This window comes from Yoonia sp. F2084L (assembly GCF_023015625.1).
In the GTDB taxonomy this organism is placed as follows: domain Bacteria; phylum Pseudomonadota; class Alphaproteobacteria; order Rhodobacterales; family Rhodobacteraceae; genus Yoonia.
Genome location: NZ_JALKAH010000005.1, coordinates 399,744 through 515,086, shown reverse-complemented (window position 1 = coordinate 515,086; position 115,343 = coordinate 399,744). Strand labels below are relative to the sequence as shown.

Here is a 115,343-nt window from a genome sequence, read left to right as displayed (position 1 = left end):
ATAGGCTTTTTAGCTATCGCCGTCAACATCACGGCTGAGCAGGTTGAACTTGCGTAGTTTCACGTAAAGCGATTGACGCGACAGGCCCAGCATCTCTGCTGCGGCAACGCGATTATTCATTGTCAGCTCAACCGCGGTTTCGATACACATCTTTTCCACGACATTCGTGGTCTCGGCGACGATATCTTTCAATGTGGCGCTGCCGACCAGTTCTGCGACAGATCGCATGCTTTCGTCGCTACTGGGGTGCGGGCGGGTTTGTGTTGCTTCCGCGCGGCTTGCGTCGCGTAGAACGAAGGCGAACACGGTTTGCGTGCCTGCAGTCAGCTTAGTGACTGAGACTTCGACGGCGCGCGGGCTGCCATATTCGCCCGCCAGTTTCGTCGCATAGTTTCGCATACGGCCTGCGCGCGCCGCATTTTCGGCCATGACCTTGAAATCAACGCTGCCGCGTTGCAGGTAATCAGCAAAACTGCGTCCACGCACGTTGATGTCATGGGCGACATCAATCAGATCAAGAAACGCATCATTGGCCGACAGAACATCACCGGTGTCGCTGGTGAAAATCATCGCCTCTGGCCCGGCGGCATAGAGCGCCTGCAAATTCTGGCTTAGGGCGTCGGACCGTTCAGCGCTATCATCCTCTGGCACCAGACGGCACAACAAAATGCGCTCGCCTGCGGCGCGGAACAATGTGGGAAAGACCGTGACCGTCTGGCCGTTTCCACGCAGCTCTGCCACGGTTTTCTTGTTCAGATCTGAAATCGCTTGTGACGCCAGACTATCGACCATGTCGCCGCGCTTGCGCCCCTCAAAACAACCAGAGAGCTGATTGCCGATCAGGTTTTCCAAGGGTCGGTCAACAAGTGCGACAGCAGCAGAATTGGCTTCTGTAATTTCACCGGTCACGACAGAGACAAACAGCACGGCCTCTGATGTGTTTTCCATCAGAACACGGAAGCGGGTGTCATATTCGCGCTGGGTTTCGTAGTCACGCTCAAGCGAAAGCTGGGCTTCGACCAGTTGTTGCTGCATTTCCGCGATGGGGCGCAGATCCCGGCCCAAAAGCAAAATTGCGCCATCCGGCCCAATCCGGTGAAAGCTGTAGCGCACGGGCGATTCCGTGCGACTTTCGCTGTCGATGTGATTAAGCTCAACCGGGCGCACCTGCGGTTTACCGTCAAGGAATGCCGCCAGGCGGCTTTCGAACTTTGGCACGCTTTCGATTGTCAGCGTGGTGCGGATATCTTTGTTTTCCCAGCGCTCAAGTTGGCGAAATGCTTCGTTGGTCGGGTTCACGATGACGGACAGGATTGAACCGGTCTCAGAGATCACGACACCAACGTCGGCAACCTCTGCGATAATATCACCCAGTATCTCAGGGGCGATCAGCGGGATCGCACCACTATTCCAGTATTTTGTCCCACGAGAGGTCATTGCACGCGCCTTTGGCTGGGAACCTGCATCATCGTCTAGGTCCGGCCTGTGGCGTGTGACTGGCTGTGTTGTATGTCGTGAAGGCCGCAAAATTCTAGGGCCTCGTCTGGTATTCTTGTGGCATAGTCCGCCCCTGTGAGCGCCGTTACATCGTTTGCAGTTTCGACTTCCAGGATGGAACCGCCAACCACAACAGGCGGTGGCGTTTGGGCCGAAGTTTTTACAACATCAATGATCTGGCGCAGCGATTCAAGCCTTTCGCCACGCGATGATGATATAAACACGGCTTGGTATTTAGTGCGCTGTATACGTTGGGCAATATCCGCGCGTTTTCCACCCAGAATAAGCTTTACAGAGAACCCTTTGCGGCGCAGTTGACCGCTTAGCACAATTGCACCCAAGGTATGATAGACGTCTTTACCGACAATCAACAAAATCGAAGAGCTGGCAGGACCAGCAGCATTATCACTGGACCATTTCGGACCCATTTCCCGTAGCATGGCCTGCAGTCGCGAAACCCCGATTGTGACACCGGCAAAGCTAAGCTGATCAACGCACCAAAGATCGCCCATGTCCCGGGCAAGCGCGGGGATGTAATGGTCGGCAAGGTCTTCAGGGCTGGTCCCGGTTGCGATCGCTGCTCTTATCGCGTGTTTGCAAGCGTTTGGATCAGCGCTCAGTGCTGCGGCTTTCAGTGCTTGAAAAAGGCTCTCGTCCAGTTTGGGCGCAAGATCGGGGACAACAGACGCCACAACCGGACGTCTTGTTGAGCTAGGCTGCGTCTCAGACGCGGCAATTTCCTTCATTGCGTCAAACTGACGACGATCGGCCATCTACGTGTCCTCTGGCTGAATCAATGCGCGAAGGCGTTCTATTACAGCAGTTATTGTATTGTCGGGGGTGGCATAACGAATGTCAAAGCAAATTGACATAGATCAAATGGTGAATCTGTAATGAGTGCAAATTATACAATAATAATAGATATTTAAGCTACGATCACACTTTGTAATCATTGTACGGATCGTTGTCAAACTAAGTGTAACTTAAAGTTGACACATGCTGCATTCCGACCTTATTCTTGACACAAGAAGCTGTCAGGGAACCTTTACATGGCCATTGCCACTACGAACACAAGCAGTGTGCAAACGCTTGGCCGTCGTTTGTATTCCGACGCGGAAAGGGCCCGTCGTGATGCTACGAAATGGACGCTTGTTCAGGGCCTTTTAGCCCCGCTTCAATTCATCGTTTTCCTTGTCTCCCTGGGCCTTGTTCTGCGCTATCTTTTGACCGGCGCCGGATATGATGCCGCGACCCTTTCCATTGTCATCAAAACGGGTGTTTTGCTGCTGATTATGGTGACCGGTGCGATCTGGGAAAAAGTGGTCTTTGGGCAGTATCTTTTCGCCCCTGCATTCTTTTGGGAAGACGTGTTCAGCTTTGCGGTTATCGCATTGCATTTGTTATATGTTTTCGCCCTTCTGACTGACGCGCTTACCCCGATTGGGCTGATGTATCTGGCGCTGGCGGCCTATGCCGCTTACGTCGTCAACGCTGCCCAATTTGTCTGGAAACTACGCCTTGCCAGACTGGATGCGGAGGCGCGCGCATGAACGTCCCGCTCCCCCCCACAAACGGCGGTTGCCGGACCGCGCCGGTCCTCAAAGAACGCGGCCAGCGCGAGGTGTTTTGTGGCCTCACGGGGATCATCTGGTTGCACCGCAAAATGCAGGATGCATTCTTCCTTGTTGTCGGCTCTCGGACCTGTGCGCACCTGCTGCAATCAGCGGCTGGCGTGATGATTTTTGCAGAGCCTCGATTCGGCACAGCGATTCTTGAAGAACAGGATTTGGCCGGGATGGCCGACGCTCATGTTGAGCTGGATCGCGAAGTTGAAAAGCTTTTGGCGCGCCGTCCTGACATCCGGCAGCTGTTTTTGGTGGGGTCTTGCCCATCTGAAGTGATCAAAATCGACTTGGCCCGTGCGGCAGAACGTCTCAGCCAGGTGCATGCGCCCCACGTCCGCGTTCTGAATTACTCTGGTTCCGGCATCGAAACGACCTTCACCGAAGGTGAGGACGCCTGCCTTGCCTCGATGGTTCCGGTCCTGAAAGACACAACCGCCCGCGAACTTCTTGTTGTGGGTGCTTTGCCTGATGTTGTCGAAGATCAGATGGTTTCGCTTCTGACTGACATGGGTATTGGTCCAATCCGGCTGCTCCCAGCGCGCCGGATTGATGACACGACCGCGGTTGGTGAAAACACGGTTTTTGCACTGACGCAGCCGTTTCTTGGCGACACGCATGCCGCACTTGAACGTCGCGGCGCGCGCCATTTGGCGGCACCATTCCCGTTTGGTGACGAAGGCACGACCGCTTGGCTGCGTACAATCGCCGCCGAATTCGGCGTGAGCGAAGAAACTTTCGAAGCCGTAACCGCCGCCCCCCGCGCCCGTGCTCGCAAAGCGATTGCTCAAGCGGCCGAAGCTTTGCGCGGTAAGTCAGTGTTCTTCTTCCCCGACAGCCAGCTTGAAATCCCCCTTGCTCGGTTCCTGACCCGTGAATGTGGCATGACCGCTGTTGAAGTTGGCAGCCCTTACATTCACGACGCACTGCACGGACCTGATCTGGACCTGCTGCCTGCTGGTCCGCAGATTTCCGAAGGGCAAGATGTCGACAAGCAGTTGGAACGCGCCCGCGCGGCGCGCCCTGATTTGACGGTTTGCGGTCTTGGCCTTGCGAACCCGCTTGAGGCCGAAGGCCTGTCAACCAAATGGGCTATCGAACTGGTCTTCACGCCTGTGCATTTCTACGAACAGGCAGGTGACCTTGCCGGTCTCTTCTCGCGGCCTTTGCGCCGCAAAGCTGTCCTCCAAATGGAGGCTGCCGAATGAAGCTGACCGTTTGGACATATGAAGGCCCGCCGCATGTTGGCGCGATGCGCGTCGCGACAGCGATGAAGGGTCTGCATTATGTGCTGCATGCCCCGCAGGGCGATACTTATGCGGACCTGCTGTTCACAATGATCGAGCGGCGCAATCACCGTCCGCCTGTCAGCTATACGACATTCCAAGCACGGGATTTGGGTGCTGATACCGCGACACTATTCAAAGCGTCTTGTCAGGATGCGGTCGACCGTTTTGATCCTGAGGCGATCATTGTTGGTGCGTCTTGCACCGCCGAACTCATTCAGGATGACCCGGCTGGGCTGGCTGAAACGATGGGCCTGTCGATCCCCGTCATCCCGCTCGAACTGCCCAGCTACAGCCGCAAGGAAAACTTTGGCGCGGATGAAACGTTCTATCAAATCGTCAAAAGCCTTGCGAAGCCGCAGGATCGTACAAAGCGCGTTACCTGCAACATCCTTGGCCCCACAGCGCTGGGCTTTCGTGCCCGCGACGACGTCGAAGAACTGACCGGGCTTTTGTCCGACATGGGCATCGACGTGAATGTCGCGGCTCCGCTGAATGCAACACCAACCGACATTGCGCGCCTCCCAGCGGCGCATTTCAACGTGTTGTTGTCGCCAGAGACGGGCGAGGCTGCGGCGCGGTTCTTGGAAAAGAACCATGATCAACCCTACACCAAAGTTGTGCCTATCGGCGTCGGCGCGACACGCGATTTCATCGCCGAAGTCGCCAAGATCACCGGTGTCACAGGCCGCCCTGACGAAAGCCGCCTGCGCATGCCGTGGTGGTCGCGGTCTGTGGACAGTACCTATTTGACCGGCAAGCGCGTCTTTATCTTTGGCGATGGCACACATGTTGCCGCCCATGCGCGGATTGCCCGCGATGAGATGGGTTTCGAGGTTGTTGGTGTGGGTTGCTATAATCGCGAAATGGCGCGGCCCATTCGGGCGCTGGCCAAGGAATACGGCGTCGAGGCGTTGATCACAGATGATTATCTGGAGGTTGAGGCGGCGATTGAGAAACTTAGCCCGGAAATGATCCTTGGCACCCAAATGGAGCGTCACATCGGTAAGCGTTTGGGGATTCCCTGCGCTGTGATCTCTGCGCCGGTGCATGTGCAGGACTTTCCGGCGCGGTATTCGCCCCAAGTTGGGTTTGAGGGCGCGAATGTCATCTTTGATACGTTGATCCATCCGCTTGTCATGGGTCTGGAAGAACACCTGCTGACGATGTTCCGCGATGATTTCGAATTCCATGATGACGCTGGCCCAAGCCACCACGGTGGCAAGGCCAAAGCGAAGGTTGAAGATGCCCCCGTCGAACAGGTTCAGCCGCAGAATGACAACGTGATTTGGCTGTCTGACGCTGAAAAAGAACTCAAGAAAATCCCATTCTTTGTGCGCGGTAAGGCCCGCCGCAACACTGAGACGTTCGCGCAGGAAAAGGGGCTGCACGAGATCAGCCTCGACACGCTTTATGAAGCAAAGGCCCATTATGCGCGATGAGGTGATACATAAACCCTACCGCGTGGTGATCGTCACGCTGGATCAGCATGCCGCTGGCCCCGCGCTGCGGGTCTCGGCGCGTTTGGCACCCGACTTTCCGGGGCTTGAAGTGCAGGTTCTGGCCGCCGCTGAATGGTCTGAGTGCCCCGATGCTTTGGCCCGCGCGCAAGAGGCCGTAGCCCAAGGCGATATCATCATCGCCAACATCCTGTTCCTTGAAGAGCATGTACAGGCGATCCTGCCTGCGATGAAGGCACGCCGCGATAATTGTGATGCAATGATCGGGGTGATTGCTGACGCTGAAATCGTCAAGATGACGCGTATGGGTGACCTGGATATGTCCAAGCCTGCCAGCGGTGCGATGGCGTTGCTGAAGAAATTGCGCGGATCATCCAAGCCCTCTGCCGATAGTGGTGCCAAGCAGATGAAGACGCTGCGCCGCCTGCCCAAGATACTCAAGCTGATCCCCGGTAAGGCGCAGGATTTGCGGGCATGGTTCTTGTCCATGCAGTATTGGCTGGGCGGGTCTGATGACAATGTCGAACAGATGATCCGCTTTCTGATTGGCCGCTATGCAAACCGTGCCGATTGGCTGGGGGCGCAGGCCGATCTGCCGATCGAGTATCCCGATGTGGGGCTCTATCACCCTGATTTGCCAGATCATCATATCGTGACGGACTTGAATGATCTGCCTGCCCCCGCCGCACCGGTCGCGACGGTCGGACTGCTGATGTTGCGGTCCTATATCCTTGCCTCTGACTGCGCCCACTATGATGCGGTGATCCGGTCGTTTGAGGCGCAGGGCATACGCGTGATCCCGGCGTTTGCAGGTGGCCTCGATGGGCGTCCAGCGATCGAGAATTACTTCCAAGGTCGCGTTGATGCGATGGTATCGCTGACCGGCTTTTCGCTGATCGGTGGTCCGGCATATAATGACAGCGCGGCCGCAGTTGAGCTGCTGGAAAAGCTGGATGTGCCCTACATTGCCGCCCAACCGCTAGAGTTTCAGACATTGGGCCAATGGGCCAACAGTGGTCAGGGTCTGGGTCCGATTGAAACAACAATGCTTGTGGCTTTGCCCGAGATTGATGGCGCGACTAACCCAACCGTCTTTGCGGGTCGCCATAGTGCTGATGGCTGCAATGGCTGCGCGCACGCATGCAGTGCGCAATCTGAATGCAAAGCCATGGCCCCCTGCCATGAACGCATCACCAGTTTGACTGAAAAGACCCTTCGTTTGGCCAAGCTGCGCCGCAAGCAGAACGCTGAAAAGAAGGTCGGCGTCGTGCTATTTGGTTTCCCGCCGAATGCCGGTGCTGTTGGTACAGCCGCCTATCTGAGCGTTTTTGAAAGCCTGTTCAACACGCTGACGCGGATGAAGTCCGATGGTTACACCGTTGACGTTCCTGAAACGGTTGACGACCTGCGCGCGGTGATCCTGCAAGGCAATGCCGCGCAATATGGCCAGCAAGCCAACGTGGCGGCCCATGTCGACGCAGATACCATCGTGCGGACGTCACCGCATCTTGCAGAGGTCGAAGCTGTTTGGGGCCCTGCGCCGGGCAAAGTCCAATCAGATGGGCGCGGTGTTTATGTGCTGGGTCATCAGTTTGGCAATGTCTTTGTCGGCGTGCAGCCTGCATTTGGTTACGAAGGCGACCCGATGCGGTTGCTCTTTGAAAAGGGCTTTGCGCCGACCCATGCGTTTGCCACCTTCTACCTTTGGCTTCGCAATACGTTTTCGGCTGATGTTGTGCTGCATTTCGGGATGCATGGCGCGCTTGAATTCATGCCTGGTAAACAGGCTGGAATGGGTGCGCAGGACTGGCCGGATCGCCTGATTGGCGAAATGCCGAATGTCTATCTCTATGCCGCCAACAACCCCTCTGAGGCCACATTGGCCAAGCGCCGTTCAAACGCCATTACGATCACCCATTTGACCCCGCCTTTGACGACCGCTGGCTTGTATAAAGGGTTGGCTGAGCTGAAAGACAGCCTGACCCGTTGGCGCGAGATGCCTGCGCAAGACGATCAGCGCCCTGATCTGGAGCAGCTGATCCGCGATCAGGCGAATGCCGTGGATATGAACGCCCGCGATATCGACAAGCTGTGGTTGAAGCTGTTGGAAACCGAAGGGTCGCTGATCACCGAAGGTCTGCATGTTGTGGGCAAGCCGCTGTCCGATGCTGCCCGCGCTGATATGATCCGGCTGATGCCTGAGGGTGACGCGGCAGACCGCGCTGCCGAATTGCTGAAAGAAGACCACGAATTGCCAGCGCTGATGCGCGCCTTGTCAGGTCATTTCATTCCACCCGTCCCTGGTGGTGACCTTATCCGCGCCCCGCAGATCGTGCCGACGGGTAGAAATATCCACGCATTTGATCCGTTCCGCATGCCAACCGCTTTTGCGATGTCAGAAGGGGCAAAACAGGCTGATCTGCTGCTGGAAACCCACGATAGTATGCCGCGGACAGTGGCGCTTGTCTTGTGGGGCTCTGACAATATCAAATCCGATGGCGGCCCGATTGGGCAGGCGCTTGCCTTAATGGGTGCAAAGCCACGGTTTGATAACTTCGGGCGTCTATCCGGCGCTGATTTGGTTCCATTGGACAAGATGGGCCGCCCGCGTATCGACGTGGTGATGACCCTTTCGGGGATTTTCCGCGACTTGCTTCCGTTACAAACCCGCATGTTGGCCGAGGCCGCTTTGAAATGCGCGATGGCGGACGAACCGCTTGCGCAGAACTTTGTGCGTGCCCATGCGCTGGCCTACGCTGAAGAGATGGGTTGCGATTTGGAGACTGCTGCGTTGCGGGTCTTCTCGAATGCCGAAGGCGCTTATGGGTCGAATGTGAACCAGTTGGTCGATAGCTCGGCCTTTGGCGACGAAGACGAATTGGCCGATGCCTATGAGGCACGCAAATCCTTCGCTTACGGTGTTGATGGCAAGGCTGCCAAGAACGCGGGCCTTCTGCAAAAGGTTCTTAAAGACGTCGATCTTGCTTACCAAAACCTTGAATCGGTTGAGCTGGGTGTCACCACGGTTGACCACTACTTCGATACGCTTGGTGGCATTTCACGCGCTGTAAAACGCGCCAAGGGTGGCGAAAGCGCCCCGGTTTACATTGGTGATCAGACCCGTGGTTCTGCGAAGGTGCGGACGTTGCAGGATCAAGTCGCGCTAGAGACCCGCAGCCGCAGCCTCAACCCGAAATTCTACGAAGCCCTGTTAAACCACGGTCACGAAGGTGTCCGCCAGATCGAGGCGCATGTGACCAATACGATGGGTTGGTCCGCGACGACCGGCGAAGTGGAACCTTGGGTTTATCAGCGCCTGTCCGAAACATTCGTTTTGGATGAAGAGATGCGCAACCGTTTGGCTACGCTGAACCCGCAAGCGTCGATGCGCATGGCGAACCGCCTGCTTGAAGCGTCCGATCGTGACTATTGGGCACCTGACGAAGACACGCTTGCCGCGCTGCAAGATGCAGCGGATGCGCTGGAAGACAGAATGGAAGGGGTCGCAGCAGAATGACCTGTTTCACAATGAATGCAATGGAAAGGACTCTGATATGAGCCCGAGAGATGAAGTGCCAAACCTACGCGGCCAAGACGGCGAAGGCTCCGTTCAGGTACACCAACCCGAAGACGCCAAGATCGAAGGCGCAAAGGTTTTTGCGGTTTACGGCAAAGGTGGGATTGGCAAGTCGACGACCTCATCCAACCTGTCAGCGGCGTTTTCCATGCATGGTAAGCGGGTGTTGCAGATCGGCTGTGATCCCAAGCATGACAGCACCTTTACCCTGACAGGTACGCTTGTTCCGACCGTGATCGACATTCTGAAGGATGTTGATTTCCACTCGGAAGAGTTGCGCCCGGAAGATTTCATCTTCGAAGGTTTCAACGGCGTGAAATGTGTTGAGGCCGGCGGCCCCCCTGCCGGTACGGGTTGCGGTGGTTACGTTGTTGGTCAGACGGTGAAACTGCTTAAGCAGCATCACCTGTTGGAAGACACCGACGTTGTGATCTTTGACGTACTTGGCGACGTTGTTTGCGGTGGTTTTGCCGCCCCTTTGCAGCATGCAGACCGCGCTTTGATCGTAACCGCTAACGACTTTGACAGCATTTACGCAATGAACCGCATCATCGCTGCCGTGCAGGCGAAATCATCCAACTATAAGGTCCGTTTGGCTGGCTGTGTTGCGAACCGCAGCAAAGATACAGACGAGGTTGATCGCTACTGCGAAACGGTTGGTTTCAACCGCATCGCCCATATGCCTGATCTGGATGCGATCCGTCGCAGCCGTCTGAAGAAGAAGACGTTGTTCGAGATGCCCGATGATGAAGAAGTTGTGCAGGTTCGCAAAGAATACATGCGTCTGGCTGAGACACTTTGGAACGGGACAGAGCCTTTGGCACCCGCGTCGCTTCCAGACCGCGAAATCTTTGAATTGTTGGGTTTTGATTAATGACCAACTACGCCGCCACACGTGACCGGGTCGAACATTATTTCGACCGTTCCGCGACCAAGGTTTGGGAGCGTCTGACATCGGACGCACCCGTTTCCGGTGTCCGGGCGACGGTGCGTGCGGGGCGTGACAAGATGCGCGCACTGATGCTTGCACAACTGCCTGAAGATCTGCGCGGCGCGCGGATTCTGGATGCAGGCTGCGGCACCGGTACGATGGCGGTGGAACTGGCCCAGCGCGGTGCGGATGTGGTTGCTGTTGATATCTCGCCTGCTTTGGTGGGGATCGCGGAACAGCGGATGCCTGCAAATCTGGCGGGTCATATCACATGGGTTGCTGGCGATATGCTGGACGCGACCAATGGTGCTTTTGATCATGCGCTCGCAATGGATTCGATGATTTACTACAGCGCCCCGGACATCGCGGCTTTGCTTGGCAAAGCCAGCCCACGCATTAGCGGCAAATTTGTCTTCACTTTACCCCCGCGCACCCCGGCTTTGATGGCGATGTGGCGCGTAGGCAAGCTTTTCCCACGTGCAGACCGTAGCCCAACGATGATCCCGCAGACGACCACAGGCATTGCAGATGCCTTGCGTGATGAGGGCGTCAAAGGGCGGTTGGTGGAAATCGACCGTGTGAAGTCCGGCTTCTACATCTCGAACGCTTTGGTTTTTGAGGGGAAGACGGCATGATTTTCAAGGCATCCTCGCTCAAGAAGATCTCAATTGATCTGTTGCCGTTCAGCGATGCGGTGAGTGATGATTTGCCGCTCGGCCAATTGCTGCGCTTATCCCTGTTCCAAGTGTCGGTTGGTATGGCCGCCGTCATGCTGTTGGGCACGCTGAACCGGGTCATGATTGTTGAGCTGGACATCGGCGCGATGCTGGTTGCAGCGATGATTGCCTTGCCCGTCCTTGTTGCGCCTTTGCGTGCTTTGGTTGGGTATAAATCCGACAACTACAAGTCCGCGATCGGGTGGAAGCGCATTCCCTACCTTTGGCTGGGGACCATGTGGCAGTTTGGCGGTTTGGCGATCATGCCGATGGCGCTGTTGGTTTTGTCAGGTGATCGGACGCTGGACTGGCCGATTGCGGGTTATGTGGGTGCGGCCCTTGCGTTTTTGATGACTGGCTTTGGCATGCATATGACGCAGACTGCCGGTTTGGCATTGGCGGCGGATCGCGCGACCGAAGACACGCGGCCCAAGGTCGTGGCCTTGCTTTATGTGATGAACCTTGTCGGCATGGCCTTTGCGGCCATCATTATCGGTGCATTGCTGCGTGACTATTCCGCGTTGCGTTTGGTGCAGGTTGTGCAAGGCACGGCTGTTGTGACGCTGCTGTTGAACCTGATTGCCCTGTGGAAGCAGGAAAAGGTCAAGCCGATGACCAAAGCGCAACGCGCCGAGGCTTCGCCGACCTTCCGCGACGCGTGGAACGATCTGGCAGCGGGCGGTGATGCGGGGCGTCTGTTGGCGGTCGTGTTCATCGGGACCATGGCCTTCAACATGCAGGATGTGCTGCTAGAGCCCTATGGCGGGGAAATCCTCGGGCTATCCGTTTCAGCCACAACATTGCTGACGGCGATGTGGGCGGGCGGCGCGCTGATCGCATTTGGCTTCGCAGCACGCTGGTTGGCAAAAGGTATGGACCCCTACCGGATGTGCGCGCGCGGTATTCTTGCAGGTGTCCTTGCGTTCTGCGCTGTTATCTTTTCGGCCCCTGTCGGGTCGCCAGCCTTGTTCTATCTTGGCGCGGCCCTTATCGGTTTCGGAGGCGGCCTTTTCGGAGTCTCGACCCTGACGGCTGCTATGACAATGCCCACGCTTGGCAATGCCGGTCGTGGTTTGGCCCTTGGTGCCTGGGGGGCTGCGCAAGCCACCGGTGCCGGGCTGTCCATCTTTATTGGGGGCGCCTTGCGTGATCTCGTGAACCATGCCGCTGGGAACGGCACATTGGGAGAGGCGCTCGCCACGCCTGCCACTGGCTATTCGGTCGTTTATCACACCGAAATTGGCCTCTTATTCCTAACCCTCATTGTGCTGGGACCGCTTGTGCGGTTGCGGCCAATCAACGCGCGGGGGTCTGCCAAGCTGGGATTGGCAGATTTCCCGACCTAACCACCGAAAGGATACCACAATGGTTGGTGTAGAATTTTTTGGAGACTTCGATCTGGCGAGCGCTGCAATTTGGCTCTTCTGGCTCTTTTTTGCGGGGCTTGTCATTTACCTGCAAACTGAAAACATGCGTGAAGGCTATCCTTTGCGCGATGACAATGATGAGGTGCCGGCAAACGAAAGCCTGTTCCCGATCCCAAAGGAAAAGACGTTCATCCTGCGTGATGGGCGCGGTGAGTTGACAGTGCCGTCACGTGAATACGAAGACAGCAAGATGCGCACTGATCTGGCCTTGGCGCAATCGTCTGTATCAACCGGATCACCTTGGATCCCTACCGGTGATCCGATGGTTGATGGTGTCGGCCCTGCATCCTGGGCACCGCGCCGCGATGAACCAGAACTGGACGCACATGGTCACGTCAAAATCCGCCCTATGGCCCTGCTTGAGGATTTCCAGATTTCGGCCGGTCGCGATCCACGCGGCAAGCCTGTCGTGGGCCGTGATGGTGAAGTTGTTGGCCGTGTGACCGATATGTGGGTCGACGTGCCAGAGCAGTTGGTCCGCTTTCTGACGGTTGATCTGAACCCCGAAGGCACCGGCAACACGCGTCTTATTCCAATGAATATGGCCAGGATTGGCACCGACCGCGTGGTCGTTCGGTCCTTGATGGCTGGTAATTGGAACGATGTGCCAACAACCAAAAGCATGGAGCAGGTCACCCTGCTCGAAGAAGAAAAGATCATGGCGTATTATGCCGGCGGCACGATGTACGCCTCCTGATCTGATGTGAACGATAACGTGATCCCGGCTCGCCACCGGGGTCACAACGACAAACGCGAGGGAACACGCCATGAGCCATGACGACTTTAACTTTGAACCCATCCGGGGCCTGCCAGAGCAATTGCCCGAGGGGGAACACATCTTGTGGCAGGGCGCCCCCGATCCGCGGCGTCTTGCGCGCGAAGCATTGGGCGTCCGGTGGATCATGGGGTACTTCGTACTCTTGGCGTTCTGGCGCGTGGGTGTTTCATCCGCAGAATTGCCCTTCAGCGTGGCGATTTTGCATGGTTTGCCGTTCATTGTGTCCGGCTTGCTTGCCAGCGGGATCCTTTACGGGATCGCCTACATGCAGGCCCGCTCAACCGTCTACACTTTGACGAACAAGCGCGTGGCGATGCGAATTGGTGCCGCACTCACCATGACACTGAACCTGCCTTACACGTGGATCGGGACTGCAAAACTGGACCTGAAACCATCCGGTCATGGCACATTGGCGTTTGAGCTGATTGGCGAAACCCGGATTTCATACCTGATGTCCTGGCCGCATGTCCGGCCGTGGCGCATGGCGCGGACCCAGCCCGCGCTACGCTGCATCCCGGATGCCGAAAACGTCGCCCGTCTCTTTGCCGAAGCGGCAGAGACCCGGATTTCCGAACCACGTGTGACGCGTGTTGATCAACCAGACGGCACCGCCGTCGCAGCGGAGTAACGGACCATGTCTCAGCTAGAACAACAGATGCGCCACCGGGACCGCGAAATGGTCCCACGCTTTTTGGTGCAGGCCATGTTTGCCTTGATGGCAGCAAGCCTTGCCATTGTGGCCTATGCGCAATGGTTCGATGTTCCAAACCGGGGTGTTCTGCAAGAAGCGCCCGTCGTGCAATCGCTTGAGATTGTTATGGAAGGTGATCGGATGGGCACCTACACTGTCACCACTTTGGATGGGGCGCAGATCGCGTCCTCAGCTGATCATAAGGCTGGATTTCTGGGCGTCATCGGTCGCGTCATTGACCGCGAACGCTTTGTGCATGACCTGTCGGGCAATGCCCCCATTACCGTGGTGCGTCGTGAAAACGGCAATATCGCCATCCTTGATGACACCACCGATTTGCGTGTTGAGCTGATCGGATATGGCAAAGATAACGTCGCAGCCTTTGCCAAGCTGCTTGATTGAAACCGCGCAGGGGTTAGCCGCCCCAGCGCCAGTGTGAAAGGGAACTCACATGGGACTATTTACAAGAGAGAAAGAAACCGCGCCTTGCACGGTGACGATCTCGCATCGCTTTGAAGAACTGTCTGCGCATGTCCGGCTGGACAATGGTGCCGTTATCAATCCGGGTGACACAGTGCAGGTTCAGGGCCCCGAGATTATGGCCGCCTTTGGCGAAATGGTTGAAGAGCAGCGCACTGCTGTGATCACCCGTGCCAGCAAGATCGAGCAGATGTGGACCCGCGCCACCGGCGATCTGGAGTTCATGGAACTGTGCGAGTTCTCATTCAGCGAAGAGGTGCTGTCATGAACATGCATTCATCCAATGCCGCCACCGCAGAGGAAGCCATTGCCGCGCAAGAGGCCCTGCCGCCACTGACCAACGAAGAAGCAACGCAGGTTGCTATGTCCAACACATTGCTGACGCCGCGCTTCTACACCACCGATTTTGACGAGATGGACGCGATTGATGTCACACCTGTTCGTAAGGACTGGGATGTCTTGATCGCCGCGATGAAAGCGGACCCTAACAAGGGGCACTTTAAGAAGAACGAAGATTGGGACAATGTTGATTGGGACGGGATGGAGCCTGCGCTGAAGGCGGAATTCATCGACTTTCTGATCTCAAGCTGTACCGCCGAATTCTCTGGTTGCGTGCTTTACAAAGAAATGAAGCGTCGCGGTGCCAATAAAGACATCACTGAACTATTTGGACTGATGGCCCGTGATGAGGCCCGGCACGCTGGTTTCATCAATGACGCTCTGCGCGAAGCGGGCATTGCGGTCAATCTTGGCTTCCTGACGCAGGCCAAGAAATACACGTATTTCCGCCCCAAGTTCATCTATTACGCGACTTACCTGTCTGAAAAGATCGGCTATGCCCGCTACATCACAATTTTCCGCCATCTGGAAAAACATCCCGAGCATCGGTTCCACCCAATCTTCAAGTGGTTCCGCGAGTGGTGCAATGATGAGTTTTCGCATGGCGAAGCATTTGCCTTGCTGTTGAAAACCGATCCGCAACTGACCGAAAGCCGCATGAACAAGCTGTGGATCAAGTTTTTCCTGACAGCCGTCTTTTCGACCATGTGGGTCCGCGATCACCAGCGGCCAGAGTTCCACAAAGCGCTGGGCGTTGATCCCAAATGGTACGGCCAAGAGGTGTTCCGCGTCACGTCAGAGATCACCACGCAGGTGTTCCCTATGACGCTCGACATCAACCACCCGCGTTGGGAGCCTACTTTGAACCGGATGCAGGACGCTAATGTGCAGATCGCAGCAGGCCGCAAGCAAGGTGGCGTCAGCGGTTGGGTCAAGCGGATGGCAGGATCTGCCAAGGCCGGTTTTGCCTTTGTTTCGCTTCTGACAATCCCGGTTCACAAGAACGCTGTGCCTGAAAGCCCACGGTTGGAGCCTGCTTACTAATGACCTCGCCCTGGATCGCATCGCTGATTGCTATTTTCGTCTGGTGGTTTTCCACCGGGGCGATCTTGGTGGCGGTGCGTCGGGCGGATCGCTTGGGCACCCATGGGATGACGGTGTTCATGGGCCTGCCCTTGTTGGCACTGGGCGTCTGGGCCGTTGCCGCATCGTTGAATGATGCCAGCGTCGTCGGCGCTTACATTGGGTTTGCTGGCGCATTGGCGATTTGGGGCTGGATTGAACTGGCATTTTTGGCCGGTGTGATCACTGGCCCCATGCGCGATGAATGTCCGCCTGGCTTGTCCGGGCGCGATAGGTTTTTTCGCGCGTTTCAAACAGTGGCCTATCACGAGCTGGCGCTGACCATGGGCCTTTGGGGCTTGGTCATTGCATCAGATGGGGCGGAAAACAGAATTGCGATGGCGACTTATCTGGTCCTTTTCCTTGCCCGTATTTCGGCAAAGCTGAACCTGTTTTACGGGGTGCCACGGATCAACACTGAATTCGTGCCGGACAAGCTTTCTCATCTCAAATCATATTTCCGGCGCGGTCCGGTGACGCTGGCTTTCCCGGCGGCGATTACGATTTTGACCGCGCTTTTGGCGGTCTGCGCTGAACGGCTTTGGACCGCCGGATCGGACGTGACCGTTGTGGGCTTTGCCCTGCTGACGGCAATGGCGGGGCTTGCCTTGCTTGAACACTGGCTGATGGTGGTACCGCTGCCCGATGCGAAACTCTGGCGTTGGATGCTTCCGGCGCAAAAATCGATGACTAAAGAAGAAAGATAAGCGCGATGGATTTTGACGCCCTATTCAATGAACAATTGACGCAATTGAAAGACGACGGAAACTATCGTTATTTCGCAGAGTTAGAGCGGCAGTGCGGCAAATTCCCCCGCGCGGCCAACCATGACGAAGATGGTGTGCGCGATGTCACCGTTTGGTGTTCCAATGACTATCTTGGCATGGGCCAGCACCCCAAGGTGATCGAGGCGATGTGCGAAGCAGTTGAACGCACCGGCACCGGCGCAGGTGGGACCCGCAACATCTCTGGCACCAACCATGATCACCTTCTTTTGGAAGCAGAGTTGGCAGATCTGCACGGTAAGGAAGCGGCGCTGTTGTTCACCTCTGGCTACGTGTCCAACTGGGCCGCACTCAGCACGCTGGGCAGCCGTCTGCACGGTTGCGTTATCCTGTCGGACGCAGGCAACCACGCTTCTATGATCGAGGGTATCCGCCATAGCCGCGCGCAGAAGGTCATCTGGAAACACAATGACGTACACGATCTGGAAATGAAGCTGCGCTGTTTGCCCGCTGATGTGCCAAAGATCGTTGCTTTTGAAAGCGTCTACTCGATGGATGGCGATATCGCCCCCATTAAGGAAATCGTCGAAGTCGCTGAAAAATATGGTGCCATGACATACCTGGACGAGGTACACGCCGTTGGCATGTATGGCCCGCGCGGTGGTGGTGTTAGCGAACGCGAAGGGCTGGCAGATCGGATCACGCTTATCGAAGGCACTTTGGGCAAAGCTTTCGGCGTTGTCGGCGGCTATATCACCGGATCAGCGGCGCTTTGTGACTTTATCCGCAGTTTTGCGTCCGGGTTTATCTTTACAACGGCACTGCCACCGGCGGTTGCAGCAGCGGCGCGGACATCCATCGCATATCTCAAGCAATCCGAGTTCGAGCGCGCCCAACAGCGCCGCCAGGTGGCGCGCTTGCGCGCATCACTGGATCGCGAAGGCATTCCGCACATGGAGAACGAAAGCCATATCGTTCCGGTCATGATTGGTGACCCGGTTAAGACTCGTATGTTGGCCGATTATCTGATGCGCGAATGGGATATTTATGTGCAACCCATCAATTATCCAACGGTTCCGAAGGGAACTGAGCGGTTGCGGTTCACACCATCGCCCCTTCATACTGATGCTGATATTGATCATCTTATCAATGCTTTAAGGGTTTTGTGGAGACAGTGTGCTTTGGCGCATGCGGTGGCATAACGCCAATCACGCATTCTTTTGCATACAGGGGTGGACCGCCCCGTTTCCCGCGTTACATTACAGATCGACTGGGGCGAACGGTCACCGAAATTAGATCGAAGAGGATACGATCATGAAGAAGTTTACAATCGCAGCAGCTTTTGCTGTCCTTTCCGCACCCGCATTTGCTGATGGCCATGCGTCTTCCCAAGGCGACGTTGCCTCTGGCGAAGAACAGTTCAACCGCCAGTGTGTGGCGTGCCACGTTGTTGCTGACGCCTCGGGTGAGGTGCTCGCAGGCCGTAACGCCCGCACAGGTCCAAACCTTTACGCTATCGCAGGTCGCACAATGGGTTCTGTTGAAGACTTCCGTTACAGCGACGCGCTGATCGAACTTGGCGAGGCAGAAACCGTTTGGACCGAAGAAGCTTTCGTTGGCTACGTTCAGGATCCGACAGGGTGGTTGCGTGAAACACTCGACAACCGCCGTGCGCGCGGCAAGATGGCCTATCAGGTCCGTCAGGAAGAACAGGCCTATGACCTGTATGCTTACCTCGCGACATTTGTTGCGGAAGAATAGGCAACCGCATCACTGATTTATGGGCCGTCAGAGGAAACTCTGGCGGCCCTTTACGTTTTTATGATCAGGCGTGCCAAGGTTTCCGGGTCTTCCTCATGCGCCAGATGTCCTAACCCGGCCAATTCGGTCAGTTCTGCGTTCGGTAACAGGCCTGCCGCATCTCTGCTGACGTGAGGCGGGACCGCCTTGTCTGCCATTCCGGTTATCAGATGCACGGGTACATCAATCTTATCCAGCCGTGCCAACAATCCATCCAATGACCACTGCGCCATCATCGACAGCGTCGCATCCACATGGCCCCGGTCCGTCGCCAACCGATAATAAAAATCCAGCCCTTCCGGATCGAGCTTTGATCCCGTGCCCTGCACCAGACCCCGCACACTGCTGCGCGTGGTTGTACTGGCAAAAATCCCAGCACTAAAGGGTGTGACGGCCAAGGCCTTGGCCATCATGGGGAACAGCCATCCTGCAACGCCTTTGAAATTCCCAAGCGCTGCATTGATGCCCACAATGCCATTGTTCATTTGCATCCCAAGTTCCCACATGCGCAGGGCGACCGCCGCACCGGCGGAATGTCCAACCACAACGTCGGGCGTCCATCCCTGGTTCCGACACAGCGCCAGTAGATCCTCGGCCATATGATCCAGCCCGCAGCGTTGCTGGGCGCCGAGTTGCGTAAACCCTTGCCCCGGCAAATCAACGGCGACAACGTGATGGGTTTGGGCCAGCAGGGGAAACAGGCCCCGGAAACTCTGTGTGGCACCGCCCGCGCCATGGATCAGCAAGATCAGCGGCCCTTCCCCGTGTTCCTGAATATGCCAACGATGGGGACGGTGCAGAACGCGCCGCGAATAGGCCGTCAGAGGCCAGTCCTTGGTATCGTCCGGCCAGCGCATCAGTCGCCCAACGCGGTGGCGACTGATTTCGAAAGTCGTTCCGCATCGGCGCGTGGCAGCGGCAAATAAGCGGCGTCCAGTGTTTGCGCTAGGTTGCGCAATGCGGGCTCTGGCCTGTTACCAGTGTCGATGACGATCGCGTCGGTCTTATGGGCACGCAGCACGCGGGCGATTTGTTGGGCGTCTGTCGCGGCTTGTTTGCGATCAGCCCGTCCATCAAGCGCGATATTGGCGCGCCCATCGGTAAGGATTGCAATCGTTGGGGTCAAACCGCGTCTGGTGGCTTTGGTTGCCTGCTCAAACGCGGTCAACATGCCAGCAGCAAGTGGCGTGCCACCACCGCCCGGTAGCGCGGCAAGCCGACGCTTTGTCTGAACAAGCGAACGCGTTGGTGGTAGCAGCAGTTCTGCTTCCGTCCCACGAAACGCCACTAACGCGACATGATCTCGGCGGGCGTACGCCTGGGCCAGCAATAATTCCACCGCACCTTTTGCCTCGGCCAACCGTGTCAGGGCTGACGACCCGGATGCATCAACCGTAAAGATCAACAGCCTGTCAGACTTTTCCTCGAACCGCTTGATCCGAATGTCGGCAGGTCTGATCTGCAAGCCCTCACGCCCCGTCGCGTCGCGCCTGATCGTTTGCCACGGGGCCGCTGCCCGCAATGTGCCGATAATATCAATCCGCGCACCATCGCTGATCCGTCCCGCCCGTGACGGCAAGGGTCGGCCACGCCGGTTGCCTTTGCGCGCCGCACCCGTGCCATTGCCCCGACCCGCACGGGCTTTTTGGGCTGCCAGTTGATCAAGCAGATTGTCAGGCAAGAGTGCGCGGACTGCGTCCAAAAGCAGCTCATCCGGCAGATCAAGGGTTTCGTCGGAATTGCTGTCGTCGCTTTGATCGGGTGGCGGTGCTGGTGGGTCTTCCTGCGTTTGCGGTTCGGGAATACGGGTCGCACGGTGCGCCAGTGTCAGCGCGCAGGCGATTTCAACATCATCCAAGGTTACGCGATCATGGCCATGCAGTGCCGCAAGCGCCCGCGCGGTACGGATCGCAAATAGCGGTGCGCGCATGCTGTCGATGCCAAGCTCTTCTGAGATGCGGGTGATCTGCACAATGATTTTAGGCCGTACTTCTATTTCCCGCAAATGGACCGTCGATTTGAACGTCTGTGTGGGGACTTCAGTATCAGCCAAACTGCAATCAGACAGATCAACATGAAAAGCCAAACGTTCTGCCAATTTTGGGTTTAGACATTCGTCAGGTTCCACCCCTTCGTCCAGCGCGATAAGATAATGCTGATCACCTTTGTCCAAAGCAACAGCCAGACGGGCGGCAAGGCCGGTTGTTGTACGCTCTGCCATTGCCAAGACCAGCGGGCCGGGGGTAGCGAGAAGCCCTTTTTCCTGCACCAAATGCCCGCTTGCCAAAGTAGCAGACAGATCAAGCCCGCCAAAAAGGGCCTCATCTGAAATGGCCGGGTGCAAGCGCCGTGCGGTCGGTTCAATAAGCCGGGTCAGCCTGTCGCGCACCGGGCCGACGCGCGCCCGAATGCAAATGCCTCCAAGCCCCGGATCAAGCCGCAGTAGCTGCAATGCAAGCGTCGCGTGGGTCCAGCTTTGACTAGCCAAGGACTTCTTCCACCGTGCGGGCGACGCGTGTGCCGCTGCCAGCCTCGTCCAACGGATCGCGGCGCAGGCGATGGCGCAGGGCCATCGGGGCTACCTCGCGGACATGCGCACGGGTCAGTGCCGTGTCATCGCGCCAAGCGGCATAGGCGCGAGCGGCTTTCAACAGCGTCAATTCACCGCGCAACCCGTCAGAGCCCAGCGCAAGGCAGAGTTCCGCCACATCTGTCAGCGTTTTTTCCGGTGTTTTGAGCTTCGCAAGGGCCTTGCGTGCCTTCAAAACCCGGTCGCGAATGGCGGCGTCTTCGGCTTGCCACCGCAGCATGAAGGCGGCGTTATCATTTTCAAACGCATCGCGGCGTTTGATCACTTCGACGCGGGTTTCGACCTCTTTGGGCGAGGCGACTTCAACCGATAGACCGAAACGATCCAACAGTTGCGGGCGCAGTTCGCCCTCCTCAGGGTTGCCTGATCCAACCAGTACAAACCGTGCCGGGTGGCGGATCGAAAGCCCTTCGCGTTCAACCACGTTTTCGCCGGACTGCGCCACGTCGAGCAACAGATCAACGATATGATCTTCAAGCAGGTTCACTTCGTCGATGTATAGATAGCCGCGATTGGCACGCGCCAGCAAACCGGGTTGAAAGGCCTTTTCACCCTTGGTCAGCGCCTTTTCGATATCCAGCGCGCCGGTTACCCGATCCTCGGTCGCGCCGAGGGGCAGATCGACAACAGGCGTGGGCATGTCTTGTGCGCGTTTGGCGGACACGTTGGCCCATTCGGGGACATCTTTCGCCTTTGCGCTGTTGATTGGGCAGCCTTTGATCGCTTTGATCGGCGGCAACAATGCGGCCAACGCCCGTACCGCAGTCGATTTACCTGTTCCCCGGTCGCCAAACACCAAAACGCCACCGATGCTGGCGTCAATCGCGGTCAGGATCATCGCTTGTTTCATCTCGTCCTGGCCGACGATGGCAGAGAATGGAAAAGGGTGCATCTTATGTGGCCTCAAGTTTGGCTAAGGGTGAGGTGCCGTTCCATGTGCCCCGGTCGGAGTGCACGGCAAAACGGGCATAAAGTTCTTCGCGAAACCAGCCTTCGTCGCGGACAGCGCGAATAGCCTCTGCGTGTGGTCCAGTGCGGGCGAAACCGGCCATCGCTTTTTCAGATGGCCAGATGGAAAATGTGACTTGGTGCAGCATCGGCACTTCGCCAATGCCGATCTTGAAGGCGACGTTTGGGTCCTTTCCGATCATCTCAGAGATATTCGGCACGCGGCCCCAGAACCGCTTCAGGATGCGGGGTTTGATCGTTGCGCGGGTCAGTGCGGCTAATGGGCCAGCGGTTTCGGCTGTTGTGGGTTCAAAAGGCGTTTGCCCGGACCATTCCCCGCGCGCCGTCTGCGTTTGCAGGAAAACGGTCCAATTCTCAGCCGCGCGTTTCTGGTAGGTCGCAAAGATACCCGACTGCGTGCGTGCACGCGCGGTTTCCGCATCAGGCCAAGTCGCAAGGATCGCATAGACGGCGGTGTTGGGCACGGGGGTGAACCCTTCGCCTGTGCCTGATCCGCACAGCTTCCAAAATCCAATGTCAGGGGTTCGCGCCAGCGGTAATCTTGCTCCGCCCATCATCGTTAACGCCCACGCACGGGCCAGCGGCCCGGCGAAGCGGAAGAAAGACAAGCTGACAGTTTGCGTCACGGTTCTGACCTCATGGTCGTGTCAACTAATCCTGACATATTGGGCCAGACTTGGGAAGATGTTGACATAAGAATTGTCAACTTGTGTTTACACTACTACTGTTAGGCTATGATTACAGACCATCAGAATGATTCAAACGCCGCAATCGTCATTGGTGCGGGGCTTGGCGGCCTTGCAGCGGCTATGCGGTTAGGTGCAAAGGGCTATGCCGTAACGGTTTTGGACCGTTTGGATAAGCCAGGCGGTCGTGGGTCATCTGTGACCCAAGATGGCCACCGATTCGACCTTGGGCCGACGATTATCACGGTGCCGCAGGTGTATGAGGAATTATGGGCCGCCTGTGGGCGCGATTTTCACAAAGATATCGACCTGCGCCCGATGGACCCATTTTACGAAGTCCGCTGGCAGGATGGGTCCACGTTCACGGCCCGTCAGGATACAGACGCGATGTTGGCAGAGGTCGCGCGTCTCAGCCCGCGCGATGTGAAGGGCTATCAGCGATTCCTCAAGGATAGCGAGGCCCGCTATGTTGTGGGCTTCGAAGGTATGGTCGCCAAACCGATGCACCGTCTTTGGGAAACCATCAAGGTCCTGCCACTCTTTGCGATGCTGCGTGCGGATCGGTCGATCCTTGGGCTGGCAAAGGCGCGTGTGAAAGATCCCCGTTTGCGAATGGCCTTGTCGTTCCACCCGCTGTTTATCGGGGGCGACCCGATGCATGTGACGTCGATGTATGCGCTTGTCGCCTACCTCGAAAAGGAATTCGGCGTGCACTACGCGATGGGCGGTGTGCAGCAGATCGCCAAGGCGATGACCGATGTGATCCGCTCGCAGGGCGGGCAGGTCCGGCAGGGTGTTGAGGTCGATGAAATCCTTGTCGAACAGGGTGCTGCCAAGGGCGTCAAACTGACGAATTCAGAGACTATTCCAGCGGAACTTGTGGTCAGTAACGCGGATGCGGGGCATACCTATCAACGCCTTTTGCGCAATGCGCCGCGCAAGCGCTGGACGGATAAAAAGCTGAAATCGCGCCGGTGGTCGATGGGCCTGTTTGTCTGGTATTTTGGCACCAAGGGCACTGCAAAGATGTGGCCTGACGTGGGCCATCACACGATCACAAACGCGCCCCGCTATGAAGGCCTGCTGAAAGATATCTTTATCAAGGGCAAATTGTCTGATGATATGAGCCTTTATATCCATCGCCCCGCAAAGACCGACCCAAGCGTCGCCCCTGCTGGTGATGACACGTTTTATGTTTTGTCCCCTGTCCCGCATCTGGGCTTTGATGATCCAGTGGATTGGCAGAAAGAGGCCGAGATTTATAAGGCCAAAGTGCAGGCTGAGGTCGAAAATACCATGCCGGGCTTTGCAGACTACATCAGTACCGAGATGGTCCTCACTCCCGAGGATTTCCGCGACCGCTATCTGTCGCCCAATGGATCCGGCTTTTCGATCGAACCGCGTATCCTGCAATCTGCGTGGTTCCGGCCTCATAACGTGAGCGAAGAGGCCAAGGGTCTTTATCTGGTGGGCGCTGGTACGCACCCCGGCGCAGGCGTGCCCGGGGTGATTTCCAGTGCAGAGGTGCTGGCCAAGATGGTGCCCGATGCGCCCGTCATGCCTGAAATGAAGGTAGCTGCCGAATGATCCGCTCTGACGACCTTGACCATTGCCGCGAGGCGATCCGCCACGGGTCGTTATCGTTTCACGCGGCGTCCAAGCTGTTGCCCGCCAAGGTCCGCGATCCTGCCTTGGCCCTCTATGCCTTTTGCCGTCTGGCAGATGATGAGGTGGATGAGGGTGACTATCAGGCCGGTGCGGTGTTCCGCCTGCAAGAGCGTCTGGATGCGGCCTATGCTGGCAAGCCCAAGAATGCGCCAGAGGACCGGGCCTTTGCCGCGATCATCGAAGATTTTGACATGCCGCGCGCCTTGCCAGAGGCCTTGCTAGAGGGTCTTGCATGGGACGCAGCAGAGCATCGTTATGACAGTTTAAGCGGTGTGAGAGACTATTCCGCCCGTGTTGCCAGCGCGGTGGGCGCAATGATGTGCGTGCTGATGCGCGTGCGTGACCCGGACGCTTTGGCGCGCGCCTGTGATCTTGGCGTGGCGATGCAGTTGACCAATATCGCCCGCGATGTGGGTGAAGATGCCCGGATGGGGCGGATTTATCTGCCGCTGGATTGGCTGGCCGAGGCCGGGATTGATCCACTGAATTTTGTGCGTGAACCGCTGCCAACGGATGATGTCCGCCGCATGGTCAAACGGCTGTTGGCTGAGGCCGACAGGCTTTATCGCCGATCAGAGGCGGGTATCAACGTGCTGCCTTTGCAGGCGCGCACTGGGATTTGGGCGGCGCGTTTGATCTATGCGGGCATTGGTACACAGTTGAAACGGCAGGGATACGACAGCATCTCAATGCGTGCGCGCACATCTTCGCGGCAAAAGCTGGGGTGGCTGACGCAGGCGGGGGGGTACACGCTGACGTCTTTAGTCATGCCGAAATCACCAGTTGTTTATGCAAAGCCGTTGCCAGAAGTTGCGTTTTTGGTCGATGCAGCCAGTCGCGCGCGACCTGATCCAAGCCGTTCAAGCACTGTCCTTGATATTCTGGCCGAACTGAAGGCACGCGAAGCAGAGATTGGAACTGACCGTCCGATGGCTTAGGTGTTATGGGAACCTTGAAAGGGTCCCATAAATGGATATCTGGCTGTTTCTTATCTTCCTTGCCGCAACCTTCGGCGCCGCCGCTACAGGAGCGCTGTTTCCGACGGGTGAGTGGTACAAAAGCCTGAATAAGCCCTGGTGGACACCGCCAAACTGGCTTTTCCCGGTCGCTTGGACCTCGATTTATCTGCTCATTGCATTCGCTGGTGCGCGGGTTGCTGTCTTGGATGGCAATGCCTATGCCATGGCCTTTTGGGCGATGCAGATCGCATTCAACGCGCTTTGGACACCTGTGTTTTTTGGGCTACGCAACATCAAGGCATCGATTCCAATCATGGGCTGCCTTTGGGTTGCAGTCTTTGGCGCGACATTGACCCATTGGCAGTTGGACATGTGGGCCGGGCTGGCATTTGCCCCTTATCTTGTGTGGGTTACTGTCGCCGCCGCCCTGAACATTGCCATGGTGCGGCTGAATCCGGACCAAAAGGCGTTGCAACTCCAAGACCTCTGACACCCCCCTTGAACGTCCCCCAAATCGGTGAAACCATTGGGGATGGAAACGCATTTCAAATCATGGGCCGCCGTTGCCCCCCGTTTGGTGGCCGTTGCCGCCGGGCGCGAAAAGGCCGATTTGGTCATTCGCGGTGGCAAGCTGGTCAATGTGCAAACCCGCGAAATTCTCGATGGCTGGCAGGTGGCGGTCGCAGAGGGGCGGTTTGCCTACATTGGCCCTGATGCGTCGCATTGCGTTGGTGATGAGACGCGCGTGATTGAAGCGGAAAGCCGCTATCTAATACCCGGCCTATGCGATGGGCATATGCATATCGAAAGCGGAATGCTGACCCCTGCCGAGTTCGCCGCCGCCGTGATCCCGCATGGCACCACGACGATGTTCACCGACCCGCATGAGATTGCCAATGTGCTGGGCCTGCGCGGCGTGCGTATGATGCATGACGAGGCGCTGATGCAGCCCGTCAATATCTATACCCAAATGCCGTCCTGCGCGCCTTCCGCTCCCGGTTTGGAAACAACCGGGTTTGAGATTTCGGCTGAGGATGTGGCCGAAGCGATGGCGTGGCCCGGCATCATCGGATTGGGCGAGATGATGAACTTTCCCGGCGTTATCAATGGCGATCCACAAATGCTGGCAGAGATGGCAGCGACCATGAATGCAGGAAAAACCGTTGGCGGACATTATGCGTCGCCTGATAAAGGCGTCGCATTTTCGGCTTATGTCGCTGGTGGCGCCGCTGACGATCATGAAGGCACGGCAGAGGCTGACGCAATTGCCCGCGTGCGCAACGGGATGCGGTCGATGATGCGGCTTGGGTCGGCGTGGTACGATGTCGAAAGCCAGATTACAGCCGTGACTGAGAAGGGCCTTGATCCGCGCAATTTCATTCTGTGCACCGACGACTGCCACTCTGGTACGCTGGTGAACGAAGGGCATATGAACCGTGTTGTCCGTCATGCGATTGCGTGCGGCTGTGATCCTGTGGTTGCGTTGCAAATGGCGACGATCAATACGGCTACGCATTTTGGGCTGGAGCGCGAGATCGGGTCGATTGCGCCGGGACGGCGGGCGGATATGATCCTGACCTCAGATCTGGTGACGCTGCCGATTGAGGAGGTCATCGCGCGTGGGCAGACCGTGGCAAAGGACGGCAAGATCACGGTGGAATGTCCACATTACGATTGGCCCGCTGATGCCCGCGAAACCGTGCATATGGGCAAGGTGTTGGATGATGCTGACTTTGCGATCAATGCGCCCGAAGGCAAGAATAAGGTAAAAGCGAAGGTCATCGGCGTTGTTGAAAACCAAGCACCGACCGAGGCTTTGACAGCTGAGCTGCCTGTTGTTGATGGGTTGGTTGAAGGCGAAGGTGACACCTATCAGATTGCTCTGGTGGAACGACATCAAGGGACGGGCAAGGTCGTGAACGGCTTTGTCTCGGGCTTTGGCTACACTGGCAAAATGGCGATGGCCTCGACCGTCGCCCATGATAGCCACCATATGATCGTCGTTGGAACAGATCGGGCGATGATGGCTGCTGCGGCAAACCGTCTTGGCGAGGTTGGCGGCGGTGTAACCGTCTGGAAAGACGGCGAAGAGCTGGCGCTGGTAGAATTGCCAATCGCGGGCCTGATGTCTGACAGCCCCGCAGCGCAGGTCGCGGCTAAAGCCGATCAGATGGTCGCCGCAATGGCGGCCTGCGGCTGCACATTGAATAACGCCTATATGCAGCATTCGCTGTTGGCACTTGTCGTCATCCCATCGCTACGGATCTCTGACCTGGGGTTGGTCGATGTCGATAAGTTTGAAATCACCGATATATTTGAGGAAAACGCATGAATATAGCCCAAGAGGTGTCAATCCGGACACCTGATATCCCAAAACCTGAAAGCTTTACGGACGCAAAAAAAGCGGTGGAACGGTTGCAAGAGCTTTACGCCACCGCAGTAAAGTTCTTGTCCGAGAATTTTTCAGCTGCGCTGACAAACGGTCAGCCTGAAACACGGGTGCGTGCATTTTATCCCGAAATCCGCCTGACAACGACGACTTATGCTAAGACCGACACGCGTTTGTCTTTCGGTCATGTGGCTGAACCGGGTGTGTATGCGACGACGATCACCCGGCCTGACTTGTTTGCGTCCTATCTGGAACAGCAGATTGGTTTGCTGCTTGAAAGCCATGGTGTCCCGGTTGTCATTGGTGCTTCCAGCACTGAAATGCCGGTGCATTTTGCAGCCGCCAATGATCCGGGGCTGACGGTGCCGCATGATGGGTCGATGGAATTTAACCTGCGCGACAACTTTGATGTGCCGGACCTGAGCACCACGCACGACAATATCGTAAACGGCGAGGCGTTTACCTATCCCGACGGTGCGCGGCCTTTGGCCCCTTTCACGGCACAGCGTGTCGATTATTCGCTCGCGCGATTGGCGCATTATACGGCGACCGCGGCAGAGCATTTTCAGAACCATGTACTGTTCACCAACTATCAGTTCTACGTCGAAGAGTTCGAGGCTTACGCCCGTCATATGCTGGCCGATCCAGACAGCGGCTACACCAGTTTTGTCAGCACAGGGAATGTTGAAATTACGGATGCCGATGCGCCGATCCCGGTTCCGGGTAAGCTGCCGCAGATGCCGACCTATCACCTGAAGCGTGCCAACGGCAGTGGGATCACTTTGGTGAATATCGGGGTGGGGCCGTCGAACGCGAAGACCGCGACCGACCATATCGCCGTGCTGCGCCCGCATGCTTGGCTGATGGTGGGTCACTGCGCTGGGCTGCGTAATTCGCAACGGCTGGGTGATTTTGTGCTCGCACATGCCTACCTGCGTGAAGATCACGTGTTGGATGATGACCTGCCCGTCTGGGTGCCGATCCCCGCGCTAGCCGAAATTCAGATCGCGCTGGAAACGGCTGTCGCAGATGTGACCGAACTTGAGGGCTATGAACTCAAGCGGATCATGCGGACCGGTACGGTGGCCACTATCGACAACCGCAACTGGGAACTGCGTGAACAGGCGGGGCCGGTGCAGCGCCTTTCGCAATCGCGCGCCATTGCGCTGGATATGGAAAGTGCGACGATTGCGGCCAACGGTTTCCGGTTCCGGGTGCCTTATGGGACGCTGTTGTGCGTCAGTGACAAACCTCTGCATGGTGAGCTGAAACTGCCCGGCATGGCCTCGGATTTCTATAAAACGCAGGTCGCCGCGCATTTGATGATCGGTATTCGGGCCATGGAACGGCTGCGCGAAATGCCGCTGGAACGCATCCATAGCCGGAAATTACGCAGTTTTGAGGAGACAGCCTTCCTCTGAATGGCCAAAAAACGCAAAAAGTGGCGCTTTTTCCCTTGTAAACCTACACTAATCATTGTGGTCTGACACAACATACCGTTAAATGCGCGGGTAATAGGCCCCACTGCTGGGGTGAATGAGGGAGACCAGGATAATGGCTACAAAACCAATGACAAAAGCGCAGCTTGTTGCTGCATTGGCCGATGAAACAGGCATGGACAAGAAAGCTGCGGGTTCCGCACTGGACGCCGTGACTGGCATCATCACCAAAGAAGTATCCGGCGGCGGCGCTGTGACACTTCCCGGTGTTGGCAAAATCTACTGCCGCGAGCGCCCAGAGCGCATGGTGCGCAACCCGGCCACAGGTGAGCAGATCAAGAAAGACGCCGACAAGGTTGTCAAAATGACGATCGCCAAAGCGCTGAAAGACAGCGTGAACGGCTAAGCCATCGCGGCCTTCGGGCCGGATGCATAGTTATCGAAGGGTCGTCCGAAAGGGCGGCCCTTTTTCGTAAGAGACGCCTATGAATTATGCGCCAGCCTTTTCTGGTTGGGCGGATTGTCGCAGATCAGCATGCAACCAAAGGGACGCCCGATATTCGCGTTGCATGATGTGATGTCAGGAGGCACCATTAAGTTGTATTTTGGCCGTCTGGGCGGAGGCTTTTCTGAGTTGAGCAGTACATTCAAAGCGGCTGTTTTCGTGGCTGCTTTCGCGGCGGTCGCGGTTACCTATTCCACATGGCAAGAGCAGGCAAAGGCAAGCAGCGGCGTTATTGTCGCTGAAACGCAAGCCTCTGATGTGACCGCCTATCTGGTCTGGCCAAACCCGCCTGCCGCCCCCGGTCTTGCGCATTATGTTGAACATCTGGCTTGGGCAAATGCCATGGGCGGGCAAGAGCGGCGTCTTGATAACCACTCCAACGCATGGACCAGCGGGTACGCGATTGGCTATTGGCTGTCAGGGCGGCCTGATGATTTGCCCGATGTGCTGCAACAGTTGCTTAACACTGCACAGCCGCTCACCGTTGATCCGATCTTTGCGGGCGGCGAGCGTGATGTGCTGATGCGCGAGTATGATTTTCGGCTGGGCAACAACATAGACATGCAAGCGGCTGAACGCATGGATGCGTTTCTATATGAGGGCAACCAAATCGCGACATCCGTGATCGGCAGCCGGGACGATATCACCGCGCTGACCTACGATGACGCGCGCGCCTTTCATGCCAAGACCCACACGCTTGATGCGGCGACCCTTGTTGTTGTTGGGGACGTGTCACGCAGGCAGGTTAGCCGGGCGCTGCGCAATATCGGGCATCCCGAAGACGATTTTGGCACAGCTGGCGTAACCCCCGTGCCTTTTTCGCTGGCGGTGCCAGAAACCGCGTATTTTCGCTTTCCAAAAGAAAACGCTGCCCCGCGCGTGCAGTTTCGCAGGGTTGTTCCGTTAGACGCGCCGATGGATTTTGATCTGCTAGAGGTTCACGCGATCCTTTTGCGCAACATTCTGGATGCGAACGTGCCCGGCGGATTGGCTGGACCCTTACGGTTTGACGCTGCATTTGCCCGCAGCTTTCAGGTCAGCATTTGGCCGCTGGATGAGCAGCATGTCGAACTTTTCGTCACTGCCGAGCCTGATCGGGGTGTTACCCTTAAGGCGCTGAGTGATGAGATTGAGAACGTGCTGCAAACTATCGCCGCTGACGGCATTCCCATTGGCAGTTATCGCCGACTAAAGGACCGTTTTGAGGGGTTCTGGCCGAATTGGACGGATGAAGGTGACACACAAAGCTGGATGGCGGATTATACTCTAGAGCGGGTATCAAGCTTGCGGCGTCCGCTTCCACCAACATCTGTGCGCGGTATGCAGGGCCAGATATCTGCTGAAGTGGTGAACATGTTGATGGATGCGCTTGGCGCGCAGGGCCGCACGGCCATCACATTCATTGGACCGGAAAGGACATTCGAATGATCAGAATAGTGATTGCACTCGCTGTTAGTCTATTGGTTGCTGGATGTCAGGAAGACGGCCCATCCTTTAGCACGCAAACCACCGAAGGTGAGATGGATTATACGCTGATCCAGTCACCGGGCAGCGACTATATCTCGATCCAGGTCGCATGGCCGACCGATTGGGCCGGGCGAGCGGATGTTAATCAGGCAGCCCCGCGCACAGCGATTGACCTGATGCTTGCCGGTGGTGCGACGGGTTTTCCACCGGGTGAAGTGGTTGAGCTGTTCGCGGATTTGGATGCAGAGGCTTATCTTGATGTGACTGTTGATCATGTTTTGGGCCAACTGACCTTTCCGCCAGAGCATCTTTACCAAGTGCTGGAGGTCGCCAATGCGCATCTGGCCAGCCCCACCTTTGACGAAAGCTGGTTCGCCCGCGTTCGTGATGGCTTTGAACAAAACGTGGTAGAATCCCGTGCGCAGGATCAGTTTCTGGCCTTTGAAGCGGTGCGCTGGGCGGTTTTCGGCGAACAACCGATTCGCAATGCACTATCCATGGATGAGCCGGGCTTGTTCGAAAATCTGAAGCTTGAGGATGTACGGCAATGGCATGCAGAGTTCATCACCAACGCACCACAGACCGTCGTTGTCGTTGGCGATACTGACGCGGAAACAGCGGGGACAGCCGTTGATCTGCTATTCGCGTCGCTGCCAGATCCCGGGGACATCGCGCCTGCGCCTTTTGCCGCAGACTTTACCCCCCTTCGCATCTTGCTGCACAGGCCAGACGCGCAGGCGACCACCTTGGGCTTTGTCGGTCAGGTGCCACCCACGCGCATGGGTCAGGAATTTGAAGATTTGATGCTGCTTGACGCTTTGGGGCAGGGTGATCAAAGCGTCTTGTTCAATGCGGTCAGAACAGAATTGCGGGCGAGCTATGGTTTCTCAGTCGGTTTTGCCAATTATTCGCGTGAGGATCGCATCTTTTACATGACCGGTGAGGTCGAAGGCAGCAAATTGGCTGACGCAGAAAGGGTAATCCGCGAAGCTTATGACGCGTTTCGCGCAGATGGGCCAAGTGGGTCCGTCGCCGACCGCAAAGTGCCCTACAACGAGTATTTTTCAGATATCTGGGAATACGTCGTAGATCAGGGGCAAATGGAAATCCAAAGCGTGCTGGATGGCTATCCCGTGGGCCGCTCGCTCGATATCCTGGGGGAAGTCGAAAGCGTATCGGCCGACACCCTTGCCGAACGGTTGACCACCGCGTTTCCACCTGCGTCCGATCTGATCATGGTTGCCGTATCACCAGATGCCGATGCATTGCCCGGTGCATGCGTTATCACAGCCCCACAAGAGGCGATGGATTGCTGACCTAACCTGCTTATCTGCTGGCGATGCCTACACCTGAGGTAATCAGCGATGGCACCAGTTGCTGCACAACCCGGTTCCAGCGCGTGATCGGCTGTTCGGCGATAAAGATGATATCGTTTGGCAGCAGGTTCATCCGCGTTGCGAGCAACAGATTAGTTACGTTTCGCGCATCCAGATGCCAAGCCGTCACCGCGCCAAAATCTGCCTCCGCGCTGCGCAGAACATAGATCTGCGCCGGATTGCCAGTTTCGGACGAAAAACCGCCGTCTGAATAAAGCGCATCTGCCAGTGTCGTTTGCTGCCCGAACGGCATCGCAAAGCGGCCCGGTTGGGTAACCTCACCAGTCAGATAGACATAATCGCGGTCGACGGCATCAAGGGTGATACGGTCCTGAAAGTTGACGCGTGTTTCGGTCAATGCCGCACGCCGCAATTCAATCTCGGTGTTCAGTTGCGCCAGCGCCAGACTGCGCCCTTGCTGGCGAAACTGTGACAGCGTGATCTGTTCTTCGAAATAGGCACGCGCTTTCTCAAGCTCAAAAGCCGTATCGACGAAGACGCTGTCGCCCGCTGCAAGGCGGGTTTTTTGCAGTTCCGGTTCGCTAAGGTACTGCGTCAAAGGAATTTGATAAAGCGTCCCGTCCCGGTAAATACGGATAGATGCAAAATCGACGTCAGCCGTTGCAATGCCACCGGCACGTGTGAGCGCTTCGTCAAGGCGCAGCGGTGTCAAGGTGATCGGCACAACGATGGGTGTTGCGACGGCACCACCCAGCGATACCCGCTGCGAGTTAAACTCTGCAATCTCCAAGCTAAAGGTCGGATCAATACGGTTTTCAACGAGGCTTTGGAAAAGCTGTGCTTCGGCCTCTTCCAGCGTCAAACCCTCAAGGTTGATCCTGCCAACGTCGGGCACGGCAATCGCACCGTCATCCTGCACCGTATAGCCTTGGCGGCTGTTCTGGGCGGCAAGTAACCCGCTGAGCTCTTCGACCGTAGTGCCCGCTGACTTCGTTGCTAACAGCACAACATCACCGACCCCGATGCGGTATGGGCCGGGGTTAACGGGTGGTGGGATGCGTGCGGCCAAGGTTGCAGGGCGCTGTTGTTCAGAAAGGCTTGGTGGTGGGGCGGCCCCGGCGCTGCGTAACGCCCCCGCACTTCCGGCGTTTTGGAAGAATGCGTTGGGGATTTGTTTTGGCGTATAGGTATCGCGGTTAGCGACCAACACACTATCGGCGCTCAGCGGCACGACACGCACTTTTCCGTCTGTAGCGCTAACCTGTGGGGAAACATATGCCACACCACATGCCGTTAGCGATACGGCTGCAATAACCCCAAAAATCCACTTACGCATATATTCTTTCAAGCCCAGTATCGACGCAGGCCACGCTTGCAAGCATGGTTTGTTCAGACCCTAAAATGAAAGAAGGCAGGCCGAAAAGCCTGCCTTCGCAAAATAACCGACGAAGGTGTCAGCTTATTCCATTGCTGTAGTTGGTGTTGGGTCATCATCATCATCGCCTGCGCCAAGCGCGATGGCCGCAACGACAACAGTCGCAAGAACGATCGGAACAACTGCACCGCCCAAGGCGCCTGCAGCTGCTGCACCGCCAGTAGCTGGTGCCATTGTTTCAACTTCTTGTGCTGCCAGTGGTGCAGCTGCAAGGATTGCTGTGAGAGCGAGTGGAGCAATAAACTTCATAATGTTTCCTTTGGTTTCCGGTAAGAAAGTCAACTTCAAGATATCGACCTAGGGTAGAATTGTAAACAGCGCCTTAGCGATTGGGAGAATTGGAATAACCTTGTCGGGGCGTTAGTCCCGGCGTTCGATGCGCATATCGCCGATTTGGGGGGAAATCCACTGCCTTGAGGATGAAAATAACCCATTTTTATCAACAATATAGCTATTTTCAATGATGCCAAGGCGCGACGTGCATTGTTCTTGTGTTCCTTGACCAACAGGGTTCGTGTAGCGGCAAACGAAACTACGCGTGACAAGCTGATTTTCGCCGTCCAGATAGCGGTGGATTCGCACCGCTGAAGACTGCCCGCCGCGCAACGCACGGGATACTTCGGAAACATCTGCCGTCATCAGATCGAAACCAAGGCCCCTTGTGGCCACGACCAGCCCATCTTGCAGGCTGATACTGATCCCATCCGCCGTCAAAAAGGTCTCAACCCCGTTGTTGACGCTGGTCCGCGTCAGCGCGGCGGCTGTACCCAAAGTAGGAATAGAGACAAGCAGCACCGGACCGTCAATCTGCGCCATAACGGCAGGCGTGAAACCGGCCCGCAGAGCGTCAAAGCTGGGTGCCTCTGCTGGCGCGCCCCCGGACGACGTCAGCCGCTCCCAAAGCTGGCCTGTCAGATCATCCTCATTACTTGCGTTGCCGCAACCAGCCAAAGCCAGTGCTGCGCAAAGGAACCAGTGCGGTCTTGGGAAACTCATCGCCAGAACCTTCCCCAATTTCCGCGCAAATCATTGTCATGGTATTCGCGCACCGTTTCATACAAGCGGCCACTGATATTCAGACGCGCCCCGCCATCCCGCGTGAGGGGGCGCAGTGTGATGTTGTTGACGCGTCGCGTTGGCGTGCCAAGGAAATGTTCCAGCGGGATCGAGAACCGCAAACCCTTGTCGAAGGATCCTTCGCCGAAATCTTCGGCTGATACGTCTGTGAACGTGGCAAAGGCACCCACGCGCCAGCCGTTATCAAATTCGCGGTTAAGCGACAGGGTTGTCCCGTAATCCCCGGCCAAGTAGCGCCCCACGTCGATCTGACCGTGCAGGTTATTTTCAAAAGCGTAATAGGCCGACGCATGCCCGGTCACGACGTCATAATCCTGAAACCCGAAGAGCTGATCAAAGTCGCGTTGTTTTGCATAGTTCACCTCAACCCCAAGCCCCAGACGGCTGTCGACCGGCTTCCATAGCACTTCGGTCGAAAGCCCGCCGAACATCTGTTCCAGATAGCCGCCGGTGACCCGCCCATAGTAATCGGGGGCCAGATTGAACTGATACGCCGCCGTCAGGCGGTTGATTGAGGGGTCGCCTTCGGCGGCATAAATCGCGCTGTTGGTGCGCACACGTTCCAGAACAGAGTCTGTTTCCCGCCCGTCACCCCGGTTGCCTGCAATGCGTTTGCGTACTGCCCCACTCAGCGTGAGGCCCGGCGCGATGTCATAAAGCGCTGACAGTTCCAGCCCGATGTCAGCCCGGATCGGGCTATCAGGATCGAAATACGACGTGTTGAGGTAAGGGCCAAGCCGCCACTGAAAGCTTGGATAGAGGCCATCAGCATAAGTGGCATCTTCATCTGCGGTCGCGGCATCCTGCAATCGCGCACGGGCGTAGGATTTCCACGCATTGTCGGGCGCGAATTCCAGTTCTTCGATATCGCTGCGGCGCAACACAACTGCCGCCGTCTTGATCCCGTCCACGACGGGCACAATCGTGAATGTCTCAACCGAGGCAGGCATCACGCGTGTCAGGATACGGGCGATCCGCCCAATGGCCTCTGATCCGGCGATGTAGGTATCATTGCGAAACAGCACCGTGGTGGAGGTCGGGGCGATAGTCATCGCCTCCAACGTCAGCCCTTCAAATTCCAGTAGGTTCGCGACGTTATCGCGCAGGATTGCGGGCGCATCATCCTGCTGGGTCCAGTCCAGATTACTGGCGGCGCCGGGTGCACGTGGCACAACCGGCGTGGGGCGCAGGTTCTTGCCGCCGTAAATGGCGGGTTCTTTGGGGTTAAGCGAAAAGGTCAGCGCTGCGCCCAATTCGCTGCCGTAAAGATAATAGGCTTGCAGCGACGCATTGTCTGTCATTGCATAAGACAGGCCGAAATTCAGCGGTGACTCCCGTTCGAACAAATCAGGCCCATCGGCTGTTTCGCGGACATAGGCGTCTGACGAATACTCGGCCAGCAGGGTCAGCTGGTCGGTCGGTTGCCAGGTGACACCGCCAAAAAATGCTGCATCGCCCCGAAACCATTCGCCGCTTTCAAGCTGACCGCCAAGGCCAGAGGTGCCGACGGGGCGTTCGTTAAAGCGTTCGTCGACAGCGCCAAGCGGGTTGTCGAACCCTTCGTAGGACCCAAAGCGCCCCCACCCAATCCCGCCGGTCACGGTAACAGCGGGCGCGACCTGCTTGGTCCCGACAATGTATTCGCCTGAATATATTCCGGTCCCGATCATATCCTGCAACCCGATGGCGATGGCCGGGCGCCACGTGCTCTCATCAACCAGCCGGTAGCGCAGGTCAAATGACCGATCAAATGTGTCTTGGCCGGTCGCAATCGACCAATTCTCGATACGGGTATAGCGAAAGCTGCCTGACAATCGCGGACTGATTTGAAAGCTGAGCGTCGTGCGTGTGCTTCCGGCAAAATATCCGATTGTTGCCGCAAGTTCGGCGTCTTGCGCAGTTTGCGCCGTTGGCATGTCGATCAGGCCGGGCGTGCCGAAGAGGTTGTAAGTATATGATGGCGTCGTATCCGCGTCTTGCGCATGTCCGGCCTGCGCCACACCAAATGCCAGCATGAACCATGCCAAAGGTGCAGACCCGCATCTTTTGCGGTAAGGTCTTGTGTCTGTCGACATCGTTTCTCCTGCCGGATTATACCTTGCTGGGTACACTTGGGTGCAAGCAATTACAATCTGTCCGCGTGTCGCGAAAACAACTGGTGGAAGGTTGCCGATGGCCGCATATTCGCCACATGGCACGACGTTGGGCGTGCGCATTGGGTGACGAGGGAGAAACATCTGTTGCGACGCATCCTTAAGATGTTTGGCGGTCGGTCATCGGGCGCGGATCGCCAAGGGCCGACGGTCGAGAATGAATTGCGGCCAGACGCCCCGTTTTATGCCGTTGGTGATATTCATGGTCGCGTTGATCTGTTGCTGGCCCTGTTGCCACAGATCATGACGGATGAAGATCAGACAATCGTCTTCTTGGGCGACTACGTTGATCGTGGTCCGGCTTCTGCAGCTGTACTGACAGCGCTTTATGATCTGGCGCAAAGCCGTCCTGCGCAGATTGTTTGCCTGATGGGCAACCATGAAAAGATGATGCTCCAATTCATTGACGACCCGCTTGATCGCGGCGCGCGCTGGCTGCGCAATGGCGGGCGCGAAACGCTGGCCAGCTTTGGCATTGACCTCCCCAAAACACCCACACCGGACCAAGCGCTTGCTGCGTGCGAGGCATTGGAAGACGCTTTGCCCAGCCCCCTTGTGGCGTGGCTGCGCGACTTGCCGTTGTCATGGAACAGCGGCAACGTCTGGTGTGCCCATGCCGCGATGAATCCTGAGCGCGCACCAGACATGCAAAAGCCCGAGACATTGCTATGGGGCCACCGCCTGTTTTTGGGGCAAGCGCGGCAGGACGGGCATTGCGTCATTCATGGCCATACAATTGTGCATGAACCACTTAATCACGATAGCCGGATCGCTATTGACACAGGCGCTTACAAGACGGGCCGTTTGACAGCGGCGCATATTGCGCTGGGCGCGTGTCGATTTATCAGCACCTGACGCAGTGTCAGGCCGATGCGCTTTCATGGGTCGGCAGATGATAACCTTCTACCCGATCTCGGACGATTGCGCGCAATGCAGCGGCATCACCGTTTGCGATTGCGGCTTCGGTCGCGCGTAGCAGTGATGCGACCTGAATTTCGCTCAGCGGTATTTCCTCTGCCCGCAGGATTTTTGGATGCGGTGTTGTGGATAGATCATCGGTGATCAAAAGCTCTTCATAAAGCTTTTCGCCCGGACGCAAGCCGGTGATTTCAATCGCGATATCGCCTTTGCCAGTGTCAGGGTCTTTCAGTTCCCGCCCTGACAGTTCGATCATGCGCTTCGCGATATCAACGATCTTTTGCGGCTTGCCCATATCCAGCACGAAGACATCGCCGCCCGTGGCATAGGCACCGGCCAGCAACACAAGGCGGGCTGCTTCGGGGATGGTCATGAAGAACCGTGTCACGTCTGGGTGCGTGACGGTGACGGGTCCGCCCGCAGCGATTTGCTTTTGAAACAGCGGCAAGACAGAGCCGGATGAGCCCAAGACATTGCCAAAACGAACCATCGCATAGCGGGTTTGCGGCGCGCGCGTTTGGATATCCTGTACCACCAGTTCAGCCATCCGTTTAGTGGCACCCATGATGTTGGTGGGGCGCACGGCCTTATCTGTTGAAACCAGAATAAACCGCTCAATCCCCACTTCATCCGCGACATCAGCCACGATTTTCGTGCCGATCACGTTGTTGGACGCACCTTCAACTTCATTGTCTTCAACCAGCGGGACATGCTTGTAGGCTGCGGCATGCAGAATGATATCGACGTTGTCACCCGTCACAACCCGTACAACACGGGCCCGATTTGTGACTGATCCCAGCCTTGTAATCACAGGGATGCGTGCTTGCGCTGCCATTTCTGAAAGCTCACCATTGATGGCATAAAGCGCGTATTCGGATTGTTCGAACAGAACGATTGCAGCTGGATTGCAGTTGATCAGCTGGCGGCACAGTTCTGACCCTATGGAGCCGCCTGCACCCGTGACCATCACAACGCGACCTGCATAGGCCTTGGCAATTTCTGGCGTATCAAGTTCTACCATGTCACGGCCCAATAATTCGTCTGGTGAAACCGTGCGCAAAGACGTCTCAAGGCTGCGTCCAGACATCAGGTCGATGAACGATGGCAACACCTGCACTTCAACCGGAAGTTTTGTAAGCCGGGCAAAGAGATCATTCCGCTTTTTGTCTGAAAGCGACGGGATCGCGAGTAACACGCGGGCGACGCCATACTTATTAATCAGGTGTCGCAATTCGCCGGGCGCGCGGACTTCGAGGCCAGCAACGACCACCTTGTGTAGGTTTGGATTGTCATCAACGAATAGAACTGGCCGTGCCTCGACCGATTGGCGTAATGCCGCCGCCAATTGGATACCCGCCGCGCCCGCGCCATAGATGATGACCGGCAGGCAGGTGCTGTGACGTTCGCTGAGATACCGCAAGGCATAGAGGCCAAAGACACGCGCGGACATTGCTAACAGGAAGAAAACAGCGCCAAAAATTAGGGGCACAGATCGTGGACCGGCCAGATTTAGAAGGTAGCTCGCCGCAATTGCAGTCAGCGAAAGTAAGGCAGCGGCCATCGCGATGCGCATTGTTGCGTCGCTTTCGATAGCGTGCAGTTTGATCCGGTGAAGCCCCAGGAAAACAATGATCGGTGGGCTGACAATGGCTACAACAGGCAAAAGCAGAAACGACACATTCGGCAAATCAAATGGCCACCAGGTGCCGTAGCGTAAACAAACAGCACAATAAAAGCTGATCAGAGCGATAAGGCAGTCAGTGACCAAAAAAATTATCTTTTTCTTGATCCGCGACATCCCCAGAAGACGCGTTACCAAAATCTTACTCCACTTATTGGTTTAACCAAGAATCTTACGGTTGTTTAACAATTCCGGATCATGGTGAACAGGCCCTTAGTGTTCAGGGTCATGATTGAAAAGGCGTTAACAAAGGCCAGAATGGCCAGCAGATTGCCTTCCTGCGCTGCATGTGGGAAGGAAGACTAAGGTTATCCACAGGATATATGTATGACTCGCGCCTCTCTTATTACGCACGGCACACCCCATGCCGAAGCCCACAAACCGGAAGATGAAATTGATCTTGGCAAACTGTTTGGGGTCTTGTGGCGGGGCAAACTCTGGATTGCGCTGTGCGGGATTTTGGCGTTGGTTGCCGGTGGCTATTATGCATTCAAAGTCGCGACACCTATTTACACCACCAGCGCGTCGGTCGCCCTTGAAACCCGGCAAGACCAAGTTGTCGATATTGAAAGTGTCGTTTCTGGGATTTCGGGTGATCAGGTTGCGATCAATACCGAAGTCGAAGTCCTGCGATCCCGACGCTTGATCGGCAAGGTTGTGACAGACCTTGATCTGACACAAGACCCTGAATTTAATCGTACATTGCAAGAAACCTCATCGCTGTCGCTGGGTGGTGTTGCTGCTGCGGTGCGCGAGAATATTCTAGGTCAAACGGTGACCGAACCTGTGTATACGGATCAGCAGATTTTCGATGCGGTCATCACGACGCTACTGACAAAAATCTCGGTCACGAACATCCGTCAAAGCTATGTTTTTCGGATCACGGTTGTCACTGAGAATCCTGAAAAATCCGCATTGATCGCCAATCGGCTGGCAGAGCTTTATGTCGAAGATCAGATTGCGTTGAAGTTTGAAAAGACCGCTGAAGCGACCGAGTGGTTGACCGACCGTGTTGCCGAACTCCAGATCGAGCTTGAAACCAGCGAAACCCAGCTGAAGGATTTTAGCAGCAACACTGATCTGATCAGTCCCGAAGGGCTTGTCGCGTTGAACCGGCAGTTAAAGGACTTGCGCGAACGTCAATCCGATTTGACCACGACCTTTGCAACGATGGATATGCGCGTTTCTGCGCTGAAGGCAGCCTTGGAAACCGGCGATTTGTCGCAAATGGCCGCCGCGGCAGACAGCCCTGAATTCACCCGGCTCTTGGGGAATGCGACGACACCGCTGACGCAAGAGGTGTTCCGCAACCAATATGACGCACTGATCGCAAGGACCGAACTTGAACGGTCTCGGGCACAAACGCAGCTTGCTACAGTTGAGCTGTCGATTGTTGAGCTGTCAGAAAGCATTGAAACGCAATCGGTAGAGCTTGTAGCACTCCAGCAATTGCAGCGCGAAGCAGAAGCAAGCCGGCTGATCTATGAATTCTTTCTCAATCGGCTGAAGGAAACTTCGGTCCAGCAGGGTCTGCAGCAAGCAGAAAGTCGCATCCTTTCAGCGGCTGTCGTACCCAACGGGCCGTCAGCGCCGCGCATACCTATCATTCTGGTGCTGTCGCTGCTGCTGGGCTTGATGGCCGGGGCGGCTATCGTATTGTTGCGCGAGTTTTCGCAAAATACCTTCCGTGTTGCTGAGGATTTGGAAGCCAGAACAGGCTACGCCGTCATCGGCCAAGTGCCGTTGATCCCCGCAAGGCACCGCAAGAAAGTTCTGACCTATCTGCAAGACAAACCGAATTCCGCAGCGGCCGAGGCGATCCGCAATCTGCGCACATCGTTGTTATTGGCGAACTTGGACAAGCCGCCCAAGGTGATCATGTCCACTTCGTCCATCCCCGGCGAGGGTAAGACGACACAGTCGATCGCTTTGGCGCTAAACCTCGCTGGGTTGGGCAAAAAAGTGCTGTTGATTGAGGGCGACATTCGGCGGCGGGTCATGAACGAATACTTTGGCATCCCTGAAAAGCCCGGCTTTCTCAGCGTGATGCTGGGTGAGGTGGCGCTGCGCGATGCGCTGACCACATTGCCGGATATGAAGTGCGATGTCTTGCTGGGTGAAAAATCCCAAACGAACGCGGCTGATATTTTTTCATCCGAACGGTTTGGTGCATTCCTTGATACGCTGCGAGGGCAGTATGACTTTGTGATCATTGATACGCCGCCTGTTTTGGCTGTGACGGATGCGCGTATCATCGGCCGTTGGGTTGATACGACGATCTACACCGTGCGGTGGGACAGCACATCACACCGGCAGGTCTTGGACGGCCTGAAGGCATTTGAACAAGTTGGCGTCAAAGTGGCCGGACTTGTGCTTGGGCAGATTTCGGCACGCGGGATGAAGAAGTATGGGTATGGCGACAGTTATGGCGCTTATCAGTCTTACTACACGGAATGATTGCGCAATGTCGTGCTGCCGTCCTGCAAGGTCACCTTGACGGCGGTCGGATTGCAGGAAAAAAAGCGCCACTACCGCACTGATTGCGCTGTAGGACGACATCAACGCCACCGTATTTGGAGAGCAAGTGAAACGTATACTGATAACTGGGACAGCGGGCTTTATCGGCTACCACCTGGCCAAGCTTTTGCTGGACGAAGGGTTCACGGTCCACGGTATTGATGCCATCACCGATTACTATGATGTCAATCTGAAACGGCGACGGCATCAGATGCTGTTGCAGTCCCCCAATTTCACGGCAACTGAATGCTGGTTGGAAGACGCAGATCGCATTCTTGAGGTGACGAAAGAATTTCAGCCTGACGCAATTGTCCATCTCGCGGCTCAGGCAGGTGTGAGGTATTCCTTGGAAAACCCACGCGCCTATCTTGAAAGCAATATCGTCGGGACGTTCAACGTGATGGAGGCCGCGCGTGAATTAGGTGTCGACCATCTGTTGATGGCATCAACGTCGTCTGTTTACGGCGCCAACGAAGAGATGCCGTTCCAAGAGACAGAGAAAACCGAAACACCTTTGACCTTCTATGCGGCCACGAAAAAGGCGAACGAAGCCATGGCGCATTCCTATGCCCATATCAACGGGCTGCCGATTACCATGTTCCGGTTCTTTACGGTATATGGCCCGTGGGGTCGCCCTGATCTGGCGCTTTATAAGTTCGTGGATGCGATGCTCGATGATCGGCCTATCGACATCTATAATCATGGTGACATGTACCGTGACTTTACCTATGTCACAGACCTTGTGCGCGGCATTCGTCTGTTGATTGATGTGGTGCCACAGCGGCCTGCGGCACCACAAGACATCCCCGAGGGCGACAGTCTTTCGCCTGTTGCACCCTACCGGGTCGTGAACATCGGCAATTCTGAAAAAGTGCGGTTGATGGACTTCATCGAAGCCATCGAGGATGAGCTGGGGATGAAGGCCAAACGCAATTACATGGATATGCAAAAGGGCGACGTACCGGCGACCTGGGCTGATGCGAACCTGCTGGAGTCTCTCACAGGCTATCAACCGCAAACCAACGTACGTGACGGGATCAAAAGCTTTGTGTCGTGGTTCCGCGACTATCACGGGAAGTGACCTGATGCTGACACCAGATACTGCCAGAATTGCCGTCATCGGATTGGGTTATGTGGGTCTACCGCTTGCGGTTGAGTTTGGACGCGTGCTGCCTACGGTTGGATTTGATATCGACACCGGCCGTATTGCCGAATTGGAAGCAGGTCGCGATCGCACGCAAGAGACCACGCCAGGCGAACTTAGTGGGGCGACACATCTAACGTTTACGGCGACGGTTGACGATCTGCGTGCCTGCAACACTTACATTGTCACAGTTCCGACACCCATCAACGCGCATAAACAGCCCGATCTGACACCGCTACTGCGGGCGTCTGAAACAGTCGCGCAGGTGATTTCGGAAGGCGATGTGGTCATTTATGAGAGCACGGTGTACCCCGGGGCCACCGAAGAAGATTGCGTTCCGATCATTCAGGCGGCCTCTGGGCTTACCTTCAATCAAGACTTCTTTGCGGGTTATTCGCCAGAACGGATCAACCCCGGCGACAAGACCCATCGTTTACCGACCATCACCAAGGTCACGTCAGGGTCGACGCCAGAGACCGCAGATTTTGTTGATGCCCTATACGGGCGCATCATCACCGCAGGCACGCATAAAGCACCATCCATCAAGGTCGCTGAGGCAGCGAAGGTCATTGAAAACACCCAAAGAGATGTGAACATCGCGTTGGTGAATGAACTGGCGCTTATTTTCAACAGGATGGATATCGATACGCTTGATGTGCTTGAAGCAGCGGGCACAAAGTGGAACTTCTTGCCGTTTCGCCCTGGGCTTGTTGGCGGGCACTGCATCGGGGTTGATCCATATTATCTGACACATAAGGCCGAAGCGATTGGTTATCATCCTCAGGTCATCTTATCAGGCCGTCGGCTGAACGACGGGATGGGTGCCTATGTTGCGGGGCAAATCATCAAGGCGATGCTGCGCAGGCGTATTCAGGTTGATGGTGCTCGTGTGCTGGTGCTGGGTCTGGCCTTTAAGGAAAACTGCCCCGATCTGCGCAACACACGTGTCGTTGATATCATCAAAGAGCTGGGCGACTACGGCATCGTCGCCGATGTGCATGATCCGTGGGTTGATCGTGATGCAGCACGGCATGAATATGATCTGGATCTTGTCGAAACACCCGAAGCCGGCGCTTATGATGCGATTATCCTGGCAGTCGCTCACAACGAATTCGTTCAAGCTGGTGCGTCTGCCTTACGTGCCTATGGGACCGCCGATCACATCTTTTATGACCTTAAGTCACTGTTCCCTGCCAGTGACAGCGACATACGTTTATGACTTGATTTGCTCACAAGCCCCATGACGCAACATATCCTCCTCCTCGCCTCATATGCCCCATCGCTGATCAATTTTCGCGGGCCGCTGATCCGTGATCTTGTGGCCGCGGGTCATCAGGTCAGTGTTGCGGCACCTGATATGACGCAATCCTTGCAGGGGCAGCTCGCGGTGTTGGGTGCCAAGGTCCATGACACGCCGCTGAACCGCACGGGCACGGGCATTTTTGCGGATTTGCGGTATGCAGTGACATTGCGGCGCGTGATCCGGGACGTCCGCCCGGACGTTGTTCTGACCTACACGATCAAGCCGAATATCTGGGGCGCTTTTGCTGCCGCCTGGGTGGGTGTCCCATCCATCGCGATGGTTACCGGGCTGGGGTATGCCTTTACTGATGCGGGTGAGGCGACGATCAAGCAACGGATTGTCAGAACGATTTCCCGCCGCCTTTATCGCGCAGCCACCCGTCGCAATGCACGCGTGATTTTTCAAAACCCCGACGATCGGGATGACTTTTGTGCAGCAGGATGTCTGGACGACCAAAGCAAGATTGGCATGGTGGATGGGTCCGGCGTTGATATGGCCCATTATGCGCCTGCGCCTCTTCCTTCAGAGCCGTCTTTTTTGATGATCGCGCGCCTTTTGAAGAACAAGGGAGTGCGGGAATACGCGCAGGCTGCAGCGCTGGTCAGGCAAACCCATCCACATGCGCGTTTCGTTCTGGCTGGCCCATTTGATGATGGGCCTGATGGCATTGACGCGCAAGATTTGCAGCGGTGGCAGGATGCCGGGCTTGCGTATCTTGGTGGGCTGGACGATGTGCGCCCTGCAATGCGTGAGGCGCAGGTCTATGTTTTGCCATCTTATCGTGAAGGCACGCCGCGATCCGTGCTTGAGGCGATGGCGATGGGCCGCCCTGTCATCACATCTGACGCGCCGGGATGTCGTGAAACGGTGCAGGATGGGGTGAACGGGTTCCTTGTGCCGCTGCGCGACCCAGATGCGCTGGCGGCGCGGATGCGGGACATGATTGATGATCCGGGGCGGACGGCCCGAATGGGGCAAGAGGGGCTGCGGATTGCGCAGGAAAAATATGATGTTCGCAAAGTGAACCAAACCTTGATGGGCTATCTGGATGTGACAGATATGGCTGTGCATAGTATCCGGCACCCCGCAGCGAGTGCGTCAGGAGGGCTGAAGTGAACACAGCATGCGCATCATGCTAAAAAGGGGCCTTGATATCGTGGGGGCGTCCTTGGGCCTTATGCTGTTGTCCCCGATAATCCTTGTGCTTGTTGTGCTGATCCGTCGCCGCATGGGTGCACCTGTTCTTTTTCGCCAGACCAGGCCGGGCAAGGATGGTGTCCCGTTTCAGATGCTAAAGTTTCGCACCATGCTCGATGCGATGGGCTCTGATGGCAGCGTTTTGTCTGATGCTGATCGACTGACTCCGTTTGGGCGGAAGCTCCGGTCAAGCTCGCTGGACGAATTGCCCGAGCTTTGGAATGTGCTGAAAGGCGACATGAGCCTTGTTGGCCCGCGCCCCCTATTGATGGAATATCTGCCGCTCTACAGCCCAACGCAGGCCCGCCGCCATGATGTGCGCCCCGGTGTGACGGGCTGGGCGCAGATCAATGGGCGTAACGCGATTTCATGGGAAGAGAAATTCGCGCTTGATGTCTGGTATGTTGAAAACCGGACGATCTGGCTTGATCTTAGGGTTATCTGGTTGACCATCAGAAAGGTTCTGGCAAGGGATGGGATCAACGCACAAGGGGATGCCACGATGCCAAGGTTTACGGGGTCAGAATGACCGGGCTGATCATCATTGGTGCAAGTGGGCACGGGAAAGTCGTTGCTGATACGGCAGAGGCCTGCGGTTATTCCGATATCGCCTTTCAGGATCAAAACTGGCCTGAGCAGACGACCAATGCCCATTGGCCAGTTACTGGTGTACCCGGCAAAAGCCAAACGACGATGTTTTGTGCCGTTGGTAATAACGAAGCCCGCGCACGGCTATTTGAAGAACTTGCGCTGCAAGACACCCCCATTCTGATCCACCCCGGTGCGGTTGTTTCCCGATACGCGCAGCTCGGCGCTGGTACTCTTGTTGTGGCCGGTTGCGTTGTGAATGCCTATGCGGCAATCGGCGTTGGCGTCATATTGAATACCGCTTGCAGCGTGGATCATGACTGCACTGTCGGTGACTTTGCCCATATCTCACCTGGTGCCCGTTTGGCTGGAAATGTATCTGTTGGCGCGCGCAGTTGGATCGGCATTGGCGCAGTTGTGCGTGAAGGTGTCAGCATCGGCACTGACGTTGTGGTCGGCGCCGGTGCGGTCGTACTAAATGATATCGAGGATGGTGCCCGTGTGGGCGGAGTCCCTGCGCGAAGGATTTGATTATTTGCTGAACGGTCCCTTTTCCCCCTGGCCTGCGTTTACCACCGAAGAAGCCGACGCGGTGTCGCGTGTACTGCTGTCTAACCGCGTGAACTATTGGACCGGGCAGGAAGGACGTGCATTTGAAAAAGAGTTCGCCGCGTGGTGCGGAGCGGATCATGCTATTGCTTTGGCCAACGGGACCGTTGCAATTGATCTGGCATTGGCTGGGTTCGGGATTGGGTCGGCGAATGGTGGGGCAGAGACGGATGAGGTGATTGTCACGCCGCGCACCTTCTTGGCCTCGGTCTCGGCGGTCGCTAACGCGGGTGCGACCCCCGTTTTTGCAGAGGTGGATCGTGACAGCGGAAACATCAGCGCCAACACAATTGCAGCCGTTGTGTCACCCAACACCAAGGCCGTAATTGCCGTCCATCTTGCCGGGTGGCCCTGCGATATGGATCCGATTATGGAACTGGCCAGCGTGAAGGGTATCAAGGTGATTGAGGATTGCGCACAGGCGCACGGTGCCCGTTACAAGGGCCGCCCGGTTGGGTCTATTGGGCATGTCGGCGCGTGGTCGTTTTGTCAGGACAAGATCATGACCACCGGCGGCGAGGGCGGCATGGTCACGACAAATGATCCCGCGCTTTGGTCGCGGATGTGGTCGATTAAGGATCACGGCAAAAGCTGGGATGCTGTCTATGAACGCGAACACCCACCCGGGTTTCGATGGTTGCATGAAAGCTTTGGCACCAACTGGCGGATGACCGAAATGCAGGCCGCCATCGGGCGCATCCAGTTGGCGCGTATGCCTGAGTGGTATAGCGCCCGTGCAGCAAATGCGGATGTCATTTCAAGCGCGTTAAAGCCGTTCTGTGATGAAAATGGGCCGATCCGCCTGCCTGCGCTGGGCTGTGCGGGGTGTTCTGGCTGCGATGCGGCGGATGGCTGTGTGCACGCGTTCTACAAATACTATGCCTATGTGCGTCCCGAAAACCTGCCTGCGGGTTGGAACCGTGACCGCATCGTGGCCGAGATCAACGCGCATGGCGTGCCATGTTTCCAAGGAAGTTGTTCCGAGGTTTATCTGGAAAAGGCATTTGATGGGACAGGGTGGCGACCCGACCCCCGCCTGCCCATCGCGAAAGAACTCGGTGAGGCCAGTTTGATGTTCTTGGTGCATCCGACCTTAACTACGGATGAAATGTCAAAAACAGCCGATGCGATCAGCGCCGTTTTTGGTCAGTTGTGCTAGCCGTGTAGAATGTGAAAGCGCGCTTTGATCGCGCTTTCCTGTTCTTGCGTCAGATAGGTTGGTTGATGTGTGCTGAGGATCTCGCGCGCCCGTTCATGTGCCACTGTCCAAGCATCCTTGCCGCCGTTGGCAGCCCATGTGCGCGGCTCTTCGCGGTCGGCCAAAGATGGGTAGAAATAATCGCGCTCCATAGCGGCATAGGTGTGCTGACCACCCAAGAAATGCCCGTCGCCCAAAACCGCCTCTACAATTGCATCAAAGCCAAGATTTGCTTCATTCACCTCAATCCCCCGTAATGCGCGGTAGGTGTGCGAGTGCATTTCATCGTCCAAAACGAAGGCTTCAAAGCTGGCCCCCAGCAAGGATGCCGTCATACCCGAGCTTTCATAGATCAGATTGCCGCCAGCAAGTGCGGCCGCCAGCGACGTCAGGCCCTTCTCCATGCCGTATTGGGCATCAATCGCTTTGGCGTCCGTCATTGAACACGCAACACCGGACGGTAGGCCAAGCCAGTTTGAAAGCTGGGCAGAGGCCGCATTCAGCACAGCGGTTTCGCCGCTGCCACCGGAAAAAGACCCGGTGCGCAAGTCAATCACCAGCGGCCAGTTGGAAAACACCATGGGGAAACCGGGTTGAATAGCGTGCACCATGACAAGGCTGGCAAGGGTTTCTGCCAATGATTGCGCCAGAAATCCCGCAAGCGTCGCGGGTGCTGTCGCACCTGCCTGTGCCGCCGTGATGCATGACATCGGAATGTTGTGTTTGATGCATTCGTAGACGACATCAACGGCGTCTTCACCAAAGCGCATCGGTGAAATCACCGGGCTGATATGGGCCTTCATGAACGGGCGCTGGGCAAATGCGCCGGGCCCGCCTGCCGCGATATCCAGCATCTCGACGATTGGAGCGACATGGCTGGCCAAAGTGAATGAGGTGGCGGTTGGCTTGGTGGTGTTCTTAAGCAAGGCGTAGACGGTGTTGACGTCCAGATCGTAATTATCCGGCACATCCGTGGCGACGCAGCAGCGCGTGTACCAACTGACATTTGCGAGGATGTCTTGCAGGCGGGTGAAGTCATGCAGATCCGCCAGTGTCGAGGGCCGATATGTCCGGTCGTCCAAATCCAAGGTCTGAACCGCCGCACCGCCTGTTCCGAAGTGCACCGCTGTACCGCCGACGGTGATGGACCGCGCGGCGTCACGGCCATGCAAAACAAAGGTTTTGGCGGCTTGGGCGATGGCCTCTTTGACCAAGGCGGGCGGGAACACGAAGCGCCCCGCGCCATTGTCCGTTGCACCCGCAGCCGTCAGATCTGTCTTCAGCCGATCGGGGACTTCGCCTATCCCCAGATGCTCCAGCAGCTTAAGTGCCGTATCAAAAATGCTGTGCAACTCTGGTTCTGTCAGCGGTTTGTACGCGCCGCCGTTTTGGCCAGGCGAGCAGGGGTCAAAGGCTGGCTTTGCCGCGCGTTTGGCGATCCGCTCTTTGCGTCCACTGCGTTTGGGTTTTTCTGGCAAATGCTCACCTTTACGATCAACCGGTCGAGGCAAACAAAGGCCTGCATCTTATTGTCTACATGTTTTGCCTCAAGTCTTGCAGATTGTGCACAAAAAACTTGTCGCGCGACAAGAAATGCGCCCATGTGTTCTGAGACGAAGGGGAGACAGGACATGAAATCGCGCACAAAAGTCGCCGTCATTGGCGGTGGCATCGCAGGCTGTTCAACGCTGTATCACCTGACCCAAGAGGGCTGGAGCGATGTTGTCCTGATCGAACGCGATGAGCTGACATCCGGCACCACATGGCATTCTGCCGCACAGGTGACCAACTTTGGTATGAACCAGACGATGGTTGGCCTGAAGACACACTCGATCAACTTGTATAAGAAGCTGCGCGATGATCCTGAGTATCCGGTGGGCTATCACCACGGTGACGGGGGCATCCGGCTGGCGAACACCGAAGCGCAGATGCAGGGTTACCGCCACTTTGCGTCAATGGCGCGGGGGATGGGCGTTGAATTTGAGGTGATTGACGCTGCCGAATGCGCGCGACGCCATCCGCTGATTTCAACCGATAACCTGTTGGGTGGCCTGTGGGACGGCGAGGATGGCGATATTGATCCGGCCCAATTGTGCCAAGCGCTTGCCTTTCATGCCCGCAAGGCCGGAGCAGAAGTGTATCGCCATACCAATGTGACCGCGTTGAAACAGCACAGCGACGATACTTGGACTGTGGAAACCGACAAAGGTAGTATTGATGCGGACATCGTCGTGAATGCCTGCGGCTACCGCGTGAATGAGGTTGGGGCGATGATGGATGTCCACCACCCGGTCGCGTCGATGGAACACCAGTATTTCGTGACCGAGGACATTCCTGCCATTGTGGAGGCGGGTCATCGGATGCCGCTTTTGCGTTGCCCGATATCAGACTACTACGCGCGGCAGGAAAAGAACGGTCTGCTGGTTGGTTTCTATGAACAGGACTGCAAAACCTGGGGTTTGGATGGCATCAGCCCAAGCTTTGCCAACGACCTTTGCCCGGATGATCTTGACCGTGTGATGGACGTGCTTGAGGGTGCCTTTGAACGGATGCCTGCACTGACGGAGGTTGGCATCAAACGGGTCGTGAATGGCCCGATCACCTATACCATTGACGGCGCGCCTTTGGTCGGGCCGATCCCCGGCAAGCGCAATGCGTTCTGCATCATTGGTTTGCGTGCCGGTGTCGGCGAAGGCGGCGGGCATGGCTGGCTGCTTGCCCAGCAGATCGTACACGGTGAGGCCTGTTATGACACATGGTGCATTGATCCGCGTCGTTTCACGGGTCACACGAATGTTGAACTGACAGCGCTCAAGGCGATTGAGGACTACCAGAACGAATTCCGGTTCCACTTCCCGCATGAACATCGGCCCGCTGGACGGCCTGCCAAAACGACACCGCTGACCCCGATCATGGCCGCGGAGGGTGCGGCGTTTACCGTTGTGAATGGATGGGAGCGGGTGGAGTACATCAAGCCCACGCCAGATTTTCACCCAACACACGGATTTCATTTTGACGAAGCCTTTGACGTTGTTGCCGCCGAGGTGCGCCATGTGCAAGAGCATGTGGGACTGTGCGAAGTAAACGGTTTCAACCGGTTTGAGGTTACAGGCAGCGACCGCCACAGTTTTCTTGACCGTATGTTCTGCGGCAATGTGACCAAACGCGATGGCCGTGTTGGTTTGGGTTATCTTCTGAACGATCATGGCATGGTGAAAGGCGAGGCGACAATTGCCAATCTGTCTGCTTCGGACCGCGGACCGGCGCGTGTCTGGTACGGGTCAGCCGCTGCGGCAGAGTTTCATGATATGGATTGGCTGACGGCGCATTTGCGTGCCGATGAAGATGTCCAGATGCGCAGTCTGACAAATGATCAGACCATTCTGGTGCTGGCCGGACCCAAAGCGCGTGACGTGCTGTCGGCCTGCGCGCGCGGTGACTGGTCGAAAGAGGGCTTCCCCTGGCTGTCCGTCCGCGAATGCTTTGTCGGGTTTGCGCCAGCGACGGTCATGGGCGTCAGCTTTTCGGGCGAGTTGGCCTATGAAATCCATATTCCCAATGCATCTCTTTACGCTGCTTATCTGGCGTTGCGTGAGGCAGGCAAAGCCCACGACTTGCGGCTTTTCGGGGCGCGGGCGGTTGAATCCATGCGGATGGAAAAAAGGTTTCTGCATTGGAAGGCTGACATCATCACCGAATTTGACCCGTTTGAAACGGGCCTCGATCGCTTTGTGAAGCTGGACAAAGGCAGTTTTGTGGGCCGGGACGCCTTGCAAGCGCGGATCAAAGATGGGCCGCGCAAACGCCTTGTGACGCTTGAGATCAACGCAACCCATGCGCCAGCCCATCCAGGCGCGTCGCTGATGCATGACGGGCGCGTCGTTGGGACGATCACATCGGGCGACTGGGGCCACCGGGTGGGGATGAACCTGGCCTATGCTTTTGTTAATGCTGATCTAAGTGAGCTGGGTAGCACGCTGCAACTGGATCAGCTTGGCGACATGACCGAAGCCGAGGTTATTGCAGCCTCGCCCTATGATCCTGACCATACGCGCATGCGGGCGTAAATTCGGCGCGCTTTACATGATTGGCGGCCAGCCTTTAGGCTGATGTCATTTAATGAATGCATAGGAGACAGTCATGTTTTCTCGTCGATATTTTCTTCTTTCCTCCGTTGCCACATTTGGGCCCGCACTAGCCGGGTGCAGCCCCTTTGAGCCTGAGACGCCGCCACCAGAGAATCTGCCGCCGTTTAGTATCGACATTCATGCGCACATCTTTAATGCCACTGATATTCCGGTTCCGGGGTTCCTCAATCAGGTCTTCCTGCGGTCCCCTGAAAGCCCTGTCACTGGAAACTACGTCGTTGAGGCGTTGATACGGCTCCTGACAGATATTCTGCTGCTGGCGGTGAGTACGGCTGATGAAGAGCTTGGCCGCCTACCAAATGCTGGCGCGATCCCGCAGACAAACGAAAGAAATCTGCTGGATCAGGACAAGCGACTTGTCGCGGAAGGCATTCGCAATTTCGCGCAGGGCGAACAAAGCCTACGAGCCGTGCGCGATGACCGGGAGGCACGGGAGGATGCCCAGCTACTTGACGAGTTGGCCAATCTAGCAAATCGCGGGTTGCTTGCCCGGCGCAGCAGTCCGGACTTGGGTCAGGCCGTCGCCGAGGCGATTTTTGATGAGCCCACAAACCGCATCGCTGCGCTACGCGTCGCGGGTGGCGATTTTGATTTGGCTCAAAGCTTGCGTTGGGCCGCGCTTTTGACGCGTGACAGGCGTGACATCTTGGGTGAATTGATCCGGCTTTATGGTCCTCGCCAAGTCACCGAAGACGGAAAACCTATAGGTATTCAGGTCTTTTCGCCGTCATTGGTTGACTTCGATTATTGGTTCAAGAATCCACCGCAGGACAGATTTAGTAAGATAGCTGATCAGATCAATATCCTGTCCCGGCTTGCCCAGCTTGAACAACGTGCAGTCCTACTGAACTTTGCGCCGTTTTGTCCGTTGCGGGCTGCGGTTGACGGTATTGGTGTCCATCGGGTCATTCGTGACGCTGTTCTCAATAAGGGCTTCGTTGGCGTCAAAATGTATCCACCCATGGGCTTCAAACCCATCGGGAATGAGGAAACGACCGTGATGGGACATCGGTTTCAGGCAAGTGGTGCTGCGGTGGATCGCGAACTGCGGCGGATGTATGAGTGGTGTCAGGCTAATGGCGTGCCGATCAAATCGCATGGGAACAATTCACTGGCCGCCCAGGAATGTTCCGGCCAGAACGCTGCACCCGACCTTTGGGATCGCGTTCTGACCAACTACCCTGATCTGCGCGTGAATATCGCCCATTTCGGCGGATTTGAGGAGCAGACCGATCTAGATGACCAGAACGATCGTGCAGAATGTGCTGATGATCCTCCAACCTACGAAAAACGCGCTGCCGATCTGATAGCAGCGCATGAGAATGCGTATGTCGATCTGGGATATTGGACCGAAGTCGCCGGTCGCAACGCGCCGGGACAAGACGTGCTCGACAAGATCAATGCTCTCTTGGCTGATAATGAAAGGTTGGGACGGCGGATCATGTATGGCTCCGACTATACGATGATTGGACGAGAACGACAGCATGGTGCCTATTTGAACGACATCAAGACAGCGATTGGCAGTCTGAACGGGATAGATGAAAGTCAGATATTCTCAGCCAATGCCCAATCCTACTTGCAACTGAATGATCCTGAGAGCGGGACGCGCGAGCGGCTGCGGCGCTTCTTTCCGGAAGGTCACAAATATTTTGATCTTGTGGGCGAAATATAGGATCGCCCTATTGGTCCTTCAAATGCACACCAATCGGGCATTTGCATAAGAAATGCGCCATATTTTTCATCTCTGCAGTCTGTGGCCAAGCGTTGTGTGCGTTTGATCTGGCGCATTCTTGTGCAGTCGCGCCAAGTGACCCTGCCTAAAAAGGTATCAACGCCGCGCGGCGGGTCATCGTGCAAGATTCCCCCACCACGCGACTACAACATCACTGTTGCGGGTCCCGAATACATGATCGGCCCACCGTGAAAAGGAGCGCACGCGCCCCTTGAACGACCCGCACCGACAATGGGGACCTAACCTATGAACCTGAAGACCTCTGCTTTTGCATTGACTGCCTTGCTTGGCACAACTGCCATGGCTGCCGCTGAATGTGCCGACCCGATCAAAGTGGGTGTGCTGCACTCGCTGTCCGGCACGATGGCGATTTCCGAGACCACGCTGAAAGACACAATGGAGCTTTTGATCGAAAATCAAAATGCTGCCGGTGGTCTGTTAGGGTGCGAGATTGAAGCAGTCGTTGTTGACCCGGCCTCTGACTGGCCGCTCTTTGCCGAAAAGGCGCGCGAATTGCTGACCGTCAGCGAAGTTGATGTGATCTTCGGTAGCTGGACATCCGTCAGCCGGAAATCAGCCTTGCCAGTGCTGGAAGAGTTGAACGGCCTGATGTTCTATCCGGTGCAATATGAGGGCGAGGAAAGCTCGCGTAACGTGTTCTACACCGGTGCTGCCCCGAACCAGCAGGCCATTCCTGCGACAGATTACTTCCTTGAAGAACTCGGCGTTGAGAAATTCGCGTTGCTGGGCACCGACTATGTCTACCCGCGCACAACCAACAATATCCTTGAGGCCTATCTTCAGGACAACGGCATCCCTGCCGAAGACATCTTTGTGAACTATACGCCGTTTGGCCACTCTGACTGGGCGACCATCGTCGCTGATGTCGTAGCCCTTGGCGCTGATGGCAAGCAGGTTGGTGTGATTTCTACCATCAACGGTGATGCCAACATTGGTTTCTACAAGGAGCTGGCAGCTGCCGGTATTTCAGCTGATGACATTCCGGTTGTCGCCTTCTCTGTTGGTGAGGAAGAGCTGTCCGGTTTGGACACCTCTGACCTTGTCGGTCACCTCGCCGCTTGGAATTACTTCCAGTCGGCTGAGTCGGAGCTGAACGACGAGTGGGTTGCTGCATGGAAGGCCAAAATGGGCGAGGATCGTGTCACCAATGACCCGATGGAGGCGCATTTTATCGGCTTTAACATGTGGGTGAACGCGGTGACCGAAGCTGGCACGACTGACGTCGATGCGGTGCGCGAAGCGATGTACGGGCAGGAGTTTCCCAACCTGACGGGTGGTACAGCCGTGATGCTGCCAAACCACCACCTTGCCAAGCCGGTTTTGATTGGTGAAATCACCGCTGACGGTCAATTCGACATCATCAGCCAGACCGCGGAAGTTCCCGGTGACGCTTGGACAGACTATCTGCCAGAATCGGCCGTCCTAAAGTCTGATTGGCAGGAACTGGGCTGCGGTATGTACAACACCGAGACCGAGACCTGCGTGCAGCTGACCTCAAACTACTAAACCAGAAACGGCACGGGGCATTTGCGTCCCGTGCCATCCCTGCCAGAATGAACGGCTTCAATATCCATGTTTCGATTGCTTTCTCTGGCCCTTGTGCTGTGGCTGACTGTTCCTGCGGTTGCAGGCGCACAAACCCTCCAGGACATCCTGCAAACCCATCAAGATGAAGTCCTCAAGCCCGGCAGGCGAAGTGTCAGCGTGGTGCTGGATGATCTCGTCGCCAGTGGTCTGCCGCAAGCCCTGCCGTTTCTGGAAGCCTGGCGCGACCGCGAGATCGTGCAACGCGGCAGTGATGGGTTGTTTTTTCGCGCGGTCGAAGATGGCGATGTTATCACGCTGACCGACCTTGATACCGGCGATAGTTTTGCTGCTACTGATCCGGCTGATCTGACGGAGTCCCGCCCTAATGGCGGAGTGCGCCGCGCAATTGGCGACGCTTTGGTGCAGTTCCAACTGTCTGATCCTGATATCAGCAAACGTCAGGCTGCCGTCAATGCAATTGCGCGCAGCATGGACGCCAGCCAACTTGCGCCGCTGCAAGCCTCAATCGAAGCTGAACCGGATCCTGCGTTGAAAGAAACAAAGACCCGGCTGGCCGGTATGCTGGGTGCGCTGTTTGCAGATACACAAGACGCGCGCATCGACGCGATCACTGGTCTATCGGGTGATCTGTCGGTCGATGTACGGGCCGTGTTGAACCGAATTCTGTCGTCCTCATCACAAGTCGCAGCCGAGGTTCCGGCAGAGGCAAACGTGGCCCAAATCTTGATCGTCGGCACAGATATTACTACCGAAGAGGCCTATGCCCGGCTGGTGGCCAATGACCTCGCGCCGCCGCTAACAACGAACACGGATATCCGTGAAGCCTTGGTGGCTAATATCACTGGCGGCATGGTCGGTGATGTGCCGGTTGCCACGCTGGATACCGACGCCGCACGGCTATTGGCCTATGACGCGCTGGCGGCGGCGGGCACCTTGCCGCCGCGCGTGAAGGAACAAAACCGCGCCGATGCGATCAACGCCCACACGTTCTTTATCCAATATGATGAATCCGACGCCGCCATCACCGATGCCGCCGCAACAGCGCTGCGTGCGATTGAAACGAAAGTCGCGCTCAGTCAGGCGGCTGATCTGGGTCTGGACGCGCTATCACTGGCGTCAATCTACTTTCTTGCAGCCATCGGCCTTGCGATCACCTTTGGGGTGATGGGCGTCATCAACATGGCCCATGGTGAATTCATTATGATGGGGGCCTATACCGGGTTTGTCGTCCAGCAATTCGTGCCGGACTACACCCTGTCCATCATCATCGCGCTGCCGCTGGCCTTTGCGATCACCTTTGGCGCTGGTGTGTTGATGGAACGGACTGTCATTCGCCACCTCTACCACCGTCCGCTTGAAACGCTTTTGGCGACCTTCGGTATCTCTATCGCGCTTCAGCAACTGGCCAAGAATATCTTTGGCACGCAGGCCCGTCCGCTGACATCGCCCGAATGGCTGGATGGGGCGCTGGTCTTCAACGACGTCATCGCGATCAGCTATATTCGCATTGCGATCTTCGTGCTGGCGTTGCTGTTTTTGTGTCTGATCCTGTTCGTGCTCAAACGCACCCGCTTGGGTCTGGAAGTCCGCGCCGTGACGCAAAACCCCGGCATGGCGGCGTCGATGGGGATCAACCCCGACCGGATCAATATGCTGACCTTTGGGTTGGGGTCCGGCATCGCAGGCATCGCCGGGGTTGCGATTGGGCTCTACGCGAAGGTCACGTCAGAGATGGGTGCCGATTATATCGTGCAAAGCTTTATGACCGTTGTGGTTGGTGGTGTCGGCAACGTCTGGGGGACGCTGGCGGGCGCATCCCTGATCGGGTTCCTGCAAAAGGGGATCGAGTGGTTGAACCCCTCCAACACGCTGGCCGCACAGACCTATATGATCCTTTTCATCATCCTCTTCATTCAATTCCGGCCCAAGGGCATCGTCGCCCTCAAAGGCCGCGCGGCTGCCGACTAGGTTGGGAGAGTATAATGTTGACTAAATTAGTCAGAATTAATAGCCATTGCGATGCATCGGATACTAAACCGGTGCTTCACAGCAATGGAGAACGATATGAAAATCCTGATCACCGCTGCATTGGCCAGCCTCATGGCGCTACCGGCCTTTGCACAAGACGCTTGCCCGATGAGCTACGACGTGTTCGAGATCGGCGTACCACACACCGATATGGACGCATGCCCCGACAGCATGCAGGTCGAGAATGCCTTTTGCCGTCTGTCATTGGTGGCAGAGGTCGCAACGATCTTCGCATTTTCCGAAGAGACCGACTGCATCATCGCCAGCCAAGCTTACTTCGACGACCAATACGCGCTGACGATCAACTAACCCCCTCCTGTCAGGAGGACGCGACGTGACAGCCAGCTTTTTTGCCCGCCATCCGTCCGTGCTTTGGTTTCTCCTGTGCCTGAGCCTCTTCACGATCTTGGTCACCCTTCTATCCGAGGCCACCGGTGTTGGCCTGATCTCAACCTCCTTCGTCAAGACCTTGGGCAAGACGCTATGCCTGTGCCTTGTCGCCATCGCGATGGATGTGGTGTGGGGCTATTGCGGGATCCTGTCGTTGGGGCATTTCGCCTTCTTCGGGATCGGCGGCTACGCCATTGGCATGTGGCTGATGTATGCGCGCACTGAATTGATTGTGGTCGAAAGCCTGTCCAAACAAGTGATCCCGCCAACCCCGGCCGAGATATCAGACGCCATCGGTAACCAGATTTTCGGTGTCGTGGGCAGCGCAGAGTTTCCATGGATATGGGGTTTTGCGGATAGTCTGTTCCTGCAATTGCTGATGGTGGTTCTAGTTCCGGGTCTGCTGGCGATGGTCTTTGGCTGGCTTGCGTTCCGGTCGCGCGTGACAGGCGTGTATCTGTCGATCCTGACGCAGGCGATGACGCTGGCACTGGCGCTCTACCTGTTCCAAAATGATAGCGGTTTGCGCGGCAACAACGGTCTGTCAGGCCTGCAAAATATACCCGGATATCAAGACGTCAGCCAAGCGACTGTCTCTATCATCTTCTTCATCGCATCTGCTGTGGCACTGGGCGCAGGGTATGTCTTCTTTGCATGGATTGTATCAGGCAAGATGGGCAGCGTCGTTAAAGGCATTCGCGATAACGAAGCGCGGGTAAGGTTCTTGGGCTACCACGTTGAAAGCTACAAACTGTTCATTTTCACGGTAACAGCCGTTGTCGCAGGCATCGCAGGCGCGCTGTATTACCCCCAAGCGGGGATCATCAACCCCGGTGAAATCGCCCCCATCGCGTCCATCTATCTGGCGGTCTGGGTCGCCATCGGCGGGCGGGGTCGGCTTTATGGGGCTGTCATCGGGGCCGCGTTCGTTTCACTGCTCTCAAGCTGGTTCACCGGCGGTGGGGCACCGGACATCAATCTAGGTTTCTATGTGATCCAATGGACGGATTGGTGGCTGGTCCTGCTTGGCCTGTCCTTTGTTGCGGTCACGCTGTTTTTCCCCAAGGGTATCGGCGGCCTTTTTGACTATCTGGTGAGGAAGCCGTCATGAGCATGCTTCTCGAAGTCTCAGGCGTGACCGTCACCTTTGATGGGTTTCGGGCCATCAACAACCTGTCGATCAACTTTGCCCCGACCGAACTGCGGGCCATCATCGGGCCAAATGGGGCAGGCAAAACGACGTTTATGGATATTGTCACCGGCAAGACAAAGCCAGACGAAGGCACAGTCATTTGGGGAGACCGGAACATATCCTTGCTGGGCCTGTCCGAAAGCCAGATCGCCCGCGAAGGGATCGGGCGCAAGTTTCAAAAGCCAACGGTTTTTGAGGCGCAGACAGTGCGCCAGAACCTTGCGATGGCGCTGAAAACACCCCGTGGACCTTTTGCGGTCCTGATGCATAAGAAGACAAAATCCAACGGCGCCCGGATTGAGGCGGTGGCAGAGCAAATCGGTCTGTCCGATAGCCTGACCCGCATCGCGGGTGAACTGAGCCACGGACAAAAGCAATGGCTTGAGATCGGGATGTTGCTGGCGCAGGAACCGCGATTGATGCTGGTTGATGAACCTGCCGCGGGTATGACGCCGGAAGAACGCGAAAAGACCACGGATATCCTGAAAGAGGCCGCCAAAACCCGCGCGGTTGTTGTTGTTGAGCATGATATGGAGTTCGTGCGCAGGCTTGATTGCAAAGTCACCGTCTTGCACGAAGGGGCGGTGCTGGCCGAAGGCAGCCTTGATCACGTGACATCCAACCCCACGGTGATCGACGTTTATCTGGGGCGCGCCCATGCTTGATGTGCAGAACCTTGACCTGAAATATGGACAAAGCCAGATCCTGTTTGATATCTCACTGACCGCCGAAATTGGTCAGATCACCGCTGTTATGGGAAACAACGGTGTGGGCAAGACAAGCTTGCTCAAGGCCATCTCGGGGCGGCACATCATGGCGGGCGGTGTGGTGTCCATTGAGGGCGACCCGGTGCGATTGGCCTCGGCCTACCATGCGGCGCGCGTCGGGATCGCCTATGTGCCGCAAGGGCGCGAGGTGTTCCCGATGATGACGGTACTGGAAAACCTTGAAACCGGCTATGCCTGCCTGCCAAAGGCCGAACATGCGATCCCTGATCTGGTTTTTGATCTGTTTCCCGTGCTCAAAGAAATGCAATCGCGGCGCGGCGGCGATCTGTCTGGTGGTCAACAGCAGCAACTTGCCATCGCGCGGGCACTGATCACCCAGCCCAAGGTGTTGTTGCTGGACGAGCCGACAGAAGGGATCCAGCCCAACGTCATTCAGCAAATTGGCGATGCGCTGGGCACGCTGCGCGATCAAAACAAGATGGCCATCGTTCTGGTCGAGCAAAACGCCGATTTCGCCTATCGGACGGCGGACACGTTTACCGTGATTGAGCAGGGGCGAGTGAAGCGCAGTGCTGCCAAGGCGTCTTATAGCAAAGAGGACTTGATGGCCGATCTGGCGCTTTGACAGTTACCGTCAGATCAGAGCGGCCAGTTTAAGCCTTTGTATTTTCCCAGACGGGCCCTTGGGTAATTCGTCCAAAAAGTGGATCGCGTCCGGTGACTTGAACGCACCAAGGTGTTTTTGGCATAGGGCGATCAGCATCGCTTCTGACAGGTTCGATCCGGGTTTGACCGCGACTGCCGCCTCAACAGTTTCGCCATAGCTTTTGCAGGGCCGCGCAAAGGCGGCGGCTTCGATGATGTCGGGTTCTGAATAGAGGATTTCATCAATTTCACGCGGGGCGATGTTTTCGCCCCCCTTGATGATCAGTTCCTTCAATCGGCCGGTCACGAAAACATAGCCGTCTTCGTCAAGGTGCCCCAAATCCCCGGTGCGCAGCCAGTCCCCGGCGAAGGTCTTTGCCGTTGCGTCCGGGTTGTGCAGGTATTCGACCATCACATTGGGACCCCGGACTGCAATCTCGCCCTCTTGCATGCGCGGCGCTTGTGTCAGGTCAGATGTCAGGATGCAGACCTCGTTGCCGTAGCTGATGCCGGGCGACCCAATCTTGCGCACGCCGGGCGGGAGCGGGTTCGAGAGGATTTGTGCCGCGGTTTCCGTCAGCCCCATCGTTTCTACTATTGGCACGTTAAAGCGTTCTTCAAAGGCTGACTGCGTTTCAACGGCAAGAGCCGATGAGGCAGACCGTCCGAACCTAAGGCGCTGGCAGACATCGGGGCTTGGGTTGGTTTCATTGTGCAGCAAATGGCTGATGATTGTTGGCACGACCGAGAACCACGTCACCTTTGCGCTCTGTGCCTGATCCCAGAATTTGCTGGCCGAGAATTTGGCCGTCATGGCAAGCGACCCACCCGACACCAGCGCGCCCATCAATGTCACGCAAAGTCCGTTGATGTGATAGATTGGCAGAACGCAAAAGCCGCGGTCTTGCGGCGACAATTCATGCGCGATTGCCGTCGTCCACCCGCCCGCCAAAAGGCTGGCGTGGCTGTGCACGACGCCTTTGGGTTGGCCGGTGGTCCCGGAGGTGTACATCAAAAGCGCGTGCTGGTTTGCGTCGAAATCCGGAATTTCTGCGCGTTCTTTCAGCATTTCATCAGCGATAATCGTCAGGCGCTTGGGCGCGACTTCTGCGATGGCGTCCCGTTGGCTGTCATGGACAAAGGCTAAGCGGGCCCCGCTATGGTCCAGCGCATAAGAAATCGCACCAGGCCCAGCCGCCAGATTGATCATTGTCGCGCGAAAGCCGCCGTAGAGCGCGGCATAAAGCGCAATAACGCCCGACCGGCCATTTGGGTGAACAATAGCGATGCTTTCGCCCTGCGCGATGCCAAGGCCAACCAGACCCTGCGCCATGTCGCGCGCCCTGTCGCGCAATGCGCGCCAGCTTAGCGTTTCATTCGTTTCCGGAAACACGATGGCGATGTCATCGCTGCTCGCGCGGGCGTCCAGCCAGTCTCGCACGGTGCCCTTGGGCGGTGCCGCTTTTTGAAAGATCATTTCCCGGCCTCGCTCCAATAATCGCCAAAGATATCTTCGACGGCCGGTTCGTTTGGTGGGATTTCACGGACAATCTTGGTTGTCTGCATGAAATGCCGCCAGTGCAGGTTGGTATCAATGGAGTTCCCGCCCCACGACCCGCATCCCATCGACAGCGAAAACGGCATGCCATTGGTGAAGGATCCGCCGGTCGCGAAAGTATGCGCCTGATTCACGATGACACGACTGGTCGGGATCGCCTGGGCGAGGATCATGGGGCGATCTGTGGTTTGCGTGTGCAGGCCGACAGAGTGTCCGGCGCCCTGATACATCTCAATCTCATGGGTGATGCGGACGGCATCCTCAAAGTCTTTTGCGCGGTAGACGGTCAGCACACGACTAAGCTTTTCCCCTGACAGCGGGTGGTCTGGGCCGATGCCTGACGTTTCAACAGCGAGGTAGGAGGTGTTGGCAGGCACTTCGCCGGTGAGTCCCAAAGCCGAGATCATCCGGTCGGCATCTTGCGCAATCGCTTGCGGGTTCAGATGGCCCTTCACCCAAAGCTTAGACGTCACTTTTGTTTCGTCAGTGATCAATGCGCCGCCTGTGCGGGCCATCTGGTCGGTGAATGCGTCATAGACTGCGTCCACGATGACCACTGCGTTTTCGGATGAACAGGAGGTCGCGTTGTCAAATGTCTTGGAGGCTTTGATCTTTTCAGCCGCCGCAGCCAAATCAGCGGTTTCATCAACGATCACGGCGACATTGCCAGCCCCCACAGCCAGCGCGGGCGTACCAGAGGTATAGGCCCGTTTGACGTTATTCTGACTGCCTGTGACGACGATGAGGTCCGCAATTTCCAGCAAGCGCTGCGTCTTCTCTTTTGATCCGCGTCCGGGGATCATCTGCACCAGATCGTGGTCGATGCCCAGCTTGTCGAATTCCGCATGGATGTAGCCCAACAGGGCTTCACAGGTTGGGACGCCTTTCGGCGAAGGCGACACGACAATCGCATTGCCACACTTAAGTGCGTTGATGATGTTGTTGGCAGGGGTCGCACCGGGGTTTGTCGATGGGACCACCGCGCCGATGACGCCAATAGGACGGGCAATTTCGGTAATGCCGGTTGCCGGGTCATCGCTGATGACGCCATAGGTCTGTGCCTCTTTGATGTCGCGCATCAGACCAAGCGTCTTGCGATGGTTCTTTGTAATCTTGTCGGGCACATTGCCCAGCCCGGTTGTTTCGACCGCCAATTCGGCCAGATGGCGATTGCGGGCGGGTTCCATGATCGCCCAAGCTGCGGCCTGTGCCGCGCGGTCATAGGCCTGTTGTGATCCATCACGCTCAAAGGCGCTTTGTGCCGTGCGCGCACGGGCAACGATGGCTTCGACCTCGGCGATGGGATCAGCGGTGTTCATGGGATTGTTCCTGTTTGGGATGCGCAACACCCTATGCCGGGTGCTGCGCGTTTTGTTTAAAGACCGGCCAGAAGCTCTTCGAGCGTTTCCTGACGTGCGGCCCACATTTCAAGCACTTCGTCGCGTGTCATGATCTGCATGGGCGAGCCGCCCGCAGCCATACGGCTTTGCACACGGCTATTTTCGAACATGGCAGGCACGGTTGCTGCCAGCTTGTCGATGATCGGCTGTGGTGTGCCCTTCGGCACCATCACACCGCGGAAGTTCACAGACGCGTTGTCGATATCAAAACCCTGCTCCACCATCGTGGGAACATCCGGCAGGAACTCTGTGTTACGTTCCAGATCGAAAACACCGAGGATTTTCACGTTACCCGCAGCCTGTGCACGGAAAGCATCAGACAGGTTGTTCACGCCACCCAGAACCTCACCCGCGATCACAGCGCGCATAGCACCTGCGCCGCCTGCGTTGTTGGGGATGTAGGCCAGTTTCACGCCTGCTGCTTTTTCAAGCTGCAAGGCGGCGATGTGATGCCCCACAAACAGACCAGCGCCCGAGAACGTCAGACCACCGGGGTTTTCGTTGGCGTAGTTCACGACGTCTTCCATCGAGTTGAACGCACTGTCAGCGCCCACGACGAACACAGCCGGGTCTGCACCCCAGTTCGCGATGGGTTCAAAGCTGTCAGTAGAGTAGGAAACCCCACCTTCGATTGATTGGGCAACAAAGTGCGGAATGTTATAAGCACCCAGCGTATAGCCATCCGCCTCTGCCTCGGTTGCTAACCAGTTCCAGCCGACGCGACCACCCGCGCCGGGACGGTTCACGATAGCGATGGGCATTCCCAACGCGTCCTCATTTCCGGCGGTCATCGTCACAATGCGCGCCTGAAAGTCAGTCGCACCGCCTGCACCATAGCTGACCATCATCATGATGGGCCTTTCAGGATAGTCGCCATGACCGTCGGCATAAGCCTGTCCCGTCATTGCGGCCAAGGCCAGCGCGGCCCCTGCAATCCAATTTTTCATAAGTCATCCTCCCTAGGGTTAAGTCTGCCGCCTTTGCGGTTCAGAAAAAGATCTCTCGCGGTGTGAAGACATTCAGCAGTAGCGCGAAAAGACCGTACATGACCGCCATGAACCCGGCGGTAATCAATATCCGTTTGACCCAGCTTTTCATTTCTGAATGCGGGGCCGGATCGTAAAGTGAGAGCAACGCAAAAAACGCGATGGCCGTTGCGGTGTAGAACCCAAGCGCCTTGGCCGCCCAATAAACATAGATGATCGCAACGACCAAACCGGGCAGCATGTTGCGCATCGCCTCACCGCTGATCCCGTTGCCGACTTTGGTACGCCCCAGAATAGCTTTCACGAAGGTCCAGATTGCCAACACGGCAAAGACAGATGAGATCAGGCGTGGAAAAATGAACGCATCCGCAGGCTCTTGCGTAAAGCTGATGTAGGCGATGCTGACCCCGATTGCCGCGATCAGGCCGGAGGCGATGATGTGCTGGTTGCGTGGCAGATCGGTCATGACAACGCCTCTTCTTTGGCGACCGCATCGTCTTTGGTGGTGTAGCGGCGCGACATGATTTCCATCCAGATCGAGTAGCTGATCGAGGCCAGAACGATCAGGATCAGGAACCAGTTCAGCCAGCCTGTGAAGAAGTATGTGCCTGTGCCGACAGTGGCATTTGCAATCATGGACCCTTGGATAAAGTTCGCCTCTGCGATGGGTCCAAGGATCAGGCCCAAAACCAGCGGTGCTGCGGAAAAGCCGAACCGCTCAAGGAAGTACATGGCCAGACCAAGTGTCGCCATCACATAAACATCACCCATCGAGTTCTGGACCGAGTAGCTGCCAAAGACCGCCAGCCCCAGCACAATCGCGGCCATCACTGCATGTGGCACCCGCGCGACATTTGCAGCAAAGCCTGCGATGTAGAGGCCGAAGATGCACATCAGAATTTGACCGATCAACATTGAGTCGATGAAGGTCCACGCCACCTGCGGGTAATTCATGAACAGGTCAGGACCGGGGAAGATACCGTGGATCAAAAGCCCGCCCAAAAGAACCGCCGCCGTGGGTGAACCGGGGATCGAGAGCGTCAGAAGCGGCACCAGCGATGGACCCACCATCGCGTTGTTGGCGCTTTCCGCTGCAATCACGCCTTCGCTGTGGCCAGTGCCGAATTTTTCGCTTTCTTTGCTAAATTTCTTTGATTGGTCATAGGCCACAAGCCCGGCGATCTGCCCGCCGACACCGGGGATCAACCCGATGATGGACCCCGTCACAGTGCCGATTGTCAGGGCCATCTTCCGCTTGAATACTTCCACAAAGGCAAGGCGGATTGGATGCTTTTGGACGCTGATAATCTCAGCGTCATCACTGGACCGGCCTTTGGTGAACATCGTGATGACCTGCGGGATCGCAAACAGGCCGATGAGTGCGGGAATGACGTTGATCCCGCCGCTGACCGCCGGATGAAAGATAAAGCGCTGGGCGCCCATGATGTCATCAAAGCCAATCGTCGCAAGCCAAAGCCCGATGCAGCCCGACAGCAAACCCTTCACGACTGAACTGGAATCGAGTGTTCCAATCACTGTCACACCCAGAATAGCCAACCAAAACAGGTGTGACGGGCCAAAGGCAAGCGCCCATTGCGCCAGAACAGGTGTCAGGAAGATCAAAAGGAGCACACCAAACACCCCGCCCACGGCTGAGGAAATAAAGGACAGTTGCAATGCCTTTGCCCCTTCGCCCTTCGTTGCCATGGCATGTCCATCAAGGGTGGTCGCGATGTTGGCCGGGGCGCCGGGGATCTTAAGCAAGATCGCACTGACCGCCCCGCCAGCAACAGTCGATGTATAGGCCGCCCCAAGCAGGATCAGGCCCTGCTGTGGCTCCAGCTGGAAGGTGAACGGAATCAACAACGCCACCGCCATTGTGGGCGAAAGTCCCGGTGTCGCACCCAAGATCAGACCACCGATTGTCCCCAACAACAGCAATCCGAAATTGATCGGGGTGAACACGTCACCCATGTAGTACAGGAACTCCATCGTGCCCAACTCCTCCCAAACTTAGGCTTGACCATTTACGCTAAGCGATGAAAATAGTTTTGCAAATGTTTTCATAAATTAGCTGATTTGGTGCGTTAAGTGACTGCAAATAAGTCGAAAAAAGCGGATATCATCACTGTCGCAAAGGCTGCGCGGGTGTCGCCCTCCACGGTGTCACGGTACTTCAACCATCCAGAATTGCTGAAATCCGCAACCCGGAAAAGGATTGATTCCGCGGTTCGTCGCACCGGCTACATTCGCAACAGAGCCGCACAAACCATCCACGGCATCCGCTCTGGCACGATTGGCGTTTTGATCCCGACACTGGATCACGCGATCTTTGCGGAGGTCGTGCAGGCCTTCTCGGATGCGGTCGCAGCGCAGGGCTTTACGATCCTTTTGGCCTCGCACGGGTATGACCTGCAACGCGAGTATGCCATTTTGCGCAAGTTTCTGGAACACCGCGTTGATGGCGTTGTATTGACGGGGCTGGACCATGATGAGGCCGTGTTTCAGTTGCTCGACAGTCAGGAAATACCCTGTGTCTTGATGTGGAACTATGCCGCCGGGTCCCGTTATCCGTCGATTGGTGCGGACAATGAACAGGCTGGCAGATTGATTGCAGAGCATGTCTTGTCGCTGGGTCATCGGCAGATTGCGTGCATGTTTCCCCCGACCAACGGGAATGACCGCGCACTCGCCAGACGCGAGATTGTGCTGACGACGCTAAGATCAGCTGGGGTTACAGTTCGGGATGAATGGATGCTGACGACCCGCTACAGCATTTCGGATTCAAAGGAAGATGCGAAGCGTCTGTTTTGCCAAACGAACCGGCCCTCAGCATTGATTTGCGGGAATGATATTCTGGCAACCGGTGCCCTATACGGGGCGACGGCAAGTGGTCTGATCGTTCCGTCAGATGTGACTGTGGTAGGTATCGGTGATTTCAAAGGATCGTCCGAGATTGAACCCGCACTGACGACCGTCAGGCTGCCCGCAAGGCGGATTGGGCATGAAGCAGGGCAAGCGTTGGTGACAGCCATCATTGATCCGGTATCGGGGGCAGGTGGCAGCCTTCACTGTGCGCCAGAGTTCATCGGCAGGCAATCCAGCGCGCCACCTGCCTAGCCTCTACAGTGCTTGGTCGAATCCTTGGAAAACTTGCACAATTTGGCCAGCGGAATGACGCCGGGTTCCGGTTTTCCAAGCCAAATTCAGTAATATCTGATGTAATCTAACGCTTTGGTAACCCGCGAAAAATGTAGGTTTTGGCATCGCCATCAAGGTGTAAACTATCTCTGACAGTTGATTTTGTCAGTATTTGGTGACACATTCGGCCTGTGTCTGCGTCAAATTGACGCGATACTCAGAGGCTCAAGTTGACCGCGAAAGATCTCGGTCATCCCCGCTTCTTAATGAATAAATGAAGGAGGATTTCGGAGATGTCCGATGATGAAGACAAGGTTTGGCCAACCGGCTTGAACCTCAGAGAAGCTGAAGAAGTACACAGCTATCTCATCGACGGCACGCGCGTATTTGGGGCAATCGCTTTGATTGCTCACCTGCTCGTGGCGGTTTCAACACCGTGGCTGGGATAAGGAGGTAGGTTATGAACAATGCAAAAATGTGGCTTGTTGTCCCTCCTGCTGTTGGGGTTCCCGTATTCCTAGGCGCAGTTGCCCTTGGATCTTTTGCTGTCCACGTTGCAGTGGTGAGCAATACATCCTGGGTCGCTGATTTCTTGTCTGGTCAACCACTTGGAACAGGTGACGCACAGATGTCAGCCGCAATGGTTGTGCCTGAAATGGACACGGCCAAGGCTGCTTATGTCATAGATTCAAGCGAAACAGGGCGTGTCGTGACGGTCATCTTGCAAGATGGCACGGTCACCCAGGCCATTTTGCAAACGGATGAAGTGCTCGCCTCCGCATCAGCGGGACAGGCACCACCGTTGATTGTTGACAACTAGTTGCGCGCATCCTGGGTGCCGCTAGGGCCCCAACGCTCAGCTCAGTAAAAACCGGTGGATGCCCGTGCGTGTGGGCATCCACGGGGCGCTTGACTTGGGAATACCAATGCCAAAACTTCGTGACATCGCTTTGCGCCGTCTTGCGTCGTTGACGCCAAAATATCTGCCGTTCGCAGATGTGGCGACGGATGACGTGCCTTTGTCGCGGTTGCTGCGACTGTCGCTTTTTCAAGTCACGGTCGGCATGGCTTTGGTGCTGCTGATCGGCACATTGAACCGGGTCATGATCGTCGAGCTTTCTGTCCCCGCAACCCTTGTCGCCGGGATGTTGGCGCTCCCGCTCATATTTGCGCCATTTCGCACGCTGATCGGCTTTAAGTCTGACACCCATCGCTCGGCGTTGGGCTGGCGGCGTGCGCCCTATATTTGGAAGGGCACACTTTATCAGTTTGGCGGCTTCGCGATCATGCCATTCGCGCTGCTCGTTTTGTCCGGCTATGGTGAAGCGATCGACGCCCCGCGTTGGATCGGCCTTTCCGCCGCCGCACTAGCGTTTCTGTTGGTGGGTGCTGGTGTTCATATGGTGCAGACCGTCGGTCTGGCGCTGGCGACCGATCTGGTGAAGGATGAAGACCATCCAAAGGTCGTAGGTCTTATGTATGTCATGCTATTGGTGGGCATGGTGATCAGCGCGATTGTCTATGGTGCGCTGCTGACGAACTATACGCCCGGAAGATTGATTCAGGTCATCCAAGGTTCTGCGGTCGTGACCGTCGCGCTGAACCTCACGGCTTTGTGGAAACAGGAAGCGCGCGACCGGACCCGCGCCCGCGAGATGGAAACCGCAAAACACGAGCGGTTTTCTGTTGCGTGGCGCGCACTGACAAATCGGCCCGGCGCAAAGCCTCTTTTGGTATTGATTGGTTTGGGGACCTTCGGGTTTGGCATGGCTGACGTGCTTTTGGAACCTTACGGCGGACAGACGCTTGGGTTCTCGGTGGCGCAGACCACATTGCTGACAGCGATCTTCGCCGCAGGGACGTTGATCGGTTTTGCAATCGCATCAAAGGCACTTTCAGCCGGTAGCGCGCCGCTTCAACTGGCAGCAATGGGCGCGGCGGTGGGCATTCCGGGCTTTCTGGCGATTATCCTGTCCTCTGTGGCTTTGGGGCCGGCGCTCTTTGTTGCAGGAACCTTGTTCGTTGGACTTGGGGCCGGCCTTTTCGGGCACGCAACGCTGACAGCGACCATAACAGATGCGCCGGCGGGACGGGTCGGTCTGTCAATTGGGGCATGGGGTGCTGTGCAAGCAACCTGTGCCGGTACCGGTGTCCTGCTTGCGGGCATTGTCAGAGATGTGCTTGTCGGGCTTTCGCCTGCAACGGGACTGAGTGCCCAAACGCCTTATAATATCGTATTCGGTATTGAGATTGCCTTCTTGGTCGCGACCGTTGCGGTGGCCCTGCCAATGCTGATGAAGAGCGGCAGACGTCCGAAAGCGAAACGCGAACCGGTGCCGCAAAACAACCCAGTGGAGGTTTCATGACACAAGTCATTACGCGATATTTCGACAGCGCCGATCAAGCGCGCAAAGCGAAATACGAACTGGTTCAGATCAATCGGCTCTCAACGCGCATCGTTGATGTGTACGATGACGCCAGCGGCCTTGTTGAGAACCTTGTCGCCAAGAGTGTGTCCGAAGCAACCGCGCGCGCATATCAGGACCGGATGGCCAGTGGCGGCGTCGTCATGCTTGTGCGCGCTGGCTATAAGCCGCTGCGCGTCGCGCAGATCACGCGCGACGTCACGGCCAAGCATAGTGCGGCAAATCTCGGGTCACTGACCGAGGAAGTCTATGTCAAAGACGAACCACGGCTTGGCAAAAGCATCCTGGCGGATCACCCGCATATGCTGACAGTGCACCGAGAGCCGGGAACAACCAACTTCCATATGGCTGACTGGCCGATCCCGCTGATCAGTCGGCGCAAACCCGGCGCAAATTCTCTGTCGTCGCGAAGGTTTCATCTGACAGAATTTGCCGTACCGCTGATTGATCGTCGCGAACCGTTTTCGGCGTCAATCTTTCCGCGCCATGCCCGGATGGCTGATTTCCCTATCCCATTAATCAGTCGTCGGACGCCTTTTACCGGTTCGATTTTCCCGCGCCACGCCCGTATGGCGAACTTTCCGATCCCGTTAATCAGCCGTCGCAAGCCATTCAACAGATCCTTGATACCGCGTCATGGCCGTATGGCGACCGTCCCGTTCCCTTTGCTCATCAATGGGAAGACGGGAACAAATGCCCTTATGCCGGGTGGGCCCCGCATGGCGAATTTTCCGATTTCGCTGCTCAGCAAACGCAAACCATTCACAGGTTCAATCTTCCCGCGCCACGCCCGCATGGCGAGCTTTCCCATTGGACTGACCAGTCGGCGCAAGCCATTCAATGGTTCGATCATCCCACGACACGGCCGTATGGCAAATCTGTTCCTGCCACTGGTCATTCGCCGCTCAGGTGAAGCATCCAAAAAGGGTGGCAACGGTTTTTCTTTTTCAAAGATGATAGGTCTGCCAACTCTGACGCGAAGACAAAGTGCGGGACGCAAGGACTGAAAACAGCGCTAACTGCGTTTTCTGTGTGGCTGGAATGCAAGCATCAACTGCGGCTCTTGCCACCATACTGACTCCAAAGCCTTGCCATATTACTGCTGCCTGCTACCCATGACATAAGTCAACGAAGTCAATTCCAAGATTTATCAGCCTTATATCGGACAGCGCACAGCGGTGAGTTACAAAAAAACAAGTTTCGCAGAAACGAAGCGGCCTATTTTGGCGGTCGATCTTGATGGCACTTTGATCAGAACGGACATGTTGTTCGAAAGTTTTTGGTCTGCCCTCGGGTGTGATTGGCGCACCGGTGCAGGCGCTGCCGGGGCGGCGTTAGGTGGCCGCGCGCGGCTCAAGACATATCTGTCGGCAGCGGCTGATATTGATGTGGCGACACTGCCCTATAACCCGGATGTCATGGCATATATCGCAGACTGGCGCGCGTCAGGTGGGCAAGCTGTCCTTGTCACCGCAACGACGCAAGGATTGGCCGAGCGGATCGCGGCACATCTGGGCATTTTCGATGCCGTCTATGGATCTGACGACGTGACAAACCTCAAATCTGCGCAGAAGGCGGCGCATCTGACCCGTCTTTATGGCGATGCCGGATTCTACTACATGGGGGATGCGCGCGCGGATTTGCCCGTTTGGGAGGCGGCGTCTGGCGCTCTGACTGTCGATGTGCCCGTATCTTTGCGTGCTCAGGTTGACCGGTTGCAACCTGATGCCGAACACCTGTCCACGCGACAAAGAACGCTAGTGCCATATCTGCGCGCATTGCGACCGCATCAATATGTCAAAAACCTGCTGGTTTTTCTACCAGTTCTTGCCGCACAGCAGTTCGACACCATGACGTTTTTCGCGGCACTGACCGCGTTTGTTGCATTCTGCGCTGTGTCGTCCGGCGTCTATCTTCTGAACGATCTGATTGATTTGAAGTCAGACCGTAACCACCCACGCAAACGCGATCGTCCGTTGGCGTCTGGCAGTATGTCGATTGCCCATGCCAGCGGTTTGAGCGTGGTGCTGTTGTGTTTCGGCTTGATGGTTGCTGCGCTGAACAGCCTGGGGCTGCTTACAGTGATGATCGGTTACTTTTTGATGACGACTGCTTACTCGCTCACGTTCAAGAAACGGGCGATCCTTGATATCGCTGTGCTCGCGGGTCTTTATGCCGGCCGGATCATCGCGGGTGGTGTGGCAACAGGTATCGAGCTGTCCGTTTGGCTTTTGGCTTTTGCGGTGTTTTTCTTCTTTGCCCTCGCAGCCGTCAAAAGGCAGGCCGAACTTGTTGATATGGTCAACCGCGATGGGTCAGGTGCATCGCGCGGGTACAACGTCGATGATCTACCGATCCTGTCGATGATCGCTTTAACCGCTGGCTATGTGTCGGTGCTGGTTCTGGCGCTTTATCTGACATCGCCGGTGGTTGTTGACCTTTATCCAGCGCCGGGGATGTTGTGGGGTATTTGTAGCGTATTGCTGTATTGGTTTTCGCGTCTCGTGCTGGTCACGCACCGCGGCCATATGCATGATGATCCGGTCGTCTTTGCGCTGACCGACCGGGTCAGCCGCTACTGTCTTTTGGCTTGTGTCAGCTTTGCGGTCCTTGGTGTCTTTGGATGACGGCGCAGGCTTTGATCATACGCTACGTGGCCTTCGCGATTGTTGCCACGGTTGCAAACTTGGGTGTTCAGCGCCTGACGTTGATGGCAGGCAATGATGCCAAGTGGTTTATTCTGGCGATGTGTCTGGGGACGCTGACGGGGTTAGGCGTTAAATTCATCCTCGATAAACACTGGATCTTCTTTGATAGGGCAACCGGGATCCGCGCCAATAGCCGCCAGTTTACGCTCTATGCTGCCATGGGACTGCTGACGACGGCGATTTTCTGGATCACCGAGACGCTGTTCTGGGTCATCTGGAACACGCATATGATGCGCGAACTGGGTGCTGTGATCGGTCTGATGATCGGCTACACGATCAAGTACAACCTTGATCGCCGGTTCGTCTTTGGGTCGCAAACCACGGGCAGCTTGTCATGAAGCTGTCCGGTTGGGGGAATTTTCCGGTGCATGACGTCGCAATGCAGACGCCACGGGTCGTGGATGAAGTCGTGTCATCTGTGCATGCACAGGATATGATCGCCCGTGGCAATGGCCGTGCTTACGGCGATAGCGCGCTGAACACACATGCGACAGTGAACATGTGCGGCCTGAACCGGTTCATTGCGTTTGATGCGGACACCGGAGTGCTGACGGCAGAGGCGGGCGTGATCTTGGGTGACGTCATCGCGGCAATGTTGCCGCGGGGGTGGTTTCCATGGGTCACACCGGGGACCAAGTTCGTGACGTTGGGTGGCATGGTCGCTGCGGATGTGCACGGCAAGAACCACCACGGGTTTGGCAGTTTCCGTCACTGTGTTGAATGGTTCGATCTGTGTGATGCCAAGGGTGACGTCAGGCGTTGTTCGCGCACCCAGAACGCCGACCTGTTCGACTGGACTTTTGGCGCAATGGGGCTGACGGGGGTGATCTTGCGAGTGGCTCTGCGGTTGCGCCCTGTTGAGACCGGTTGGATCAGGCAAAGAACGATTGCGGCATCTGATCTTGGGGCGGTGATGGCGCTTTTCGAGACGCATGCCGCTGCCACCTATTCAGTAGCCTGGATTGATTGTCTGGCGACCGGAAAGGATCTGGGGAGATCGCTTTTGATGCTGGGCGAACATGCGTCGGCCTATGAAACCCCCGCCCGACTGCGCGCAAAAACAGCGACGATGCGTCAAAAACGGCGTTTGCGTGTTCCTGCTTTGCTGCCCGGTGGTTTGCTGAACCGACTGACGGTCAGAGCGTTCAACGCGGCCTACTACCGGTGGGGTGCGCACAACGCAGGTAGCAGGATCGTGGATTGGGACAGCTACTTCTATCCACTGGATGCCATTCTGGGCTGGAATCGCATTTATGGGCGCAAGGGGTTCACCCAGTTTCAATGTGTTTTGCCAGAGACCAGCGCCCATGATGGGCTGGAAAAGATACTGAAGCAGACAGCGCTGGCGGGGATGGGATCATTTCTGGCCGTTTTGAAGCGGTTGGGGCCACAGGACGGACCTTTCAGTTTTCCCATGGAAGGGTTCACACTGGCCCTTGATTTTCCGGTCAGCCCGGCGACAACCCGGCTGATCAAGAAACTGGAGGCGATCACATTGGAGCATCATGGCCGGTTTTATCTGGCTAAGGACAGCCATATGTCCGCCGAGACGTTACGGGCGTCTGATGACCGGATTGCAGATTTCACCGCAATGCGGGATCAACTGGCCAGCACAGCCGTTTTCCGCTCCGAACAATCGAAAAGGCTAAAAATATGACAAAGGGCCCTGTTTTGATCCTTGGCGCACGATCTGACATCGCCCGCGCGGTGGCGCATCGATTTGCAGCCATGGGGCATCCGATCCAGTTGGCGGCGCGCAATGCTACGACGCTTGCGCAAGATAAGGTCGATATCGAACTGCGGTATGATGTGCCCGTCACCTTGCATGAGTGCGACGCCCTGGACCCCGCCAGCTACAGCGCATGCGTCGATGGCTTGCCGGATTTGCCAGAGATCGTGTGCTGCGCCATCGGTTATATGGGTACACAGGCCGAGAATGAGCGCGATGTGCCGATGGCCCAGACTGTTTTGCGCAGTAACTTTGAAGGGCCCGCCAGCATCTTGTCGATCTTTGCCAACCTGTTTGAAGAGCGCGGGTTTGGCACCATCATCGGCATCAGTTCGGTCGCAGGTGAACGCGGGCGCGCGACCAACTATGTCTATGGGTCTGCCAAGGCGGGCTTTACCGCGTTCCTGTCGGGATTACGCAATCGGCTGGCTGGCAAAGGGGTACATGTGATCACTGTTCTGCCGGGGTTTGTTGCAACGCAAATGACCCAAGGCATGGATCTGCCCGCACGCCTGACCGCCCAACCCGAAGAGGTGGCAACAGCGATTGCAAATGCGGTCCGCCGCAAGCGCAACGTCGTTTATGTGCGCCCGATCTGGCAGCTGATTATGTTGATCATCCGGTCAATCCCGGAAGCCATCTTTAAGAAGCTAAAGATCTGATCCGCTTTGACTGTAGCAACCGAAACCAACCCAAGAACCAACGACGCAGCTGGGGCGACGCTGCGTTTTCTTTGGTTGCCACTGGTTCTGACACTGCTGTTTCAGACAGTATTGACGGCCTGGGTGCTGGAACCAAAGGTGGGCATTGATGACGCCAGCATAACCCAAGTCTATGCCCGGCACCTGACCGAGGGACATGGGTTTGTCTACAACATCGGGGGTGAACGGGTCGAAGGGTCGACGTCTCTTTTGTGGACGCTGCTGAACGCGGGGGCCTTTGCAACACCCCACCCAATTGCCGCAATCACTTTGGCCTGCTTTTTCCTCATGGCCTTAACAATGGTCTTGTCGGCAAAGATCGCAGTAGCGATGTCGGGGCGCTTATTGGCGGGGACCGTCACGATCGGTTTGTTCAACGTCTATCCGTATTTCTTTGGCTGGAACCTGTGGTCATTGATGGACACCGGGCTGTTCATTGCGATGATCATGGGCCTGTCTTACATCGTGGCCGTGCCGTCAGGGCGCGGGCGGTTGACGGCGATCATCGCCCTTGGTTTGCTCTTGCCGGTCACGCGACCAGAAGGGATTGTCGTCGCGCTGGCCGCAGCGCTGTTTATCCGTGTGGCCCGCAACCAAGATGGGGCGTTTGCCCGCTTAGCCGCACCGCTGGCCATGTCAGCACTGTTGTCCTTTGGTCTTGCCACGTTGTGGCGGCTTGCCTATTTCGGATATCCGTTTCCAAACACTTTCTATGCCAAGGTCTCGGTGAGTACCGCAGGGCAGATTACACAAGGGTTGGCGTATCTGCGCGGGTCTCTCTCGGACCCATTCAACGTGGCGCTGGTGGTCATGTTTGTGATGCTGGGCGCATACTTGGTCCGCCGTAACGTGATCGAGCGGGCGCTCTATGTTGTCTTCGTTGCCTACCTTTGGATCGGGGCTGTGGGTGTTTACACTGTGCTTGGCGGTGATCACTTTGCGGGTAATCGGTTTTATCAGTTTCTGATCCCTTTGATGCTGCCGGTTCTGGCCGTGGGTGTGCTGCATCTGTTTCATTCAAGCTCTGCTATCAGGGCGGTTGGCCTGATTGGCTTTTGCGCCTTGGTGTTGGGCAGTACCGTTCCCTTTGTTCGCTACGCCGGTGGGCTTCAGGATGAATTCCGGATTGCCGAGAGGAATATCAGGATAGGGCACCTGTTGAATGATGTTGGCAGCCAATACACAGTGGCGACGATCCCGGCGGGGGGCATCCGCCTGTCGTATGATGGCAAGATTTATGATGTGCTGGGGCTGAATTGGATCGAGATGGCGCATGCAGAGGCAGAGTTGCGCACAGATGTTCCCAAGAACCACGGCAGCTTTGTCCGCGCGGTCTTCTATCAAGCGATGCCCGACATCGCCTTCGCACGCGGTGGAAGCTGCAGCGATGACAGAGGGTCCGTCCTGAACGGGTTTCGCATGGCGATCCTTGATCGGCTGGAGGCCGATGCGCGCTTTCGCGAAAGCTATGCAAGCATGTGTTCACCTGCGCTGGTGTTCTTTGCCAGACACGAGATCGTGCCGGATTTGCTTGCCGATGGCTATCATGTCTACCCAACGGTGTTTGGGACACAAGAGGCAGGTGAAAACTGACCTCGGTGATCGTTCAGTCAGGCTTAATGAGGTGCTTCTTTCGCCCCGGTCATGAACGCTACGGCATCTGACATCGTGTAGTCCTTTGGGTCAATCACACACAGGCGTTTGCCAAGACGATGCACATGAATACGGTCTGCGACCTCGAACACATGCGGCATGTTGTGGCTGATCAGGATGATCGGGATACCACGTGAGCGCACATCAATGATCAATTCCAGCACACGGCGGGACTCCTTGACACCCAAAGCCGCCGTCGGTTCGTCCAGAATGATCACTTTTGACCCGAATGCCGCCGCACGGGCAACCGCCACACCCTGCCGCTGACCACCTGACAATGTTTCAACGGCTTGGTTGATGTTCTGGATCGTCATAAGGCCAAGCTCTGACAGCTTGTCACGGGCGATCTGTTCCATCTTGGAGCGGTCCAGCTGACGCAAGTATTTACCGCGAAAGCCAGGTTTGCGGATTTCACGGCCCATGAACATGTTGTCCGCAATGGACAGTGCAGGCGACATTGCAAGGGTCTGATAGACTGTCTCGATCCCTTCTTTGCGGGCATCAGTTGGCGAGGTGAAATTGACCTTTTGGCCTTCAAGAAACACCTCTCCTTCATCTGGTATGATTGCCCCTGACACGGCTTTGATCAAAGAGGATTTGCCCGCCCCATTGTCGCCAATGACAGCCAGAATTTCACCAGGGTAGAGGTCGAAGTCACAGTGATCGAGAGCCGTGACGCGACCGTAGCGTTTGACCAAGCCACGGCCCATGAGGATGGGTTCAATCGACCCATTCGCGATGTTCTCCACGACAGTCATGCTGAAACCTTTCTGATCCATTGGTCAACGGCGACAGCGCCGATAATCAGCGCCCCGATGAGAAGGAACGTCCATTGCGCATCCGCCCCGGCAAGGCGAAGTCCGAGGGTGAACACACCGACGATGAGGGCGCCAAAGAGCGGCCCCATGATTGACCCGCGCCCACCAAACAATGAGATGCCGCCGATCACCACCGCCGTGATGCTTTCAATGTTCAACAGTTGGCCAGAGGTCGGGCTTACGGACCCGATACGACCGATAAGCGCCCAACCCGCGATGGCACAGATAAACCCGGTCACTGCGTAAACGGAAATCAATGTGCGCTTCACGTTGACACCTGAAAGCTGTGCGGCTTCCGGGTCATCGCCCACTGCGTGAATGTGACGACCCCATGCGGTGTGTTTGAGCACATAGGCGAGGAATGCAAAGATCGCGACCATTGCGATGACGCCAAAGGTGAACGTCGCTCCTCCTCGTCCGTCTGCATCTGCGCCAATCTTGAAGGTGGAACCAAGGAACTGCAAAAGGGGGGCGTTTTGCTCAATGTCTTGGCTGCGGATTGTTTCGTTGGCGGAATAAAGGAAGTTTGCCGCCAATACGATTTGCCACATGCCAAGTGTGACAATGAACGGCGGAAGCTTCATCACGGCAACCAGCCAACCATTGATCGAACCGATCAATGTGCCAAAGGCAAGACCAGCGGCCACCGCAATTTCAACGGGAACACCATAGCGAAAGGTGAATTGCCCCATGATGACGCTGGACAGAACGGCGATGGCTCCGACGCTTAGGTCGATGCCAGCGGTCAGAATGACAAGGCTTTGGGCTGCCGCAACGATACCCACGATCTGCACCTGCTGGAGGATCAGCGTCAGAGCAAACGGAGAGAAGAACTTGGACCCCAAAAGGGCACCGAACAGCAGGATAGAAACCAGCAGAACAAACAGAGGCACAAGCGCCGGGTTCACGTGTAGCGCATGCTGCAATCTGGCAAGAAACCCTTTGCGCTCGGTAAATGTGGCGACCTGATCTGCGGCGGGTGGCTTTATGGCGGCTTCAAAATCATCGGCGTTGCCAGACATTGTCCGATCCCCTCAATGTGAATTGTGCTACTTGTGGAACTATATCCCACTTTGGAAAAAGGGGCGGGGAAAAACCCGCCCCTTAGGGTTTTGGCCCTAAGTTGCATCCTAGATGAGATGCAGGAGGTTTTGGGTTAGCCCCAGCAAAGCTCCATGCCTTCGGCGACCGAGATGCTTTCGACACCGTCTGCTGGCTGGTCGGTGACCAAGGCGACGCCTGTGTCAAAGAAGTCTTTGCCGGGTGTATTTTCGGGCAACGTGCCGTCAGCTGCATAAGCCGCAATCGCTCCGATCCCCAAAGCCGCCATTTGCAACGGATACTGTTGGGCTGTCGCACCGATCACGCCGTCCGCGATGTTCTGAACACCGGGGCACCCACCATCAACGGATACGATGAGAACATCGTTTTCACGGCCAATGGATTTCAGCGCCTCATAGGCACCGGCCGCTGCTGGTTCGTTAATCGTGTAGACAACGTTGATCTCTGGATCGACCGCAAGCAGGTTTTCCATCGCGCGACGACCGCCTTCTTCGTTACCGGCGGTCACGTCGTTGCCAACGATGCGCGGATCATCTTCGTCGCCATTGACGTTGGGATCGGCAAGATCAATGCCAAAGCCTTGCAAAAAGCCTTGATCGCGCAACACGCCAACACTGGGCTGGCTGACGGCGAGGTCCAGCAAAGCAATCTTGGCATTTGCGGCGTCATCGCCCAGTGTTGCAGCGGCCCACTGGCCGATCAGCTCGCCTGCAAGAAAGTTGTCTGTCGCAAATGTCGCGTCAGCCGCATCAATTGGTTCAAGTGGGGTATCCAACGCGATAACCAACAACCCAGCATCACGCGCTTGGGTTACCGCACCAACGATGGATGATGTGTCAGAAGCGGTCAGCAAGATCCCGGACGCGCCGTCCAGAATGCAGGTCTCGATTGCGGCTACTTGAGTTTCGTGGTCCCCGTCAACCTGACCCGCATAGGAACGAAGCGTGATGCCAGCTTCGGCAGCGGCGGCTTCAGCGCCTTCGCGCATCTTTACGAAGAACGGGTTGGTATCGGTTTTCGTGATCAGGCAAGCGGAAACAGCGTGGCCGTCCGCCATAGCAGAACCAGCAGATGTAATGGCGGCAAGAGCTGTGCCGATGAGCAACTTTTTCATGATGTCCTCCCAGACAATTAACGCGTCAAAGCCTCTACTCTGACACCAGTACGGCTAGCGAATGCTTGCCGCTTGACGTTAAGTGACCCGATTCCCGGACAGCTGTCAATTAATTAGTTAAGTTTTCTTATTAATCCATTTACCCACATTACTTGGATGGATAAGGTAAGATTTATGGAAGATGGATTGATCAGATCAATCAGCACTGGGCTCAGCCAAAAAGGCGTTCGTGATCATAACGAACGGCTCTTGCTGTCGTTACTCCAACGCAACGGCCCGATGCCGGGAAGCGATTTGTCACGGCTCGCAGAACTATCCCCCCCTACCGTTTCGAGCATTCTTCGACGTCTTGAGGGTGAGGGCATAATTGAGCGCGGAGAGCCCGTTCGCGGCAAAGTGGGTAAGCCGTCAATCCCAATGAGGTTGGCTTCTGACGGCGTATTTTCGTTCGGACTCAAGATAGGCCGCAGGTCTACCGATTTGGTGCTGATCGACCTGAACGGTGAATTACGTGAAGAACGGCAACTGACTTATCCAGTTCCAATTCCCAGTGACATCTTTGATTTTCTCGAAAACGGTGTGCGCAGCATTACCGATGCGATGGACCCGGTACTTGCAAAGCGCATATGCGGCATCGGCATAGCTGCCCCCTTTGAGGTGTGGAACTGGCCAGACCAGACCACAGACCTCTCAGCGGCTCTCGCACCGTGGGAAGGCGTTGACTTGAGAGCGGAGGTGCAGCTGAGAACAGGGTTGGTCGTGTCACTCTTGAACGATGCGACAGCCGCGTGTCAGGCCGAACAGACCTATGGTCGCGGCAAGGAATTTCGAGACTACGCATACTTCTTTATTGGGGCATTCATAGGCGGTGGAATTGTCCTGAACAATTCGGTCTTTGAAGGTCGCCAAGGAAATGCAGGCGCATTGGGATCCTTGCGTAGTATTGGCCCCAATGGCGAAAGCATGCAGTTGGTCGACATGGCGTCGATCCACCAATTGGAAGAGCGCCTTCGCGAGGTCGATCTGGATCCGCAACAGCTTTGGTCAGACCCCGAAAGCTGGCATTCCTTGTCGCGATACGTGGACCCTTGGCTGGGCCAGACAGCGCAGGAACTCGCGAAGGCGGCTCTCTCCACCTGCTCGGTGGTGGATTTTGAAGCGATCTTGATTGATGGTGCTTTTCCGGCCAGCGTCCGGGACGATCTTGTCAGCCGCGTGCGGCGCTATGTGGTCACGCAGGATACACGTGGACTGATCCAACCGCGTATCGAAAGTGGCAGCATCGGTGGCAAAGCCCGCGCAATCGGCGCAGCCACGCGACCCATCGGCGCACAATTCATGATGCAGGCCAGTCTTGGTGTCACAGTCTGATCGCTTGGCAGTGTGGCACGGTTCACCCGAGCGGTCGTTCAAGTCGATCCATCCTTCCAGCCTGCATCATAATGCGTGCCATCGCAGAACGGTTTCTTTGCGGATAGCCCGCAACAGCCTCAATCGTTTCACCCGCGCTATCACGCAAATTGGGAACGTCAGTCACCATCAACGGGCCGTCTTCGATAGGAGCGATTTTAGGTTGGGATGTAATGGTGATGCTCCTAAAGGCGGTTAATGCGCCGTTGGGGTAAACGAAAGGGTGCGACCGGAAACGCCAGAAGGCGCGCATTAGAATTCTTGTTGGATTGTTGGGCGTTTTGATCAGTAGCGCGTTAAAATATTTTGAGTTACGCTTGCCGCATATAGAGGAACGGCAATTTGTTTTTATGTCACTTCATTCAGCAGCTTTAAGGCGATGCTAAATCTTAATCGCCGCGAAACTCGATTGGACCTGCTACGTACGCACTGCGAGGATGCGTCATTTTTGTTCACGCTTCGCGAAAAGGCGATTGAGGCCCCAAATTATAGACTGATTGATGTTTATGATCTTGAAGAGCGGATGCGCGGACATTTGTTGGCGATCCTTTTGGCGAATGAGGCGGGTGCCAGAATGGCGGCGGACGTCCTTGCAGAAAATCCCAAAGCCGGTGAGATGTTCGTCGCGGCCTACGTTGTTGCGCATCGAACCGGACCGGCAGGGCTTGTCAGGCTGATTGATGACTGGGATGAGGGTTTGACGTATGTCCGTTCGCTCACGATGGCGCTTGCTTGGTGCCAACCCGATCTGCTGTCGTCTTTTATGTCTACCTGGATTGCCAGTACCGATCTGCGACTGACGACATTGGCCCTATCTGTTTGTGCAGAGCACCGCGTTGATCCCCAGCATCATTTGGATCTGGCGCTTAAGATCGACGATGCGCGGGTCCGATCGGCGGCGTTTCGATGCGCCGGGTTTTGTGGTCGTGCGGGTCTGCGTGACGACGCAACTGCATTCGCAGGCGAGAATTTTGAGGCGGCGGTGGCCGCGACCCTGTTAGGCGACAGCTCAGCCGGGCCGCAGGCCCTGTTTGCCGCCATTGTGAAAGAACCAGCAGGCCCCAATGCGCGCCGCGCTGCCGAGCTTGCTCCGCTTGGCATGGATCAGGAGGCCGCCCAAAGCCATATCCAAAGCCTTCTGAGCAGTGCTGAAGCGGCCCGTTGGGGCATCGTTGCGATCGGTGCCCTTGGCTTGCCAGAAACATTGGATTGGTTGGTGCGACAGATGGAGGTCGATGTTCTTGCTCGGGTGGCTGCGGCGGCGTTTGGCGCGATTAGCGGTGCAGATATCAAGGACCCGGAATTGGAGCAGGACCAGTTTCCAGAAGATCCAGAGAACCCCATCACTGAGGCAAACGTGGTCGAGGATTTCTACGAATCCAACTTACCTTGGCCGGACCTTGACGGCGTCAAAGCTTGGTTGGACGAAAACAGAAACCGGTTTTCTTTGGGCCAGCGGCATATAATGGGGTCGGCCGCCTGGTCCTATAGCTACCCTGACATGGCCGGTCTTAAGTATCAGTCGGCGTTTCGTGCGCTTTCCTACGAATATGCGATGCGCGATCCTGGTGTGGCCTTGCCGAATTGGCACGCTCAGGTTCGACTTGAAAACGGTCAGTTCGTTCGGACTTGGTAGAGATCAAATGCAGCTGGAGAATAAGACCCCTTTTGAAGCAGAGCTGACCGGCGGGTTTGAACCCTCGGGCCACGAATGTGTCGTAGTGGCTGTGAAAGGCACGTTTGTCTTGCCGGTCGAACAAGGTCAGCCTTGCCTAATGGCGTCTGAACAACGTCCCCTAGTTTACGCCGATGAATTTGGCGAAGACCCCGCGTTTGACTGTGTCCGTTTCGAGAACGACTTTGCACCGTTTAAACCCAAGTGCGACGTTATCGTTGATGGCCCTGCGATTGCACCGGGTGCGTCGCCTGTGACGCGGCTTCCAGTCGGGGTTCGCATTGGGAATTGGTCGAAGCATTTTGTCGCCCTTGGGTCACGTATCTGGTTGAGCGGGGCTGTCGGATTCTCCGTTTCCGAGATGCGGCCATTTCTGAAGCAACCTATCGACTACGATCATGCTTATGGGGGAGCGGACCCTGAGCCGAACCGGCCAGACCATGCGCGCACCTTTGAAACCAATCCAGCTGGTGTAGGCTACTATCCACTGCGCGAGGATCTAGAGGGCCTTCCAGTCGCCCAGACGATGGCAGCCGGCGGGGCTGATCCTGTGTCCCGAGATGGTAGCTATCCGCCCATGGCGTTCGGACCGATGGGCAGGGCTTGGTTGCCTCGTCGCAGTTGGGTCGGGACCTATGATAAGGTCTGGATGAAAGACCACATGCCATTTCCGCCGGATGATCTTGATTACCGCTACTTTCAGGCGACGGCACCTGACCAGTGGATAGGATATCCCCAAGGTGGCGAGCCGATCGAAATTGTCCACCTGACGCCTGCGCCACGGGTCGTTACCTATCTGCCGCAGGTTTCGGTTGTGATGACTTTCAATCGTCGATCAGGTCGTGTCACCCAGAAGATCGCCAATCTGGACACGGTTCTGGTCTTGGGCGAGGCATTGCAATTATGTCTGACGTGGCGTGCTCGGTTGGTGACAGATCGCGACCTGTTTGAGGTGGAAAGCATCACCATCACGTCGCGCGGCGACTTGCCAGCCGTGGCAGTGGCGGCATGAGCGGGGCCCCCAATCTTTCCGTCATTGGCTATGGCATGTGGACCGCGGCTGGTCACGATGGTCCCAGCTCAGTTGCGGCCATGCGGGCTGGCGTTTCAGGAGCGTCCCGCGCGAACCTTTGGGACTACACTTCGGGCGAGAACCTGATGGCGTTTCGTGTGAATGCGCATCAATGGTGGGAGGGACCAACGTTTTTGCCCGAGCTGATCCTGCCGGTCGTGCAAGAATGTCGCGACCAAGTGCCCGAAATACTGGGTGTGGCGCCCGAAGACATCCCGATCCTTTTGGGCGTGGCACCTGATGGTCGTCCCGGCAGGGACGCCAACTTGGAACACAGCCTTCGCGAGGGGCTTGCAGAAAAAATGGGTGGCGCTCTGCCGGCGCGCAGCGAGTTGATTGCGCAAGGACGTGTCTCGCTGCCGTATTTGCTGCAGCGCGCAGCCAGCTTGGGTGGCCCGGCGATTATCGTGGGCGTCGAAAGCTTCCTCAGACAGTCCATCGTCGAACACTATATCAAAAAATCGCGTCTTCTCTGCGGCGCGAACTCAAGCGGGTTCATCGCGGGGGAAGCCGCCGCCGGACTTCTTGTTGCGCCAAGCGGTCAAAGCGGTGGTCCGGAGCTGCGCATAACCGGGATGGGCAAGGGCCTTGAGCCAAGTGGGGACGGGGGATCAAAGGACCAACCGGTATCGGCCAAGGGGCTGACCGAAGCGCTGCGCGCTGCCGAGCAGATGTCAGGCCGACAATTCTATGATATACCATTGGTTATGGCTGATTTGAACGGTGAGCATTTCAAATTTAAAGAACTGGCCCTGGCCAGCATTCGTGTTGACAGACTGCCACCGGAAGGTGGGTCACGTCGTCCGCGTGACCACGTGGAGCATTGGAATGTGGTCGAGACAATCGGCGAGGTCGGCGCAGCACTTTTGCCCGCAGCCATGGGCTGGGCGTTCGAGGCGGGACGATCGGGCTTTCTTCCAGGTGCTGTTATGTTCGCCGCAGGAGAAGACGACGGCACCCGCGTCGCTTTGGTAGGAGAAATGGCATGAGCGTTTTTGCCAATGGTCGAGAGGTTTCTGGAAAGGCGACACCGAACAAAGTGATTGCGGCTTTTCCCAGCGTCTGCTTGTCCCCGCCATCCCCGCCGGCAGGGCCGATCCCAATCCCTTATCCGTTGTTTACGGATGCGGGCAAAACAGGCGATGGCACCGGATCGGTCAAGATTAAGAAAAAGGAAGTCGGCAAGAAGAACGGATCAACCTACACGAAAAGTCAGGGGAATGAACCTGCGACACGGTCTTTCGGAATGGACGTGGTGTCGCACACGATCAGCGGTAAGAACAAGCACCAAGCTTATTCGTTTGATGTGTTATTCGAGAAAGCAGGTGCAGAAAGATTTCTGGATTTAACCACGACAAACCACGGGAGTGATCCGGCGACGGCGGCAGGTCCGAATGCTTCCAAGCCAAACGTTGCACCTTCACATCCGGACCCAGAATGTGTGACACTTGATGGTATCAACATGGCGTCCAGAGGTCGGAAGCAACCAAAGCGACGCCAATCCGGGACCGTAGCATCGGCGCGATATAAACCGCCGGGTGGAGGCACTCACTACTTTCGTGGACAAGCGGTAAAGTCCCATACGCGACCATGGCTCTATCGTGCTAGCTTTAGCAAAGGACTTTGGCCAGATCGTAAAAAGAGAACCACACCTAAGGGAATCTCATCGCGTATGAACGACAACGCCGATTGTGGGCAGCACAGTTACTCGACGAATCCTCAGGGCGGAGTTAATCACGCCGAAGCAAAAATATTGGAGGATGTTCTTGGTAAGCATGCGCCGGGAGGAAACCTTCTTTTCAAGATTGATTGGGCCGGGAATCCACCAGTGCCATGTTGTAAATACTGCCAGGCGATGCTTGCAGCGGCCTGCGCCTGTTTCGAAATTGAACTTTGCGATGAGAACGATCAATCTTATGATTGGTGTGCCGATCAGAAATGTGGTTAGATGAATAGTTATTGCGAGGCATTTGTCCATTACGTCGGAAGCTTAGGAGAACAAGAAACCCCTCCGGACTTTGTCTGGGATGAGTGGGATGTCGAGAACTATGCAGAGCCGATTGACGATGAGGAAATCAATTCGCTTTTTGGTATATCGGTGAATGCGCTTTTGGCATTGGGGGTGGCGATCACCTTTTGGCCGTTTACGCGACTCCGCGCATCACAGCTCAATCCGGACGCCGAGCATATTTTGGAATGCATTGCATGTAGTTCAAGCCAGCAACCAGTATTCGAATACCTGATGCTTGATCCCGATGAGTGGCGCGGCCCAAGCAACGGCCCAGTCGCTGTTTGCATTGATGCATTGAACTTGTCTGTTCATGAAGCGGAAGAGGTCTTTGTTCTTGCGGAAAATACATTCATGATTCTACAAATTGCGCGGCGCGCTACATCGGCAAGCGAAGCATTCGAAGAATGGTATGTGCAAGCCAAGAAATACCTCATCGAGCACCATCCCTCTGGGGCATTCGACACCTTGAAGGATATACCCAGAATTGGAACTCCAGTCGCCCTGTCCGAGTTGATGTTTGACAAAAGTGAAGATTTCTCTTTCGAAGATCAACAGAATGCGCTGTCTCCAAATAACCCCTTCCGAGAAATCTAATTCAACTCAACACTCGCACCCTGAACCCTATTCGCCCCATCCGACCGTGACAAAACCCGCGTACCGCGTATCGTTACGCGGCCGTCGGGGGTCAGGCGGATGGATGCCGGGCCGCAGCGTAGCACCACTTCGGTTTCGCCGATCAATTCGATCTTGTCATCGACCTTGGCCACGCGTGGATTGACGAGGGCTCCGAGGATCAAAAGCTGTGAGGTCTCGCCCGCAAGGTCAGTTACGGCGAGTTCCGTTCCGACTGTGAGGTTGGCGACGTCCACCAGGCTCCGTGCCGCAAAGCGTTCATTATCAATACGAACCATGGGTTGGTTGTCGAAATTAAGACCGTCAAAAAACGCTACCCGGGCCAGACCGGACAACTGAGGAAAGACTAGGTCGTCACGCAAGGCGGCCTCCAAAGCTTTAACGAGTTATAGAAACTTCATCAAATCCATATGATTAACAATAGAGATTGCTGGTCAAATGTAAACGTTCACGCTTTATAGCGCGGCGTGTGAGGTGTGACCTGCTGCCGGTTTGCCCCGTTAGCCGGATGTGTGACGCGCTTGGTGCGTTACGGAGCGGGTTCTACGTCTGGCTGACGCGGCCACATGCGCGAGCATGTTTGAAGCCGTTTTTTCTTCACCGTTGTAATTCCGGCGCCAAGCGGCTACGTAAAAGAGACAAGGGTTGCAACTCTCGTCGGCTTAGGCAGACCGCCTGCTGCAGCGAATTGCAATCTTCCACCATCAAAATTCAGCCGTTGTGACCCTGTTGGGATCTGATGTTAGAGAAAGTGCCGATGGTATCGCGCGCCACAACATCATTTATGGCTTTTGTTCATCATTTGGTGGTGATCCGGTAAATCGGTAAGTCGCTGCCGGGCGGCTATATGAATTTTGCGGAAGTTGAGGTTCTGCAAAGTCAAAGTTTTGAGCCTTCTTTATGCACAGCGACATACCTGTTGATCAGGTTGCCCACTGACGGGTCCAACTACGGCCCGTCGATAGCCGCGCCGTATAAGCAGCCCAAAGCAAGACCAGACCAAAAAAATCGTCAAAACAGTGAGGCGGCGCTTTCTCCGCCAAAGGATCAAAAAATGACTTTTCCAGAATGGACGAAACCCGGTGCCTACGGTGCCGTGGGTGGTGCGATTGTTGCTAGTGTATTGGGGTTTACCTGGGGCGGCTGGACAACCGCGGGTAGTGCGCAGGATATGGCACAAACCTTTGCCACGCAGGAAGTGACATCGGCCATGGTTCCTGTCTGTTTGAATGCCTCTGCGGCAGATCCTGAGCGTGTTGCGAAGCTGGCGACAATTCAGGATGGGTCTTCTTTCGGGCGCAGTCGCGCAATGATGGCGACAGGCTGGGCGACATTTCCCGGTACTGAGACACCCAACCGCGATCTTGCTGTCGCCTGCCTAGAAGGGCTTGCACCAGATGGATCATAGGTCAGGGCTGCAAATAGCGCTGCCACAATCGTCTTGCGGGACGCGTGTGCGGTCAGACGCCCAAATGATGATCCGGCTGCTCGCTGGCGCCATGCTTATATTACTAGCAACAGCGCTACCCGTACATGCCCAGACTTCAGTGCAAGCCATCCCAGAAAACGCCAGCCCGCAAAGTTATGGTGATGGTTGGAAGTGCGATATCGGATACCGGCTGAACGCAGGAAGTTGCGTCGCAGTTATCGTACCGATGAATGCCTATGAAACCAACAGGGCCTACGGGCTTGGATGGGAATGCTTTCATGGCTTTCGCGCTGATGGTGAAGCCGATTGTGTCGCCGTTGCTGTCCCCAAAGGTGGATACCTGGCTCCGTCAGGTGCACGGTGGCATTGCCTGCGGGGATTTACCAAGCTCGATGATACATGTCAGAAGGTCAACCTGCCCGCAAACGCCTATCTGGCAGACACATCATATGGATCGCCGTGGGTTTGCGACCGCGGCTTTGAGGCGGTGGATGACGCGTGCTCTGCCATTGTGGTTCCCGCAAACGCATATCTGAACACGTCAGCCTATGGTCAGTCTTGGACATGCGAGCGCGGTTTCTTTCAACAAGCTAGTTCTTGCGTCGCAGTGATGGTCCCCGAGAACGCCTACTTCGATGACGCAACCTACGGGAATGGATGGAGGTGTGAGCGTGGATACGCCACCTCTGGACAAGCATGTGCAGCGATAGACGTGCCCGAAAACGCCCATCTGGACAGGTCGGGAAACCGCTGGGAGTGCAATAGAAACTTCCGAAAATCCAAGGGCTTGTGCCTTCTCATCAACTAAAGCGACAGCACGGCCAAATCGGCTTCAACATACGGGGGTGACGACATTTTCGCCATCCGTGCCGACCAAACAAAGGAATGATCATGGAAACCGAACTCAAAGCAGAAAGTACTATCCGACGTCCCGTCAGGGGTGCGCAGGCACCACCGTCGATCATCAGCGAACCCATAAGTGCGACAGCAAAAGCTCGTTTGTCCTCACCGCCATCGGCAATTGTCTATTGCGAAGACAACTTTGCCAAAGTTGATGGTAAGACCGCAAATGGCCTCGTGCGTCATTCAGAGGCGTATCGTATCCTGTCCATCATCGACAGCACCCGCAGCGGACAGGACAGTGGCCTTGTCCTCGATGGTGTGGCGAACGACATACCGATCTTCGAAAACCTTGATGCCGCGATTGCCCATACGGCAACGGTACCCGACACGCTCATCTATGGCATGGCTCCGTCAACAGGGCGGCTGTCGCTGACGGATCGCGGCGTTGTCCTGCATGCGATCTCGCAGGGTATGAATGTCGTCAGCGGTCTGCACGAGTATCTGAGCGACGACGCGGAAATTGCCAATGCAGCGTCTGAGTACAAGGTCACTATCCGCGATATTCGCAGACCCAAACCCAGCAAAGACATGAAGCTGTTCGACGGTAGTGTTGCCGGTGTGAACGCGCTACGCATCGCAGTTCTTGGCACTGACTGCGCGATCGGAAAGCGGACAACAGCAACCGTTCTGGCCGGTGCCCTGAACGCGAAGGGCATCAAGACGGTGCTGGTTGGCACGGGTCAGACGGGTCTGATGCAGGGCGCAAAGTATGGCGTTGCGATGGACGCCGTGCCGCCCCAGTTTTGTTGTGGCGAACTTGAGGGCGCGATTGTTGCAGCATCTGAGGCCGAACAGCCCGATGTGATCCTGATCGAGGGGCAAGGCGCGCTGAGCCACCCTGCCTTTTGCACATCCGCCTTCATTCTGCGCGGCAGCCAACCGGATGCCGTTATCCTTCAGCACGCGCCCAAACGCGCCCATCGCTGCGATTTTCCCGATATGCCGATGCCCACACCGGAGAGCGAGATTGCTCTCATCGAGGCATTCGCTGATACGAAGGTCATTGGTGTCACGCTAAACCACGAAGGGATGTCAGAGGCTGAGATAACGCAAACCATTGCGTCACAATCGCAAAAGCTGGGATTACCAGTGACTGATGCGCTCAGCCGACCAACCGCCCATTTGCTTGCCATGATCGTTGCGGCCTATCCCGGATTGCGACAAAGCGCACCTGCAGCCACGATATGACATCGCCGCGCATCGAAGTTGACCTTGGAAAGATACGCCACAACGCAGAAACGGTTGTCGGGCGGCTACGAAAGCGCGGAATTCGTGTGACCGGCGTAACCAAAGCTGTCTGCGGGCATCCAGCCGTCGCGCAGGCTATGCTGGATGGTGGATGTACAGGTCTGGCCGAGGCCCGTCTGAGCAATGTGCGACGACTGCGAGATGCGAACAAAAACTGCTCAATCACTCTGATCCGCACACCGATGCTTAGCCAGGTGGATGAAGTTGTCCAACTGTGTGACGCAAGTTACAATACTCAGATCGTCGTGATTGCGGGTTTAGCTGCGGCCGCGATACGAAAGAACATGGTTCACGATATCATCCTCGTGGTAGAGATGGGCGATTTACGCGAAGGCATATTGCCCGAGAATGTAGGTGCCATTGCGCAACACGTTGTGAATATGCCGGGCGTCGCTTTGAAAGGCATCGCTGCAAACTTTGCCTGCTTGAACGGAATAGCCCCGACTGCCGCAAAAATGGCGGCCTTCTCCAGCCTTTCAACCGAAATAGAGGGGCTGTGTGGCCCCTACATTGAAGCTGTGTCTGGCGGGAACTCGGCAAACTTGCCCTGGGCGTTTGGGAAACAGCCGGTGGGTCGCGTAAATGATCTCAGGCTGGGAGAGGCCATACTTCTGGGTGTCGACCCAATTACTGGCAAACAAATTGGCGGCATGCATACGGACGCCTTTACACTCATCGCCGAGGTCATTGAGACGGATGCAGAGCCTGCGCTGCCGTCTATTGCTTTGGTCAGCCCGGATTTTGCGAAGCCGCGTCTGGTGTCGAACGATGCTGGCGCCCGGCGTCTGATACTGGCCATCGGACAGCAGGACACGGATATTCAAGGGCTTACAATGCCTTTGGGAACAGCATTGATTGGTGCAACCAGCGATCATCTTGTCGTTGGCACGCACCATTCAACGTTCAGGGTGGGAGCCGAAATGAGGTTTCCGATGAATTACAAAGCGTTGATGCGTGCAATGGCTGCACCCGATATCCAAACAGAGCTACGCGATGACCGATACCCAAGGCGGTCACCATCAAGAAGCAAGGCCAAACATCTGGCTTTGATTTGACAAACTCAGTTCGGACATGTGGCCCCAAAAACGAAAGAGGAGACCGACCAATGGCAAAACTGACAAAGAAATCTGTGTTCAAGTCCTATGACACCAAACCGGAAACACCGATGGACAAAACAACACGCGTCGTCCGGAAAATGGTCGATGACGACGCAGAAGAACGCCAAGCTAAGATCACGCGATTGCGGAACGCGCGCCTAGAGAGAGAAGCGAATACGCCAAGCGAAACGACTGCGAAAGAACGGAAAGCACGCCAGTCTAGTGGAGTCACAAAACGATGAGATGTTCATCAACGAATCCATTCGACCCAAGGTCTCTTTCGTCATGAACTCGGACGAGAACACGGAAAAAACGCACTACATTTGCCAAACCTATGTAGAAACGGACGCTGCGGGCAGCGGTCAGCGCGTCTTAAAAATTGGCAAGCAATTTCAATATTCTACAGCATCGCAAGCACAAGACCGAGCGGAAAGGGAGGCACGTTCTGAAGGCTGCGTTGGTGCTGATGCCTATATGGTCAGCGAGGACGTGACATCCGGCGAAGTCGGAGCGCCCAGCTTCCTTGTAAGGCTTGGCAATGTCCCCGACTTTGAAACATCGTGAACTTGCTTTGTTCGGCCGTTTTTCCCCAAATGGTTCGACTGTCTATCGTTCCATCATCGCCGAAGCACAGTAGGTGTTCATTGACTTCGGCAACGGCGGCCCGCTGCAATCCTACCAGCTGTTATACCCCAGGTATTTGCCCGACATTTCAACCTTCACGCGGTCTCCCTTTGGGTTTTCGACCCGCGTGACAGACATTTCAAAATCAATTGCAGACATGATGCCGTCGCCGAACTTTTCTTGGATCAGCGCTTTCAGGGTCGGGCCGTATACACCAACGATTTCATAAAACCGGTAGATGCAGGGATCCGTTGGAACTGCTTGTTCCCAGATCTTGGTGGGACTTTCGGCCAACACGCTTTCGGCCTCTTGTGGCAGGCCCATGGTCTTGACCATCAACGCGGCCTTTTCTGGTGGAAAGGCGTTCATGCCCATAGCCGCCGAATGGGTCCAGACAGGTGACATGTCTATTTTTTCGGCAATGCCTTCCCATGTCAGTCCGGCGGTCTTTTTGGCCGAAAGGATCATTGCTGTGACATCTTCTTTGGTCATCATGTCGGTCATTGGTGTGGTGTCCTTCTTTTATACTGATTTTTAAAGCCCAAGCTCTGTCAGGCTGGCGTGATCATCAGGGCGGGGTCCGGGGGCATCCCAGTGAAACAGACGTTCGGCCTCTGGGATGGGTACATCGTTGATCGAGGCGTGACGCACGGCCATGTAGCCAAGCGCATCGAATTCCCAGTTTTCATTGCCATGAGCGCGAAACCACTGCCCTGCGGCATCGTGGTATTCATAACAAAAGCGGACCGCGATTTTGTCTTCACTATGGGCCCAAATCTCTTTGATCAGGCGATAGCCATGCTCGGTGGCCCATTTGCGGGTCAGAAAAGCCTCGACCTCAGTCCGCCCGTTCAAAAACTCCCACCGGTTGCGCCATTTGGTGTCAGTCGTGTACGCCAGTGCGACTTTGGCGGGATCACGCCCGTTCCAGGCGTTCTCGGCCATCCGCACTTTTTGCACAGCGTCATCATAGCTGAACGGCGGAACGGGCGCGCGCGGTTGTCGGTCTGTCATGTCTTGACCGCCTGCAACAAGGGCTGCTCGCCCACCGCGCCATCCGTTTTGTCGATGCGAACGGTTTGGGGCGAATGGGTCTCGTCCTGCGCGCTGGCTTGGCCGGCCAGTTCCGCCGAGCGTTTCCCAAGGAACTGCACCAGATGATTGCGAATGGCGTAGTAATTTGGGTGCTCCACAATGTCGGTGCGCACGCGGGGTCTTGGGATGGTGATCTCAACACTTTCTGCGACGCGGGCCAAAGGACCGTTTGTCATCAATAAGATACGATCCGCCAGTAGGATCGCCTCGTCGATGTCATGGGTGATCATGAAAACCGTTTGATCGGTGCCCATCCAGACTTTCAGCAGCTCTTCCTGGATTGTGCCACGCGTCAGCGCGTCCAGTGCGCCAAAGGGTTCATCCAGCAGCAACAGCTTGGGTTCATTGGCGAAAGCGCGGGCAATCGACACACGTTGACGCATGCCGCCAGACAATTGACTGGGCTTGCGGTGGATGGCGTCGCCCGACAATCCGACTTTGTCCAAAAATGCGATTGAGTGGTCTTCGACCTGTTGCTTCGTCCAATCCGGGAACCGCGCAGCCACCCCGAAAGTCACATTCTTCAGGGCCGTCAGCCACGGCAGCAGCGAATAGTTCTGGAACACCACGCCACGATCAAGGCTCGGGCCGGAGACTTCCAAACCGTCCATCTTCACAACCCCCTTGGTCGGCTCCGAAAGTCCCGCAAGGATGTTCATGATTGTTGACTTGCCGCAGCCCGAATGACCAAGGATGCAAACAAACTCACCCTTTTCGATGCCGAAGCTTGCGTTCTCGAAAACCGTGAATTCGCCGCCTTTGCCGTCAGGATAGCGCTGGGTCAGCTTTTCGATGCTCAGAAATGAACTTGCCATGGATCTACCTTATTCGACGTAGGCAACGCGCCGCTGAAGCAGGCCAAAGGCCGCGTCCAGCAACATGCCAACAACGCCGATCATGAGAATTGAGAAGATGACGGATGTCAGATCGAGGTTGTTCCACTCGTTCCAGACATAATACCCGATCCCGGTACCCCCCACGAGCATCTCCGCGGCGACGATGACCAACCATGCGATACCGATGGAAATCCGCATGCCTGTTACGATGGTGGGTGCAGCAGCTGGCAGTACAACCGTGAAGGCCGTTTTGAGCGGCCCAAGTTCATGGGTGCGCGCCACGTTCACCCAGTCTTCGCGCACACCGGCCACACCGAAGGCTGTGTTCAGCAACATCGGCCAGATCGAACAGATGAAGATCACGAAGATAGCGGAAGCTTCTGAGTCTTGGATGATGAACAGTGCCAATGGCATCCACGCGAGAGGGGAAATGGGCCGCAGAACCTGAATGAACGGGTTTAGCGCCTTGTACGCCACCGATGACATGCCGATCAGAAATCCAAGTGGGATCGCGATGATCGCGGCCAGAAAATAGCCTGTCAGGACCCGGTAGATCGAATAGCCGATCTGGATGCCGATGCCCTTATCGTTGGGGCCCGCGTCATAGAACGGGTTGGACAGTTCCTGCCACGCTTTGACCGCGACCTCGCTGGGCGGCGGCACGCCTGCTTTCGCCGAACCCGCCCCCGTCAGCAATTCATATTCGGTCAGCTCGCCTGTGTTGATCGTTTGTGTGGAAATCGAAATTTCCCACACAAACAGACCGACAAAGAGCAATGCTATCGACCAGATCGCCGCGCGCTTGTTTTCTGACAAAAGCTCCATCAGTCGCCCGCTTTAATCACGAAGCTGTCGACATAGGCTTCCGGCTGATCAGGGTCGAACGTCTTGCCCATGATCATGTGCGATTTGTAGTTTTCTGTCGGTGCTTCATAACCTAGATCGGTCATGACCTTGCGGGCGTCAGACGCCAGGTAGACCTGTTCTGCCACGCCTTTGTAGTCGACATCGCCCTCGATATAACCCCAACGCTTCATCTGCGTCAGGATCCAGACCCCCATTGACTGCCATGGGAAGGGATCGAAATCGATGCGATCCGGCACACGCTGCACCTCGCCCAGACCATCCGCATAGGTGCCCGTCAGAACTTGTTCGATGACTGTGACCGGTTGGTTAAGGTAGTTCGTCGGTGCGATGGCCGCCGAGATTTCCTTACGGTTTTCTGAGTTCGACGCGTATTGCGTTGCGTCAATGATCGACTTGAGTAAGGCGCCGTATGTATTTGGCAATTCGGTCGCGAAAGACAATGGCGCAGCAAATGCACAGCATGGATGACCTTCCCAGATTTCTTTGGTGAGAATGTGGATGAAGCCAATGCCTTCATAAACGGCACGTTGGTTGAACGGATCAGGTGACAGGTAGCCGTCAAGGTTACCAGCCCGCAGGTTGGCGACCATCTCTGGCGGTGGGACCACGCGGATCTGGATATCCACGTCAGGGTCCAGCCCAAATTCAGCCACGTAGTAGCGCAGCAAGAAGTTGTGCATGGAGTATTCAAACGGAACACCAAAGGTGAAGCCCTTCCACTGGCTTGGGTCGCGCTTGTCGAGGTGTTCATTAGACAGAACAATCGCCTGCCCGTTGATGTTTTCAACGGCGGGCATGATGTAGGGTTCGGCGATAGAACCTGCACCCAGCGTCATCGCCAAAGGCATTGGCGTCAGCATATGGGATGCGTCGTATTCACCAGACAGTGATTTGTCGCGGGCTACGGCCCAACCTGCGGTCTTGATGACCTGAGCATTCAAACCGTAGCGTTCATAAAAGCCCAAAGGCTGCGCCATGATAATCGGCGTGGCACAGGTGATCGGCACAAAGCCGATGTTCAGGTCAGTCTTTTCTGGCGTGCCGAGGTCATCCAGAATGTTGGCCACTGCCTGTTTTACCGGAAAGACCGAGGCCAGCGCCGCCGCAACGGACGTGCCCCCCACCATGCCCATAAAGGACCGCCGCGCGATATCGTTCTGGCCGAATACAGACCGGACCACCGCACTTTCGACCGCCCGTTCCATCATCTCTTCAGACGACATAGCTGTCGGCTCCTTATGGGTCTTGTCGTGTCCGTGTCCGGTAAGACAGCTGTCACATCCGCAATCTGCACCATGCCTAAGGTCGGTCTTTTCGGAATAAGGATTTCCAAGGCTCTTGATTGTCATGTCCGTCTCCTGTCATTGGTCAACGACATGTTTCCACGCAACGCTGCAGTGCAGAAGACCTTCCGCCAGGTGCCTTCAAAGTGGGTTGGGGTTGAATTTATTGATTAATTTCTGGGCGGACGTGACGAATTTTCGTAAGTTACGAAATTTCGTAATTTGTTAAGGCCCTTCGGCACCCCATCATCTGCCCTATGCTTGACGAAACCGATTCCGCACATCTGATTTCCCATCACCCGATGCCAACGATCATAGTCGACACCCGTGCCGACAGGGTCGTCGCGGCCAATGACCCAGGGCGTGCCTTGCTGGGGGAGGCTACGCTGTCGGCGCCCCTGTCCAGCCAGATGGAAAATGACTTCGCCGCCGCTGCGGTGTTTTTCGATGCGGTTGCACATTTCGGGACTTACGTGGATCGCAGCCTCTCGCTGACCGGCGCGAAGGGCGTTGCTTTGCGGCTTCAGACCTACGGGGCGCAACTCAAGTCGGGCTTGGTGCTGCTCAGCTTCCTCGACCTCGACGAGCACGACCGTCGCAACCAGCAGGCTGAACGGGAGGCGCACCAAAACGCGGGCCTGTCCCAATGGCAAAACATTTATGGCTTCTTTCAGGAGGTCGAAGCCCAGAACCATCTGATCCTTGAGGCAGCAGGCGAAGGCATCTACGGCATCAACGCCAAAGGACAGGCCACGTTCGTGAACCGCGCGGCGCAGGAAATGTTGGGCTGGTCCTCGGATGACCTTATCGGGCGCGAACTGCATTCGATCATCCACCACAAACATCTGAGTGGTGACCACTTCCCGGCCCATGAATGCCCGATCTACAAGTCGTTCCGCCGCGACCAGACCATGCGCGTGGACGATGACGTGTTCTGGCGCAAGGACGGCAAGCCGATCCTCGTGGAATATGTCTCAACCCCGATTTACGACCACAAAGTTCTGGCCGGAGCGGTAGTGATCTTTCGCGACGTGACCGAACGCAAGGAAAATGAACGCAAGCTGCGCGTTGCTTTGGCGCAGGTCGAAGACCTGAAGGTGAAGCTGCAACAGGAAAACGAATACCTTCTCACCGAAATTCGTTCGGCTCGGTCCCACACCGGCGTGGTCGGTGTCTCACCCGCAATCAAATCGCTAAACGCCCAGATCGATCTCGCCGCGCGAAGCGGTGCCCATGTGCTGATCTCTGGCCCGTCGGGGTCGGGTAAAAGCATGACGGCCTCTGCGATCCATGAAGCAAGCGACCGGCATCACCGTCCTCTTGTGCGCATCAACTGCGATCAGAAAAAGGCCACCGATCTGGAGGCCGAGCTGTTTGGTTATCGCCGTGGCGCCTTTGCGGGGGCAGCGCGGGATGTGACCGGCAAACTGCTGATGGCCCACAACGGCACTCTGCATCTGGACGAGGTTGCAGCCCTGCCGGCTAAAGTGCAGGCCAGCCTGCATGACGTCCTGCAAACCGGTCATTTCCGACGTCTGGGCGACAGTGTAGATATTCCAGTGGCCGCTAAGGTCATCGCTACCACAAACTTTGATCTGCTAGCCGAAGTGCGGGCGGGGCGGTTCCGACAGGACCTCTATTTTGCCTTGAACGTGCTTCCAATCATGAGCGAACCCCTCCGGAACCGTCCCCAAGACATCCCCTACCTTGCGCGGCATTTCCTTGATCGGACCACGGGGCGTCTGCGCCTGCCCAAGATGACCCTGACCAAAGCGAATATGGAAACCCTGCAATCGTATGATTGGCCCGGAAACGTGCGGGAATTGGAAAATGTGATCGAACGCACGGCGATCCTTGCGCAAGGCGGCAGGTTGCAATTCGACCTCCAAAGCGAGCAGGCCGATACGCCGACAGAAACGAACCGCGTCCTGACCCAGAAAGAACTCCGTCAACTGGAAATCAAGAACTTCGAAGCCGCCCTGCGCCGCGCGAAGGGCAAGATTTCCGGAAAATCCGGCGCGGCAGCGATCCTCGGGCTTGCCCCAACGACCGCCTATTCAAAAGCCAAGTCGCTTGGCATCCAGATGGACCAATTCTCCTAGGCCGAAATTGAAGGGCCAGCAAATGCGCCGAGGCCTACTTAGCCCAAAGTCGAATGACCACTTTACCGTATCCCGGATGATGTCCGTGAAGCCTTTGTCGAGTTCGCGCTGGACCACGAAGATCTGACGCCGCGCGAACTGGCGGTCAAATACACCGACGAGAAGCGGTATTTTATCTCGGAATCTTCAGCGTATCGCTTTCTCAAAGCCGAAGACCTGATCACGGCACCAGCCCATGTGGTGATCTGGGCGGCCGATGAGTTCCGCGACAAGACAACCAGACCGAACGAGCTGTGGCAGACCGACTTCACCTATCTCAAGGTCATCGGCTGGGGGTGGTTCTATCTGTCCACGATCCTCGACGACTACAGCCGCTACATCATCGCCTGGAAGCTCTGCACAACAATGAAGGCCGTAGATGTAACCGACACGCTGGACCTGGCGCTGGACGCGTCTGGGTGCAATCGGGCAACGGTGGTGCAAAAGCCCAAGCTTCTCAGCGACAACGGCTCGTCCTATGTGGCGGCTGATCTCGCCGACTATCTTGAGGGCAAAGGCTTGGATCACCTTCGTGGTGCGCCACATCACCCCCAAACCCAGGGCAAGATCGAAAGGCGGCATCAGACCATGAAGAACCGGGTTCTCTTGGAAAACTATTACCTACCCGGCGATCTGGAATGCCAAATCGGCGCCTTTGTCGATCACTATAACAACCGTCGTTACCACGAGAGCTTGGACAACCTGACACCCGCCGACGTCTATCAGGGCCGTGGCGCAAAGATCCTGAAAAAAGCGAGAGGAGATCAAGAAACAGACACTCAGAAAACGCCGGTTGCAGCACCAAGCCGCGGCCGCATAAACTCAAACAGAAACCGAACCAGAGCCTCCGCTACGATACAGCCTCAGATCTCCGAAAAACCCTGACGACGGACAAGTTCAAATAAACCAAGACAGCCTGAGAGACCTTTCAATCACCTCATCCAGCACTTGTGACCACACGGATAAAACCGATCAGGTCGGGTAGTTGAATTCACCTACGGTTTGCCAGATATCGTGATTTATCAGCTTCAACTCGTTGATCGCGGCTTCAACGGCCCTCGCAGCACCTGCGTCGAGGTCGTTGACTTGACCCATCAACAATTTGTCCTTTCGGTCTGCTATGCGCATCAAAATCGAGCGCGGCTTATTCCCAGCGCTATCGAAGGCGTAAATGCAGTGGTTATAGCGATTTCGCAGCGCCGATTGGCGCTGAATACGCGCCGTCAGCGCCAAGATCCGGTGACGTTCTTTGGGCTTGACGCGACTGAGTTTCGAAAGCCGTTCAACCATGTCGATACGCGCGCGCGTGGTATTAAGCGTCAGGAAAACGACTGTCGCGATTTCCTTGTCCATGCCCGACAATCCCGCGATGATGTGGATCAGCAGGCTTTCGGTATTCGTCCACGCATAATTGAGCTTACCGATCAGCAGCAAGAAGGCGTCAAAGTCGGTTGGGCTGCTCGGTTTTGTCATCTGGTCCACCCTAGAAACCAAGCTTCCTGCTATGAAACCAATTCGCAGCCTCGGTACGGTTGTTCACGCCCAGCTTGGCGATGATGCGGTGCATGTATAGTTTCACGGTGTGCTGTGACAGCTTCAGATCATCGGCTATGATTTTGTTTTGCTTGCCGGCGGCGGCCGACTCCAAAACCTGGAGTTCCCGCTCAGTCAAATGGATATGATCGGCGTCCTTGGGTGTTCCACCGCCGGATTGCGCGAAAGTGGCTGGCTGCGCATACGCAAGAAGCTCCACCGGCACATGGCACTCACCAGAGGCCAGCAAACGCACAATGGACAGCCAGCAATCAAGATTTGTATTCATTGGCAGGAAGCCGACTTTGCCCCACGATGGGTTCAATTGCAGCTCGTTCAATAGCTTGCGTGCAATTTCCGGTCGTCGATAGGCCAGTGCGATACAGGTTGTTGGAAATGCTGCGCGCAATTGCGGAAAGGCCTTTTTGAATTCCTCCAACATCAACTCGTCCACAATGATCATTCGCAGAGCATCCGAACGCCTGTGTTTTATGGAAAGCAGTTCACCTAGCGACGATATGCGGATAGACGAAATACACTGCAATTCAGCTTCAATGAGTGTCATCGCCGTATTTGAAAAGCTTAGCGCGTCACCAACAAATACGCTGTTGACAGTTCTCGCGTCCAAGATCTTGTCAGCATGTTTCAAAATAATTTACCCCACCAAAATTCCTAATCTCACACGTCGCGCAATCTGCGGCCTGAGCAAATAGAACCTGTTACCCCATTTGCACGCGTCTATCGAAAGAAGCCAAACAGCGCACAATCAAGCCCGCGTTTCCAGTCATCAATAATACTCAAGTACACCCTAAGGTGATCGTCATGTGCCTTCTTCACCGGGTCGAAATAGCCCGTCAAAAGCACGTATTGGCTGCCTGCCAAGCTGCACGCAGAGCCTTAAACATGGTTAAATCCAAATGGAAAATCGCCACCTGCACAAGTTTTAACCGTCAAACAAACTATCACTATTCTATAGTTTTGTCTGCCACTTTGCAAAGTATGGAAATCCTTAATGTCTCCGAAAGTGCATCAATCACCTATCAAAGTAACTAACTGTATCCTGAAAAGCGTATAGACCTTTTGATTATACACCGCTCTTTTTTGCGGAATTATCAACGCATTGCACCCCCGTTTCACATAGACACTTTGTCCAGCTTTCCCCAGCGCAGGTATCAGAGCACGCTTGTCGTATCACGAATTCAGCGTGATGGCCGACGTCCGATTTGGCGTCGGTCCGGCCCGCACTAACGGACATTTTCGCCCGAATCATCCCAGTGCGGTCCTGCTCTTCGGCAACGGACAAAGGGGGTACTGCGAACGGAAACACATAATCTCTAAACAGGTGAACCTTGGATCGAGATATCGTCCGGCGTTCCCAATTCCAATTCAATCGAAAACATCATCTACACGTTGGTCGTCTGAGATAGAGTGGCGATCCCGTAGATGTAATTTACGGAGTTAATCAAATGTCTAACAAGAACAATTTCATCTTCCCCTGGGGCGACCACGGCCACCAGAGCCAAGACCAGGAGCAGGACCAGGAGCAGCTACAGGCGCAGGCCGAACTTCAGGCCCAGCTACAAGCCCAAGGTCAGGGCCAGCACCAGTCTTCCGAAAGTGACAACGATAACGACAACGGAAATCACAACGGGAACGGCAATGGCAATGGCAACCTGAACGGAAACGGCAACCTCAATGGTAATGGCAACGGCAACCACAACGGAAATGCCAACGCGAATGCCAGTGCCAACTCCAACGGCAATGGGAACCTGAACGGAAACCTCAACGCCAATGCCAACCACAACTCATCCCACACGGATGTTGATGTGAATGTCGGTATCGACATGGAAGGCTGGGTGCCAACCGATGATGACTTTGCTGACATCGATCTGGATGGTTCAACGACCGGTGACATCATCATGGCCAACGGAGACCTAAGCTATGACCCCGGCAATGAGGTAAACCTTGAGGATATCCTCAATGATGCCCTCAACGGTGCGGGTAACGACTCGGCCACTGTCAATGCGCAGTCCAACAATCTGGTCGACAATGACACACTGGAAAATGTGTCCAACAGCGGATCGCTGAACCAGACCAACACCTCAACCGGTGGCCACGCAGAGGCCGATGACGGTATCTCCGCTGGGGCAGCTGGCGGTGATGGCGACGGTTCAGCATATGCTGATGGCGGCGCGGCCCTTGGTGGTCTTGGCGTCGGTGGTCATGCCGGTGCAGACGGTGGCACAAGCGGTCCTGGCGGCAACGCCAATGCTGGCGGTGGAACCGGCGGCAACGGTGCTGGTGCCACTGCGGTCGGACTTGGTGTTGGCCTTGGTGGTGCGACGTCTGGTGCGGGTGCAACCGGTGGTGACGGCGGCGACGCTGCTTCGATCGCGGCTGGCCTGGGTGCCGGAACAGCACTGTCCGGTGCGAATGCCGAAGGCGGCGATTCCGGTGATGCTGGCGGCATTGGTGCAGGACTTGCAGCAGCAGGTGCAGGTGCCGACAGCAGCAATGACGGCGATGCTGGCGCAATTGGCGTCGGGCTTGGTCTGGTAGGTCTTGGACTTGCCGGTGCCAATAACGGCTCTACTGGTATGTCGGATGCTGATGCGAACGCCAACGGCTTGGGCGCGGGTTACGGTGAAAGCGGTGATGCGGGCGATGCCGGTGCGATGTCTGGTGCAACTGGCATGGGTCTGGGAATGGCCGCTGCCGGCGACGCAACAGGCGGCGCAGGCGGTCAAGCAGACGCAACCTCAGACGCGACCAACGACTCCGCTGGATACGGCGGCAACAATGACGCAACTGGCGGTGCTGGCGGTGACGGTTACGGCGGTCAGGCCTGGGGCGGCGATACTGGTGATGCCTTTGGTGGGCAAGCCATGGTCGGCGGCGTGACAGCAGGTGGCGGCACAGGTGGCGCAGGCGGCGACGCCTTCGCTGGCGGTGGTGGTGCCGGTGGCAACGCTGGCATGTGGGGATCCAACAATGGTGACGACGGCTATGTCACCGGTGAATCCTTCGCTTCAGCCGCATCGCAGATTGATACATCTGCGTTCAACCAGACCATCGTTCAGGGCGCCAACGTGCTGGGCAATACTGTCGATATGACAGTCGTTGGCGGCTCATTCAGCTCTAGCTACATCGGCGACGATGCCGACGGCGCATAAGCGCTAGGAAAACAACGCCTGAGCCCGGATCACTTTGGGCTCAGGCCGCAAAATTGATTTTAGATTTTTAGAACGCGTCTGCGCATTTTGCGCGTCAGATTTACCGGTAACCGCAAGACAAGTGCCTATTTTAACCGAAGGCGAGGCTGCGATGTTTATGGATAAAGTGACCGAGGTTGTCGCTCATATGATTGGTATATTTCATACCACTCTAGAAGAAGAACGGATGCGCGAGGTCTACGACAAGTTTAAGTCCTTGGCCGCTGCCGATCCGGAAAATGACCCGATTGAGACAATGGGTGTCTCGTTCAAAGCAAAGTACTCACTCGAAGGTTTCACTGTCGATCTGATCGACACAGAAGAGGTCGCTGTTGAAGTGGCCAATTTCATTAATAGCCCACTCCACTCCGGTACGTATCTCCCACTCACCAAGCTTGCGCCAGTTGTCGCGGCACCCACAGACACCTTGTCACAACAGGCAAGCGTGTCGGGGTTTGGTCAAGCCACCATCATGATCGAGCCGCCTGCAAGCGTTGTTGTTATCACGGTCCAATATGCATTCCTCAACGACAACGATGTACTGCTGCTTGGCACAGGTGATACTGAATTCACCGACCCCGCAGAGTTCCTTGCTCAGTTACAGCAATACCAGACCATCGCCTTAGCCATCGCCGCTCCTTTGAGCGCGGAAATGGTCGTCCCTGGTGAAAACGCGACACTGGACGCGATCGCGTTGCACGACCAGATTTCATCTGCTGAGGTCACGACCCTGACGGGTGTGGCCGCCGCGATGCTGCATGGTGCTGACGCGTTTGGTCAGCACATCAACGGACAGGTTAGCGAAATCATTCCAACGCTTGATGACCTATGGCCGGCATTCCGCGCAGACGATGATGATGAAGTTGAAACCACGTTGGATGCGGATGCAGAGCCTGATGCGGATGTGGCCAGCAACGATGATTGGCCCGACCCGTTCGAGGGGCTGGCACCCGGTTACAGCGATACCAGCCCAGTTGATATCGAAGACGGCCACGCTGTCGTGACAGGCGCCAACATCTTGGTCAATGAAGTGGTCATCAACAGCGCCTGGCTTGATGCGCCGGTAATTTCGGTCATGGGCGATGTCGTGAACCTCAGTGTGATCTCGCAGATTAACGTCCTTGTGGATTATGACTATGGGACTTTTGGAGAATGCGTCGCTTCGACCGCAATGAACGCCGCAACTCTTTCGGCGACTGCCACCACTCCAGTGCCCGAAGGGGGTGAGGATGCCCCAGATACCCCCGCCGATCTTGGGTTGCCATCCAATTGGGCGGTCACCCGGATTGAGGGCGATCTGATCGCCGTCAATCAGGTCATCCAGTACAGCTTTGTGACCGATGACGACCGCGCCGAGGTCAGATTTGACAGCACCAACGTGTACATCAGCACAGGCGAAAATTCGGTCATCAACCTGACTGACTTATCTGAACTGGGTTTTGGATATGACCTGATCATGATTGGTGGCAGCATGATTTCCGTCAATTGGATCAACCAGATCAACATCATGATCGACAATGACACCGTGACCTATAGCGGCGATCTGCCTGCTGGCTTTAGTGGTAGCGACAATCTGCTGTTCAACGGCGCTGTGATGAACGGCGTGGGCGTCGACACTTACGGCGGCATGCAAGACAACTTTGCCGCAGCAAGTGCTGAGCTTGCAAATGGCGCGCTGACAATTGATGAAAGCGTAGCCCATGACAGCGTGTTCGAGGGCACCGAAATTCTGCGCGTGCTCTACATCGAAGGTGATCTGACAACGGTCAACTGGATCGAACAGACCAACGTCTTGGGCGATAGTGATCAGGTCCACCTCGCACTCGATAATCTTGAAGCGGCGACAGGTGCGACAGCGACAGTCACCACCGGTTCCAATGCCACCATCAACATCGCGACGATCAACGAATACGGCGTCGATTCAACCATTGCCGTGAACGGTGAGGTCTATGACGACGCCTTGCTTTATCAGGCCGAGCTTATCGACACAGACGCTGATCCCCTGGGCGTCGATATGCCTGCGCTCGCGACCGAAGCCGTCGCGTTTCTGGCTGATGACATGATGACCCCCGAGATAGGTCCCGCCGATCAAACCATCGCCGCGACAGCCCCTGAAAGCACAACCTCACCCGATGTGATGCAGTCGATGCTGGCCTGATAGGATAATGAGTTCGATGACAATGATTGACACAAAGCGTTTCGCCGAAGCGCAGCCAACAGATCCGTTGAAACTGACACCCCAGCAGCGGGTCAAACCAGAGGAACCGCCGCGATTTGAAAGCAAACGTAAGGACGCTGGACCCTCCCCATTGGGTGGTGTTCAGGTCGAGGGCGATACCGGTCCCATCCTGAAATCCGATGGGGGCGGCAAACCACCCACCTCAAACAACGGCGGCAAGGGTGGCGGCGGTGGCGGTGGTTCCAGCTTTCACAAACGCGCAGCCCCTGACCAATTCGTGCAACAGCTCAATGACGGAACCCGCGTCGTCAAACGCAACCTGAGCTTTGTGATGTTGTTGACCTGTGCCACCAACCTTCTGGTTTTGGCGATCCCGATTTATCTGTTCCAAATTTCGGATCGGGTGCTGACCAGCCGATCCTTGGATACCCTTGTGATGCTGACGACGGTGATTGTTGGTGCAGTCGTGCTTCAGGCGATTTTCGATGCGGTGCGCCGCTTTATTCTGATGCGCACGGCGGTCGAAGTGGCCGTCCGGCTTGGCGCGCCAGTGTTAAGTGCCGCGGCCCATGCGTCTCTGCACGACAATGGGCGGCAGTATCAAACCTTGGGGGATCTGCAACAATTGCGCGGGTTTCTGACGTCTGGCACGCTTATCTCATTTCTAGATGTGCCATTCGCACCGCTGTTTATTTTTGCAATTTTCATGGTTCATCCGCATCTGGGGATGATTGTGATCACCACGTCGGTGATCCTTATGGTGATCGCTTTGATCAACCAGAAGGTCACGGCAAAACCATTTGCCGAAGCCAACCTGGCGCAAAGCAAAGCGAACATGCATCTCGACTCCATGTCTCGCAACAGCCAGATCATCAACGCGCTGGCGATGGTGCCCGAGGCGGTTGCACTTTGGGGAAAAGACACCGCAGATTCGCTGCGGTCACAAGTCAAAGCGCAGGACCGTAACATCGCTTGGGCTGCCGTATCACGCGCAGCGCGCCTGCTGACGCAGATTGCGATGCTTGGTTGGGGTGCTTATCTGGCCATTCAGGGCCAGATCACGGGCGGCATGGTCATCGCCGCATCCATTATCGCAGGACGCGCACTCGCGCCTATTGAAGGGTCAATTGAGGGTTGGAACGGCTATAGCCTGTCGCGGTCTGCCTATGACAGAGTGCGCGCGCTGATGCATAATTCCGTCCAGAGATACGAAAAACTGGTGCTGCCAAACCCCGAAGGCCGCCTGAATGTCGAACGGCTGTTGTTTGTCCCGACAGGTACCAAACAAGTCATCCTGAACGGTCTGACATTCAGCCTTAACCCCGGGGAGTCCCTTGGTGTTATTGGTAATTCGGGTGCAGGTAAAACAACGCTTGGCAAGATGCTTGTCGGGTCCATCCTGCCAACCTCTGGCAACGTACGTCTTGATCTGATGGACCTGCGCAATTGGGACACACGGCAGCTGGGCGAAAACATCGGCTATCTGCCGCAAGATGTGCAGCTTTTCCCCGGATCAATCAAAGCAAACATCGCGCGAATGCGGGTGGGCGCGCGCGATGAAGATGTCCATCGCGCTGCCGTGCTGGCCGATGTACACGACATGATCGCAATGCTGCCGCATGGCTATGAAACGATGGTGCAGGCTGACGGGTCGCCCCTGTCAGGCGGCCAGAAACAGCGGATCGCATTGGCACGTGCGTTTTTTGGTAATCCGCGTCTTCTGGTGCTGGATGAACCGAACTCGAACCTCGACACGGCAGGTGATCGCGCGCTGGCCAATGCGATCAAACACGCAAGCGAGAATGGCATCACCGTCGTTGTGATTACGCAAAAGCCTTCACTGCTTAGCGTAGTCGACAAAATCATGCTCATGGCCGACGGCAACATCGCCATGTTTGGTTTCCGTCAGCAGGTGCTCGCTCAGCTTGCACAGCGCAATCAAAACGGCGGGTCCCTGCCAACCGGACCGAACGGTCAGGGAGGCCAGCCAAATGTCTGATGTCACTATCAATCCGCATGCCCTTGAATGGTACGCTGATGTGCCGCGTTCCGTGACCAAGCACATCATCTTTGGGCTGGTGTTGTTTGCGGTGGCATTCGGCGGATTTGGGCTTTGGGCCCTGCGCGCACCCCTGGCCGCGGCCGTGATCGCGCAGGGCAGTTTCGTGGCGACCGGCAACAACAAGATCGTACAACACCTCGAAGGTGGCATTATCCACGAAATCCTTGTGGAAGAAGGTGACACCGTCACCGCAGGACAACCGATCCTTCTGCTTGATGAGACGGCGGCACTGGCAACCGAACGCGAGCTTTTCTTGCGCCAGATCAGGCTAGAGGCGATGGAAACACGGATTTTGGCCGAACATGGCCGCCGGGATCAGTTGATCTTTCCACAACACATCGAAAGCCTGCGGGCCGATTTTGATGTGGCCTCGATGCTGGATGGTCAGACGATTACATTTGAGGCAGCGACACGCCAGCTCGACAACGATATCGCGTTGCTTGAGCAGAGTATCGAAGCTCTTGCCGTGCGCTCGTCAGGATATAATTTTCAATTGATCGCAACGACGACGCAGCTTGAAATCCTGCGGGAAGACTTGGAAAGCAAGCAGATCCTGTTGGATCGCGGGCTCATTCGCCGCTCAGAGGTCAACACACTCAGACGTGCCATCGCAGAAGCCGAAGGCCAGATTGGCAGGCTGACCGCCGAGGTGGAAGAAATCGCTGAGGTCACGGAACGCTATAGAGCGCAGATCGCACAAACGATCAGTGACCGGCAGAGTGCGGCGTTGGACGAGCTGCAACTGGTGCAATCCGAATTGGAAAGCGTGCGCGAACAGGTCCGCCGCGCTGAAAACGTGCTTCAAAGGTCAGAGGTCATGGCACCGGTGTCGGGCACAGTCGTGACGATGCACTACCATACGCCGGGCGGGGTCATCGAATCTGGCAAACCCATCGCCGAAATCCTGCCGACCGGCGAGCCGTTGATCATCGAAGTCAGCATACCGCGCACAGAAATCGACGTGGTTCAGCAAGGGCAGATCGCAACCGTGCGGCTGACCGGGCTGAACGCCCGCACGACACCCATTCTGGAAGGCACAGTCTTTTATGTCTCCGCCGATGCAATCCTTGATCGCCGTCAGGAACTACCACAAGAAGTCTACCTCGCCCGCGTCTCGGTCACACCCGAACAACTGGACCGGGTCAGAGGGTTTGCACCAGCACCCGGAATGCCCGCCGAGATCATGATCCAAACCGAAGCGCGCACGTTCTTTCAGTATCTGGTCAAACCCATCACAGACAGTATGAACCGCGCCTTCAGGGAACAATGAAGCACAAGGGTGTCGGCGTAGTTTATCAGGTCATATTGACGTCTTCAGCTGTATCGACTGCATGGCCTGCCCAAGACTGCAGTTAGCCACGGTTGGAAGTGAGGACCGTCACCGTTCTGACCAAGACTTGCAGTTCTAAAACCACCGGACACCCAAAACAGCGATGTGGAAGGCGTTCCTGACTTTTGTGGCAGAAAACGTGAGTTTTGTGGAAGACTCACGTGATCCCTCACACTTACATGGAAGAAAATGGTGAGCCGTGATGGGTTCGAACCATCGACCTACTGATTAAAAGTCAGTTGCTCTACCAACTGAGCTAACGGCCCACTAGCGCGCTTCTTAGAAACGCGCGCGGGTGTGGTCAAGCCCCAAATGCCTCTCACCGCTGGATAACTTGCCTGCCTTGGCCTATATCGCCGCCATGGCGATCAACGACTCATCATATTTGCCCTTTATGAAGATGCATGGGCTGGGGAACGACTTTGTTGTCGTCGATGAACGCGGAATCAGCGCGCGGGTGGATGCTGCCGTTGCAGTGGCCATTGCGGACCGGCATCGCGGTGTGGGATTTGATCAGATGGCGGTGCTGTCTGAAACGCCTGATGCCGATGTGCGGCTGACGTTTTGGAACAGCGATGGTTCGCAGGCTGGGGCGTGTGGGAATGCGACCCGCTGCATTGCGCGGCATATGATGGACCAGACCGGAGCGACCGCGCTGACCCTCCAAACCGCGCGGGGCATCTTGCAGGCGCGGGATGCGGGTGAAGGTTTGACCGCGGTAAATATGGGCCAACCTCAGTTGGCTTGGCAGGATGTGCCACTGGCCCACGAGATGGACACACTTGAATTGCCCATTGACGGTGCCCCGACTGCGACCGGCATGGGAAATCCCCATTGCACCTTTTTTGTGCCAGACGCCGAAGCCGTTGATCTGGCTGTGAAAGGCGCCGAGCTAGAGCATCACCCGCTTTACCCGGAGCGCACCAATGTGCAGTTTGCGAGTCTCATTGGCACTGATTACCTGCGTATGCGCGTGTGGGAACGCGGCGTTGGGATCACGCTTGCCTCTGGGTCTTCCTCTTGCGCGACGGCCGTGGCGGCTGCGCGCCGGGGTTTGACGGGTCGTGATGTACGTATCGACCTTGACGGCGGAACACTCCAGATCAGTTGGCGTGATGATGGCGTTTGGATGACGGGGCCGACGGCCCATGTTTTTGATGGGCAGTGGCGGCTTTAGATGTCCGAGATTGCCCCGATATTTTCCAATCACGGTTGCCGCCTGAACGCTTACGAGACTGAAGCGATGAAGGAACTGGCCGCGTCTGCTGGCGTGAACAACGCAATTGTCATCAACACGTGTGCTGTCACGTCTGAGGCCGTGCGCAAGGCCCGCCAAGATATCCGCAAGCTGCGTCGTGATCATCCCAATGCGAAGTTGATCGTGACGGGCTGTGCAGCCCAGACCGAGCCTGATGCTTTTGCCAAAATGGACGAAGTCGATGTTGTCCTTGGCAATACCGAAAAGATGAACCCGGCGACTTGGGCGGGCATGGCCCCTGATCTTATCGGGCAGACCGAGCCAGTGCAAGTGGACGACATTATGTCCGTCACCGAAACCGCAGGTCATCTGATCGACGGGTTCGGCACACGCAGTCGCGCCTATGTGCAGGTGCAGAATGGCTGCGATCACCGCTGTACCTTCTGCATTATCCCTTATGGTCGCGGCAATTCCCGTTCTGTCCCTGCCGGAGTGGTTGTCGATCAGATCAAGCGGTTGGTGGACACCGGATATAATGAAGTGGTCCTCACCGGTGTGGATCTGACCAGTTGGGGCGCTGATCTGCCAGCGACGCCAAAGCTGGGCGATCTGGTCATGCGCATCCTGAAACTGGTGCCTGATCTGCCGCGCCTGCGGATCAGTTCGATTGATAGTATCGAAGTGGATGAAAACCTGATGCAGGCGATCGCAACCGAGCCACGCCTGATGCCGCATCTGCATCTGTCCCTGCAACATGGCGACGACATGATTCTTAAACGCATGAAGCGTCGCCACCTGCGTGATGATGCCATCGCGTTCTGCCAAGAGGCGCGCAAGTTACGCCCTGACATGACCTATGGTGCCGATATCATCGCAGGTTTCCCGACCGAGACAGATACGATGTTCGCCAACGCGCTTGCTTTGGTGGAAGAGTGTGACCTGACATGGTTGCATGTTTTCCCCTATTCCCCACGTCCGGGTACGCCTGCCGCGAAGATGCCGCAAGTGGACGGGAAATTGATCAAAGAACGCGCCGCTGCCTTGCGCGCTGCTGGGTCGGCGCAAGTTGATCGGCACCTTGAGGCGCAAGCAGGTAAAACCCATCATATCCTGATGGAGAACGCGCGCATGGGACGGACCGAGCAATTCACCGAGGTGTTGTTCAACACCGACCAACCCGAAAGCCAGATCGTGCGTGCGCAGATCACTGGGATTGCGGGCAATCAACTGACCGCATGAGCGCGCTGCCAATCCTTTGGACGTTCCGTCGCTGTCCCTATGCGATGCGCGCCCGCCTTGCTATCCAGTCCAGCGGGCAGCAAGTCGTCCTGCAAGAAATTCTGCTCAAGGAGAAACCGGCACCCTTTCTGGCGGCATCGCCCAAAGGCACCGTTCCTGTTGTCCAGGACGGTGATGGCGTGATTGACGAAAGCCGTGATGTGATGCTCTGGGCGCTGGGCCGCAATGATCCCGAGGGCTGGTTGGATATGCCCAAGGAAGGCGATGCGTTGATCGACATCTGCGATGGGCCGTTCAAAAGTGCTTTGGATCATACCAAATATGCGGTGCGCTTCCCGGATCGCGATGAAGCCCATGAACGCGCGAAGGCCATGGTATTCTTGAATGACCTGAATGATCGGTTGGGCCGGACAGATTTCTTGATGGGCTCCAAACGCACATTGGCTGATGTCGCGATCCTGCCTTTCGTGCGCCAATTCGCGAACACAGATCGTGCTTGGTTTGATGCCCAAGGGTTAGGGCCACTGACGAAATGGCTGGATGATTTCCTTGCCTCAGACCGCTTTCATGCGATCATGACAAAATATCCACCTTGGCAAGCCGGGCAGGATCAGGTCTTGTTTCCCTGAACCACGGAACAAGGATCACGCCTATGCAATTGCTTATTTCTCCCGCATCGCCATTCGTGCGCAAAGTGCGCGTTTTGATCCGTGAAGCGAACCTGATGGACACGGTGGAAGAGGTGAATGTCACAACAACGCCAATGAACTCTGCGCCAGAGGTTGTGGCGGCAAACCCGATGGGCAAGATCCCCGCCTTGATCCGCGCTGATGGCCCCGGCATCTATGACAGCCGTGTCATCACCCGATTCTTGGATGATCTGGCGGGTGCGAACCTTTATCCTGAAAGCCGTATTTGGGAAATCCTGACGCTTGAGGCGACGGCAGATGCGATCATGGATGCAACTGTTGCGATGTCCTATGAGACGCGTTTGCGGCCAGAGGAAAAGCAGTCGGCAGATTGGATCGAAGCACAATGGACCAAGGCTGCACGCGGTATTGCTGCGGTCAACAGCCGCTGGATGAGCCATCTGTCGGGTCCACTGAACATTGGGCAAATCGGCGTGGCCTGTGCCCTATCCTACGTTGACCTGCGCCATGATGGGCGCGGTTGGCGCAATGGAAATGAAGCTTTGGCAAATTGGCACGCGGAATTCTCTGCCCGAGACAGCATGGTCGCGACTAAACCCGAGTAGCTGCGTTTAGAAATTGAAGCTGACGCCAAAGTTGACTGCGTTGGTGACGATATCCGTTTCCAATGTACCACCGGTTTCAAGATCAGCGGTGTTGGACGAAAACGTACCCTTATACTCACCAAAAACGGCCCATTGATCGTTGATTGGCATGCTCGCACCAGCAATCCAGGTGGCTGCCGGCCCGGTCAGCTGATAGCCGAAGGTGTCTGATGTGCCATTCGTGACCTCAACATGCGGCAAGGCCACACCAATGCCGCCCCCGACATAGGGTGAAACGTCACCAACCACGTCGTTCCAGCGGCGATATGCGTTCACCGTCAATGTGTTCAGACCGTCCGTGAATTCAAGAACATCATATCCGTCGGGCAGGGATCCGTCTGTCGGGTAGACCTTGTTATGCGCAAAGTCCAAACCAAAGCCAAATGTCGGCGACTGCCAGCGGGTCGCGCGAATGCCGTAGTAGGGGGGCGCATCAAACGACCGGCCTTCCCAATCTTGAGAAAAGTCCTCGTTGCCAATTTCGGGATCACGAATCGAAATATCGGACGATGGCGCCGACTGGACACCGCCATAAAAGCTCAACTGTACATCCGCAGATGCCGGAGCCGCCAAAAGGCCAATGCACGTCAGAAGTGCGCGTTTCATCCAAATAAGTCCCGAAGCGAGTAGCAATATCTTAGTTAAACCTGCGCCTCACACCTGACAATAAAACATTAAGTGTGTCTTAAGTGATGGTGCTCGATTGTGGCGGCTCTGACACAACCTATTGGCAGCAGGGGGCATTTTCTACCTAACCAACGCAACAATCGGCGGATTTCCGATCATTTAGTGAGCTTTGGGGAAATTGGCGGATTTTTCTGCGCGTCGATTCTCGTCAGGGCGATTAACGAAGTGTTCGGTGTTAGCGCATAACAGAGGTGGCATGAGGACCTGCGCCCGATTGTCCGCTGGACCTTGATAGGTTTGCTAGTTAAACAGCGCCAGATTGACCAATCATCGCATTGGTCTATTTGATTGCGCGGGCAGATAAGCCCATCAAAAGAATCGGAGATGCATCCCGTGTCACATGCAGATGATCATCAGGGCACACGCCGCGACTTCCTTTACTACGCAACCGCTGGCGCGGGTGTTGTCGTAACAGGTGCCGCTGTATGGCCGCTGGTAAACCAGATGAACCCTTCCGCCGACGTACTGGCGCTCGCCTCGATCCGCGTTGACGTCAGCGCTGTTGACCCCGGCACACAGATTACTGTGCTGTGGCAGGGTAAACCCGTCTTTATCCGGGCCCGGACCGAAGAAGAGATCGCAGAGGCGCGCGCCGTTGACCTTGGCGATCTGCCAGATGCCGACGCAAATAACGCCAACACAGGCGAAGCGCCGGCCACCGATGAAAACCGTGCCTTGACAGAAGATGGTGTTTGGCTCGTTCAGATGGGCGTTTGTACGCACCTTGGTTGTGTGCCTTTGGGCGATGCAGGTGACTTTGGCGGTTGGTTCTGCCCATGCCACGGTTCGCACTATGACACATCCGGCCGGATCAGACGTGGCCCAGCGCCGCGCAACCTGCCTGTCCCCGTTGCGTCCTTCGTGGACGAAACAACTATTCAACTCGGTTAAGGAGAGAACACCATGTCCGGTATCCCCCACGACCATTACGAGCCAAATTCAAAAGGCGAAAAGTGGCTTCATAGCCGCCTGCCGATCGTTGGTTTGATGTATGACACCCTGATGTTGCCCACACCTAAGAACCTGAACTGGATGTGGATCTGGGGTATCGTTCTTGTTTTCACTCTCGTGTTGCAAATCATCACCGGCATCGTGCTGGTCATGCACTATGTGCCACACGTCGATATGGCCTTCAATTCGGTCGAGCATATCATGCGCGACGTGAATGGCGGCCATATGATCCGCTATTTCCACCAGAACGGCGCGTCGCTGTTCTTTGTTGCCGTCTATGCACATATCTTCCGGTCGCTCTACTATGGTTCATATAAGTCCCCACGTGAGGTGACATGGATCATCGGCATGCTGATGTATGTGCTTATGATGGGTACGGCCTTTATGGGTTACGTGCTGCCATGGGGCCAGATGTCGTTCCACGGTACGGCTGTCATCACAGGTCTGTTTGGCGCGATCCCGTTCATCGGTGAAAGCGTTCAGATTTGGCTGCTGGGTACGCCCAATGGTGCGATCGCACAGCCTGCGTTGAACCGCTTTTTCTCGCTGCACTATCTGCTGCCCTTCATTCTGTTGGGTCTGACAATCGTGCACGTCTGGGCGTTCCACACCACGGGCAACAACAACCCAACCGGTGTTGAGGTGCGTCGCACATCAAAAGAAGACGCGGAAAAAGATACGCTGCCCTTCTGGCCATATTTCGTGATCAAGGATCTGTTTGCGCTGGCCATCATTTTAGCTGTGTTCGTTGCAGTCGTTGGGTTCATGCCAAACTATCTTGGCCACCCGGATAACTACATCCCGGCCAACCCGCTGGCGACGCCTTCGCACATCGTGCCTGAATGGTACTTCTTGCCATTCTACGCCGTGCTGCGTGCGTTTGACCAAGACGTGTGGCTGGTGATCGCGGTGAACTGGATCACATTCGGCATCATCGACGCCAAATTCTTCGGTGTTATCGCGATGTTCGGTGCGATCGTTGTGATGGCTCTGGCGCCATGGTTGGATACATCGACCGTGCGTTCCGGTCGTTACCGCCCAATGTTCAAGTGGTGGTTCTGGCTGTTCGCAGTCAACTTCATCTTGCTGATGTGGGTCGGTGCGCGTCCGGCTGAGGGTATCTATCCTTACATCGCGCTGATCGGATCGACATATTGGTTCGCCTACTTCCTGGTGATCCTGCCGCTTCTGGGTGTGATCGAAAAGCCAAACACACCGCCAGCAACAATCGAAGAAGACTTCAACGCGCACTACGCGCCGAAAGGTGACGGCGCCAAGCCCGTCGCCAGCCCGGCCGAGTGAGAAAGGACCAAGAGTAATGTTCCG

Annotated in this window: 102 protein-coding genes, 1 tRNA gene and 1 pseudogene (1 of these 104 only partly in view); 74 read left to right on the top strand and 30 right to left on the bottom strand. The window is 56.2% G+C overall.

All coding sequences use genetic code 11. The features are described 5' to 3' along the window. Positions 1-9 precede the first annotated feature (9 nt). Both ppsR and MWU60_RS16560 read right to left on the bottom strand, forming a co-directional pair. Positions 10-1,437: a transcriptional regulator PpsR gene (gene ppsR / locus MWU60_RS16565; protein WP_247228490.1), complete on the bottom strand. Its 1,428-nt coding sequence runs from the start codon at positions 1,435-1,437 to the stop codon at positions 10-12. Positions 1,438-1,472: 35 nt separating this feature from the next. After that, positions 1,473-2,270, bottom strand: coding sequence for a cobalamin B12-binding domain-containing protein (locus MWU60_RS16560; protein WP_247228489.1), 798 nt, complete (start codon positions 2,268-2,270; stop codon positions 1,473-1,475). Positions 2,271-2,546: 276 nt separating this feature from the next. On the opposite strand from MWU60_RS16560, the gene bchF reads away from it, so the two are divergent. The 15 genes from bchF (at position 2,547) to MWU60_RS16485 (ending at position 18,412) form a co-directional block, all read left to right on the top strand. Next, a complete protein-coding gene (gene bchF / locus MWU60_RS16555) occupies positions 2,547-3,047 on the top strand; it encodes a 2-vinyl bacteriochlorophyllide hydratase (protein ID WP_247228488.1) in 501 nt (166 codons plus the stop codon). Beyond that, entirely contained in the window at positions 3,044-4,327 is a 1,284-nt protein-coding gene (locus MWU60_RS16550; protein WP_247228487.1) for a ferredoxin:protochlorophyllide reductase (ATP-dependent) subunit N, read from the top strand. Before bchF ends, MWU60_RS16550 begins: the two co-directional genes overlap by 4 nt. Further along, positions 4,324-5,847 (top strand): ferredoxin:protochlorophyllide reductase (ATP-dependent) subunit B, encoded by a 1,524-nt coding sequence (gene bchB / locus MWU60_RS16545; protein WP_247228486.1) that lies wholly within the window; start codon positions 4,324-4,326, stop codon positions 5,845-5,847. The genes MWU60_RS16550 and bchB overlap by 4 nt, the downstream gene beginning before the upstream one ends. Next, a complete protein-coding gene (locus MWU60_RS16540; RefSeq protein WP_247228601.1) occupies positions 5,837-9,382 on the top strand; it encodes a magnesium chelatase subunit H in 3,546 nt (1,181 codons plus the stop codon). Before bchB ends, MWU60_RS16540 begins: the two co-directional genes overlap by 11 nt. Before the next feature lie 37 nt (positions 9,383-9,419). Then, positions 9,420-10,316 (top strand): ferredoxin:protochlorophyllide reductase (ATP-dependent) iron-sulfur ATP-binding protein, encoded by an 897-nt coding sequence (gene bchL, locus MWU60_RS16535; protein WP_247228485.1) that lies wholly within the window; start codon positions 9,420-9,422, stop codon positions 10,314-10,316. Further along, positions 10,316-11,008, top strand: a complete 693-nt coding sequence (bchM, locus tag MWU60_RS16530; protein WP_247228484.1) for a magnesium protoporphyrin IX methyltransferase — start codon at positions 10,316-10,318, stop codon at positions 11,006-11,008. The genes bchL and bchM overlap by 1 nt, the downstream gene beginning before the upstream one ends. Next, positions 11,005-12,435 carry a PucC family protein gene (locus tag MWU60_RS16525; protein ID WP_247228483.1) on the top strand — a complete coding sequence of 477 codons (1,431 nt, stop codon included), beginning with the start codon at positions 11,005-11,007 and terminating at the stop codon, positions 12,433-12,435. The genes bchM and MWU60_RS16525 overlap by 4 nt, the downstream gene beginning before the upstream one ends. Before the next feature lie 19 nt (positions 12,436-12,454). Beyond that, positions 12,455-13,213: a photosynthetic reaction center subunit H gene (gene puhA, locus MWU60_RS16520; RefSeq protein WP_247228482.1), complete on the top strand. Its 759-nt coding sequence runs from the start codon at positions 12,455-12,457 to the stop codon at positions 13,211-13,213. 70 nt (positions 13,214-13,283) lie between these two features. Beyond that, on the top strand, positions 13,284-13,922 hold the full coding sequence (gene puhB / locus MWU60_RS16515; RefSeq protein ID WP_247228481.1) for a photosynthetic complex putative assembly protein PuhB: 639 nt from the start codon (positions 13,284-13,286) through the stop codon (positions 13,920-13,922). A 6-nt stretch (positions 13,923-13,928) separates the two neighbouring features. Further along, on the top strand, positions 13,929-14,387 hold the full coding sequence (gene puhC / locus MWU60_RS16510; RefSeq protein WP_247228480.1) for a photosynthetic complex assembly protein PuhC: 459 nt from the start codon (positions 13,929-13,931) through the stop codon (positions 14,385-14,387). Positions 14,388-14,436: 49 nt separating this feature from the next. Further along, positions 14,437-14,733, top strand: a complete 297-nt coding sequence (locus MWU60_RS16505; protein WP_247228479.1) for a hypothetical protein — start codon at positions 14,437-14,439, stop codon at positions 14,731-14,733. Next, entirely contained in the window at positions 14,730-15,848 is a 1,119-nt protein-coding gene (acsF, locus tag MWU60_RS16500) for a magnesium-protoporphyrin IX monomethyl ester (oxidative) cyclase (protein ID WP_247228478.1), read from the top strand. Before MWU60_RS16505 ends, acsF begins: the two co-directional genes overlap by 4 nt. Next, on the top strand, positions 15,848-16,633 hold the full coding sequence (gene puhE, locus MWU60_RS16495; RefSeq protein WP_247228477.1) for a putative photosynthetic complex assembly protein PuhE: 786 nt from the start codon (positions 15,848-15,850) through the stop codon (positions 16,631-16,633). The genes acsF and puhE overlap by 1 nt, the downstream gene beginning before the upstream one ends. A gap of 5 nt (positions 16,634-16,638) precedes the next feature. Beyond that, positions 16,639-17,853 carry a 5-aminolevulinate synthase gene (gene hemA / locus MWU60_RS16490; RefSeq protein WP_247228476.1) on the top strand — a complete coding sequence of 405 codons (1,215 nt, stop codon included), beginning with the start codon at positions 16,639-16,641 and terminating at the stop codon, positions 17,851-17,853. Between the two features lie 112 nt (positions 17,854-17,965). Beyond that, positions 17,966-18,412 carry a c-type cytochrome gene (locus MWU60_RS16485; RefSeq protein ID WP_247228475.1) on the top strand — a complete coding sequence of 149 codons (447 nt, stop codon included), beginning with the start codon at positions 17,966-17,968 and terminating at the stop codon, positions 18,410-18,412. A gap of 50 nt (positions 18,413-18,462) precedes the next feature. Here the strand turns inward: MWU60_RS16485 and bchO are convergent, their stop codons facing one another. The 4 genes from bchO to crtA are packed head-to-tail and all read right to left on the bottom strand — an operon-like array spanning position 18,463 to position 22,636. Beyond that, the gene (gene bchO, locus MWU60_RS16480; protein WP_247228474.1) at positions 18,463-19,308 is read right to left on the bottom strand and encodes an alpha/beta fold hydrolase BchO; all 846 of its coding nucleotides are present in this window, start codon (positions 19,306-19,308) and stop codon (positions 18,463-18,465) included. Continuing rightward, positions 19,308-20,939: a magnesium chelatase subunit D gene (locus tag MWU60_RS16475; protein ID WP_247228473.1), complete on the bottom strand. Its 1,632-nt coding sequence runs from the start codon at positions 20,937-20,939 to the stop codon at positions 19,308-19,310. The genes bchO and MWU60_RS16475 overlap by 1 nt, the downstream gene beginning before the upstream one ends. Further along, positions 20,932-21,933, bottom strand: a complete 1,002-nt coding sequence (gene bchI / locus MWU60_RS16470) for a magnesium chelatase ATPase subunit I (protein ID WP_247228472.1) — start codon at positions 21,931-21,933, stop codon at positions 20,932-20,934. Before bchI ends, MWU60_RS16475 begins: the two co-directional genes overlap by 8 nt. 1 nt (position 21,934) lies before the next feature. Beyond that, on the bottom strand, positions 21,935-22,636 hold the full coding sequence (gene crtA / locus MWU60_RS16465) for a spheroidene monooxygenase (protein ID WP_247228471.1): 702 nt from the start codon (positions 22,634-22,636) through the stop codon (positions 21,935-21,937). 108 nt (positions 22,637-22,744) lie between these two features. Between crtA and MWU60_RS16460 the strand changes: the two genes are divergently transcribed. The 8 genes from MWU60_RS16460 (at position 22,745) to MWU60_RS16425 (ending at position 32,439) form a co-directional block, all read left to right on the top strand. Then, positions 22,745-24,283: a phytoene desaturase gene (locus tag MWU60_RS16460; protein ID WP_247228470.1), complete on the top strand. Its 1,539-nt coding sequence runs from the start codon at positions 22,745-22,747 to the stop codon at positions 24,281-24,283. Continuing rightward, the gene (gene crtB / locus MWU60_RS16455) at positions 24,280-25,302 is read left to right on the top strand and encodes a 15-cis-phytoene synthase (RefSeq protein WP_247228469.1); all 1,023 of its coding nucleotides are present in this window, start codon (positions 24,280-24,282) and stop codon (positions 25,300-25,302) included. Before MWU60_RS16460 ends, crtB begins: the two co-directional genes overlap by 4 nt. Before the next feature lie 31 nt (positions 25,303-25,333). Continuing rightward, the gene (locus tag MWU60_RS16450; RefSeq protein ID WP_247228468.1) at positions 25,334-25,813 is read left to right on the top strand and encodes a TspO/MBR family protein; all 480 of its coding nucleotides are present in this window, start codon (positions 25,334-25,336) and stop codon (positions 25,811-25,813) included. Positions 25,814-25,855: 42 nt separating this feature from the next. Further along, positions 25,856-27,655, top strand: a complete 1,800-nt coding sequence (gene ade, locus MWU60_RS16445; RefSeq protein ID WP_247228467.1) for an adenine deaminase — start codon at positions 25,856-25,858, stop codon at positions 27,653-27,655. Continuing rightward, complete coding sequence (locus MWU60_RS16440) at positions 27,652-29,133, top strand: AMP nucleosidase (protein ID WP_247228466.1); 1,482 nt, start codon at positions 27,652-27,654, stop codon at positions 29,131-29,133. The genes ade and MWU60_RS16440 overlap by 4 nt, the downstream gene beginning before the upstream one ends. A gap of 133 nt (positions 29,134-29,266) precedes the next feature. Continuing rightward, positions 29,267-29,557 (top strand): HU family DNA-binding protein, encoded by a 291-nt coding sequence (locus MWU60_RS16435; RefSeq protein WP_247228465.1) that lies wholly within the window; start codon positions 29,267-29,269, stop codon positions 29,555-29,557. Between the two features lie 228 nt (positions 29,558-29,785). Beyond that, positions 29,786-31,084: a hypothetical protein gene (locus MWU60_RS16430; RefSeq protein WP_247228464.1), complete on the top strand. Its 1,299-nt coding sequence runs from the start codon at positions 29,786-29,788 to the stop codon at positions 31,082-31,084. After that, positions 31,081-32,439 (top strand): insulinase family protein, encoded by a 1,359-nt coding sequence (locus tag MWU60_RS16425; RefSeq protein ID WP_247228463.1) that lies wholly within the window; start codon positions 31,081-31,083, stop codon positions 32,437-32,439. The genes MWU60_RS16430 and MWU60_RS16425 overlap by 4 nt, the downstream gene beginning before the upstream one ends. A 10-nt stretch (positions 32,440-32,449) precedes the next feature. Here the strand turns inward: MWU60_RS16425 and MWU60_RS16420 are convergent, their stop codons facing one another. The 4 genes from MWU60_RS16420 to MWU60_RS16405 all read right to left on the bottom strand — a co-directional run bounded on the left by MWU60_RS16420 (position 32,450) and on the right by MWU60_RS16405 (position 37,047). Next, on the bottom strand, positions 32,450-33,796 hold the full coding sequence (locus MWU60_RS16420; RefSeq protein ID WP_247228462.1) for a polysaccharide biosynthesis/export family protein: 1,347 nt from the start codon (positions 33,794-33,796) through the stop codon (positions 32,450-32,452). A gap of 123 nt (positions 33,797-33,919) precedes the next feature. Then, positions 33,920-34,144 (bottom strand): hypothetical protein, encoded by a 225-nt coding sequence (locus MWU60_RS16415; protein WP_247228461.1) that lies wholly within the window; start codon positions 34,142-34,144, stop codon positions 33,920-33,922. 111 nt (positions 34,145-34,255) lie between these two features. Then, positions 34,256-34,891 carry a YjbF family lipoprotein gene (locus tag MWU60_RS16410; protein ID WP_247228460.1) on the bottom strand — a complete coding sequence of 212 codons (636 nt, stop codon included), beginning with the start codon at positions 34,889-34,891 and terminating at the stop codon, positions 34,256-34,258. After that, on the bottom strand, positions 34,888-37,047 hold the full coding sequence (locus MWU60_RS16405; protein ID WP_247228459.1) for a YjbH domain-containing protein: 2,160 nt from the start codon (positions 37,045-37,047) through the stop codon (positions 34,888-34,890). Before MWU60_RS16405 ends, MWU60_RS16410 begins: the two co-directional genes overlap by 4 nt. 165 nt (positions 37,048-37,212) lie before the next feature. On the opposite strand from MWU60_RS16405, the gene MWU60_RS16400 reads away from it, so the two are divergent. Next, entirely contained in the window at positions 37,213-37,980 is a 768-nt protein-coding gene (locus MWU60_RS16400; protein WP_247228458.1) for a metallophosphoesterase family protein, read from the top strand. Between the two features lie 7 nt (positions 37,981-37,987). Here the strand turns inward: MWU60_RS16400 and MWU60_RS16395 are convergent, their stop codons facing one another. Further along, positions 37,988-39,721 carry a nucleoside-diphosphate sugar epimerase/dehydratase gene (locus MWU60_RS16395; RefSeq protein WP_247228457.1) on the bottom strand — a complete coding sequence of 578 codons (1,734 nt, stop codon included), beginning with the start codon at positions 39,719-39,721 and terminating at the stop codon, positions 37,988-37,990. A gap of 330 nt (positions 39,722-40,051) precedes the next feature. Here MWU60_RS16395 and MWU60_RS16390 point away from each other — a divergent pair, with 330 nt between their 5' ends. The 7 genes from MWU60_RS16390 to MWU60_RS16360 all read left to right on the top strand — a co-directional run bounded on the left by MWU60_RS16390 (position 40,052) and on the right by MWU60_RS16360 (position 48,241). Then, positions 40,052-42,181: a polysaccharide biosynthesis tyrosine autokinase gene (locus MWU60_RS16390; protein WP_247228456.1), complete on the top strand. Its 2,130-nt coding sequence runs from the start codon at positions 40,052-40,054 to the stop codon at positions 42,179-42,181. A 127-nt stretch (positions 42,182-42,308) separates the two neighbouring features. After that, on the top strand, positions 42,309-43,322 hold the full coding sequence (locus tag MWU60_RS16385; RefSeq protein WP_247228455.1) for an NAD-dependent epimerase/dehydratase family protein: 1,014 nt from the start codon (positions 42,309-42,311) through the stop codon (positions 43,320-43,322). Between the two features lie 4 nt (positions 43,323-43,326). After that, on the top strand, positions 43,327-44,604 hold the full coding sequence (gene tviB / locus MWU60_RS16380; RefSeq protein ID WP_247228454.1) for a Vi polysaccharide biosynthesis UDP-N-acetylglucosamine C-6 dehydrogenase TviB: 1,278 nt from the start codon (positions 43,327-43,329) through the stop codon (positions 44,602-44,604). Between the two features lie 21 nt (positions 44,605-44,625). Then, positions 44,626-45,804, top strand: coding sequence for a glycosyltransferase family 4 protein (locus tag MWU60_RS16375; protein WP_247228453.1), 1,179 nt, complete (start codon positions 44,626-44,628; stop codon positions 45,802-45,804). A gap of 7 nt (positions 45,805-45,811) precedes the next feature. Next, positions 45,812-46,414: a sugar transferase gene (locus tag MWU60_RS16370; RefSeq protein ID WP_247228452.1), complete on the top strand. Its 603-nt coding sequence runs from the start codon at positions 45,812-45,814 to the stop codon at positions 46,412-46,414. Further along, the gene (locus MWU60_RS16365) at positions 46,411-47,004 is read left to right on the top strand and encodes an acetyltransferase (RefSeq protein WP_247228451.1); all 594 of its coding nucleotides are present in this window, start codon (positions 46,411-46,413) and stop codon (positions 47,002-47,004) included. The genes MWU60_RS16370 and MWU60_RS16365 overlap by 4 nt, the downstream gene beginning before the upstream one ends. 4 nt (positions 47,005-47,008) lie before the next feature. Further along, positions 47,009-48,241 carry a DegT/DnrJ/EryC1/StrS aminotransferase family protein gene (locus MWU60_RS16360; protein ID WP_247228450.1) on the top strand — a complete coding sequence of 411 codons (1,233 nt, stop codon included), beginning with the start codon at positions 47,009-47,011 and terminating at the stop codon, positions 48,239-48,241. Here MWU60_RS16360 and MWU60_RS16355 read toward each other — a convergent pair. Then, on the bottom strand, positions 48,238-49,758 hold the full coding sequence (locus tag MWU60_RS16355) for a trimethylamine methyltransferase family protein (protein WP_247228449.1): 1,521 nt from the start codon (positions 49,756-49,758) through the stop codon (positions 48,238-48,240). The two genes, MWU60_RS16360 and MWU60_RS16355, sit on opposite strands and share 4 nt — an antisense overlap. 153 nt (positions 49,759-49,911) lie before the next feature. On the opposite strand from MWU60_RS16355, the gene MWU60_RS16350 reads away from it, so the two are divergent. The 8 genes from MWU60_RS16350 to urtE all read left to right on the top strand — a co-directional run bounded on the left by MWU60_RS16350 (position 49,912) and on the right by urtE (position 60,692). Continuing rightward, positions 49,912-52,347, top strand: a complete 2,436-nt coding sequence (locus tag MWU60_RS16350; protein ID WP_247228448.1) for an FAD-dependent oxidoreductase — start codon at positions 49,912-49,914, stop codon at positions 52,345-52,347. 73 nt (positions 52,348-52,420) lie between these two features. Continuing rightward, the gene (locus MWU60_RS16345) at positions 52,421-54,100 is read left to right on the top strand and encodes an amidohydrolase family protein (RefSeq protein WP_247228447.1); all 1,680 of its coding nucleotides are present in this window, start codon (positions 52,421-52,423) and stop codon (positions 54,098-54,100) included. A gap of 306 nt (positions 54,101-54,406) precedes the next feature. After that, positions 54,407-55,687, top strand: a complete 1,281-nt coding sequence (urtA, locus tag MWU60_RS16340) for an urea ABC transporter substrate-binding protein (protein ID WP_247228446.1) — start codon at positions 54,407-54,409, stop codon at positions 55,685-55,687. Positions 55,688-55,753: 66 nt separating this feature from the next. After that, positions 55,754-57,697 carry an urea ABC transporter permease subunit UrtB gene (gene urtB, locus MWU60_RS16335; RefSeq protein ID WP_247228445.1) on the top strand — a complete coding sequence of 648 codons (1,944 nt, stop codon included), beginning with the start codon at positions 55,754-55,756 and terminating at the stop codon, positions 57,695-57,697. A gap of 96 nt (positions 57,698-57,793) precedes the next feature. Beyond that, positions 57,794-58,066, top strand: coding sequence for a hypothetical protein (locus MWU60_RS16330; protein ID WP_247228444.1), 273 nt, complete (start codon positions 57,794-57,796; stop codon positions 58,064-58,066). A gap of 25 nt (positions 58,067-58,091) precedes the next feature. Next, on the top strand, positions 58,092-59,258 hold the full coding sequence (urtC, locus tag MWU60_RS16325; RefSeq protein ID WP_247228443.1) for an urea ABC transporter permease subunit UrtC: 1,167 nt from the start codon (positions 58,092-58,094) through the stop codon (positions 59,256-59,258). Next, complete coding sequence (urtD, locus tag MWU60_RS16320) at positions 59,255-60,004, top strand: urea ABC transporter ATP-binding protein UrtD (protein ID WP_247228442.1); 750 nt, start codon at positions 59,255-59,257, stop codon at positions 60,002-60,004. The genes urtC and urtD overlap by 4 nt, the downstream gene beginning before the upstream one ends. After that, a complete protein-coding gene (gene urtE, locus MWU60_RS16315; RefSeq protein WP_247228441.1) occupies positions 59,997-60,692 on the top strand; it encodes an urea ABC transporter ATP-binding subunit UrtE in 696 nt (231 codons plus the stop codon). Before urtD ends, urtE begins: the two co-directional genes overlap by 8 nt. 9 nt (positions 60,693-60,701) lie before the next feature. Here the strand turns inward: urtE and MWU60_RS16310 are convergent, their stop codons facing one another. The 5 genes from MWU60_RS16310 to MWU60_RS16290 are packed head-to-tail and all read right to left on the bottom strand — an operon-like array spanning position 60,702 to position 66,648. Next, positions 60,702-62,189, bottom strand: coding sequence for an AMP-binding protein (locus MWU60_RS16310; protein WP_247228440.1), 1,488 nt, complete (start codon positions 62,187-62,189; stop codon positions 60,702-60,704). Beyond that, positions 62,186-63,589, bottom strand: coding sequence for an aldehyde dehydrogenase family protein (locus MWU60_RS16305; RefSeq protein WP_247228439.1), 1,404 nt, complete (start codon positions 63,587-63,589; stop codon positions 62,186-62,188). Before MWU60_RS16305 ends, MWU60_RS16310 begins: the two co-directional genes overlap by 4 nt. A 56-nt stretch (positions 63,590-63,645) precedes the next feature. Then, positions 63,646-64,617 (bottom strand): tripartite tricarboxylate transporter substrate binding protein, encoded by a 972-nt coding sequence (locus MWU60_RS16300; RefSeq protein WP_247228438.1) that lies wholly within the window; start codon positions 64,615-64,617, stop codon positions 63,646-63,648. Positions 64,618-64,657: 40 nt separating this feature from the next. Beyond that, positions 64,658-65,122, bottom strand: coding sequence for a tripartite tricarboxylate transporter TctB family protein (locus MWU60_RS16295; RefSeq protein WP_247228437.1), 465 nt, complete (start codon positions 65,120-65,122; stop codon positions 64,658-64,660). Beyond that, a complete protein-coding gene (locus MWU60_RS16290; protein WP_247228436.1) occupies positions 65,119-66,648 on the bottom strand; it encodes a tripartite tricarboxylate transporter permease in 1,530 nt (509 codons plus the stop codon). The genes MWU60_RS16295 and MWU60_RS16290 overlap by 4 nt, the downstream gene beginning before the upstream one ends. A 99-nt stretch (positions 66,649-66,747) precedes the next feature. On the opposite strand from MWU60_RS16290, the gene MWU60_RS16285 reads away from it, so the two are divergent. The 10 genes from MWU60_RS16285 to MWU60_RS16240 all read left to right on the top strand — a co-directional run bounded on the left by MWU60_RS16285 (position 66,748) and on the right by MWU60_RS16240 (position 76,954). Then, the gene (locus MWU60_RS16285; RefSeq protein WP_247228435.1) at positions 66,748-67,776 is read left to right on the top strand and encodes a substrate-binding domain-containing protein; all 1,029 of its coding nucleotides are present in this window, start codon (positions 66,748-66,750) and stop codon (positions 67,774-67,776) included. A 314-nt stretch (positions 67,777-68,090) separates the two neighbouring features. Continuing rightward, on the top strand, positions 68,091-68,246 hold the full coding sequence (locus tag MWU60_RS16280; RefSeq protein WP_247228434.1) for a light-harvesting protein: 156 nt from the start codon (positions 68,091-68,093) through the stop codon (positions 68,244-68,246). Positions 68,247-68,257: 11 nt separating this feature from the next. Continuing rightward, positions 68,258-68,617, top strand: coding sequence for a light-harvesting protein (locus MWU60_RS16275; RefSeq protein WP_247228433.1), 360 nt, complete (start codon positions 68,258-68,260; stop codon positions 68,615-68,617). Between the two features lie 106 nt (positions 68,618-68,723). Continuing rightward, positions 68,724-70,163 (top strand): PucC family protein, encoded by a 1,440-nt coding sequence (locus MWU60_RS16270; protein WP_247228432.1) that lies wholly within the window; start codon positions 68,724-68,726, stop codon positions 70,161-70,163. Further along, entirely contained in the window at positions 70,160-71,230 is a 1,071-nt protein-coding gene (locus MWU60_RS16265) for a PucR family transcriptional regulator (RefSeq protein ID WP_247228431.1), read from the top strand. Before MWU60_RS16270 ends, MWU60_RS16265 begins: the two co-directional genes overlap by 4 nt. A gap of 171 nt (positions 71,231-71,401) precedes the next feature. Further along, entirely contained in the window at positions 71,402-72,850 is a 1,449-nt protein-coding gene (locus MWU60_RS16260; protein ID WP_348644702.1) for a UbiA family prenyltransferase, read from the top strand. Further along, positions 72,847-73,269 carry a GtrA family protein gene (locus tag MWU60_RS16255; RefSeq protein WP_247228429.1) on the top strand — a complete coding sequence of 141 codons (423 nt, stop codon included), beginning with the start codon at positions 72,847-72,849 and terminating at the stop codon, positions 73,267-73,269. The genes MWU60_RS16260 and MWU60_RS16255 overlap by 4 nt, the downstream gene beginning before the upstream one ends. Further along, positions 73,266-74,588, top strand: a complete 1,323-nt coding sequence (locus MWU60_RS16250; RefSeq protein WP_247228428.1) for an FAD-binding oxidoreductase — start codon at positions 73,266-73,268, stop codon at positions 74,586-74,588. The genes MWU60_RS16255 and MWU60_RS16250 overlap by 4 nt, the downstream gene beginning before the upstream one ends. Beyond that, on the top strand, positions 74,585-75,322 hold the full coding sequence (locus tag MWU60_RS16245; protein ID WP_247228427.1) for an SDR family oxidoreductase: 738 nt from the start codon (positions 74,585-74,587) through the stop codon (positions 75,320-75,322). Before MWU60_RS16250 ends, MWU60_RS16245 begins: the two co-directional genes overlap by 4 nt. A gap of 6 nt (positions 75,323-75,328) precedes the next feature. Continuing rightward, positions 75,329-76,954, top strand: a complete 1,626-nt coding sequence (locus tag MWU60_RS16240; protein WP_247228426.1) for a hypothetical protein — start codon at positions 75,329-75,331, stop codon at positions 76,952-76,954. Between the two features lie 23 nt (positions 76,955-76,977). On the opposite strand, the gene MWU60_RS16235 is transcribed toward MWU60_RS16240, so the two are convergent. The 3 genes from MWU60_RS16235 to MWU60_RS16225 form a co-directional block, all read right to left on the bottom strand. Next, positions 76,978-77,739, bottom strand: coding sequence for an ATP-binding cassette domain-containing protein (locus MWU60_RS16235; protein WP_247228600.1), 762 nt, complete (start codon positions 77,737-77,739; stop codon positions 76,978-76,980). Positions 77,740-77,768: 29 nt separating this feature from the next. Then, the gene (locus MWU60_RS16230) at positions 77,769-78,854 is read right to left on the bottom strand and encodes an ABC transporter permease (protein ID WP_247228425.1); all 1,086 of its coding nucleotides are present in this window, start codon (positions 78,852-78,854) and stop codon (positions 77,769-77,771) included. Between the two features lie 134 nt (positions 78,855-78,988). Further along, the gene (locus MWU60_RS16225) at positions 78,989-80,008 is read right to left on the bottom strand and encodes a substrate-binding domain-containing protein (protein ID WP_247228424.1); all 1,020 of its coding nucleotides are present in this window, start codon (positions 80,006-80,008) and stop codon (positions 78,989-78,991) included. 156 nt (positions 80,009-80,164) lie between these two features. Here MWU60_RS16225 and MWU60_RS16220 point away from each other — a divergent pair, with 156 nt between their 5' ends. The 6 genes from MWU60_RS16220 (at position 80,165) to MWU60_RS16195 (ending at position 86,770) form a co-directional block, all read left to right on the top strand. After that, entirely contained in the window at positions 80,165-81,379 is a 1,215-nt protein-coding gene (locus tag MWU60_RS16220) for an ROK family transcriptional regulator (protein ID WP_348644701.1), read from the top strand. Between the two features lie 487 nt (positions 81,380-81,866). Further along, positions 81,867-83,054, top strand: a complete 1,188-nt coding sequence (locus MWU60_RS16215; protein WP_247228422.1) for a hypothetical protein — start codon at positions 81,867-81,869, stop codon at positions 83,052-83,054. A 7-nt stretch (positions 83,055-83,061) separates the two neighbouring features. Further along, entirely contained in the window at positions 83,062-84,105 is a 1,044-nt protein-coding gene (locus MWU60_RS16210) for a DUF2169 domain-containing protein (protein WP_247228421.1), read from the top strand. Continuing rightward, a complete protein-coding gene (locus MWU60_RS16205; protein WP_247228420.1) occupies positions 84,102-85,154 on the top strand; it encodes a 3-oxoacyl-ACP synthase in 1,053 nt (350 codons plus the stop codon). The genes MWU60_RS16210 and MWU60_RS16205 overlap by 4 nt, the downstream gene beginning before the upstream one ends. Further along, the gene (locus MWU60_RS16200) at positions 85,151-86,113 is read left to right on the top strand and encodes a PAAR-like domain-containing protein (protein WP_247228419.1); all 963 of its coding nucleotides are present in this window, start codon (positions 85,151-85,153) and stop codon (positions 86,111-86,113) included. The genes MWU60_RS16205 and MWU60_RS16200 overlap by 4 nt, the downstream gene beginning before the upstream one ends. After that, complete coding sequence (locus tag MWU60_RS16195) at positions 86,114-86,770, top strand: hypothetical protein (protein ID WP_247228418.1); 657 nt, start codon at positions 86,114-86,116, stop codon at positions 86,768-86,770. It abuts the gene before it with no gap. Here MWU60_RS16195 and MWU60_RS16190 read toward each other — a convergent pair. After that, positions 86,767-87,087: a hypothetical protein gene (locus MWU60_RS16190; protein WP_247228417.1), complete on the bottom strand. Its 321-nt coding sequence runs from the start codon at positions 87,085-87,087 to the stop codon at positions 86,767-86,769. The two genes, MWU60_RS16195 and MWU60_RS16190, sit on opposite strands and share 4 nt — an antisense overlap. A 776-nt stretch (positions 87,088-87,863) precedes the next feature. Here MWU60_RS16190 and MWU60_RS16185 point away from each other — a divergent pair. The 6 genes from MWU60_RS16185 (at position 87,864) to MWU60_RS16160 (ending at position 92,050) form a co-directional block, all read left to right on the top strand. Beyond that, entirely contained in the window at positions 87,864-88,217 is a 354-nt protein-coding gene (locus MWU60_RS16185) for a hypothetical protein (RefSeq protein ID WP_247228416.1), read from the top strand. Between the two features lie 139 nt (positions 88,218-88,356). Continuing rightward, the gene (locus MWU60_RS16180; RefSeq protein ID WP_247228415.1) at positions 88,357-89,046 is read left to right on the top strand and encodes a hypothetical protein; all 690 of its coding nucleotides are present in this window, start codon (positions 88,357-88,359) and stop codon (positions 89,044-89,046) included. 83 nt (positions 89,047-89,129) lie between these two features. Then, complete coding sequence (locus MWU60_RS16175; protein WP_247228414.1) at positions 89,130-90,329, top strand: DUF1611 domain-containing protein; 1,200 nt, start codon at positions 89,130-89,132, stop codon at positions 90,327-90,329. Continuing rightward, a complete protein-coding gene (locus tag MWU60_RS16170; protein WP_247228413.1) occupies positions 90,326-91,444 on the top strand; it encodes an alanine/ornithine racemase family PLP-dependent enzyme in 1,119 nt (372 codons plus the stop codon). The genes MWU60_RS16175 and MWU60_RS16170 overlap by 4 nt, the downstream gene beginning before the upstream one ends. A 50-nt stretch (positions 91,445-91,494) precedes the next feature. After that, complete coding sequence (locus MWU60_RS16165; RefSeq protein ID WP_247228412.1) at positions 91,495-91,728, top strand: hypothetical protein; 234 nt, start codon at positions 91,495-91,497, stop codon at positions 91,726-91,728. A gap of 1 nt (position 91,729) precedes the next feature. Then, complete coding sequence (locus tag MWU60_RS16160; protein ID WP_247228411.1) at positions 91,730-92,050, top strand: hypothetical protein; 321 nt, start codon at positions 91,730-91,732, stop codon at positions 92,048-92,050. A gap of 111 nt (positions 92,051-92,161) precedes the next feature. Here the strand turns inward: MWU60_RS16160 and cynS are convergent, their stop codons facing one another. Genes cynS through MWU60_RS16135 form a run of 5 tightly spaced genes read right to left on the bottom strand, consistent with a single transcriptional unit; the run spans position 92,162 to position 96,131 of the window. Then, the gene (cynS, locus tag MWU60_RS16155; RefSeq protein WP_247228410.1) at positions 92,162-92,614 is read right to left on the bottom strand and encodes a cyanase; all 453 of its coding nucleotides are present in this window, start codon (positions 92,612-92,614) and stop codon (positions 92,162-92,164) included. Between the two features lie 30 nt (positions 92,615-92,644). Further along, positions 92,645-93,124 carry a nuclear transport factor 2 family protein gene (locus MWU60_RS16150; protein WP_247228409.1) on the bottom strand — a complete coding sequence of 160 codons (480 nt, stop codon included), beginning with the start codon at positions 93,122-93,124 and terminating at the stop codon, positions 92,645-92,647. Then, positions 93,121-94,020, bottom strand: a complete 900-nt coding sequence (locus tag MWU60_RS16145; RefSeq protein ID WP_247228408.1) for an ABC transporter ATP-binding protein — start codon at positions 94,018-94,020, stop codon at positions 93,121-93,123. The genes MWU60_RS16150 and MWU60_RS16145 overlap by 4 nt, the downstream gene beginning before the upstream one ends. A 9-nt stretch (positions 94,021-94,029) precedes the next feature. Further along, a complete protein-coding gene (ntrB, locus tag MWU60_RS16140) occupies positions 94,030-94,866 on the bottom strand; it encodes a nitrate ABC transporter permease (RefSeq protein ID WP_247228407.1) in 837 nt (278 codons plus the stop codon). Beyond that, positions 94,866-96,131: a CmpA/NrtA family ABC transporter substrate-binding protein gene (locus MWU60_RS16135; protein ID WP_247228406.1), complete on the bottom strand. Its 1,266-nt coding sequence runs from the start codon at positions 96,129-96,131 to the stop codon at positions 94,866-94,868. Before MWU60_RS16135 ends, ntrB begins: the two co-directional genes overlap by 1 nt. Before the next feature lie 362 nt (positions 96,132-96,493). On the opposite strand from MWU60_RS16135, the gene MWU60_RS16130 reads away from it, so the two are divergent. After that, entirely contained in the window at positions 96,494-98,293 is a 1,800-nt protein-coding gene (locus MWU60_RS16130) for a sigma 54-interacting transcriptional regulator (RefSeq protein ID WP_247228405.1), read from the top strand. Positions 98,294-98,359: 66 nt separating this feature from the next. Next, positions 98,360-99,152, top strand: a pseudogene (locus MWU60_RS16125) (DDE-type integrase/transposase/recombinase); the annotation flags it as partial. Between the two features lie 152 nt (positions 99,153-99,304). Here the strand turns inward: MWU60_RS16125 and MWU60_RS16120 are convergent. Both MWU60_RS16120 and MWU60_RS16115 read right to left on the bottom strand, forming a co-directional pair. Continuing rightward, a complete protein-coding gene (locus MWU60_RS16120; RefSeq protein ID WP_247228404.1) occupies positions 99,305-99,805 on the bottom strand; it encodes a hypothetical protein in 501 nt (166 codons plus the stop codon). 10 nt (positions 99,806-99,815) lie between these two features. Then, on the bottom strand, positions 99,816-100,430 hold the full coding sequence (locus MWU60_RS16115) for a response regulator transcription factor (RefSeq protein WP_247228403.1): 615 nt from the start codon (positions 100,428-100,430) through the stop codon (positions 99,816-99,818). A 901-nt stretch (positions 100,431-101,331) separates the two neighbouring features. Between MWU60_RS16115 and MWU60_RS16110 the strand changes: the two genes are divergently transcribed. The 4 genes from MWU60_RS16110 to MWU60_RS16095 all read left to right on the top strand — a co-directional run bounded on the left by MWU60_RS16110 (position 101,332) and on the right by MWU60_RS16095 (position 108,588). Continuing rightward, complete coding sequence (locus MWU60_RS16110) at positions 101,332-103,038, top strand: hypothetical protein (protein ID WP_247228605.1); 1,707 nt, start codon at positions 101,332-101,334, stop codon at positions 103,036-103,038. A 121-nt stretch (positions 103,039-103,159) separates the two neighbouring features. Further along, positions 103,160-105,235, top strand: a complete 2,076-nt coding sequence (locus MWU60_RS16105) for a type I secretion protein ATPase (RefSeq protein WP_247228402.1) — start codon at positions 103,160-103,162, stop codon at positions 105,233-105,235. 16 nt (positions 105,236-105,251) lie between these two features. Then, on the top strand, positions 105,252-107,255 hold the full coding sequence (locus MWU60_RS16100; RefSeq protein ID WP_247228401.1) for a type I secretion system permease/ATPase: 2,004 nt from the start codon (positions 105,252-105,254) through the stop codon (positions 107,253-107,255). Next, positions 107,248-108,588 (top strand): HlyD family type I secretion periplasmic adaptor subunit, encoded by a 1,341-nt coding sequence (locus MWU60_RS16095; protein ID WP_247228400.1) that lies wholly within the window; start codon positions 107,248-107,250, stop codon positions 108,586-108,588. The genes MWU60_RS16100 and MWU60_RS16095 overlap by 8 nt, the downstream gene beginning before the upstream one ends. Positions 108,589-108,838: 250 nt before the next feature. Here MWU60_RS16095 and MWU60_RS16090 read toward each other — a convergent pair. Then, positions 108,839-108,914, bottom strand: a tRNA-Lys gene (locus MWU60_RS16090). A 95-nt stretch (positions 108,915-109,009) separates the two neighbouring features. Here MWU60_RS16090 and dapF point away from each other — a divergent pair. Genes dapF through MWU60_RS16070 form a run of 4 tightly spaced genes read left to right on the top strand, consistent with a single transcriptional unit; the run spans position 109,010 to position 112,340 of the window. Further along, on the top strand, positions 109,010-109,825 hold the full coding sequence (gene dapF, locus MWU60_RS16085; RefSeq protein WP_247228399.1) for a diaminopimelate epimerase: 816 nt from the start codon (positions 109,010-109,012) through the stop codon (positions 109,823-109,825). Next, entirely contained in the window at positions 109,826-111,085 is a 1,260-nt protein-coding gene (mtaB, locus tag MWU60_RS16080) for a tRNA (N(6)-L-threonylcarbamoyladenosine(37)-C(2))-methylthiotransferase MtaB (protein ID WP_247228398.1), read from the top strand. It abuts the gene before it with no gap. Continuing rightward, positions 111,082-111,714 (top strand): glutathione S-transferase, encoded by a 633-nt coding sequence (locus tag MWU60_RS16075; RefSeq protein ID WP_247228397.1) that lies wholly within the window; start codon positions 111,082-111,084, stop codon positions 111,712-111,714. The genes mtaB and MWU60_RS16075 overlap by 4 nt, the downstream gene beginning before the upstream one ends. 23 nt (positions 111,715-111,737) lie before the next feature. Beyond that, positions 111,738-112,340 (top strand): glutathione S-transferase, encoded by a 603-nt coding sequence (locus MWU60_RS16070; protein WP_247228396.1) that lies wholly within the window; start codon positions 111,738-111,740, stop codon positions 112,338-112,340. Between the two features lie 6 nt (positions 112,341-112,346). Here the strand turns inward: MWU60_RS16070 and MWU60_RS16065 are convergent, their stop codons facing one another. Next, on the bottom strand, positions 112,347-112,985 hold the full coding sequence (locus MWU60_RS16065; protein ID WP_247228395.1) for an outer membrane beta-barrel protein: 639 nt from the start codon (positions 112,983-112,985) through the stop codon (positions 112,347-112,349). 414 nt (positions 112,986-113,399) lie between these two features. Between MWU60_RS16065 and petA the strand changes: the two genes are divergently transcribed. The 3 genes in view from petA to MWU60_RS16050 are tightly spaced (at most 16 nt apart) and all read left to right on the top strand, a layout consistent with a single transcriptional unit that may run on beyond the window. Then, positions 113,400-113,957, top strand: a complete 558-nt coding sequence (gene petA, locus MWU60_RS16060; protein WP_247228394.1) for a ubiquinol-cytochrome c reductase iron-sulfur subunit — start codon at positions 113,400-113,402, stop codon at positions 113,955-113,957. 12 nt (positions 113,958-113,969) lie between these two features. Then, positions 113,970-115,319 (top strand): cytochrome b N-terminal domain-containing protein, encoded by a 1,350-nt coding sequence (locus MWU60_RS16055; protein WP_247228393.1) that lies wholly within the window; start codon positions 113,970-113,972, stop codon positions 115,317-115,319. 16 nt (positions 115,320-115,335) lie between these two features. After that, a protein-coding gene (locus tag MWU60_RS16050; RefSeq protein WP_247228392.1) for a cytochrome c1 crosses the window boundary here: on the top strand, positions 115,336-115,343 show its 5' end (the start). It continues 850 nt past the right edge of the window; 8 of the gene's 858 nt are visible here — the first part of the coding sequence; its start codon is at positions 115,336-115,338; its stop codon lies beyond the right edge, outside the window.

Excerpts from the sequence above, each read along its gene's own strand:
- MWU60_RS16365 (WP_247228451.1), top strand. The coding sequence starts at position 46,411 with ATGACCGGGCTGATCATCATTGGTGCAAGTGGGCACGGGAAAGTCGTT.
- MWU60_RS16345 (WP_247228447.1), top strand. The coding sequence starts at position 52,421 with ATGTTTTCTCGTCGATATTTTCTTCTTTCCTCCGTTGCCACATTTGGG.
- MWU60_RS16485 (WP_247228475.1), top strand. The coding sequence starts at position 17,966 with ATGAAGAAGTTTACAATCGCAGCAGCTTTTGCTGTCCTTTCCGCACCC.
- MWU60_RS16460 (WP_247228470.1), top strand. The coding sequence starts at position 22,745 with ATGATTACAGACCATCAGAATGATTCAAACGCCGCAATCGTCATTGGT.
- MWU60_RS16255 (WP_247228429.1), top strand. The coding sequence starts at position 72,847 with ATGACGGCGCAGGCTTTGATCATACGCTACGTGGCCTTCGCGATTGTT.
- bchB (WP_247228486.1), top strand. The coding sequence starts at position 4,324 with ATGAAGCTGACCGTTTGGACATATGAAGGCCCGCCGCATGTTGGCGCG.
- MWU60_RS16095 (WP_247228400.1), top strand. The coding sequence starts at position 107,248 with ATGTCTGATGTCACTATCAATCCGCATGCCCTTGAATGGTACGCTGAT.
- bchM (WP_247228484.1), top strand. The coding sequence starts at position 10,316 with ATGACCAACTACGCCGCCACACGTGACCGGGTCGAACATTATTTCGAC.
- bchL (WP_247228485.1), top strand. The coding sequence starts at position 9,420 with ATGAGCCCGAGAGATGAAGTGCCAAACCTACGCGGCCAAGACGGCGAA.
- MWU60_RS16075 (WP_247228397.1), top strand. The coding sequence starts at position 111,082 with ATGAGCGCGCTGCCAATCCTTTGGACGTTCCGTCGCTGTCCCTATGCG.
- MWU60_RS16120 (WP_247228404.1), bottom strand. The coding sequence starts at position 99,805 with ATGACAAAACCGAGCAGCCCAACCGACTTTGACGCCTTCTTGCTGCTG.
- urtD (WP_247228442.1), top strand. The coding sequence starts at position 59,255 with ATGAGCATGCTTCTCGAAGTCTCAGGCGTGACCGTCACCTTTGATGGG.
- MWU60_RS16230 (WP_247228425.1), bottom strand. The coding sequence starts at position 78,854 with ATGTCTGGCAACGCCGATGATTTTGAAGCCGCCATAAAGCCACCCGCC.
- puhA (WP_247228482.1), top strand. The coding sequence starts at position 12,455 with ATGGTTGGTGTAGAATTTTTTGGAGACTTCGATCTGGCGAGCGCTGCA.
- MWU60_RS16275 (WP_247228433.1), top strand. The coding sequence starts at position 68,258 with ATGAACAATGCAAAAATGTGGCTTGTTGTCCCTCCTGCTGTTGGGGTT.
- MWU60_RS16410 (WP_247228460.1), bottom strand. The coding sequence starts at position 34,891 with ATGAGTTTCCCAAGACCGCACTGGTTCCTTTGCGCAGCACTGGCTTTG.
- acsF (WP_247228478.1), top strand. The coding sequence starts at position 14,730 with ATGAACATGCATTCATCCAATGCCGCCACCGCAGAGGAAGCCATTGCC.
- MWU60_RS16525 (WP_247228483.1), top strand. The coding sequence starts at position 11,005 with ATGATTTTCAAGGCATCCTCGCTCAAGAAGATCTCAATTGATCTGTTG.
- MWU60_RS16390 (WP_247228456.1), top strand. The coding sequence starts at position 40,052 with ATGACTCGCGCCTCTCTTATTACGCACGGCACACCCCATGCCGAAGCC.
- MWU60_RS16370 (WP_247228452.1), top strand. The coding sequence starts at position 45,812 with ATGCGCATCATGCTAAAAAGGGGCCTTGATATCGTGGGGGCGTCCTTG.
- puhB (WP_247228481.1), top strand. The coding sequence starts at position 13,284 with ATGAGCCATGACGACTTTAACTTTGAACCCATCCGGGGCCTGCCAGAG.
- ppsR (WP_247228490.1), bottom strand. The coding sequence starts at position 1,437 with ATGACCTCTCGTGGGACAAAATACTGGAATAGTGGTGCGATCCCGCTG.
- MWU60_RS16280 (WP_247228434.1), top strand. The coding sequence starts at position 68,091 with ATGTCCGATGATGAAGACAAGGTTTGGCCAACCGGCTTGAACCTCAGA.
- MWU60_RS16175 (WP_247228414.1), top strand. The coding sequence starts at position 89,130 with ATGGAAACCGAACTCAAAGCAGAAAGTACTATCCGACGTCCCGTCAGG.
- MWU60_RS16070 (WP_247228396.1), top strand. The coding sequence starts at position 111,738 with ATGCAATTGCTTATTTCTCCCGCATCGCCATTCGTGCGCAAAGTGCGC.
- MWU60_RS16265 (WP_247228431.1), top strand. The coding sequence starts at position 70,160 with ATGACACAAGTCATTACGCGATATTTCGACAGCGCCGATCAAGCGCGC.
- hemA (WP_247228476.1), top strand. The coding sequence starts at position 16,639 with ATGGATTTTGACGCCCTATTCAATGAACAATTGACGCAATTGAAAGAC.
- MWU60_RS16420 (WP_247228462.1), bottom strand. The coding sequence starts at position 33,796 with ATGCGTAAGTGGATTTTTGGGGTTATTGCAGCCGTATCGCTAACGGCA.
- puhC (WP_247228480.1), top strand. The coding sequence starts at position 13,929 with ATGTCTCAGCTAGAACAACAGATGCGCCACCGGGACCGCGAAATGGTC.
- bchI (WP_247228472.1), bottom strand. The coding sequence starts at position 21,933 with ATGCACCCTTTTCCATTCTCTGCCATCGTCGGCCAGGACGAGATGAAA.
- cynS (WP_247228410.1), bottom strand. The coding sequence starts at position 92,614 with ATGACCGACATGATGACCAAAGAAGATGTCACAGCAATGATCCTTTCG.
- MWU60_RS16295 (WP_247228437.1), bottom strand. The coding sequence starts at position 65,122 with ATGACCGATCTGCCACGCAACCAGCACATCATCGCCTCCGGCCTGATC.
- dapF (WP_247228399.1), top strand. The coding sequence starts at position 109,010 with ATGGCGATCAACGACTCATCATATTTGCCCTTTATGAAGATGCATGGG.
- bchF (WP_247228488.1), top strand. The coding sequence starts at position 2,547 with ATGGCCATTGCCACTACGAACACAAGCAGTGTGCAAACGCTTGGCCGT.
- MWU60_RS16450 (WP_247228468.1), top strand. The coding sequence starts at position 25,334 with ATGGATATCTGGCTGTTTCTTATCTTCCTTGCCGCAACCTTCGGCGCC.
- urtA (WP_247228446.1), top strand. The coding sequence starts at position 54,407 with ATGAACCTGAAGACCTCTGCTTTTGCATTGACTGCCTTGCTTGGCACA.
- MWU60_RS16135 (WP_247228406.1), bottom strand. The coding sequence starts at position 96,131 with ATGTCGTCTGAAGAGATGATGGAACGGGCGGTCGAAAGTGCGGTGGTC.
- MWU60_RS16195 (WP_247228418.1), top strand. The coding sequence starts at position 86,114 with ATGAATAGTTATTGCGAGGCATTTGTCCATTACGTCGGAAGCTTAGGA.
- MWU60_RS16270 (WP_247228432.1), top strand. The coding sequence starts at position 68,724 with ATGCCAAAACTTCGTGACATCGCTTTGCGCCGTCTTGCGTCGTTGACG.
- MWU60_RS16165 (WP_247228412.1), top strand. The coding sequence starts at position 91,495 with ATGGCAAAACTGACAAAGAAATCTGTGTTCAAGTCCTATGACACCAAA.
- MWU60_RS16220 (WP_348644701.1), top strand. The coding sequence starts at position 80,165 with ATGGATAAGGTAAGATTTATGGAAGATGGATTGATCAGATCAATCAGC.
- MWU60_RS16160 (WP_247228411.1), top strand. The coding sequence starts at position 91,730 with ATGTTCATCAACGAATCCATTCGACCCAAGGTCTCTTTCGTCATGAAC.
- MWU60_RS16205 (WP_247228420.1), top strand. The coding sequence starts at position 84,102 with ATGAGCGGGGCCCCCAATCTTTCCGTCATTGGCTATGGCATGTGGACC.
- tviB (WP_247228454.1), top strand. The coding sequence starts at position 43,327 with ATGCTGACACCAGATACTGCCAGAATTGCCGTCATCGGATTGGGTTAT.
- MWU60_RS16330 (WP_247228444.1), top strand. The coding sequence starts at position 57,794 with ATGAAAATCCTGATCACCGCTGCATTGGCCAGCCTCATGGCGCTACCG.
- MWU60_RS16375 (WP_247228453.1), top strand. The coding sequence starts at position 44,626 with ATGACGCAACATATCCTCCTCCTCGCCTCATATGCCCCATCGCTGATC.
- MWU60_RS16300 (WP_247228438.1), bottom strand. The coding sequence starts at position 64,617 with ATGAAAAATTGGATTGCAGGGGCCGCGCTGGCCTTGGCCGCAATGACG.
- MWU60_RS16405 (WP_247228459.1), bottom strand. The coding sequence starts at position 37,047 with ATGTCGACAGACACAAGACCTTACCGCAAAAGATGCGGGTCTGCACCT.
- MWU60_RS16100 (WP_247228401.1), top strand. The coding sequence starts at position 105,252 with ATGACAATGATTGACACAAAGCGTTTCGCCGAAGCGCAGCCAACAGAT.
- MWU60_RS16550 (WP_247228487.1), top strand. The coding sequence starts at position 3,044 with ATGAACGTCCCGCTCCCCCCCACAAACGGCGGTTGCCGGACCGCGCCG.
- MWU60_RS16310 (WP_247228440.1), bottom strand. The coding sequence starts at position 62,189 with ATGATCTTTCAAAAAGCGGCACCGCCCAAGGGCACCGTGCGAGACTGG.
- MWU60_RS16350 (WP_247228448.1), top strand. The coding sequence starts at position 49,912 with ATGAAATCGCGCACAAAAGTCGCCGTCATTGGCGGTGGCATCGCAGGC.
- MWU60_RS16435 (WP_247228465.1), top strand. The coding sequence starts at position 29,267 with ATGGCTACAAAACCAATGACAAAAGCGCAGCTTGTTGCTGCATTGGCC.
- bchO (WP_247228474.1), bottom strand. The coding sequence starts at position 19,308 with ATGCGCTGGCCGGACGATACCAAGGACTGGCCTCTGACGGCCTATTCG.
- MWU60_RS16225 (WP_247228424.1), bottom strand. The coding sequence starts at position 80,008 with ATGAAAAAGTTGCTCATCGGCACAGCTCTTGCCGCCATTACATCTGCT.
- MWU60_RS16560 (WP_247228489.1), bottom strand. The coding sequence starts at position 2,270 with ATGGCCGATCGTCGTCAGTTTGACGCAATGAAGGAAATTGCCGCGTCT.
- MWU60_RS16170 (WP_247228413.1), top strand. The coding sequence starts at position 90,326 with ATGACATCGCCGCGCATCGAAGTTGACCTTGGAAAGATACGCCACAAC.
- ntrB (WP_247228407.1), bottom strand. The coding sequence starts at position 94,866 with ATGGAGCTTTTGTCAGAAAACAAGCGCGCGGCGATCTGGTCGATAGCA.
- MWU60_RS16145 (WP_247228408.1), bottom strand. The coding sequence starts at position 94,020 with ATGGCAAGTTCATTTCTGAGCATCGAAAAGCTGACCCAGCGCTATCCT.
- crtB (WP_247228469.1), top strand. The coding sequence starts at position 24,280 with ATGATCCGCTCTGACGACCTTGACCATTGCCGCGAGGCGATCCGCCAC.
- MWU60_RS16130 (WP_247228405.1), top strand. The coding sequence starts at position 96,494 with ATGCCAACGATCATAGTCGACACCCGTGCCGACAGGGTCGTCGCGGCC.
- MWU60_RS16200 (WP_247228419.1), top strand. The coding sequence starts at position 85,151 with ATGAGCGTTTTTGCCAATGGTCGAGAGGTTTCTGGAAAGGCGACACCG.
- puhE (WP_247228477.1), top strand. The coding sequence starts at position 15,848 with ATGACCTCGCCCTGGATCGCATCGCTGATTGCTATTTTCGTCTGGTGG.
- MWU60_RS16425 (WP_247228463.1), top strand. The coding sequence starts at position 31,081 with ATGATCAGAATAGTGATTGCACTCGCTGTTAGTCTATTGGTTGCTGGA.
- MWU60_RS16290 (WP_247228436.1), bottom strand. The coding sequence starts at position 66,648 with ATGGAGTTCCTGTACTACATGGGTGACGTGTTCACCCCGATCAATTTC.
- mtaB (WP_247228398.1), top strand. The coding sequence starts at position 109,826 with ATGTCCGAGATTGCCCCGATATTTTCCAATCACGGTTGCCGCCTGAAC.
- MWU60_RS16415 (WP_247228461.1), bottom strand. The coding sequence starts at position 34,144 with ATGAAGTTTATTGCTCCACTCGCTCTCACAGCAATCCTTGCAGCTGCA.
- MWU60_RS16055 (WP_247228393.1), top strand. The coding sequence starts at position 113,970 with ATGTCCGGTATCCCCCACGACCATTACGAGCCAAATTCAAAAGGCGAA.
- MWU60_RS16505 (WP_247228479.1), top strand. The coding sequence starts at position 14,437 with ATGGGACTATTTACAAGAGAGAAAGAAACCGCGCCTTGCACGGTGACG.
- MWU60_RS16245 (WP_247228427.1), top strand. The coding sequence starts at position 74,585 with ATGACAAAGGGCCCTGTTTTGATCCTTGGCGCACGATCTGACATCGCC.
- MWU60_RS16190 (WP_247228417.1), bottom strand. The coding sequence starts at position 87,087 with ATGGTTCGTATTGATAATGAACGCTTTGCGGCACGGAGCCTGGTGGAC.
- MWU60_RS16150 (WP_247228409.1), bottom strand. The coding sequence starts at position 93,124 with ATGACAGACCGACAACCGCGCGCGCCCGTTCCGCCGTTCAGCTATGAT.
- MWU60_RS16185 (WP_247228416.1), top strand. The coding sequence starts at position 87,864 with ATGACTTTTCCAGAATGGACGAAACCCGGTGCCTACGGTGCCGTGGGT.
- urtE (WP_247228441.1), top strand. The coding sequence starts at position 59,997 with ATGCTTGATGTGCAGAACCTTGACCTGAAATATGGACAAAGCCAGATC.
- MWU60_RS16540 (WP_247228601.1), top strand. The coding sequence starts at position 5,837 with ATGCGCGATGAGGTGATACATAAACCCTACCGCGTGGTGATCGTCACG.
- MWU60_RS16065 (WP_247228395.1), bottom strand. The coding sequence starts at position 112,985 with ATGAAACGCGCACTTCTGACGTGCATTGGCCTTTTGGCGGCTCCGGCA.
- urtB (WP_247228445.1), top strand. The coding sequence starts at position 55,754 with ATGTTTCGATTGCTTTCTCTGGCCCTTGTGCTGTGGCTGACTGTTCCT.
- MWU60_RS16440 (WP_247228466.1), top strand. The coding sequence starts at position 27,652 with ATGAATATAGCCCAAGAGGTGTCAATCCGGACACCTGATATCCCAAAA.
- MWU60_RS16210 (WP_247228421.1), top strand. The coding sequence starts at position 83,062 with ATGCAGCTGGAGAATAAGACCCCTTTTGAAGCAGAGCTGACCGGCGGG.
- MWU60_RS16250 (WP_247228428.1), top strand. The coding sequence starts at position 73,266 with ATGAAGCTGTCCGGTTGGGGGAATTTTCCGGTGCATGACGTCGCAATG.
- ade (WP_247228467.1), top strand. The coding sequence starts at position 25,856 with ATGGAAACGCATTTCAAATCATGGGCCGCCGTTGCCCCCCGTTTGGTG.
- MWU60_RS16110 (WP_247228605.1), top strand. The coding sequence starts at position 101,332 with ATGTCTAACAAGAACAATTTCATCTTCCCCTGGGGCGACCACGGCCAC.
- MWU60_RS16115 (WP_247228403.1), bottom strand. The coding sequence starts at position 100,430 with ATGACACTCATTGAAGCTGAATTGCAGTGTATTTCGTCTATCCGCATA.
- MWU60_RS16305 (WP_247228439.1), bottom strand. The coding sequence starts at position 63,589 with ATGAACACCGCTGATCCCATCGCCGAGGTCGAAGCCATCGTTGCCCGT.